Origin of the sequence: Pseudomonas sp. B10(2017), assembly GCF_002113295.1 — a bacterium.
GTDB classification, from domain to species: Bacteria; Pseudomonadota; Gammaproteobacteria; order Pseudomonadales; family Pseudomonadaceae; genus Aquipseudomonas; species Aquipseudomonas pudica.
The window spans coordinates 114,371-227,674 of the sequence record NZ_NEJU01000003.1; the positions used below are offsets into that span (position 1 = coordinate 114,371).

Consider the following 113,304-nt stretch of genomic DNA (forward strand, 5'->3'; position numbering starts at 1 on the left):
AGGGCGCTGGAGCCGACCATGCAGTCGAAGCGGGTCATGGCCACCATTTCGATGATGGTCGGCACGCCCCGCCCTTCTTCCCCGACCATCCACGCCAGGGCACCGCGGAATTCCACCTCGCTGGAGGCGTTGGAGCTGTTGCCCAGCTTGTTCTTCAGGCGCTGGATATAGAACTGGTTGCGGCTGTCATCCGGGCGGTGACGCGGCAGCAGGAAGCAGCTCAGGCCTTTTTCGGTCTGGGCCAGGGTCAGAAAGGCATCGCACATCGGCGCCGAGCAGAACCACTTGTGCCCGACCAGTTCGTAGGGCTGCCCCGGGCCCGTGGCGCCGACCGGATAAGCTCGGGTGGTGTTGGCCCGTACATCGGTGCCGCCCTGCTTTTCGGTCATGGCCATGCCCAGGGTGACCCCGGCCTTGTGACGGTCGCCGACGTTACGCGGGTCGTACTCGCAGGCGAGGATTTTCGGCAGCCAGTATTCGGCCAGTTCGGGTTGCAGCCGCAGCGCTGGCACGGCAGCGAAGGTCATGGTCAGCGGGCAGCCGGTACCGGCCTCGGCCTGGCTGTGCAGGTAGGTCATCGAAGCCCGCGCCACATGGGCGCCTGGGCGGGGTTCGGCCCATGGCAGCGACGGCAGGCCGTGCTCGACGGCGGTGCGCATCAGTTCGTGGTAGGCGGGGTGGAACTCGACCAGGTCTATGCGATGGCCGTAGCGGTCGTGGCTGCTGAACTCCGGCTTGTGTGCATTGGCCAGGAAGCCCGCCTGCATCAGCGGGCCGCCGGCCAGTGCCCCGTAGGTATCGATCCGCGATTCGGCCCAACCCGCACCGAAACGCCGAGACCATTCCTGTAGCGGCAGGTCGAGGCGGTAAAGGTTGGCACCGTCGAGGGGCGGTGGCTGGTTGGTGACTTCGTGGGTTTCAGCGTACTGGTGCAGGTTCATCGGGGGCTCCTGGATCCGGGTAGGCTTGAGAGACCCAGTGAAGCACTCCCTGGGAGTCAGTCAAAGTGACATTAATGACTAAAGAGCGTGAAACGCGGTCAGTTGCAGGTGCTGCTTGTGTCGCGAAAGGGCCGCAGAGCAGCAAGAAGATTGATGCACCCTTAGCGCCGGTCAGCGATAAATCGCGTGCGTAGCACAGCCTGCGAAAACCTTTAAAGCGACCGTCGCGCCTGCAGAACATTCGATGCCATCTGCACCTGCGCAATAGCCATGTTCAAACTCAACTCGAACCGGCTCCCCAACCCCCGCGTCGATTCATGCGACAACCGTGCCCCCAGCAATTCCCCCATCTGCCGGCAGATCGACAAACCAATCCCCAGCCCGCCATAACGCCGGGTCATCGAGCCATCGACCTGGAAGAAGCGCTGGTACAGGGTCGCCTGGTCGAGGTCATCGAAGCCGATACCGCTGTCGCTGACCATAAAGGTCAGCGACAGGTCGTCAGGCCCCACCCGGCGCCCGCGCACCTGGATCATCACCCCGCCCTGGTGGGTGAACTTCAAACCGTTGTCCACCAGGCACCCCAGGCAGCGTGCCAGCTTCTGAGCATCGCCCAGCAACCCGTCCGGCACATCGGCCGGGATGTCCAGGCTCAGGTACAAGCCTTTGCCCAAAGCCTGCCCGGCATAACCGGCACGCACGCCCTGCAGCAGATCACGCAGGCTGAACGGCGCCAGCTGCGCACGCAGGCGGCCGGCCTGCAGTTCGGACAAGGTAAGAATGGCATCAACCATATCCATCATGCCCTGGGCCGACCCCACCGCCGTGCGGTGGTACTGGGCCATCTCGGCCTCCATCGGCAGGGTATGCATCAGCTCCAGCGAACCGATCACGCCATTCATCGGCGTGCGCAGTTCATGGGTCACGCTGGCAAGGAATTCGTCTTTCAGCCGGTTGCTCCTGGCCAGTTGCAGGTTCAGTTGCTCCAGTGTGCGCCCGGTGTCACGCAAGGTCTGCGCCTGCTGCTCGCGCAGGCTGTTGATGCGGTCGGCCAGCGCCAGCGACAGTAAAGCCACCTCCAGCGCCGAGCCCAGCTGGCTGGCATACATGGTGATGAACAGGTTCGGAAGGTAGCCCAGCACCATCAGGGTGTTGACCAGGCCACCGAGCAGGAACGCCGTCCAGGCGATGATGAACCAGCGAGCCACGCGCAAACCACGCCACCAGGCGTATAGCCCGGCCGCGAAGATGCTCACGGTAAACAGCAATGCCAGCACCGTAGCCATGCGCAGCGCGACGCCGTAGGGCATGCTCACCGCCAGCACCATGACCAGCGCGCCACCCAGCATCAGCAGCTGCAGCAGCCGGTCGAAACCACGGCTGATGCTGCCCAGTTGCAGGAAATGCCGGGCGAACTGGCAGCCGAACAGGCCAGCGGCACCGATGAACAACGGCGTCGAAGCATTCGCCCACCACGGGCTGTCCGGCCAGAAGTAGGCCACACCGGCGCCATTCACCGACACCTGGTAAAAGCCGAACGAGGCGATATAGAGGATGTAATAGAGGTAGCTGACGTCGCGCACGCTGAGGTAGATGAACAGGTTGTACACCAGCATCACCAGCAGCACGCCGTAGATCATCCCCAGTACATACAGGCGCGTGGGCTGCTCCTCCATGTAGGCCTGGGCGGACCACAGTGCCAGCGGCGCCTGCACCGAGCCCTGGCTGTGCAGCCGCAGGTAGGCAGTGGTCACCTGGCCAGGCGGCAGCTGCAGTTCGAACAGGTAGTTGTTCTGCAGGATCTGCCGGCTTTGGTAGGGCAAGGCGTCGCCGGTGCGCCGGGCCAGGCGGTAACTGCCACTGCTGTCGGGCAGGTACAACTCGAGGTGGTCCAACGGTGGATAGGCCAGCTCCAGCAGCCATTGCCGTGGGGCGGCGCCGGCCGCGGCGACCGGCCGCAGTTCGACCTTGAGCCAGAACACCGAAGTGGAGTAACCGGCGTTCAACACCTCTTCGTGATGGGGGCGAAAATGCTTGGCGAACCCAGGGGCACTGACCTGGTTGATGCTGGCACTGCCATCGGGGTCTTCATAAACCTGCATGGCCTTGCCCAGCGGAAGATGCCGGGTAGCTGCGTCGAAATCGACTGCCCCGGCCAGCACGGGCAGCAAGCCCAGAAGCACAATCAGCAAATAGCGCATACAGCCCCAGCATGGCCTGTCCAGTCGAGTCGCGGTTGCCTCCCATCCGTTTGAGACGACACGATCCGGCAGAACCCGTTTGTAGAGTTATCCGAGCACTCTAGCATAGCTTCGCAACCTGGCAATCGACCATATCCAATCACAAAGAAAAGGCTCTAAATCAATGTTTTCAGAAATTAAACAGGCAAAAATCTGACCTTATGATCAACAAAACTCGTTTGTAGGACGATCCGCCCAAACAGGATTGGTGGTAAGCTCGCCGACCATGAATACCTACAGCTCCCGCCCCGTTGTCCTCTGTCTATCCGGCCACGACCCCAGTGGCGGCGCCGGCCTGCAGGCAGATATCGAAGCCCTGATCGCCCAAGGCTGTCACGCCGCACCCGCGGTGACCGCCCTGACCGTGCAGGATACCGTCAACGTTTCCGACTTCCGCGTGCTCGACCGCGAGTGGGTGCTGGCCCAGGCCAACGCCGTGCTGGCCGACTCTACGGTGGCCGCCGTCAAGCTGGGCATGCTCGGTTCGATCGAAATGGTCGACACTGTCGCCGAACTGCTGGCCGCCCACCCGCACCTGCCGCTGGTCTGCGACCCGGTGCTGCGTGCCGGTGGTGGTGGCCGCCTGGGCAAGGACGAAGTGGGCTACGCCCTGCGCGAACGCCTGCTGCCGCTGGCGACCATCGCCACGCCGAACCTGCCCGAAGCCCGCATACTTGCCGAACTGCCCGAAGGCACCGCCGACGAGTGTGCCGAGAAACTGTTGCCGTTCTGTAGACACCTGCTGATTACCGGCGGTCACGGCGACGAAGACGAAATTCACAACCGCCTGTACTGCCGCGACGGCCAGCGCCACACCTGGACCTGCCAGCGCCTGCCGGGCAGCTACCACGGCTCGGGCTGCACCCTGGCCAGCGCCCTGGCCGGCCGCCTGGCCCTCGGCGAGCAGCTGGAAAGCGCCGTCCGCAGCGCCCTGGACTACACCTGGCGCACACTGCGTGACGCCGAACAACTGGGCAAGGGCCAATTCGTGCCACGCCGCCTGCCGCTGGATTTCTGCTCCTGACACGAGGCCTCCAATGAAGCTACGCGGTCTGTACGCCATCACCGACAGCCAGCTGCTCGCTGGCCGTTTTCTGTCCCATGTCGAGGCGGCACTGGAAGGCGGCGTGTGCCTGCTGCAGTACCGCGACAAAAGTGACGACGCGGCGCGCCGCCTGCGTGAAGCCGAAGGGCTGCTGAAGCTCTGCGAGCGCTACGGCACCCAGCTGCTCATCAACGACGACGCCGAACTGGCCGCGCGCCTGGGCGTCGGCGTGCACCTGGGCCAGACCGACGGCCCGCTGACCCCGGCCCGCGCCCTGCTCGGCCGCCAGGCGATCATCGGCTCCACCTGCCACGCCAGCCTCGAACTGGCCACCCAGGCTGCCAACGAAGGCGCCAGCTACGTGGCCTTTGGCCGCTTCTTCAATTCCGTCACCAAGCCGGGTGCCCCCGCTGCCAACATCGAACTGCTGGAGCAGGCCCGCGCCCAGGTGAAACTGCCGATCGCGGTGATCGGCGGCATTACCCTCGACAACGCCGCCCCGCTGGTCGCCCATGGCGCCGACCTGCTGGCGGTGATCCACGGCCTGTTCGGTGCCGACAGCGTGCAGGAAGTCACCCGCCGCGCCCGCGCCTTCAACGCCTTGTTCGCATCCTGATTCGAGAGAACCCCCATGTCCCGTTCCGAAGCCCTGTTCGCCCAAGCCCAGAAGCACATTCCCGGTGGCGTCAACTCGCCGGTCCGCGCTTTCAAGAGCGTTGGCGGCACGCCGCTGTTCTTCAAGCATGCCGAAAGCGCCTACGTCGTTGACGAGGATGACAAGCGCTACGTCGACTACGTCGGCTCCTGGGGCCCGATGATCCTCGGCCACGGCCACCCAGAGGTACTGGACTCGGTACGCAGGCAGCTGGAGCACGGCCTGTCCTATGGCGCCCCGACCGCCATGGAAACCGAGATGGCCGATCTGGTCTGCTCGCTGGTGCCGTCCATGGAGATGGTGCGCATGGTCAGCTCGGGCACCGAAGCCACCATGAGCGCCATCCGCCTGGCCCGTGGCTACACCGGCCGTGACGCCATCATCAAGTTCGAAGGCTGCTACCACGGCCACTCCGACAGCCTGCTGGTTAAAGCCGGCTCCGGTCTGCTGACCCAGGGCGTGCCAAGTTCGGCGGGCGTGCCGGCGGACTTCGCCAAGCACACCCTGACCCTGCCGTTCAACGACATCGCCGCCGTCGAGAAAACCCTGGCCGAAGTCGGCCAGACCGTTGCCTGCATCATCGTCGAACCGGTAGCCGGCAACATGAACTGCGTACCGCCGGCGCCAGGCTTCCTCGAAGGCCTGCGCGAGCAGTGCGACAAGCACGGCGTGGTGTTGATCTTCGACGAAGTGATGACCGGTTTCCGCGTTTCGCTCGGCGGCGCCCAGGGCCATTACGGCATCAAGCCGGACCTGTCGACCTTCGGCAAGATCGTCGGTGGCGGCATGCCGGTCGGCTGCTTCGGCGGCAAGCGTGAAATCATGGGCTGCATCGCCCCGCTCGGCCCGGTCTACCAGGCCGGTACCCTGTCGGGTAACCCGCTGGCCATGGCCGCCGGCCTGACCACCCTTAAGCTGATCAGCCGCCCGGGCTTCCACGCCGAGCTGACCGACTACACCAGCCGCATGCTCGACGGCCTGCAACAGCGCGCCGATGCCGCTGGCGTGCCGTTCGTCACCACCCAGGCCGGTGCCATGTTCGGCCTGTACTTCAGCGGTGCCGACGACATCGTCACCTTCGAAGACGTGATGGCCAGCGATGCCGAGCGCTTCAAGCGCTTCTTCCACCTGATGCTCGATGGTGGCGTGTACCTGGCGCCGAGCGCGTTCGAGGCCGGCTTCACCTCCATCGCCCACGGCGACAAGGAGCTGCAGATCACCCTGGATGCGGCTGAGAAGGCTTTTGCAGCCCTGAAATAACACGCTGCACCGCGCTTTTGTGGGAGCGGCCTTGTGTCGCGAAAGGGCCGCAAAGCGGCCCCAGGACTTCAGCAGTAATGCACAGATTGCTGGGGCTGCTTCGCAGCCCTTTCGCGACACAAGGCCGCTCCCACAGAGGCCGGTACAGGCAACAAATACCCATGCACAATCAGCTGACTTCCCCAACCAAGCAGAAATTCGAGTAAAACTTTGTAAGGTTGGCGCTGCTTATCCCATAATGTGCCACCAGAGACATTGGCCGCAGCTTTGCAGAGGTAAGTCGATCCCCATGAACCGCACCGGCCGCGCCCTGACCCTGGGCTGCCTGTTGCTTCTTCAGCCCCTGCTGGCCCTGGCGGAGGGCGGTAACTCGTTGCTGATTCCGGCGACGGGCCGCTGCACCTTGAATGTCCAGCCTGAAGACTTGGCAAACGCCCTCAAGGCTTGTGAGCAGACGGCAACGGCGGGGGATGCCCAGGCGCAATTCGAACTGGGCGATTACTACTACACGCAAACGCCGAAAAATTTGGGCAAAGCCTTGAACTGGTTCGAAAAGGCCTCGCTGCAAGGCCACGCCGAGGCCCAGTACCGCCTGGGCGCCATGTTCTTCCGTGGTGAAGGGGTCAAGGCCAACAATGTGCAGGCCTACATCCTGCTGAAGATGGCCGCGGTCAACGGCGCCGAGGATGCGCTGGACATGGCCGACGAAGTGACCGAGCAAATGCCCCGCGACGAGCTGGAGCATGCCACCCAGGTGCTCGGCCAGATCTTCCGCAAGTACCTGCTCGAACTGCAGAACGCCGAAGGGCGAACGCCGTTCTCGCCACTCCCCTGAGGGTTACTTTTCCGGCATCGGCATGGGGAACGGCATCACGTTGCCGCCGCCCTTGGCTTCGCTGATCTTAGCTGTGCCCAGTCGCTCCACCTCGTCGATGCGCACGATCGAGTGCATCGGCACGAAGCTGCGGATCACCCCATCGAACTGGCTTTTGAGCTTCTCCTCGCTCGGGTCCACCACCAGCTGCGAACGCTCGCCGAACACGAACTCCTCGATTTCCAGGAACCCCCACAGGTCGCTCTGGTAGATCTGCTTGGCATACATCTCGAAGACCTGCCCCTGGTTGAGGAAGATCACTTTATAGATGGCAGGTTCGCGTTTGCTCATGTTCGTCGGGATAACACATGCGTAAGAAAAGGCGGGCATCATAGCAGACAGGTTTGCTGATCTGTGTTGCCTGTCCCGGCCTCATCGCCGGCAAGCCAGCTTTCACAGGTACTGCGCAAGCTTCAGGCCTGTGCAATATCTGTGGGAGCCCGGCTTGCCGGCGATAGGGCCGGAGCAGGCCATACATACCGTTGAACGTTTCAGTGCTTTCGCCACTGGCATTCAAGGGTTATTCTTGAGTTCACATCCATTGCCGTCGAGCGGCTAAAAACGACCTTGAACGCACCCATACAACCCCATCGTTTCATCCTCGAACCTTTCGAGGCCCACCGTTTCGCCAACTTGTGCGGCCAGTTCGACGAGCACCTGCGCCTGATCGAACAGCGCCTGGCCATCGAGATCCGCAACCGCGGCAATCAGTTCGAACTGATCGGCGAACCCAAGACCACCTCCGCTGCCGAACAGCTGCTGCGCCGTCTCTACCGCGAGACCAAGGCCAGCGACCTGTCCCCGGAAACCGTGCACCTGTACCTGCAGGAATCGACCGTCGAGAACATCGACAACCCGGCCGTCAACGAGGTCAGCGTGTCGCTGCGCACGCGCAAGGGCAACATCCGCCCGCGCGGGGTCAACCAGCAACGCTACGTCAAGGAAATCCTGGCCAACGACATCAACTTCGGCATCGGCCCGGCCGGTACCGGCAAGACCTACCTGGCCGTGGCCTGCGCCGTGGACGCGCTGGAACGCGAACAGGTGCGCCGCATCCTGCTGGTGCGCCCGGCGGTAGAGGCGGGCGAAAAGCTCGGCTTCCTGCCCGGCGACCTGGCCCAGAAGATCGACCCGTACCTGCGCCCGCTGTACGACGCCCTGTACGAAATGCTCGGCTTCGAACACGTGGCCAAGCTGATCGAGCGTCAGGTAATCGAGATCGCCCCGCTGGCCTACATGCGTGGCCGCACCCTGAACAACAGCTTCATCATCCTCGACGAGAGCCAGAACACCACACTGGAACAGATGAAGATGTTCCTCACCCGTATCGGCTTCGGCTCCACCGCGGTCATCACCGGTGACATCACCCAGGTCGACCTGCCCCGTGGCACCAAGTCGGGCCTGGCGCACGTCATCGAGGTGTTGAAGGACGTTCCGGGGATCAGTTTCACCCACTTCCAACCCAAAGATGTGGTTCGTCACCCACTGGTGCAGCGCATTGTCGAGGCCTACGACCGCTTCGATGCCCGCCAGGCCAAGCCCGAGGCGCCAGGCAAAGATGCTTGAACTCGATATTCAACGGGCCACGGATGCTGCCGCCCCGGATGACACCGCCTTTCGCCGCTGGTGCGAACTGGCCCTGCGCCAGCGCAGCGCCGATTCGGAAATGACCATTCGCCTGGTCGACGAAACCGAAGGCCGCGAGCTGAACCACAACTATCGGCACAAGGACTACGCGACCAATGTGCTGTCGTTCCCGGCCGATGTCCCCGACGACCTGCTCGATATCCCGCTGCTGGGCGACCTGGTGATCTGCGTGCCGGTGGTCGAGCGCGAAGCCGCCGAACAGGGCAAGTCGCTGGAAGCGCACTGGGCGCACCTGGTCATCCACGGTTGCCTGCACCTGCTCGGCTATGACCACATCGAAGATGAGGAAGCCGAGGAAATGGAAGGCCTGGAACGGGAATTGCTGGCAGAACTGGGTCATCCCGACCCGTACGCCGACGATGAAACCGACACCATCACACACTGATACACGAAGGATCACGAGAACCGCCATGAGCGAAGATCGATCGAGCAACGGGCAGAAGTCCTGGCTGGGTAAACTGACCCAGGCTTTTGCCCATGAGCCGAAAAACCGCCAGCAACTCCTTGAACTGCTGCGCGAAGCCCATCAGAACAAACTGCTGGACAGCGAGGCGCTGACCATCGTTGAAGGCGCCATCCAGGTGGCCGACCTGCAGGTTCGCGACATCATGGTGCCGCGTTCGCAGATGATCAGCATCAAGGCCAGCCAGTCGCCGCGCGAGTTTCTGCCAGCGGTGATCGACGCCGCGCACTCGCGCTACCCGGTGATCGGCGAAAGCCACGATGATGTGCTCGGGATCCTGCTCGCCAAGGACCTGCTGCCGCTGATCCTCAAGGAGAACGGCGACAGCTTCAACATCAAGGACCTGCTGCGCCCAGCCACTTTCGTGCCCGAGTCCAAGCGCTTGAACGTGCTGCTGCGCGAGTTCCGCGCCAACCATAACCACATGGCCGTCGTCATCGACGAGTACGGTGGCGTGGCCGGCCTGGTCACCATCGAGGACGTGCTGGAGCAGATTGTCGGCGACATCGAGGACGAGCACGACGTCGAGGAAGACAGCTACATCAAGCCGCTGCCCAGCGGTGACTTCCTGGTCAAGGCGCTTACCCCGATTGAGAACTTCAACGAGTTCTTCGACAGCGAATTCTCCGATGACGAGTTCGACACGGTCGGCGGCCTGGTGATGAGTGCCTTCGGTCACCTGCCCAAGCGCAACGAAACCACCGAGATCGGCCCTTACAAGTTCCGTATTCTCAATGCCGACAGCCGGCGGATACACTTGCTGCGCCTGACACCGATCACCCGTTAAGGACAAACATGCGTTGGATCACCCGCCCCGGCTGGCCCGGTAACCTGCTGGCCCTGGCGGCCGGTGCCTCCACCCTCCTGGCCCTGGCGCCATTCGACATCTGGCCACTGGCCGTGTTGTCCATCGCCCTGCTCTACCTTGGCCTGCGCGAGCTCAGCCCGCGCCAGGCCATGTGGCGTGGCTGGTGGTTCGGCTTCGGCCTGTACGGTGCCGGCACCTGGTGGATCTACGTCAGCATGAACACCTACGGCGGCGCCTCGCCGCTGCTGGCCATCCTGCTGCTGCTGGCGTTCTTCGCCGCCTTGGCCTGGTTCTTCGCCCTGCCCACCTGGCTGTGGGCCCGCTGGCTGCGTCGCACCGAAGCACCGCTGGCCGACGCCCTGTGCTTCGCCGCCCTGTGGCTGCTGCAAGAGGCCTTCCGCGGCTGGTTCCTGACCGGTTTCCCTTGGCTCTACGCCGGCTACAGCCAGCTGGACGGCCCGCTGGCCGGCCTGGCACCGCTGGGCGGCGTGTGGCTGATTTCCTTCGCCCTGGCCCTGACCGCTGCCCTGCTGTGCAACCTGCACCGCCTGCGCGGCCGCCCCTCGTTCCTGGCGGTGGGCTGCCTGCTGTTGCTGGCCCCGTGGGTGCTGGGCCTGGCGCTAAAGGGCCACGCCTGGACCAAGCCGGCGGGCGACCCGCTGAAAGTGGCGGCCATCCAGGGCAATGTCGAGCAGGACCTGAAATGGGACCCGGCACACATCGACGCGCAACTGGCGCTGTACCGTGACCTGAGCTTCAGCTCCAGGCCGGTGGACCTGCTGGTGTGGCCGGAAACCGCGGTGCCGGTGCTCAAGGACCAGGCCCAAGGCTATATCGACGTGATGGGCCGGTTCGCCGCCGAACGGCATTCGGCGCTGATCACCGGTGTGCCGGTGCGTGAAGTGGTGCATCACCAGCGCCGCTACTACAACGGCATCACCGTCACCGGTGAAGGCGATGGCACCTACCTCAAGCAGAAGCTGGTGCCGTTTGGCGAGTATGTGCCGCTGCAGGACATGCTGCGCGGCCTGATCGAGTTCTTCAACCTGCCCATGTCGGACTTCGCCCGCGGGCCGGAAGACCAGCCGCTGCTGCAGGCCAAGGGCTACCAGATTGCGCCTTACATCTGCTACGAAGTGGTCTACCCCGAATTCGCCGCAGGCCTGGCGGCACGCAGCGACCTGCTGCTGACCATCAGCAACGACACCTGGTTCGGCACCTCGATCGGCCCGTTGCAGCACCTGCAGATGGCGCAGATGCGTGCGCTGGAAGCTGGCCGCTGGATGATCCGCGCCACCAACAACGGCGTGACTGCGCTGATCGACCCGTTTGGCCGTATTACCACTCAGGTGCCGCAGTTCCAGCAGGCGGTGCTGTATGGTGAAGTGGTGCCGATGCAGCAACTGACGCCGTACCTGCAATGGCGATCGTGGCCGCTGGCGATTGTCTGCGCATTGCTGCTGGTTTGGGCGTTGCTGGCCGGGCGCATTGCCAAGACCGTTTGAGTTTTCCTGTACCAGCCTCTTAGCGGGTAGACCCGCTCCCACGGGGACCGCACAAGCCCATGGCCTGCGGTGTACCTGTGGGAGCGGGTTCACCCGCGAAGAGGCCGGCACAGGCAACACAAGGCTCAATAAAACACCCGGTACCCCACCAACCCCGCGACTTCATTGAGCAACTGCCCGCTCTGCCACATCGCCCGGCTCTCCGGCAGCAACCCGCCGAACGGCCGCGCATGATCGCGCCCGAGGAACCCGACCGGCGCCGGCACCACCTCGAACCCCGCCTGCTCGAAACTCCAGCGCGAGCGCTGCATGTGCCACGCCTGGGTTACCACGACCACCCGGCGAATCCCCAACGGCTGCAACACCTTGGCCGTCAGCCGGGCATTCTCCCAGGTCGTGCGGCTCCCCTCCTCCCGCCATTTCACCTCGACGCCGAAATCTTCACGCAGGCGATCAGCCATCAACTGCGCCTCGCTCGGCGGCGTGCCATAGTGCAACCCGCCGCTGGTCAGCACCGGCAAGCCCGAAGCCTTGGCCAGTCGCGCGGCAAAGCGCATGCGCTCCAGCGCCGTGGCCGTGGGCTGGTCGCTACCCCCCCAGGCCGGGTCACCCCGTTCACGCCCCGCACCCAGCACCACGATGGCATCCGCCCGGCTTGCCAGGCCGGCCCAATCGCCTACCGCCAGCGGCGCTTCCGTCTCCAGTGCACGGGCGGTTTCCTGCACCACCAGCGGCAGGCTCATCAGCCACAGGCCACCAAGGCCCACGGCAAAGCACAGCGCTGCCAGCCTGGGCCGGCGGCGATGCAGCCACCAGGCCACAAGCAGCAGCAGGAACAGGACGCCTGGCGGCATCAGCCATTGTTTGATGAAGTATCGGATCGGCATTGGCCACACCTCCTTGGCAGGCGTGCAGCCTAGAAGGATCGACGCCGGTCAACAAGGGTGCGGCCGGCGCCGATCATGAGTTGTGCAATTTTTGAAGAACCGGCGCGCGATAGCCTGCGCCTGGCGTCCTGAACGGCTAGCGGTGTGGCAGCGTCCTGGATCTCGCCGTGCTGGCGGGGCGTTTCTTGTCCTTGAGCCAGATGATCTTGGCCGATGTCGGCTCCGCTTGTGGGTAACTGCCGACACAGGCATTGTGGCGCTCCGGGAGGGAATCCAGGTAGGCCTTGATCAGTTCGAACTCTGCGTGGCTCAGGCCGCGCAACTCCAGCTCGGCTGGCATTTCGTCGCGCAATCGCACCGATGTCCTGGCCACTTCCAGCGCCAGGCCAAGCCGGTCGATCAGGCGTTCGTATAGCTCCGGTCTGATTGCGGGTAGCTGCGTCTCTCCCATCCGTTCACCTCATTGAAGATAAGAATATCTCCCCCCACACCTGAGCTTAGCGTCGTTGCAAAAAGCAGCCGTGTGCCGCGACCAGCGGGCATTCGCAACGAAGGTTTCCCACGATGCGCGGCGCTGCTGTATGCTACGGCGTTCACTCTAAATGACACCGGAGTGCCGGACGCAGCGAGGTTCCGCTGCCTGGAACAAGGTCTCTTCCCTCTCAGCAAAAAGTAGCCATGCACGAACAATACACGCCCCGTGATATCGAAGCCGCCGCCCAGAAGTTCTGGGACGAGCAACAATCGTTCGCTGTTACCGAACAGCCAGGCAAGGACACCTACTACTGCCTGTCGATGTTCCCGTACCCGAGCGGCAAGCTACACATGGGCCACGTGCGCAACTACACCATCGGTGACGTGATTGCCCGCTACCAGCGCATGCTGGGCAAGAACGTCCTGCAGCCGATGGGCTGGGACGCTTTCGGCATGCCTGCGGAAAACGCGGCGATGAAGAACAACGTCGCCCCGGCCAAGTGGACGTACGAAAACATCGACTACATGAAGACCCAGCTCAAGAGCCTGGGCCTGGCCATCGACTGGGCACGTGAAGTCACCACCTGCAAGCCCGACTACTACCGTTGGGAGCAGTGGCTGTTCACCCGCCTGTTCGAAAAAGGCATCATCTACCGCAAGAACGGTACCGTGAACTGGGACCCGGCGGACCAGACCGTACTGGCCAACGAGCAGGTCATCGACGGTCGTGGCTGGCGTTCGGGCGCGCTGATCGAGAAGCGCGAAATCCCGATGTACTACTTCCGCATCACCGACTACGCCGACGAGCTGCTGGAAAGCCTCGACGAGCTGCCGGGCTGGCCTGAGCAGGTCAAGACCATGCAGCGCAACTGGATCGGCAAGTCGCGCGGCATGGAAGTGCAGTTCCCGTACGACCTGGCCAGCATCGGCCACGAAGGCACGCTCAAGGTCTTCACCACCCGCCCCGACACGCTGATGGGCGCCACCTACGTCGCCGTCGCCGCCGAACACCCGCTGGCCACCCAGGCCGCCCAGGGCAATCCGGCGCTGCAGGCGTTCATCGACGAGTGCAAGAGCGGCAGCGTTGCCGAAGCCGACATGGCCACCCAGGAGAAGAAGGGCATGGCCACTTCCCTGCTGGTCGAGCACCCGCTGACCGGCGAGAAGCTGCCGGTATGGGTCGCCAACTACGTGCTGATGCACTACGGCGATGGCGCCGTCATGGCCGTACCGGCCCACGACGAGCGTGACTTCGAGTTCGCCCACAAGTACAACCTGCCGGTCAAGGCCGTGGTGCGCACCAGCGCTGGCGACCAAGTCGGCAGCGAGTGGCTGGCCGCCTATGGCGAGCACGGCCAGCTGATCAACTCCGGCGAGTTCGACGGCCTGGACTTCGCCGGTGCCTTCGACGCCATCGAAGCCGCCCTGATCCGCAAGGAGCTGGGCAAATCGCGTACCCAGTTCCGCCTGCGTGACTGGGGTATCAGCCGCCAGCGCTACTGGGGCTGCCCGATCCCTATCATCCACTGCCCGTCCTGCGGCGACGTACCGGTGCCGGAAGACCAGCTGCCGGTCACCCTGCCGGAGAACGTGGTGCCGGATGGCGCCGGTTCGCCACTGGCGCGCATGCCTGAATTCTACGAGTGCACCTGCCCGAAATGCGGCACCGCGGCCAAGCGCGAAACCGACACCATGGACACCTTCGTCGAATCGTCCTGGTACTTCGCCCGCTACGCCTCGCCGAACTATGAAGGTGGCATGGTCGACCCGAAAGCGGCCAACCACTGGCTGCCGGTAGACCAGTACATCGGCGGTATCGAGCACGCCATCCTGCACCTGCTGTACGCGCGCTTCTTCCACAAGCTGATGCGTGACGAAGGCCTGGTCACATCGAACGAGCCGTTCAAGAACCTGCTGACCCAGGGCATGGTGGTCGCCGAAACCTACTACCGTGTTGCCAGCAACGGCGGCAAGGACTGGTTCAACCCGGCCGATGTCGAAGTCGAGCGCGATGCCAAGGCCAAGATCATTGGCGCCCGCCTGAAGACCGACGGCCTGCCAGTGGAAATCGGTGGCACCGAGAAGATGTCGAAGTCGAAGAACAACGGCGTCGACCCGCAATCGATGATCGACCAGTACGGCGCCGACACCTGCCGCCTGTTCATGATGTTCGCCTCGCCGCCCGACATGAGCCTGGAATGGTCCGACTCCGGCGTCGAGGGTGCCAGCCGCTTCCTGCGCCGCGTCTGGCGCCTGGCCCAGGCCCACGTGGCCCAAGGCCTGCCGGGCAAGCTGGATGTCGCCGCCCTGGACGACGCGCAGAAGGTCATCCGCCGCGCCATCCACGCCGCCATCAAGCAGGCCAGCACCGATGTTGGCCAGTTCCACAAGTTCAACACCGCCATCGCCCAGGTGATGACCGTCATGAACGTGCTGGAAAAGGCCCCGCAGGCTACTGAGCAGGACCGCGCCCTGCTGCAGGAAGGCCTCGAGGCCGTCACCCTGCTGCTGGCACCGATCACCCCGCACATCTCTCACGAGCTGTGGCAACAGCTGGGCCACCAGCAGGCAGTCATCGACGCCAGCTGGCCAGCCGTCGACGAGGCAGCCCTGGTACAGGACACCGTCACCCTGGTGGTGCAGGTAAACGGTAAGCTGCGTGGCCAGGTCGAAATGCCGGCCGCCGCCAGCCGCGAAGAAATCGAAGCCGCCGCGCGCAGCAACGAGAACGTCCTGCGCTTCATCGATGGCCTGACCATCCGCAAGGTCATCGTGGTACCGGGCAAGCTGGTCAACATCGTCGCCAACTGATGGCAACGCCCGCCCGCAGCCACTGCGGGCGGGCGAACAGGCCCACAAGGGAGCAACAACATGATCAAACGCAATTTGCTGGTAATTGGCCTGGCGGTCATGCTCAGCGCCTGCGGTTTCCAGCTGCGCGGCACCGGCTCCACCGAGCTGAGCGTAAAGGAAATGGACGTCAGCGCACGCAACGCCTACGGCCCGACCGTGGTCCAGCTGCGTGAAGTGCTGCAACGTAGCGGTGTCAACGTGCACGCTGGCGCACCGTACCGCCTGGTGCTGACCAACGAGCAGGAGCGCGAGCGCTCGGCGACCTACAACAGCGGCAACCGTACCGCCGAATACGAACTGACCACCGTGCTGAACTACAGCATCCAGGGCCTGAACAACCTGGAACTGATGAGCGACAAGCTGGAGGTGCGCAAGATCTACTTGCGTGACGGCTCGAACATCACCGGCTCCGAGCAGGAAGCCAACCGCGCCCGCGAAGAAATGCGTCGCGACCTGGTCAACGCCATGGTCGTTCGCCTGCAGATGCTGACCCCGTCCCAGCTGGACGAGCTGCAGCGTCAGGCCGACGAGCGCGCCAAGGCCGAAGCCGCTGCGCTGGAGGCCGCTCGCCGCCAGCAGGCCGAAACGCCTCAGCAATCGCCACTGGAAGTACCGGGCAACTAAGCCCGAGCGGGGTACCTTCGGGTGCCCCGCCTGCTTCCCATGAAGCTCGCCCCCGCCCAACTCAACAAGCATCTGCAAGGCGCACTGGCACCGGTCTACGTGGTCAGCGGCGACGACCCGCTGCTGTGCCAGGAAGCCGCCGACGCCATCCGCAACGCCGCGCGCCAGCAGGGCTTTGACGAACGCCAGGTATTCAGTGCCGACGCCAACTTCGACTGGGGCACCCTGCTCCAGGCTGGCGCCAGCCTGTCCCTGTTCGCCCAGCGCCGCCTGCTGGAATTGCGCCTGCCCTCGGGCAAGCCCGGTGACAAGGGCGCTGCTGCGCTGATGGAGTACTGCGCCAACCCCGCCGAAGACACCCTGCTGCTGGTCAGCCTGCCCAAGCTCGACGGCAGCGCGCAGAAGACCAAGTGGGGCAAGGCGCTGATCGAAGGCGCCCACTGCCAGTTCATCCAGATCTGGCCGGTGGATGTGCATCAACTGCCGCAGTGGATCAACCAGCGCCTGCAGCAGGCCGGCCTTTCGGCACAACGTGACGCCGTCGACCTGATCGCTGCACGCGTGGAAGGTAACCTGCTGGCTGCAGCGCAGGAAATCGAAAAGCTCAAGCTGCTCGCCGAAGGCAACCAGATCACCGTGGAGACCGTACAGGCCGCCGTCGCCGACAGCGCCCGCTTCGATGTCTTCGGCCTGGTCGATGCCATTCTCAATGGCGAAGCCGCGCATGCCTTGCGCATGCTCGAAGGCTTGCGCGGTGAAGGCGTGGAGCCACCAGTGATTCTCTGGGCCCTGGCCCGTGAGCTGCGCCAGCTGGCGGGGCTGGCCCAGCAGTTCAGCCAGGGTGTACCTCTGGACAAGGCCTTCAGCCAGGCCCGCCCGCCAGTCTGGGACAAACGCCGGCCACTGGTCAGCAAGGCCCTGCAGCGCCTGTCGGCGCAGCGCTGGGCGCAGTTGCTGCAAGATGCCCAGCGTATCGATGCACAGATCAAGGGCCAGGCCGAGGGCTCGCCGTGGACTGGCCTGGCGCGCTTGTCGCTGCTGATGGCCGGCCAGCGCCTGACACTCCCTCCCGAGTAAACCGTCCACCAGACTGTCCAGGTTGCTCCTACAAGGGTACATCCATGGACCCAGGTATTCGGCCATATACACAATCAATTGGCCCCACCCAGCCCCAAACCCTACAGTGCGCCGCGAAAGCCACCCAACCCGGGAACCTCACCATGAGCAAAAAGCCGAAAAAGCACGGCCCCAACAAGGCCAAGTCGATCATCGCCCAACCGCTGTTCCGCTGCCGCCAGGAGCGGCCGAACAAGGGCAAAGGCAGCTACCGCCGCGAAGCCTTCCAATCGAGAGATTGGGAGGCTTCCTACTTTTTGGCTGCATGAAAGCATCGAAAGCGCAGGCATGGTATGGTCGTCATCTGACCTGCAATTCTGGATCTGTGAATGCTCCTCAGTCTTCTCCCCCGCTGGAAAACCCGTCAGCTGATCGCGGCCTCCAGTTTCATCCTGCTCGTGGCCTGCGCAGAAAAGCCCACCGCCGCCGACGCCCTGCCGCTGGCCCCCGCCCAGCCCGCCCCGGTGGTAACCCTGCCCGGCACGACGCTCGATACCAGCACTGAAATCCAGCCTCTGCAAACCTTCGCGCAATGGCAAGCGGGCTTTCGCCAGCAGGCCCTGCAAGCCGGCATTTCGCAGGACACGTTCGACCGCGCCTTTCTCGGCGTCACCCCCGACATGGATGTGATCAAGGCCGATCGCAGCCAACCAGAGTTCACCCGCCCGGTATGGGAATACCTCGAAGGCGCTCTTTCCCCCCTGCGCGTGCGCAACGGCAAGAAGCTGCTGGAGCAGAACGCCGAACTGCTGACCCGCATCGAGCAACGCTATGGCGTCGATCGCCAGGTGCTGGTCGCGGTATGGGGCATGGAAAGCAACTTCGGCCAGTTCCAGGGCAACAAGTCGGTGATCCGCTCACTGGCTACCTTGGCCTATGAGGGCCGCCGCCCACAGTTCGCCCAGGACCAGTTGATCGCCGCGCTGCAGATCATCCAGCATGGCGATATCCAGCCTGAGGCCATGCGTGGCTCCTGGGCCGGCGCGATGGGCCAGACCCAGTTCATCCCGACCACCTACAACACCCATGCCGTGGACTTCGACGGCGATGGCCGCCGCGACATCTGGAACAGCACGGCAGACGCCCTGGCCTCGACAGCGCACTATCTGCAGAGCTCGGGCTGGAAACGTGGTCAGCCGTGGGGCTTCGAGGTCCAGGTGCCACCTGGCTTTGATTACTGGCAGGCCGATGGCGCCCTGCGCAAGCCCGTGAGCGAGTGGCTGGCAATGGGCGTGAAACTGCCTGCCGGTACCCAGTTGCCGGCGGGCAGCAACCAGCTGTCTGCCGCCCTGCTGCTGCCAGCGGGCGCGCGTGGCCCGGCGTTCCTGGTGCTGGACAACTTCCGAGCCATCCTCAAGTACAACAACTCGTCGTCCTACGCGCTGGCAGTAAGCCTGTTGGGTGATCGATTCACGGGCTGGGGCTTCATTGCTGGCAGCTGGCCGAAAGAAGACCTGCCGCTCAGCCGCAGCGAGCGCATGGAACTGCAGAACCTGCTGAACCGCAACGGGCACGATGCAGGCAATGCCGATGGCATCATTGGCGCCAATACCCGCAAGGCGATCCGCAATGCCCAGCAGGGGCTGGGGTGGCCGGCAGATGGGTATCCGACCCACAAGCTGCTCGAGAGCCTGCGTCAGCCGTAAGAATCTTGGGGCCGCTGCGCGGCCCATCGCGACACAAGGCCGCTCCTACAAGCGATCGCGAACCATCGGGGTAACGCGGTCTCCTGTAGGAGCGGCCTTGTGTCGCGATGGGCTGCAAAGCAGCCCCGACAATCTCAAGCCTGGAAAAGATCCTGCTCCAGCAGCAAGCTCTGCCGAGAGCTATCCAGCACTACCCGAGCCCCCAACGGCAAGCACACATTCGGGTCACAATGCCCACTGCGCCACCCTGCCAGTACCGGCACACCCAGCGGTGCGAAGATGTCCTCCAGCAGGGGCGTCAACGCCACAGTGGTAATCCCGGCAAAGTCCCCCACCAGCACCCCCTTCACCCCCTCCAGCTTGCCCGCCAGGCGCAGCTGGGTCAGCAAGCGGTCCACCCGGTACAGCGGCTCGTTGACGTCCTCGATGAACAGGATGCAGCCCTGCGTATCCAGCTCGGCAATCGTCCCCAGGGTCGCGCCCAGCATCGACAGGTTGCCGCCCAGTAGCGGCCCGCTGGCCACACCATGTAGCACGCTGCTCAAGGCGAATTCAGCAGGGTGCACGATCTGCTCCCCTGCCCGCACATGCCCACCCAGCTGCGCCAGCAACGAAGCCTCGGTCGGTGGCAACTTGGCCCCCAGCAGGTCGGCATTGAGCATCCCGCCATGGAAGGTGACCAGCCCGGTATGCCGGTAGATCGCCGTGTGCAGCGCGGTGATGTCGCTGTAACCGATCAGCGGCTTGGGGTTGCGCCGGATCAGCTCGAAATCGAGCTGGTCGAGCAGGCGCATGCTGCCGTACCCTCCACGCATGCACAGAATGGCGTCGATGGCCGGGTCGGCGAAGGCATCATGCAGGTCCTGCAACCGCTGCCGGTCCGGCCCCGCCAGATAGCCCTGGGCCTGAAGGGCACCCGGGTAGATGCGGCAACTGTAGCCTCGGTCAACGAACCACTGGTTGACCTTGTGTGTATCCAGCCGCGCCGCGCCGGCCGGGGCGACAATGGCAAAACAGGCATCACGCGGCAGCGCGGCGGGCAGGCTGGGTTGGAAGGTTTCGGCGCAATTCATCGCGGCTCCTTTCAGCGCGTGTGGCACAAACAAAAATGCCGATGCCGCCCTTCGGCGTGCATCGGCATGCGTGGCTCTGTGCTTGGCTCAGAGCTTGATCTTGGCTTCGTGAGCTTGCTGGTCGGCGTGGTACGAAGAACGCACCAGCGGGCCGGAAGCAACGTTCTTGAAGCCCATCTTGTAACCTTCCTCGGCGAACCAGGCGAAGGTGTCCGGGTGGACGAAACGCTGCACCGGCAGGTGGCTGCGCGACGGCTGAAGGTACTGGCCGAGGGTAAGCATGTCGATGTCATGCTCGCGCATGCGGTGCATCACTTCGATCACTTCCTCGTCGGTTTCGCCCAGGCCGAGCATCAGGCCCGACTTGGTCGGTACGTGCGGCACCAGCTGCTTGAACTTCTGCAGCAGGTCCAGTGACCAGTCGTAGTCCGAACCCGGACGCGCGGCCTTGTACAGGCGCGGTACGGTCTCGAGGTTGTGGTTGAACACATCCGGCGGCTCTTGCGCGGTGATCTCCAGGGCAATATCCATGCGCCCACGGTAGTCAGGCACCAGGGTTTCCAGCTGTACGCCCGGCGACAGCGCGCGAATTTCACGGATGCAGTCAGCAAAGTGCTGGGCACCACCGTCACGCAGGTCGTCGCGGTCCACCGAGGTGATCACCACATACTTCAGGCGCAGATCGGCGATGGCAATGGCCAGATTCTTCGGCTCGTCCAGGTCCAGCGGTTTCGGCCGACCGTGGCCAACGTCGCAGAACGGGCAACGACGGGTGCAGATGTCACCCATGATCATGAAGGTGGCGGTACCACCGGAGAAGCACTCGCCCAGGTTCGGGCAGGATGCCTCTTCGCATACGCTGTGCAGCTTGTGCTTGCGCAGCAGCTGCTTGATACGGTCTACCTCGGGCGACACCGGGATACGCACGCGGATCCAGTCGGGCTTCTTCGGCAGCTCTTCGGTGGGGATGATCTTCACCGGGATGCGAGCCACCTTTTCGGCACCACGCAGCTTGACCCCGGCTTCCACCTTCTTCGGCGCTGGGCGCGGGGTAGCATCCTGGGTAGGTATCAGGTTCGGCACGGCTTCTTGCACAGTTGTCATATTCAGTCGATTCCGCCCGTGAGGGTCGTCTGCTCAGCGTAGTCGAGGTGCTTGACCAGCTGTCCGCGCAGCCTTGTCCTGACCTCGTCGAGTTCGATCGGACCTGCCAGGTCGCGCAGCTGGGTCATCGCCAGCCCCGCATAGCCGCAGGGGTTGATTCGGCGGAATGGCGCAAGGTCCATGTCCACGTTCAGGGCAAGGCCGTGGAACGAACGGCCGTTGCGGATTCGCAGGCCGAGGGAGGCGATTTTCGCTCCGTCGACATAGACACCCGGGGCATCGGGCTTGGCCGCTGCCTGGACATCGTAACTGGCGAGCAGGTCGATGAGGGTCTGCTCGATACGGCTGACCAGCTCACGCACGCCAAAGCCCAGCCGACGCACATCCAGCAGCAGGTAGGCCACCAGCTGCCCGGGGCCATGGTAGGTCACCTGGCCACCACGGTCGGTCTGCACCACAGGGATGTCGCCCGGCACCAGCAGGTGCTCGGCCTTGCCGGCCTGGCCCTGGGTGAAGACCGCAGGGTGCTCGACCAGCCAGACTTCATCCTGGCTGTCCGGGCTGCGCTGCTCGGTGAAGCGACGCATGGCCTCCAGCACCGGTTCGTAGGGCTGCAGGCCAAGCTCGCGAAAACCGAGGCAGGCGGACATCAGAGCACCATTTTCACGATGCCGGTAGCGCGCAGGGCGCTGTTGATATCGTGCAGCTGGTTCTCGCTTTCGGCAACGATGTGCAATTGCACGGTGGTGTACTTGCCTTCCTTGCTCTGGCGCTCGGCCAGGGTGGAAAGGTCGACCTTCGCGTACTTGCTCAGGATCTCGATGACCGTGTCCTTGAAGCCGACAACGGTGTCACCGATGACCTTGATCGGGTAATCGTCGCAGGGGAATTCGATCTTGTGTGACTTGACGTCTGGTTCGCTCATGGCGGAAACGGCCTCGTAAGCCGTGGCAACAACAACGCCCCCGCAGGATACGCGGGGGCATGCAGGTCACGTATCAGTTGAACAACCCGTAGAAGAATAGACGGATGCTATCCCACATACGGCGGAAGAAACCACCTTCCTCGACGCCGTCGAGGGCGATCAGGTCGGCACTGTGAACCACTTTATCGTCCAGTTTGACTTCCACTTTGCCGATCACGTCACCTTTGGCGATTGGCGCTGTGAGCTGCGGATTCATGGTCATCGAAGCCTGCAGGCGCTTCAATTGGCCTTTAGGCATAGTCAGGGTCAGGTCGTTGGCCAGGCCGGCTTTCACTTCACCAGTCGCGCCCTTCCAGACAGGCGATTTGGTCAGCTCGGTGCCCTTCTGGTAGAAGGTCTGGGTTTCGAAGAAGCGGAAACCGTAGGTCAGCAGCTTCTGGGTCTCGGCGGCACGCGATTGCTCGCTGTTGGTGCCGAACACCACGGCGATCAGGCGCTGGCCGTCGCGAACAGCCGAAGCCACCATGCAGTAGCCGGCTTCGTCGGTATGGCCGGTCTTCAGGCCATCGACGGTCTTGTCACGCCACAGCAGCAGGTTGCGGTTTGGCTGCTTGATGTTGTTCCAGAAGAATTCTTTCTGCGAGTAGATGGCGTAGTGGGCCGGATCGACGTTGATGATCGCACGCGCCAAGGTAGCCATGTCGTGGGCCGACGAGTAATGGTCCGGGTGCGGCAGGCCGGTCGGGTTCATGAAGTGGCTGTTGGCCATACCCAAGTCGGCAGCGGTCTTGTTCATCATGTCGGCAAAGGCGTCTTCGCTGCCGGCGATGTGCTCGGCCAGGGCGACCGAGGCGTCGTTACCGGACTGGATGATGATGCCGTGCAGCAGGTCGCTGACGGTCACCTGGCTGCCCACCTTGATGAACATGCGCGAACCGCCGGTACGCCAGGCGTTTTCGCTGACGGTAACCGGGTCGTTTTCACCGATCTGACCGCGACGGATGTCCAGGGTGGCGATGTAGGCCGTCATCAGCTTGGTCAGGCTGGCTGGCGGCAGTCGCTCGTCACCGTTGTTCTCGACAAGCACGTTGCCGCTGGACGCGTCCATGAGTACGTAGGACTTGGCTGCCAGTTGCGGTGGCGCCGGCGTCATCTGCTCAGCCGCGAAGGCGGCAGGCGTGATCATCAGCAGTACGGGCAGGCAAAGTCGTTTGGCAAGGTTGGTGATGTTCATCCGTCTCTCGAAAATCGCTAATGGTCTGATGTTCCCTGGGCAAGATCATGTGCCCAGCGCCAGTCAGTCTAGTTTTTGCGGCCGTAGGCCTGGCTCGCAATGTGCGGCTTTATGTCGCTGCGGGCAAAAGCCGACATTGTACATGCCTGCGCCCGGCAATTCATGACAAAACCGACAGTTTGGTGTTGCCTTCTTCGCAGGCGCGCCCGCTCTCACAGGGTTTCGCATGCCCCTGTGGGAGCGGTCGCGCCCGCGAAGAAGGCAACGCGGTCAGTCTGCTGTGACCAGCTTGGCCTGCCCAAGGTTCGCCAGGCGGATGCTGTCCTGCGCTTGCTGGATCTCGCCCTGGCTGTTGATCGGCCCCAGGCGCACGCGGTGAAGGGTCTGCTGGTTGCGCACGATTGAGCTGATGAACACTGGCGCGCTGACCATGCTGCTGAGCTTGGAGCGCAGCAGTTCGGCGGCGTCCGGGTTGGCGAAGGCGCCTACCTGCAGGAAGCTGCCGCCACTGCCGGCCGGCACGTTGTTGCCAGCCACCTGCACCGGCACCACCGGCGCCGCATGCTGCTGGGGCGGCGGCGTCCATTGCTCGACGCGCCCGGTACTGGCCGGGATTGCCTGGGTCTGGGCTACCTGCGGCTCTTTCAGCACCATCGGTGGCGTCTGGCCACGCTGGGCCCACCATTGCTGCGGGTCGATGCCTTCGACGCGCACATGCGCGGTACCGATCTCGGCATAACCGAGCTTTTTCGCCGCGGCATAGGACAGGTCGATGATGCGGTCCGAATAGAACGGCCCACGGTCGTTCACCCGCAGGATCACGCTGCGGCCGTTGGCCAGGTTGGTCACCCGCACGTAGGCCGGCAGCGGCAGGGTCTTGTGCGCCGCGCTCATGCCGTACAGGTCATACAGCTCGCCGTTGGCGGTGTTCTGGCCGTGGAACTTCGTGCCGTACCACGACGCGGTACCCTCGGCGCGATAGTTGCGCGAGTCCTGCATCGGATAGTAGGTCTTGCCCAGCACCGTGTACGGGTTGGCCTTGTAGTTGCCGGTGTGCACGGTTGGCGTGGCGTCGGGAATCTTGTTCACATCCACATCCCACCACGGCGCGCCATCCTTGTGCGCCCGGTTGATATCCAGACCGGGCTGGGTGCGCACCACGTTGCCACTGCTTTGCTGGGACGGGCGGTTGGACGAACAGCTGGCCAGCACCACGCCAACGGCGAGGCAGGTGAGCAGCTTGAAAGAGTTGCCAGAGAAGATTGCGCGCATTACTTGACGCCCCGTGCTTGAACCAGCTGTTCCGATAGCTGATGCACCGCCATGGCATACATCACGCTGCGGTTGTAGCGAGTGATCGCGTAGAAGTTCTTCAGGCCCATCCAGTACTCGGGGCCATTGTCGCCCTCGAGACGGAAGGCGGTCACCGGCAGATCATCGCGCAGCGAATCATGAACCGACCAGCCAAGCGTGCGCAACTCCCCAACGGTTTTTACCGGCTCGATGCCGGTCGTCAGGCCTTCGTCGGCGCGCCCACCGTCCACCCAGGCGCGGCTGACCACACCTTCGCCGGCCACCCAGCCGTGGCGCTTGAAGTAGCTGGCCACGCTGCCGATGGCATCGTCCGGGTTGTTCCAGATATTGATGTGGCCGTCGCCGTCGAAATCCACCGCGAAGTTGCGGAAGCTGCTCGGCATGAACTGCGGCAGACCCATGGCGCCAGCGTAGGACCCCTTGAGCGTCAGCGGGTCGAGCTGTTCCTCACGGGCCAGCAGCAGGAATTCGCGCAGCTCCTTGCGGAAGAATTCGGCCCGTGGCGGGTAATCGAAGCCCAGGGTCGACAAGGCATCGATCACCCGGTAGTTGCCGGTGTTGCGGCCAAAGAAGGTTTCCACACCGATGATGGCGACGATGTACTGCGCCGGCACGCCGTATTCCTGCTCGGCACGGGCCAGCACCGCCTCGTGCTGGCGCCAGAAGTCCACACCGCGGGCGATGCGCGCGTCGGTGATGAACATCGGCCGGTAGTCCTTCCACGGCTTTACCCGTTCGGCCGGGCGCGAAATGGCGTCGAGGATCGACTGTTTGCGCTGCACCTCAGCGAACACACCCATCAGCTGCTCAGGGGCAAAGCCATGGTCGCGGCTCATTTCGCCAACGAACTGGGCAACCTGGGGCGAGCCTTGATAATCGCCGGCATGGGCCAGCTGTACAGCGCCGAACAGGCCCACCGCGCCGATCCACGGCGCACAACGGGCAGCCCAGTTACGCACTGCTTGCATGAAATTCTTCACCTTATTCAAACCTGAGCGATCCATTTGCGGTGCGTGTGGATCGACATCAGAACGCCAAACGCTGACAGCAGCGTCACCAACGAAGTTCCGCCATAGCTGATGAAGGGCAGCGGCACGCCCACCACGGGCAGAAGGCCGCTGACCATACCGATATTGACGAACACGTATACAAAGAAGGTCATGGTCAGGCTGCCCGCCAGCAGCTTGCCGAACAGGGTCTGCGCCTGGGCGGTGATCATCAGGCCGCGGCCGATCAGCAGCAGGTAGACGATCAGCAGCAGGCAGATGCCGACCAGGCCGAATTCCTCGCCGAGCACGGCGATGATGAAGTCGGTGTGGCTTTCCGGCAGGAAGTCCAGGTGCGACTGGGTGCCGAGCAGCCAGCCCTTGCCGAACACGCCACCCGAGCCAATGGCCGCCTTCGACTGGATGATGTTCCAGCCAGTGCCCAACGGGTCGCTTTCCGGGTCGAGGAAGGTCAGTACCCGCTGCTTCTGGTAGTCGTGCATCACGAAGAACCACATCGCCACCGCCACGGGCACCGCAGCCGCCAGTACGCTGAGGATCCAGCGCCAGCGCAGGCCGCCCATGAACAGCACGAAAGCCCCGGAGGCGAGGATCAGCAGCGCCGTGCCCAGGTCGGGCTGGCGCACGATCAGGATGAACGGCACACCGATCAGCACCAGGCTGATCGCCACATGCTTCAGATGCGGCGGCAAGGTCCGCTTGGACAGGTACCAGGCGATGGTCGCTGGCATGATGATCTTCATGAACTCCGAGGGCTGGAAGCGGATCACCCCGGGGATGTTGATCCAGCGCGTGGCGCCCATGGCGTTGTGCCCCATCACGTCCACCACCACCAGCAACAGCACACCGGCCAGGTAGGCCAGCGGCACCCAACGGGCCATGAAGCGCGGCTCCAGCTGGGCGATGATGAACATCGACACCAGGCCGATGCCGAACGAGGTGGCCTGCTTGAGCAGCAGGTCCCAGTTTTTGCCACTGGCCGAGTACAGGACAAACAGGCTGCCGGCCGCAAGGGTCAACAGAATGATCAGCAAAGGGCCGTCGATGTGGATGCGCTGCAGAAAGCTGGCGCGCCGACGCATCACATCCTCGCTGGAGAGCATGCGATCGAAATTGTTCATCACAGGGCTGATTCCTGGGTAACGGTGGCAGGCGCGAACTCGGGCTTGAGCCGGCCGTTTTCGTCGAGCAGCCAGGCGTCCATCACCTGGCGTACCACCGGGGCGGCGACGCCCGAACCGGACTCACCGTTCTCGACCATCACCGAAACCACGATCTTCGGGTCCTCGGCGGGGGCGAAGGCGACGAACAGGGCGTGGTCGCGGTGGCGCTCCTGAAGCTTGTTGCGGTCGTACTTCTCACCCTGCTTGATCGCCACCACCTGGGCGGTACCGCTCTTGCCGGCAATGCGATACTGCGAGCCGATGGCCGCCTTGCGTGCGGTACCGCGGGCGTTGTGCATCACCTGCTCCATGCCATGGGTGACCTTGGCCCAGTCGGATTTGTCGCGCAGAACGATGTTTTCCATGGGGTTGTCGTCCACCGGCGGCTGGCCTTCGATGGTCTTGGCCAGGTGCGGACGGTTCCACACGCCCTTGTTGGCGATCAGCGCAGTGGCCTGGGCCAATTGCAGCGGCGTGGCCTGCATGTAACCCTGGCCGATGCCGAGGATCAGGGTTTCGCCGGGGAACCAGGCCTGGCGGCGGGTGGCGCGCTTCCATTCGCGCGACGGCATCAGCCCGGCGGATTCCTCGAACATGTCGAGGGAAACCCGCTGGCCGATGCCGAACTTGTTCATGTAGCTGGACAGCCGATCGATGCCCATCTTGTGGGCAAGGTCGTAGAAGTAGGTATCGTTGGAGCGCATGATCGCGGTATCCAGGTCGACCCAGCCATCGCCCGAGCGGTTCCAGTTACGGTATTTGTGGTCGTAGTTGGGCAACTGGTAGTAGCCCGGGTCGAACACCCGGCTACCGGCATTGACCACGCCGCTGTCCAGGCCGGCGATTGCCACCGCCGGCTTGATGGTCGAGCCTGGCGGATACAGGCCGCGCAGCACGCGGTTGAACAGCGGTCTGTCGATCGAATCGCGCAGTTCGGCATAGGCCTTGAAGCCGATGCCGGTGACGAACAGGTTGGGGTCGAAGCTGGGTTGGCTGACCATCGCCAGCACCTCGCCGGTACGCGGATCGAGCGCCACCACCGCACCACGCCGCCCCCCCAGGGCAGCCTCGGCGGCCTCCTGCAGCTTGATGTCCAGGCTCAGCACGATGTCCTTGCCCGGTTTCGGGTCGGTGCGCTTGAGCACCCGCAGCACGCGGCCACGGGCGTTGGTCTCGACTTCCTCGTAGCCCACCTGGCCATGCAGGTCGGCTTCATAAAAGCGTTCGATGCCGGTCTTGCCGATGTGATGGGTACCGCTGTAGTTCACCGGGTCGAGGGTTTTCAGCTCTTTCTCGTTGATTCGCCCCACATACCCCACCGAATGGGCGAAGTGCGCGCCCTGCGGGTAATGGCGCACCAACTGGGCCACCACTTCCACGCCCGGCAGGCGGAACTGGTTCACTGCCACGCGAGCGATCTGCTCTTCGTTGAGCTCGAACAGGATCGGCACCGGCTCGAACGGCCGGCGCCCCTGGCGCATGCGCTTCTCGAACAAGGCGCGATCGTCGGGCGTCAGTTCCAGCACTTCGACGATGGTATCCAACACTTCCTGCCAGTTACCCGCACGCTCTCGGGTCATCGACAGGCTGAAGCTGGGCCGGTTGTCGGCGACGATCACGCCGTTGCGGTCGAAGATCAGCCCGCGGGTCGGCGGGATCGGCTGCACATGCACCCGGTTGTTCTCCGACAGCGTCGAGTGGTAGTCGTGCTGGATGACCTGCAGGTAGTACAGCCGCGCGATCAGCACACAAATGAGCAGCATGATCGCCACTGCGCCGACCACGACGCGGTTGCGCACCAGGCGGGCGTCTTTCTCGTGGTCCTTGAGACGGATCGGCTGCGACATCGGACTGCTTACAGGCTCATTTATGGTAAGGATGCCCGGACAACACGGTCCAGGCGCGGTAGATCTGCTCGCCGATGAGTATCCTTACCAATGGGTGCGGCAAGGTCAGCGGCGACAGCGACCAGCGTTGCTCGGCGCGCGCACAGACCTCGGGCGCCAGGCCTTCCGGGCCGCCCACCATCAAATTCACCGTGCGCGCATCCAGGCGCCAGCGGTCCAGCTCCGTCGCCAGCTGTTCGGTACTCCAGGGCTTGCCGTGGACCTCGAGGGTGACGATGCGTTCCCCTGGCTGAACCTTGCTCAGCATGGCCTCGCCCTCCTGACGGATCAGGCGGGCAACGTCGGCATTCTTGCCTCGGGTGTTCAGCGGGATTTCCACCAGCTCCAGCGACAGCTCGGCAGGCAGGCGCTTGGCATATTCATGCCAGCCTTCCTCGACCCACTTCGGCATGCGCGAGCCGACCGCGATCAGGCGCAGACGCACAGCGCTTTCCTTATTCCCGGTCCTTGAGCTTGTCGGAGTACTCGTGGGCATGGTCCGGGCTATGGTGCTTGCCATCGGCTGCACGGCTTTGCTCGGCACCCTGCCACAGGCGCTCCAGGTCGTAGAACTGGCGGGCAGCGGCGGTCATCATGTGCACGATGACATCGTTCAGGTCCAGCAGCACCCAGTCGCTGTCGCCTTTGCCTTCTTCACCCAGTGGCTGGGCACCCTTGGCCTTGACCGCTTCGCGGACCTTTTCCAGCATCGCGTTGATCTGGCGGTTGGAAGTACCAGTGGCAATGATCATGTAGTCGGTCAGGCTGTGCTTTTCTCGTACGTCGATGACCTGGATGTCCTGGGCCTTGACGTCTTCCAGCGCTGCCTTGGTCAGGGCGACCAGTTCTTCGCCGTGGATTTTCTGCTTGGTCATATAAAACTCGTTCAACTCGTTGGATGAGGCGCCAGAGGCACCGTCAGTTAGGTGCACGATACAGTTCGTGCGCCTCGATGTAGGCCAGTACGGCGTCCGGCACCAGGAACCTCACCGATTTGCCGCTGGCCAGCAGCTGTCGGATCTGTGTAGCCGACACCGCAAGCGGCGTCTGCCAGACGAACGAAATGTTTCCCGCCGGGCCGGACATGGCGGTGGGATCGCTCTCCGAGCGCGCAGCCAGCAGGTTACGCAGCTCGTCAGGGGGTTCTACGTCGGCATCCGGGCGTTGCAGCACCAGGATATGACAGTGTTGCAGCAATTCTTCCCAGCGGTGCCAGCCGGGCAGGCCACAGAAGGCATCCCAGCCCAGCACCAGGAACAGCTGGTCGTCGGTGGCCAGTTCGGCACGGATCGATTCCAGCGTGTCGATGGTGTACGACGGCTTGTCGCGCGCCAGCTCGCGGGCATCCACGCTCAGGCAAGGCACGCCCTGCACGGCGCTCTGCACCATGGCCAGGCGATCCTGCGCGGCCACCTGCGGGGTGTCGCGGTGTGGCGGCCGGGCGTTGGGCAGCAGGCGCAGCTCGTCCAGCCCCATGAACTCGGCCACTTCCAGCGCGCTGCGCAGGTGGCCGATGTGCACGGGGTCGAAGGTACCGCCAAGAATGCCGATGCGCCGGACTGCCTGGGCCTTGCTCAACTCAGCAGGACTCCTGGCCACGCAGCTGACCGTCGCCGATCACGACGTACTTCTCGCAGGTCAGGCCTTCCAGGCCGACTGGGCCACGGGCATGCAGCTTGTCGGTGGAAATGCCGATTTCCGCACCCAGGCCGTACTCGAAGCCGTCGGCGAAGCAGGTCGGGGTATTGAGCATGACCGACGCCGAATCGACTTCGGCCATGAACTGGCGGGCTTCACCCTGGTGTTCACTGATGATCGAATCGGTGTGGTGCGAGCCATAGTGGTTGATGTGCTCGATGGCCTGGTCCAGGCCGTCAACCACACGGATCGACAGGATCGCGTCCAGGTATTCGGTGTGCCAGTCGGCCTCGGTGGCCGGCTTGGCGTCGATGATCGCCCGGGTGCGCTCGCAGCCACGCAGTTCGACGCCCTTCTCCTGGAAGCGACGGGCCATTTCCGGCAGGAAGCGCTCGGCCACCTGCTTGTCGACCAGCAGCGTTTCCATGGCGCCACAGATGCCGTAGCGGTAGGTCTTGGCGTTGAACGCCACGCGCCAGGCCTTGTCCAGATCGGCGTGCTGGCTGACATAGACGTGGCAGATACCGTCCAGGTGCTTGATCACTGGCACTCGGGCATCGCGACTGATGCGCTCGATCAGACCACGACCACCGCGAGGCACGATGACGTCGACGAATTCCGGCATGCTGATCAGCGCGCCCACGGCTTCGCGGTCGGTAGTCTCGACCACCTGCACCACGGCTGCCGGCAGGCCGGCGGTGGCCAGGCCACGCTGAATGCAGGTGGCGATGGCGCGGTTGGAGTGGATGGCTTCGGAGCCGCCACGCAGGATGGTCGCGTTACCCGACTTCAGGCACAGGCTGGCGGCATCGATGGTCACGTTCGGGCGCGATTCGTAGATGATCCCGATCACCCCCAGCGGCGTGCGCATCTTGCCGACCTGGATACCGGATGGGCGGTAGCTCATGTCGCGGATGGCACCGACTGGGTCCGGCAGGCTGGCCACCTGGCGCAGGCCGGTGATCATGCCGTCGATACGCGCCGGGGTCAGCGCCAGACGGTCGAGCAGCGCCGGCTCTAGGCCGTTGGCGCGGCCGGCGGCCAGGTCCAGCTCGTTGGCAGCGGTCAGCTCGGCACGAGCGGCATCCAGCGCATCGGCGGCAGCTTGCAGGGCGCGATTCTTCTGCGCGGTGCTGGCACGGCCGATCACCCGTGAAGCCTCACGGGCAGCGCGACCCAGGCGGGTCATATAGTCAAGAACGGACTCAGTCATGGGTTCGGTGTCTTGGCGAAGGGGAAATCGGCTGATTATAACTGGCGCGCAGGTGTACGCCCAGCGGCGGGTGGCGGATGGTAGAAAATGGCTGGGGGCATTGTGTAGGAAAGATGTAACCGGGGTTATCGAAATTTCTATCTCTTGTTGTGGCCCTTTTGCGGACAAACCCGCTCACACAGTGATTGCACAAGGGTTGGGACCTCCGAGGTATCTGTGGGAGCGGGTTTACCCGCGAAGAGGCCGGAACTGCCAACATCCCACTCGATTCAGCCTCGATTAAGCCATTCATTGCTATCATCCCAGCCTTCTCAACCGCGAACCGACCCGCATGCCAGCCTTGCCCGACAGCTTTTTCGACCGCGATGCCCAGACCCTGGCCAAGGCCTTGCTGGGCAAAGTCATCCGCCATCGCCAAGGCGACCTGTGGCTGGCCGCGCGCATCATCGAGACCGAAGCCTACTACCTCACCGACAAAGGCAGCCACGCCTCGCTCGGCTACACCGAAAAGCGCAAGGCGCTGTTCCTCGATGGCGGCCACATCTATATGTATTACGCGCGCGGTGGCGACTCGCTGAACTTCAGCGCCCATGGGCCGGGCAACGCGGTGCTGATCAAGTCGGCCTATCCTTGGCAGGACGCCCGCTCGGGCCCTAACAGCCTGGCGCAGATGCAACTGAACAACCCCGATGCCAGCGGCAACCTCCGCCCGGCCGAGCGACTGTGCGCCGGCCAGACCTTGCTGTGCCGGGCCCTGGGCCTGAAGGTGCCGCACTGGGACGCCCAGCGTTTCGACCTCGAGCGCCTGTACGTGGAGGATTGCGGCATCACCGTGCCGCGGGTGATCCAGGCCGCCCGCCTGGGCATCCCCCATGGCCGCGACGAGCACCTGCCCTACCGTTTCGTAGATGCCGAATACGCCCGTTTCTGCACGCGGAACCCGTTACGTCGCGGCCAAGTCGAAGGCCGGGACTTCTTCATTCTCGAACAAGGAAGCTGAACCATGGGCCAATGGCTCGACAGCCTGACCGGCTGGCTCAGCGCCAACCCGCAGTGGCTTGGCCTGGCGATTTTCCTGGTGGCCTGCATCGAGTGCCTGGCCATTGCCGGCATCATCGTGCCTGGCACCGTTCTGCTGTTTGCGGTCGCGGTACTGGCTGGCAGCGGTGCCTTCAGCCTGGGCGAAACGCTGCTGCTGGGCTTTCTCGGCGGCCTGGTGGGTGATGCCTTGTCGTACACGGTGGGCAAGTACTTCCACCAGAACATTCGCCGCCTGCCCCTGCTGCGCCACCATCCGGAATGGATCGGCAGCGCCGAGGCCTACTTTCAGCGCTACGGTATCGCCAGCCTGTTGGTAGGGCGTTTCATCGGGCCGTTGCGGCCAATGCTGCCGATGGTCGCCGGCATGTTCGACATGCCACTGCCGCGCTTCATCGCCGTCAGCCTGGTGGCCGGTGCCGGCTGGTCGGTGGCCTACCTGCTGCCCGGCTGGGCTACCGGCGCTGCCATGCGCCTGCCCTTGCCGGAGGGCTTCTGGCTGGATGCAGGGATCATCGCCGGCACCCTGGCAGTCATCATCGGGCTGAGCCTGAACACCAGCATTCGCGATCAACGCCACGGCACCCGGCTGATCGCCGGCATGAGTTTCCTGGCGTTGGCCGGGGTTTTCCTCGGCTGGCCCTACCTGCACGAATTCGACCAGGGTGTGATGACGCTGGTACAGGAGCACCGCAGCCAGGCCATCGATGGCACCGTGGTGCTGGTGACCCGGCTGGGCGATTTCCGCACCCAGTTGTTCCTCGGCGGCCTGCTGACGGGCCTGCTGCTGCTAGCCCGGCAGTGGCGGCATGCCATGTTCGCTGCGGGCGCGCTGATGGGTACGGCGTTTGCCAATGGCACGCTGAAGTGGCTGTTCGCCCGGGCTCGCCCGGAAGTGCTGAGTGACCCGCTGACCAGCTACAGCATGCCCAGCGGTCACAGTTCGGCGTCATTTGCGTTCTTTCTGGTGATGGCGGTGCTGGCCGGTCGCGGTCAACCGCCGCGGATGCGCCTGACCTGGGTGATGCTGGGCTGCATTCCGGCGCTGGCGATTGCCCTGTCACGGGTGTACCTGGGGGCGCACTGGCCGACCGACATCCTCGCCGGGGCCTTGCTGGCATGCTGTGTGTGTGCGCTCAGCCTCGCACTGGCGCAGCGTCACCAGACCCTCCCGGCCTTGCCGCTGCGAGTGTGGTGGCTGGTGTTGCCGGCATGTGTCGCATTGCTGGCGTTCTTTGCCATGCATGCGCTGCCGCAGGCTTTGCTGCGGTATCAATATTGATGTCGCCTGTACCGGCCTCTTCGCAGCACAAGGCTGCTCCTACGGGGATCTCGTCAGCCTGTAGGAGCAGCCTTGTGCCGCGAAGAGGTCGGCACTGACAACACATCACTATCAGGCAAACAACTCACCCTGAATCCGCTCCAGCAGCTTCTGGATTTCCCCCAACCGCTCCTGCGGCGAGTCGAGGGTCAGCAGATCCAGCTTGTCCTCTTCCATGAACGGCAGCAGGTACGCCAACTGGTTGGCCAACGTCTGGCGCCCGTCCACAGGCCGCGGCATGTCCAAGGCTTCGACCATCGGGTGTTCACCCAGGGCCACCAGCAACGCCAGCAGGTCTTCGTCCGCCTCTAGCAACGGGCTGTCCGCCTGCTCCGGCAGCCATTGCACCTGCCCCACCAGCAACTGGTCCTTCTGCACCTCGGTGCTTTCCAGATTGAAGCGCCGCACACCTTCGACGCGGATACCCAGCAAGCCGTTATCCTGCTGCACGAAGTCACGGATCACCGCCTCGCAGCCGATCGAGGCAACCACCGGCGGCGCCTTGCCGACCTGCTCGCCTTCGAGAATGCACACCACACCAAAACCTTCGCCCCGCTTCATGCAGCGCCCGATCATGTCCAGGTAGCGTGCCTCGAAAATCTGCAAATCGAGGAAACAACCAGGAAAAAGCACGGTATTGAGGGGAAACAGCGGTAGCGTCATCACAAGTCCTCAAGCCACCAGGCTGACCGCAAGCGGCAGGAACACCGCCGTGGCCACCCCCATCAGGCTCATCGCCAGCGCGGCAAAGGCGCCGCATTCGTCACTTTCCTGCAGGGCCACCGAAGTGCCCACCGCGTGCGCGGTCACGCCCAGAGACATGCCGCGCGCCTCGGGGCTATGCACGCCAAAACGGCTCAGCAGCGCCGGGCCGAAAATTGCCCCGATCACCCCGGTAATCAGCACGAACACCGCCGCCAGTGCCGCCACGCCGCCAATCTGCTCGGCCACCAGCATGGCGATTGGCGAGGTCACAGACTTCGGTGCCATGGTCATCAGGATCATGTGCTCGGCACCGAACCACCAGCCCAGCAACAGGCAGCACAGCGTGGCGAACAGGCCTCCGATTACCAGCGTAGTAAATGTGGGCCAGAACAGCTGCCGGATACGCCGCAGGTTGAGGTAGAGCGGCACTGCCAGGGCCACGGTGGCAGGCCCCAGCAGGATATTCATGATTTCGGTGCTCTTGCGGTACTCGCTGTAGTCGATGCCACACACCAGCAACACGCCGATCACCAGCAGCATCGACACCAGTACCGGCTGCAGGAAGATCCAGCGGGTCTTCTCGTAGCCCGCCAGTACCAACTGGTAGGCCCCAAGCGTGATGCCGATACCGAACAAGGGATGATGAACAACCGCATCCAGTGCGCCTTGCCAGTCGAGCATCATGGCTGCTCCTCGCGCCGGCCTTGGCGGTGGATGAGCTTTTGCATCAACACGCCGACAAACACCAGGGTCACCAGGCAGGAGATCAACAGGGCACCGGCAATGGCCCAGAAGTCGGCAGCGATATCCTTGGCATACACCATGACTCCCACCGCTGGTGGCACCAGCAACAGCGGCAGGTAGCGCAGCAGGCTGCTGGCGGCCTCGTTCAGCGGCTTGCCCACCTCACCACGGGCCATGAGGAAGAACAACAGCAGCAACAGGCCGATGATCGGCCCCGGCAGAAACGGCACCAACAGGTGGTTGATTGCCGTTCCCAGCAGCTGGAACAGCACCAGCCAGGTCAAACCACGCAACAGCATAAGCATCTCCCTCGGGCATGACCGCCATTATAAGCACGTGGCCGCCATATACCGATATTCGTCGAAAAGCGCGCAACTTGACTGAAACGGTTCGCCGTGCTGATCTTGCACTTTCGTACCAACTGACAACTTGGAGAGTTCGCGATGCCCCATGTACCGGTTACAGAGCTTTCGCAGTACGTTGGTAGGGAACTGGGCCGCTCGGCCTGGCTGAAGATCGACCAGCAGCGCATCAACCTGTTCGCCGAAGCCACGGGCGACTTCCAGTTCATCCATGTCGACCCGGAAAAGGCGGCGAAAACCCCGTTTGGTAGTACGATCGCCCACGGTTTCCTGACGTTGTCGCTGATTCCCAAGTTGATCGAGGACATTCTGGTCCTGCCGGAAGGGCTGAAGATGGTGGTGAACTATGGACTGGACAGCGTGCGCTTCATCCAGCCGGTCAAGGTAGACAGTCAGGTGCGGCTGAAGGTGGATTTGGCCGAGGTGACGGAAAAGAGGCCGGGGCAATGGTTGCTCAAGGCGATTGCCACGCTGGAGATCGACGGTGAAGAGAAGCCTGCTTATATAGCTGAGTCGCTTTCGTTGTGTTTCGTCTGAACCATCCATGAACGGGCTGATGGCTTAATCGCCGGCAAGCCGGGTCCCACAGGATTTGCATAGGCCTCAACAATTGCGCAAACCCTGTGGAAGCTGGCTTGTCGGCGATTGGGCTGCACAGCAGCCCCCGATTCAATCCACAAAATCCCCGCACTCGCGTAAACTGCCAGCCTTCGTGCAGCCTAGGGCTGCCCCTGTCGATTTACCAAAGGTGCCCGCCATGCCCTGGCTGCAAGTACGCCTGGCCATCAGCCCGGAACAAGCCGAAACCTACGAAGATGCCCTGCTCGAAGTGGGTGCCGTCTCGGTCACGTTCATGGACGCCGAGGATCAACCGATCTTCGAGCCAGACCTCAACACCACCCCGCTGTGGTCGCATACCCACCTGCTGGCCCTGTTCGAGGCCGATGCCGACCCTGAGCAGGTATTCGCCCACCTGCGCCTGCTGACCGGCGCCGAGCTGCCCGAGCACCAGGCCGAGGTGATCGAGGACCAGGACTGGGAACGCAGCTGGATGGACAACTTCCAGCCGATGCGCTTCGGCCGTCGCCTGTGGATCGTGCCCAGCTGGCACGAGGCCCCGGAACAGGACGCGGTGAACCTGCTGCTCGACCCGGGCCTGGCGTTCGGCACCGGCACCCACCCGACCACCGCGCTATGCCTGGAATGGCTCGACGGCCAGCAGCTCGAAGGCACCCAGGTGCTGGACTTCGGCTGCGGCTCAGGCATTCTGGCCATCGCCGCGCTGCTGCTGGGCGCCCGTGAAGCAGTCGGTACCGACATCGATGTGCAGGCCATCGAGGCTTCGCGCGACAATGCCCAGCGCAACGGCATCGCCGATGAAAAGCTGGCGCTGTACCTGCCCGAGCACATGCCGGCCATGCAGGCCGATGTGCTGGTCGCCAACATCCTCGCCGGCCCGCTGGTGTCGCTGGCACCGCAACTGTCCGGCCTGGTCCGCCCAGGTGGCCTGCTGGCACTGTCGGGCATCCTCGCCGAGCAGGGTGACGAAGTGGCTGCGGCCTATGCCGCCGACTTCGAGCTGGACCCGATCGTCGTGCGCGACGGCTGGGTGCGCATCAGTGGCCGCCGCCGTTAAGCGGGCCTAGAATACTTTTCTGCACAGCTCCCGGATTGCCGCATGACCGACAGTTTCGTCACCCAGTGCCCGCATTGCCAGACCAGCTTTCGCGTCACCCATCACCAGTTGAGCGTGGCCCGCGGCGTAGTGCGCTGCGGCCAATGCCTGCAGGTGTTCAACGCCGCCAAACAGTTGCTGGAGCAGAACCGCGCCAGCGGAACCAGCGCACCTGCGGTGCCGGCGCCGATACCCGCCGGCCCTGCGGAGCCGCCGGCCGAACCGGAGATCGCACCCGAGCCTGTCGCCAGCGAGCCCGGCTCCACCCCGGACGAGGACTGGGCGCTCACCAACCAGGCGCTGGACGCGCTCGACCTCGACATGGAACTGGAGCGCCTGGAGCGCCGCGGCCAACCGGCCACGGCTCGCCCGGCCAGCCAGGATGGCGGCCTGCAAGCCCGACGTGACGAACTGCACCCGGACGAACATGCCAACGACCTGTTCGGTACGGCTGACGATGAACCGTTCGAACCGCAACCGGCGATCGAAACCGCGCCCGTGCTACGGGACCCGGAGCCCTTGGAGCTGGACCTGGAGCCAGCGCCGGGCGAGCGTACCGAGCCGACGTTAGGCGGCAACCTGGACCTGGACGTCGACGACGAGCCACCGGTACACCGTGCCGCCGAAATCGATGACCGCACCGAATTCAACGAACCACTGCGTGCCAGCGTTGATGAAGCCCCGGTACAGGGCCTGAGCGCCCGCGACGATGAGCCCCTGGAGCTGCACCTGTCGGCGCGCGATGACGAGCCTGTAGAGCCGCTGCCCGGCGAACGCCTGGAACCAGGCCTTGCCGGCAAAGCCGAGCGCCCGGCGCGCAAGGAGCCGCTGGTCGACGTGGTCGACGACCCGCTGCAACTAGGCTGGGAAAAGCCCGCGCCCAACTGGGGCAAGCGCCTGCTGTGGGGCTTCCTGACCCTGCTGGCCGCTGGCTTGCTGGCGTTCCAGTACGTGTGGTTCCACTTCGAGGAAATGGCCCGCCAGGACCAGTACCGGCCACTCTTCCAGCAAATCTGCCCGTTGGTCGGTTGCCAAGTGCCGACCCGCGTCGATATCGCCCGAATCAAGAGCAGCAACCTGGTGGTACGCAGCCACCCGGACTTCAAGGGTGCACTGATCGTCGATGCGATCATCTACAACCGCGCGCCGTTCGCCCAGCCGTTCCCGTTGCTGGAACTGCGCTTCGCCGACCTCAATGGCCAGCTGATCGCCAGCCGGCGCTTCAAGCCCAGCGAGTACCTGTCCGGCGAACTGGCCGGGCGCGGCGAAATGCCCAGCCAGACTCCGATCCACATCGCCCTGGACATCCTCGACCCGGGGCCTAAGGCCGTCAATTACAGCCTGAGCTTCCGTTCGCCGGAATAGCCACCACCCTGTGGGAGCGGGCGCGCCCGCGAACACGGGCGAAGCCCGTGCCGTCCATCGCGCCGCCTGCTTCGCGGGCACGCCCGCTCCCAAAGGGGCCGCACAAGGTTCAGGGTCCTCGCCCATACCAAAAGTCATAAGCCGACAACTGTTCAGATTTTATCCAAATCCATCTTTATCCGGTCACCGAGAGCGGGTATCATGCCAACCCTTTTTCGAACTCCAAGATTCGGCCCCACAACAGGGATCACCTATGTCGGCGGTACGCATCGGCCCATACACACTACGCAACAACCTGATCCTCGCGCCCATGGCCGGGGTCACGGACCAGCCTTTCCGTACACTTTGCCAGCGCCTGGGCGCCGGCATGGTGGTGTCGGAAATGGTCTCCAGCGACATGAGCCTGTGGAACAGCCGCAAGTCGAGCCTGCGCCGCATCCATGAAGGTGATCCCGAGCCACGCTCGGTGCAGATCGCCGGTGGTGATGCGCAGATGATGGCAGCGGCGGCAAAGGCCAACGTCGAAGCAGGCGCCCAGATCATTGATATCAACATGGGCTGCCCGGCAAAAAAAGTCTGCAACAAAGCCGCAGGCTCTGCTTTATTGAGAGATGAAGCCTTGGTCAGCGAGATACTCCACGCCGTGGTCGGCGCCGTGGACGTCCCGGTGACCCTGAAGATCCGCACCGGCTGGGACCGGGCGAACAAGAACGGCCTGAACGTGGCGAGGATCGCCGAGCAGGCCGGCATCCAGGCGCTGGCGGTGCATGGCCGCACACGCGCCGACCTGTACACCGGCGAAGCCGAATACGACACCATCGCTGCCATCAAGCAGGCGGTGTCGATCCCGGTTTTTGCCAACGGCGATATCACCTCGCCAGAAAAGGCCCGGGCGGTGCTGGACGCCACCGGGGTAGATGGCCTGTTGATCGGCCGGGCCGCCCAGGGGCGGCCATGGATCTTTCGCGAGATCGAGCACTACCTGCGCACTGGCGAACACCTGCCAGCGCCGCAGCTGGACGAAGTGGAACGCATCCTGCTGGAGCACCTGGCCGCGCTGCATGCCTTCTATGGCGATGTGATGGGCGTACGTATCGCCCGCAAGCACGTTGGCTGGTACCTGGCAACACGACCCGGCGGCAAGGAGTTTCGCTCCCGGTTCAACGCTTTGGAAGACACACAAGCGCAGTGCGCCAACGTTCGCGCGTTTTTCAGCGAACGTCGACAGAGCCTTGAGACAGAGGACGGACAAGGGGTGGCCGCATGACGATGATGACCGAGACATTTGTGAGTGGAACAACGCCCGTGAGCGACAACGCCAACCTGAAACAGCACCTCAACACGCCGAGCGAAGAGGGCCAGACCCTTCGCGACAGCGTCGAGAAGGCGCTGCACAACTACTTCGCCCACCTGGAAGGCGCGACCGTGACGGACGTGTACAACCTGGTGCTTTCCGAAGTCGAGGCGCCCCTGCTCGAAAGCGTTATGAACTACGTGAAGGGCAACCAGACCAAGGCCAGCGAGATGCTCGGGCTGAACCGAGGCACCCTGCGCAAGAAGCTCAAGCAGTACGACTTGTTGTAAGCCAGAATCCCAACCAGAAAAGGCGGCTCCCTGAACAGAGGCGCCTTTTTTGCTGACTCCACCGCGTTATTGGAACCCGAAATGACCGACCAGACTACCCGCCTGCCAGTCCGCCGCGCCCTGATCAGCGTCTCCGACAAGACCGGTATCCTCGAATTTGCCCGTGAGTTGCAGCAGCTCGGTGTCGAGATCCTGTCCACCGGCGGCACCTACAAGCTGCTCAAGGACAACGGCGTCAACGCGGTGGAAGTGGCCGACTACACCGGCTTCGCCGAAATGATGGATGGCCGGGTCAAGACCCTGCACCCGAAGATCCACGGTGGCATCCTGGGCCGTCGCGGCACCGACGACGCCATCATGAACGAGCACGGAATCAACCCGATCGACCTGGTAGCAGTCAACCTGTACCCCTTCGAAGCCACCATTTCCAAGCCTGGCTGTGATCTGCCGACCGCCATCGAGAACATCGACATCGGCGGCCCGACCATGGTCCGTTCGGCTGCCAAGAACCACAAGGACGTGGCCATCGTGGTCAACGCCAGCGACTACGCCGGCATCGTCGAAGGCCTCAAGGCCGGTGGCCTGACCTACGCCCAGCGCTTCGACCTGATGCTCAAGGCGTTCGAACACACCGCCGCATACGACGGCATGATCGCCAACTACATGGGCACCATCGACCAGGCCAAAGAGACCCTGAGCACTGAAGACCGCAGCGAATTCCCGCGCACCTTCAACAGCCAGTTCGTCAAGGCCCAGGAAATGCGCTACGGCGAGAACCCGCACCAGAGCGCGGCGTTCTACGTGGAAGCGAAGAAAGGCGAAGCCAGCGTTTCAACTGCCATCCAGCTGCAGGGCAAGGAGCTGTCGTTCAACAACGTGGCCGACACCGACGCCGCACTGGAGTGCGTGAAGAGCTTCGTCAAGCCGGCCTGCGTCATCGTCAAGCACGCCAACCCGTGCGGCGTGGCTGTGGTACCTGAAGAGGAAGGCGGCATCCGCAAGGCCTACGACCTGGCCTATGCCACCGACACCGAGTCGGCGTTCGGCGGCATCATCGCCTTCAACCGCGAGCTGGACGGCGAAACCGCCAAGGCCATCGTCGACCGCCAGTTCGTCGAAGTGATCATCGCCCCGAAAATCTCCCAGGCTGCCCGCGACGTGGTTGCCGCCAAGCAGAACGTACGTCTGCTGGAATGCGGCGAGTGGCCAGCCGAGCGCGCTGCCGGCTGGGACTTCAAGCGCGTCAACGGCGGTTTGCTGGTGCAGAGCCGCGATATCGGCATGATCACCGCCGATGACCTGAAGATCGTCACCAAGCGTGCACCGACCGAGCAAGAGATCCACGACCTGGTGTTCGCCTGGAAAGTGGCCAAGTTCGTCAAGTCCAACGCCATTGTCTACGCCAAGCAGCGCCAGACCATCGGTGTCGGCGCCGGCCAGATGAGCCGCGTCAACTCCGCCCGTATCGCCGCGATCAAGGCCGAGCATGCCGGCCTGCAAGTGCAGGGCGCGGTCATGGCGTCGGACGCGTTCTTCCCGTTCCGTGACGGCATCGACAATGCGGCTAAAGTGGGTATCAGCGCCGTGATCCAGCCAGGTGGTTCGATGCGTGATGCCGAAGTCATCGCCGCTGCCGACGAGGCAGGTATCGCGATGGTCTTTACCGGTATGCGCCACTTCCGCCACTAATCAAGATGGCCGGCCGATCCTCGGCCCCTGTGGGAGCGGGTTCACCCGCGAATGCGATGTTGGATTCACCGCCGCATTTGCGGGTGAACCCGCTCCCACAAGGTACGAGGACTGCCGCCAAACAGAGGTTTTGACATGAAAGTTTTGATCATCGGCAGCGGCGGCCGTGAGCACGCCCTGGCCTGGAAAGTCGCCCAGGACCCGCGCGTCGAGAAAGTCTTCGTTGCCCCGGGCAACGCCGGCACTGCCATTGAAGCCAAGTGCGAGAACGTCGCCATCGACGTGTGCGCCCTGGAGCAACTGGCTGATTTCGCCGAGAAGAACGTCGACATGACCATCGTCGGCCCGGAAGCACCGCTGGTCATCGGCGTGGTCGACCTGTTCCGCAGCCGCGGCCTGGACTGCTTCGGTCCGACCAAGGGCGCGGCCCAGCTGGAAGGTTCCAAGGCATTCACCAAGGACTTCCTGGCGCGTCACAAGATCCCGACCGCCGACTACCAGAACTTCACCGAAATCGAGCCGGCGCTGGCCTACCTGCAGGAAAAAGGCGCGCCGATCGTGATCAAGGCCGACGGCCTGGCCGCGGGCAAGGGCGTGATCGTCGCCATGACCCTGGAAGAAGCCGAAGCCGCCGTGCGTGACATGCTGGCCGGCAACGCCTTCGGCGATGCGGGCTCCCGCGTGGTCATCGAGGAGTTCCTCGACGGCGAGGAAGCCAGCTTCATCGTCATGGTCGACGGCCAGAACGTGCTGCCCATGGCCACCAGCCAGGACCACAAGCGCGTCGGCGACCAGGACACCGGCCCGAACACCGGCGGCATGGGTGCCTACTCCCCCGCCCCGGTGGTCACTGCCGAAGTGCACCAGCGCGTGATGGACCAGGTGATCTGGCCGACCGTGCGCGGCATGGCCGAGGAAGGCAACGTCTACACCGGTTTCCTCTACGCAGGCCTGATGATCGACAAGGCGGGCAACCCCAAGGTCATCGAATTCAACTGCCGCTTCGGCGACCCTGAAACCCAGCCAGTCATGCTGCGCCTGGAGTCGAGCCTGGTGCTGCTGGTCGAGGCCGCATTCGCCAAGGCGCTGGACAAGGTCGAAGCACAATGGGACCCACGCCCGAGCCTGGGCGTGGTATTGGCTGCCGGCGGCTACCCGGGCGACTACGCCAAGGGGGACGTGATCAACGGCCTGGACGCTGCTGCGAAGATCGAAGGCAAGGTGTTCCATGCCGGTACCGCACTGAAGGATGGCAAGGTGACCACCAACGGTGGGCGCGTACTGTGTGCAACCGCCATGGGCAGCACGGTTGCCGACGCGCAGCAGCAGGCTTACCGCCTGGCCAAGGAAGTAAGCTGGAACGGCAGCTTCTACCGCACCGACATCGGCTACCGGGCCATCGCCCGCGAGCGCGGTGAGCACCAGCAATAAGTTGTACCGGCCTGCCGCAGTGCGCCTCAGCACCTTGCGCCTGCGGCATCCGGCTCGTCGACAGGGCCCCGAGAGGCCTTGCCTTCGACTTGGCGCGCCGCGCATAGTTAATACCCGGCACCTTGGCTAAGAAGGGATTTCGTAGTGCGTCGGCTTCGGATTGCCTCAGCTCTGATCGTCAGCTTGCTGACCTTGCTCTGCATGTTCCCGGCTGCGGCCGAACATGACGGAGGCTGGGCCGTTCTGCTCGACGAACAGGCCAACCTGCAACTGAGCGACGTGCGCTCCGAGCGTTACCGCAACCAGTTCAGCCCGCTTGTCCTCGCCGACCTGGATGCCGCCCCTGCGGAACAGGCCCTCTGGCTGCACTACCGCCTGGAGCCCGGCGAGCAGGAACAACTGCTGCGGGTTTTCGCCCCAGACCTTTCGGGCCTGGACCTCTACGCCCTCGAGGGCGACCAGCTTCTGCGTCAGCTGCACCATGGGCGCCAGGCCGGCAATGCCAGCCCGACCCTGCGTGGCAGCGACCATGTACTGCCCCTGCCCAACAGCAAGCAACCCCTGGATATCTACCTGCGCCTGGTTTCCGAGCATCAGCTGCGCCCGGCCATCAGTCTGGAGCCTGCGGCCGTGGCAGCCTCCGACCAACGCCAGCCGCTGCTGTTCGGCATGCTGTTCGGCGGCCTGGTGATGCTGATCATGCACAACCTGATCCGCTTCCTCTACAGCCGCTCCAACACCACCCTGATCCTGGCGCTGTACCACGGCCTGATGCTGCTCAGCGGCCTGATCCTGCTGAACCTGAGCGGCCCGTGGTGGCACGTGTGGCACAGCGCGCAGACGCCCGCCGCATATCTGACTCTCGTCCTGGCCGGCCTGGCCGGGCTGTGCTTCACCCAGCATTTCTTCTCGCCATGCAACTCGCCACGGCTCAACCGCCTGCTGCAGGGTGAGATGCTGGTGGTCGGGTTGAGCGGGTTGGTGCTGCTGTTCGTCGACACCCTGCCCCTCAACCTGATGACCTACGCCCTGATGGCCCTGGGCACCGTGAGCATGCTGCTGGTCAGCAGCTACCACTGGTACAAGGGCTATGCACCCGCACGCCTGTTCAGCCTGGCCATGGTGGTGTTCAACCTCGGTGGCCTGGTGCTGCTGCCGGCGCTGCTGGGCCTGACCCGTACTTCTACGCCCTGGTTGCTGTGCATCCTGCTGGGGCTGACGGTGGCCAGCGGCCTGCTGCTCAACCTGGCAGTCAGCGAACGCCTGCGGCGCATGAGCGAGGAGCGCTTCAGCGCCAGCCGCGCCCTGGCAGCCAGCGATGCCGAAATCAACGCCAAGGCCGAATTCCTGGCCAAGATCAGTCACGAAATCCGCACCCCGATGAACGGTGTGCTGGGCATGACAGAACTGCTGCTGGGGACGCCGCTGTCGGTCAAGCAGCGCGACTACGTACAGACCATTCACAGCGCCGGCAACGAGCTGCTCACGCTGATCAACGAGATTCTCGACATTTCCAAGCTCGAATCCCGGCAGATCGAACTCGATGATGTGCAGTTCGACCTCAACGCTCTGATCGAGGATTGCCTGAACATTTTCCGCGCCAAGGCCGAACAGCAGAACATCGAACTGATCAGCTTCACCCAGCCGCAAGTACCTCGGGTAATCAGCGGCGACCCGACGCGCCTTCGCCAGGCCTTGTCGAGCCTGCTGGAGAATGCCCTGAAAAATACCGATCAGGGCGAAATCCTGCTGGTGGTGGCGCTGGACCAGCGCGGCGAGGTACCGCGCCTGCGCATCGCCGTGCAGGACAGCGGCGAACCGTTGCCCGCCGCTGACCGCGAAGCCTTGCTGCAGGCCGAGTTGCACAGCCACCACTTCCTCTCCAGCAACAAGCTGGGCGGCCATCTGGGGCTGGTGATCGCCAAGCAGCTGATCGGCCTGATGCAGGGAGAGTTCGGCATCAAGAGCAGCACCGGCATGGGCAACACTCTCTGGCTGACGCTGCCGCTGGACCCTTCGCGCCTCGAACAGCCACCGGCCGACCTCGAAGGCCCGCTGCGTGATGCTCGGGTACTGGTGGTGGATGACAACGACACCTGCCGCAAGGTGCTGGTACAGCAGTGCAGTGCCTGGGGCATGAACGTCAGCGCGGTCCCGTCGGGCAAGGAAGCCCTGGCCCTGCTGCGCACCAAGGCCCACCTGCGCGACTACTTCGATGCCGTACTGCTGGACCAGAACATGCCAGGCATGACCGGCATGCAGCTGGCCGCCAAGATCAAGGAAGACCCGAGCCTGAACCACGACATCCTGGTAGTGATGCTCACCGGCATCAGCAACGCGCCGAGCAAGGTCATTGCGCGCAACGCCGGGGTCAAGCGGATCCTTGCCAAGCCGGTGGCGGGCTACACGCTGAAAACCACTCTGGCCGAAGAGCTGGCCCAGCGCGGCCGCGAACAAGCCGTGCCAGCCAGTTTACCCGGCATCCCCCAGGCACTGGACCTGCCCGGCGACTTCCGCGTGCTGGTCGCCGAGGACAACAGCATCTCGACCAAGGTGATTCGCGGCATGCTCGGCAAGCTCAACCTCGAGCCAGACACCGCCAGCAATGGCGAAGAGGCCTTGCAGGCGATGAAGGCGCAGCGCTATGACCTGGTGCTGATGGACTGCGAAATGCCGATACTGGACGGTTTCTCGGCCACCCAGCAGCTGCGCGCCTGGGAAGCCGCCAACCAGCGCCAGCGCACCCCGGTAGTGGCGCTGACCGCTCACATACTTGCCGAACACAAGGAACGTGCACGCCTGGCGGGCATGGACGGGCACATGGCCAAACCGGTGGAATTGTCGCAGTTGCGAGAGCTGATCCAGTACTGGGCCAATCACCGGGAAGCCAAGGTGGATCCGGTGCATAGTTCCTGAGCTGAGGCCGGCAAGGCTATCAACAGAATCTGCTGATAAACTCTGCCCAGCCATAACTGCCTGGACTAGCCCCATGCTCCATGAGTTGTTCAGTGTCTACCTGAAAATGCTCGTGCTCTACAGCCCGTTCTTCGTGCTGTCGTGCTTCATCAGCCTGACCCGCGGCCATTCCAGCAAAGAGCGCAAGCAGCTGGCATGGAAGGTCGCCATCGCCGCGCTCATCGCCAGTGTCCTGTTGTACCTGTTCGGGCGAGCGATCTTCGGCATTTTCGGTATCACTGCCGACGCCTTCCGCATCGGCGCCGGCAGCGTACTGTTCATCTCGGCACTGGGCATGGCCCAAGGCAAGTCCGCGGTACAAGCCGACAACGTGCAGCAGGATGTGACCATCGTGCCGCTGACCATCCCGCTTACCGTCGGCCCGGGCACCATCGGTGCTCTATTGGTAATGGGTGTCGGCCAACCGCACTGGGACGACAAACTGCTGGCCATCATCAGCATCGCCCTGGCCAGTTTCACCGTAGGCCTGGTGCTATACCTGTCACACCGTATCGAGCGCATCCTCGGCGACCAAGGCCTGCAGATCGTCAGCCGCCTGATGGGGTTGTTCGTCTGCGCCCTGGCTGCACAGATCATCTTCACAGGCATCAAAGGCTACCTCGCGCCCTAGATGTCGAAATCCAGTATGCGCTGCAAGGAAACCTGCACTACGCGATCCTGAACCTTGGGCAAGAAACTCTGCTCGAAAGCCAGGATGTTGAAGCGTATCAACTCCGCTCGCACATTCTTGAGGCTGCGCTTGTGGCTGATGAAGCCCGCCCGGAACGCCGAACGTTTATCCGTTTCGTGATACAGCACCATGTCGACACGATTTGCCCCTGCAGGCGCGCAAGGCAACAATTGAAAATGCTGCCGCTCATAGGCACAGCGCTCGAGCGATTGCAGAACCGGCGGCTTGGTCAACAGCTTGCGCATGGACTGGCCGCTTGCCGAGGCAAAATGATCGCCGGCGGTTGCGGCAATGGTTTCAAGCACCTTGTCGGTTTGCCTGGCCCGGCCCTCCTCAGGCCAGTGTACCTGCTCGGCAGTAACTGCGTCCCAGCCCATGAATTTCAGCTGGTTGCGGTAGTAGGCCAACCAGTCCTGGATCAGCCCTTCCTTGTACGCCGTTTCGGTGGCCCGCTCAGCCATCGCCAGGGCAAGCCGCACTTTGTTTTTCTGCGCAGTGGGAATACCCGGCAGAAACGAAACAATCCCTGCGCCGATCACAGCAGATATGGCTTCACTCATGTTGTGCTCCTGTTACTGGTGCATGAGGGTCGAACCGATACTCCCCCTGTGCATCCTTGGTTTTCATCAATGCCTGCAGTTCATCTCGCTGACGTTGGAAACGCCCGTTATCCAGCAGCAAGGAAACGCCATTGAACCTGGCTTCGCCCTCCAGCGCCCTTTCGACCAGCAGCATGTCCCGTAGGGTGCCGGCGATCGGCTCGTCGAATTGGAGTGTGATACTGCAAAGGTCGAGCGCCGGCCCCGGCTTGAGCAAGCCAAGCTCGATCACCAGCTGCGAACCCTGCGTGCTGAACTTCAGCTGGTGACTAAAACCTTCGGTTGATCGGCTCAGGCCACTCTTCACTGCAGCCAGCACGGCCTCATGTCGGATCGAGCGCATCTTCAGCCACGCTTCGAGTGGCTGTATCTGCGAGCCACGCACGGGTTGCCCCAACTGTTTCAGGTCATGCGTACCGGCTAGCTTGATCCAGCCCAGTTGTCGGTATGCCTCGCGATAGGTGTCATACCAGGCTTCATAGTTATCAAAGCGTGACCCCGAACGCCTATTGGCCACCAACTGGGCGTAAAGGATCGAGTCGAAGGCGGCCTGACGCTGAATCTGGCCAGTGTCTGCGCGATACAGTAATGCCGTTCCGCCAATCAACATGAGTTGTTCAGCTGCTCTGTCCATCGTGTTGCCTCGTCACAAAGACCCGAACAAGGCGGCGTAGCAACGCCGCCCTGCGATCAGATGTCGTACTGGAGAATGTTCTCGACACTGCGCACGCCGAGTTTGTTTTCCACGGTTTCGCGGATTTTGTCGTAGACGAAGGTGTTGAGGGTTAGCACAGCCGTGCCGGCGTAGTAGTGGGTCTTGTCCAGCTTCCACTGGATACCCAGGATGTCATCGTTCTGCTGCGGGGCAGACGCCTGAATGCAACTCACCACCATGACCACATCGTTGTTATCGGTTTCGATGCAGGCCGCCATCCCGACCATGCCCCTGGCCTTGTTCTTGCGTTTGTGGTCGAGCACCTTGGCGTCATTTTCGACGGTGGTCAGTTTGTCGAAGGCCGTCTTGGCCAGCTCACCCAACTTGGTCCCCCCCAGCATTGCATTCCCCACCACACCGATCGCCCGTACAGCGACAGCGCCTACGGTGACAGACAGTTCCGCCGAGGTTTCCAGTTCGAAACTACGCTTGGGGATGGTAAAGCCAAGATCACGCATGACATCGATGAACCGCTCGTACCACTCCCTGCTCTGCTTTTCGGCATCAAAGGATTTGTCAGCCACCAAGGTGGCAAAGTGGAAGGCATTCTTTACGTCATGACGGCTTTGCGAAGACATGCCTGCGCCGCAGGCCAGCAGGTTGCCTTCGACCAGAATGGCCGCGTCAGTGGTAGTGACTTGTGTTTCTTCGGACATGTGGAAACTCCTAGATGGTTGCCCCTTGAGTCAGGGGCAGCCACCTTAGCCAGCGCGCACACGATGCAGCGCGCTGAAGGGTTTCCGGTGCAACTAGTTGGCCGACGGGTACCAACGCGGCGTGTAGGCCCACACTCCACCCGACAGGCGAGGAAATACGCAGGTTGTCGAGGAGCCCACCAACACCATGGTGCGCATATCGACCATTTCCGGCAGCAGTTCGGCCAATGTGACGACATTCAGCGTCTGTCCCGGCCTACCGATGTCACGGCCAAGGACTACAGGCGTATTCCCGTCTCGGTGCCGACGCACCACTTCCAGCGCCACGCCGAGCTGATGCGGCCTTGACCTGGAAATCGGGTTGTAGAACGCCAGCACCAGGTCGGCCTGAGCCGCCAGGTCCAGACGCTTTTCAATGATCGACCACGGTTTGAGGTTGTCCGATAGCGACATCACGCAGAAGTCATGCCCCAGCGGCGCGCCCGCCTGAGCGGCTGTCGCCAGCGAGGCCGACACCCCCGGCAAAATCTCGAGATCCACCCGGTGCCAGGCCGGGTCAGTTGACTCGTGCAGCGCTTCAAGTACCGCTGCCGCCATGGCGAACACACCCGGATCGCCCGACGATACCACCACCACCGAACGGCCCTGGGCCGCCAGTTCGAAGGCATGCCGCGCACGCTGCATCTCTTCACGGTTGTCGGTGCAATGCAGCACCTGATCGTCACGGAACGGGCCGGCCATGCGCACATAGGTTTCGTAACCGAGCACATCCTCGGCCCGCGCCAGTTCGGCCTTGACCGCCGGTACCATCAGCTCGGCAGCGCCCGGCCCCAGGCCGATAACCGCCAGGCGACCCCGACGACGGCCAACCTGCTTCACCTCGACCGGGACAGGTGCCACCGCGATGACCACGTCTGCCATCTCGATCAGTTGCGCAGCGGGCAATGCTGCGGCAACCATCCCGGCCAGGTCATGCGTCCGGGCAGTAAAGCGCAGGGCAACTCCCAGGCCCTGTGCTGCCTCGTGCAGGGCGCTGTCGGCCATGGCTCGCTCGTCGGCCAGCAGGCACGCCACCGCAGGCTCGGCTATGCCGGCTTGCTGCAGTGCCGCCCGGATACTGGCCAGGCTGCCGCCGGCAACACCCACTACCACCGAGCGCGGGTGGATCAGCAGCTCATCGCGGCTGGCCGGGCGGGCCTGGTGCCCCACATGGATGGTACGCCGGGCCGCCTCGCTGGCAGGCAACTGCGCCTGCTGCAGCCACGGCGCGTCACCTTCGATGCGCACCGCCTCGCCAGCCAACAGGTCGGAGACAAAGCGCTTGCCTTGCTCGATATCCGCCAATGCATAGCCTTGCGGCGGGTTCAGCAGACAGGTACCGAAACGCAGCTCGCCGCTGGTGGTGATCGCCGCAGCAACACCCAATGCTTCAGCGATTTCCCGTGCCATCACGTTCACACCGCCAAGGCCTCCGAGCAACGGCACTACGGCACTGCCGTCTTCGGCCACGGCCAGTACCGGTGGTTCGACACCTTTCTCGCTGAGCAGGCTGGCCAGGCTGCGGATGACGATACCCGCCGCGCACAGGGCGATGATCGGTGTGTTCTGCTGGTACAGCCCCCGCAGGGTATCGCCAAACGCGGTGTAGCAAAGGTCGGCACCCTCGACCCGGCCTTCCAGCCCATGGATCGATGCTTGCGGATAACACTGCTGGATACGCTGCGCCGTGGCCAGGCTGCCCTGGCCAAGAATGACGATCGCCGGTGCCTGGTGCATGTTCAGCCCTGCCATTTTTCACCCGGCACAATGATCAGCGAGAAGTACGGCGACGACTGTGGGTCGACCTGGTCCAGCGGCACGATCTTCTGGTTGGCCATGGTGGCCCGCTCCACATACAGCGCGCGCCCGTCCATGCCCAGTTCGGCCAGCACTTCGCGCACCTTGGGGAAGTTGCGGCCAAGTTTCATGATCACCGCCGCGTCGGCGTCGGCCAGGCGACGCTTGAGCTCATCGGCCGGCAACACGCCAGACAGCACCGACAGGCTCTGGTTGCGGTACACCAGCGGCGCGCCCAGTACCGAGGCGCCACCGAGCATCGAGCAGACGCCGGGGATCACTTCGGCCTCGTAGCGCTGCGCCAGGCGGTCATGCAAGTACATGTAGGAACCATAGAAGAACGGGTCGCCCTCACAGATCACCGCCACATCGCGGCCGGCATCCAGGTGCTCGGCTACCTGCACGCTGGCCTCGTCGTAGAAGTCGCTGATCACCTGTTCATAGGACAACGGCGCTGGCAGCGCTTCAGTGGTTACCGGGTAGACCAGCGGCAGCAAGGTCTGCTCCGGCTGCAGGTGCGCCTCGATTATGCCGAAGGCATTGCCGCGCTTGCCCTTGGCCACGAAGTAGCCGACCACGGGCGCTTCACGCAGCAGGCGCAGGGCCTTGAGGGTAATCAGTTCAGGGTCGCCAGGGCCTACGCCCAGGCCCAGCAGACGTCCACGTGGCACCATCACTCCACCTCCGTGGCCAGGGCATTGACCGCTGCGGCGGCCATCGCGCTGCCGCCCAGGCGGCCCTGCATGATCACGAACGGCACGCCACGGCTGTCGGCGGCGAGCATCGCCTTGGACTCGGCAGCACCGACGAAGCCGACCGGGAAGCCGAGGATCAGTGCCGGTTTCGGGGCACCGGCGTCGAGCATTTCCAGCAGGTAGAACAGTGCGGTAGGCGCGTTGCCAATCACCACCACACTGCCTTCCAGGTGCGGTCGCCACAGCTCCAGGGCCACGGCGGAACGGGTGTTGCCGGCGTCTTTCGCCATGCCCGGTACGCTCGGGTCGCGCAGGGTGCAGATGACCTTGTTGTCGGCGGGCAGACGGGCGCGGGTGATGCCCTCGGCGACCATGTGCGCATCACAGAGGATCGGCGCGCCGTTCAGCAACGCCTCGCGCCCGGCCCGGCCGGCGCCTTCGGAGAACTGCAGGCCATCGATGGCATCGACCATGCCACAGGCGTGGATCACGCGCACGGCGAGCTTTTCAAGGTCTGCGGGGATCCGCTCGAGTCGGGCTTCCTCGCGGATGATCCGGAAGGAGTTGCGATAGATCTCCTGACCATCGCGGATGTAGTCAATCATCAAGGTGCTCCGTCGGCAGGTCGAGCATGGCGCCTGCTTCATTCAAGGTAAGGTTGGTGGCGCGCAGGGCGCCGAAGCCCGGCAGGCGCGCATCACGCAGGTACAGGTCGTAACGGCCCGGCGCGCGGGCCAGCAGGGTGGCCGGGGCAACATGGGCCACGGCGCAGGATCGGGGGCAACCGGACAAGTGCACGCTGCCCGGCACGCCAGGGCCGAGCAGTGCCGCCAGGGTGACGGCGTCGGCCTTGGTTTCGCCCAGGGCCTTGGCACAGCCACTGGCGCCGGTGCAGGCGCTTATACGGGCCAGTGGCTCATGGTCATGGCATAGCAGGCCCAGGGCGGACAGCCTGGCCTGGGCGTAGTCGATGTGTTGCGCTTGCAGGTTGGTCAGCACCAGGCTTTGCCAGGGGCTCAGGCGCAGGCTGCCATCGCCATGCTCACGGGCCATGCGCGCTGCGCCACGCAGCATGGACGGGGTCAGGCGCCCCTGCGGCGGGGCAACGCCCAAGGCGACGCCCTGCGCCTGGGGCAGAACGCCCAGCCACGAGACAGTGCACGGTTCACGCCGCCATGCCAGCACGGCGGCATCGCGGCGGATGGCCAGGCCGAGTCCGTCGATGAAATCGGTTGTCGAAAACGTCTCGAGCAACTGGCGCATACGCGACTGTGCCGGGGTGGCCAGGTCGAGGAAGCGCTCCAGCACCGCACGCACCAGTGCCTGGCCTTGTTCCGCCGGCACCGCGCCGAGCACCTGGCCATCTGCCGGGCAACCCGCCAGGCCAAACGCCAACCAGGTCTGCTGCTCCAGGCGCATGGCCGACAGCCACAAGTCATGGGGGTGTTCGAGCATGGCCAGGTTTTCGCCGGCATCGAGCTGCACGGCGAACTTGGCCGATAACTGGTGAAAACGCGGGGTGCCTTCCAGCAGGTCGAGGATCTGCCCGGCCAACGGCCGAGCATCCAGCAGCATCGCCGGGTCATTCCCGGCCAGCGGGCTGAGCATCAGGTTGCGCACATCGTCACCGGCGGCATCACGTGGGCCCAGGCCGGCAGCAAGCAGTGTCTCGACCAGGCCGCGATGCTCGCTGCCGATGCCACGAATCTGCAGGTTGCCGCGGTTGGTGGCCTCGATCACGCCACCGGCGAAACGCTCGGCAGCCGCCGCCACTGCGTCGGCCTGCTCGGCCAGCAGCAGACCGCCCGGCAGCTTGATGCGGCAGATGCCGCCATCACGGGCACTGACGATGCGCCACAACCCCGGGCAGGCCGAGGGGCGGGGCGATACGTGTGGGGCTTGGGCCTGGGTCAAATGGGCGTCCGGCAATCTGTGAAAATGCGCTTGAGTGTAGAAGGCGCGGTATTATGCCTGCTTTGTCCGGCGGCATGAAAAGCCGGTGGTCGAGCATCATCGACGATCGAGTAGAAATTAAGGACCGCGTCGCCTTCTTCGCGGGCATGCCCGCTCCCACAGAATCACCGCTGCCAGCAACGGCTGCGCTGTACCTGTGGGAGCGGGCGAGCCCGCGAAGGGGCGCGCAGCGGCCCCCAAAATGGCGGAATGAAATACATGGCACCCTGGCTGACAGTTGTAGGTATCGGCGAAGACGGCTTCAGCGGCCTGGGCAAGCAGGCCCGGCGCGCGCTGCTGGGCGCTGCGCGGATCTTCGGCAGCCCGCGCCAGCTGGCCTTGCTGCCACGCTGCGTGGCTGGCGAACGGCTGGGTTGGCCAAGCCCGTTCTCCCTGGCCCCAGTTCTGGCCCTGCGCGGCGAGCCGGTGTGCGTGCTGGCCAGCGGCGACCCGATGTTCTACGGCGTCGGCGCCAGCCTGGCGCGCCAACTGCCCGCCGCTGAAATGCGCGTGCTGTCGATGCCCTCCTCCTGCGCCCTGGCCGCCGCCCGCCTGGGCTGGCCACTGCAGGACGTACAGGTGGTTTCGCTGGTTGCTCGGCCCCCGGCAGCGCTCAATGCCCACCTGCACAGCGGCGTGCGCCTGCTGGTGCTGAGCAACGACGGCGACAGCCCGGCCGTAATTGCCACGCAGTTGCGCGAGCGGGGCTTCGGGCCAAGCCGCCTGCGAGTCTTCGAACACTTGGGTGGCGTGGACGAACGGGAGTTGGCCGGCACCGCCCAGGACTGGCCGCACAGCGACGTCGCCGCGCTCAACCTGGTAGCCATCGAGTGCCTGGCATCGCCCGAGGCGCCGCGCCTGCACCGGCTGGCCGGGCTGCCGGACAGCGCCTTCCGGCATGACGGCCAACTGACCAAGCGCGATGTCCGCGCCATCACCCTCGCCCGCCTGGCACCACAGCCCGGCGAGCTGCTGTGGGACGTGGGTGCCGGCTGCGGTTCGATCGGCATCGAATGGATGCGCGCCCACCCGGCCTGCCGCGCCCTGGCCATCGAGGCCGACGCAGGCCGCCAGGGCTTCATCGAATACAACCGCGATGCGCTGGGTGTACCCGGCCTGCAATTGGTCTGCGGCCAGGCACCGGCGGCGCTGGAGGGCCTGGAGCGGCCGGATGCTGTCTTCATCGGTGGCGGCGTCACCCGCGAAGGTGTTCTCGACCTGTGCTGGGCAAACCTGCGCCCCGGTGGCCGGCTGGTAGCCAATGCGGTGACCCTGCAAAGCGAACTGGCCCTGACGCATTTCCGAGAACGCCATGGCGGCGAGCTGACCCGCATCCATGTCGCCCATGCCCAGCCATTGGGCGCGTTCGACACTTGGCGCCAGGCGCTGCCGATCACATTGCTGGACGTGGTGAAACCCGCCGATGCGTGAAGAGACCCGCGAACAGCCCGCTCCCCTGCGCAGCGGCCTGACCACCGGTAGCTGCGCCACTGCCACCAGTCTGGCGGCAGCACGCTTGCTGCTGGGCGGCGAGAGCAGCGACGCAGTCAGCATTACCCTGCCCAAGGGCAAGGTGGTGCAGATGCGCCTGGAGTTCTGCCGCCTCACCAGCCAAGGTGCCGAAGCGGGCACGCTCAAGGACGCCGGCGACGACCCGGACGTGACCCATGGCGCACTGCTCTATAGCCAGGTGCGCCTGCTGGCCGAACCGGGCATCCGTTTTGTCGCCGGCACCGGCGTCGGCACCGTGACCCGCCCGGGGCTGGTGCTGGCGGTGGGTGAGCCGGCCATCAACCCGGTGCCACGGCGCATGATCAGTGAACACCTGCAACGCCTGGCGGACGAATGCAGCTACGCCGGCGGCTTCGAGGTCACGGTCAATGTGCAGGGCGGCGAGCAACTGGCCCTGAAAACCATGAACCCGCGTCTGGGCATCCTCGGAGGGTTGTCGATCCTCGGCACCAGCGGCATCGTGCGGCCGTTTTCCTGCGCGGCCTACATCGCCTCGATCCACCAGGGCATCGACGTCGCCCATACCAACGGCTACAGGCATATCGCCGCATGCACCGGCAACGCCAGCGAAGACACCATGCGCCGCGTCTATGGCCTGCCGGAAATAGCCCTGATCGAAATGGGCGACTTCGTCGGTGCCGTGCTCAAGCACCTGCGCAAGGTGCCAGTACCACGCCTGACCCTGTGCGGCGGTTTCGGCAAGATCAGCAAATTGGCTGCCGGGCACATGGACCTGCACAGCCGCCACTCCAGCATCGACCTGCCGCAACTGGCCGGCTGGGCAGCGGACATCGGCGCCGACGAGGCGCTGCAGGCATCGATCATTACTGCCAACACCAGCCAGCAGGCCCTGGCACTGGCCCATGCAGCCGGCATCCCCTTGGGTAACGCGGTGTGCGGCCACGCCCTGGCGTTTGCCCGCAGCGTGGTGCCGGCGCAGGTGCAGGTGGAGGTGTTCGCCATCGACCGCCAGGGTGGCATCGTCGGCCGGGCAGGCGTGCAATGAACGCGCGCATCCTGCTGCTGGGCGGTGTCACTGAAGCCCTGGCCATAGCTCGCCGCCTGGGCCCACAGCACGTCTACAGCCTGGCGGGCATTGGCCGGGTGCCGCAGGACCTGCAATGCCAGGTTCGGGTCGGCGGATTTGGCGGTGCCGAAGGGTTGGCCAACTACCTGCACGAGGCAGGCATCACGTTGCTGATCGATGCCACCCATCCCTACGCCGCGCAGATCAGCCGCAATGCCGCCAACGCCTCACGCCTGGCCGGTATCCCGTGCTGGGCCTTGCGCCGCCCGGCCTGGCAATCACAAGCCGGGGACGACTGGCGCGAGGTCGAGGACTGGGCAGGGTTGATCGAGGCACTCAAGCCGTTTCGCAGGCCATTGTTCACGCTGGGGCGTGAGCCGCTGCAACATCTGGGCGAGATACCGTCGGAGCAGTTCTGGACCTTGCGTGCGCTGGAGGCATGCCCTGGCAATGATCGCTGCGAAGTGATTGGCGCGCGCGGGCCGTTCCATATCGAGGATGAGCGGGCGTTGTTCCAGCGCCGCAAGATCGATGTGCTGATCAGCAAGAACAGCGGTAGCGTGGCGACCGAACCGAAGCTGGAAGTGGCGCGGGAGCTGGGGATACCCGTGCTGATCCTGAAGCGACCGGCGTTGCCGGATGTGGACCGGGCATTCGACTCGCCAGCCGACCTGGCTGCGGCACTCGACCTGCGCGGATAACAGATTCCGTAAACGCACCGCAGATCCCTGTGGGAGCGGGTTTACCCGCGAAGAAATCATCGCGGTGCATGGCACCGGCTTCGCCGGTGTTCGCGGGTGAACCCGCTCCTACAGGGGACGCGGCAACTTTCATGTATTTGCACAAGGCAGTTGCTCCTACAGCCATTTCGGACTTTTCCTTCAAACCATGAAGTGGCCTTGTGCCGCACTGCTGCCGTAAACTCGGCACTCTCCCCCGGAAGGCACTACCCATATGGAAATGCAATGGTGGATCTGGCTGGTCTTCGGCATCGCGCTGATCCTGCTCGAACTGGTCCTGCCGACGTTCTTCATCCTCTGGTTCGGCATCGGCGCCGTGCTGGTGTCGCTCATTTCGCTGGCCGCCCCCAGCCTGCAACTGGACATGCAGGTGCTGCTGTGGGTGCTGATGTCGTCAGTCACCACGGCACTGTGGTTCAAGCTGTTCCGGCGCAAGCAACCAGACGTGCGCTGGACCGCCGAAAGCGTGATCGGTGAAGTAGGGCTGCTGACTGCTGGCGTGTCGGAGTTCCAGAAAGGCCGTGTGCGCTTCCAGAAGCCCATCCTCGGCAACGAGGAGTGGACCTGCGTCGCCAACAGCGAGATCGCGGCCGGCGAGCGGGTACGCCTGACCGCCATCGAAGGCAACACCGCCCGGGTCATCCGGGCCTGAATCCGCACTAAAAGGAATTTCGCATCATGACCAGCCTCATCGTCGTCGTCGCCATCGCCCTGTTCGTCCTGATAACCGTGTTCAAGGGGGTGCGCATCGTGCCCCAGGGCGAGGAATGGGTCGTCGAGCGCCTGGGCCGCTACCAAAGCACGCTCAAGCCCGGCCTGAATATCGTCATCCCGTACATGGACGTGGTCGCCTACCGCCTGCCGACCAAGGACATCATCCTCGATGTGCAGCAGCAGGAAATCATCACCCGGGACAACGCGGTGATCGTCGCCAACGCCCTGTGCTTTGCCAAGGTGGTCGACCCGCAGAAGGCCTCCTATGGCGTGCAGGACTTCTCGTTCGCCGTCACCAGCCTGACCATGACCTCGCTGCGCGCCATCGTTGGCGCCATGGACCTGGACGAAGCGCTGTCCAGCCGCGAGCAGATCAAGGCGCGTCTGCGCGAGGCGATGTCCGAGCAGACCGAAGACTGGGGCGTGACCGTACGCTCGGTGGAAATCCAGGACATCAAGCCCTCGGAGAACATGCAATTGGCCATGGAGCGCCAGGCGGCAGCAGAGCGTGAGCGCAAGGCCGACGTGACCCGTGCCGAAGGGGCCAAGCAGGCTGCGATCCTGGAAGCAGAAGCACGCTTGCAGGCAGCCAGGCTGGATGCCGAAGCGCAGATCAGCCTGGCCGAGGCCTCGGCGCGGGCGATTTCGCTGGTCAAGGACGCGGTCGGCAACGAGACCGTACCGGCGATGTACCTGCTGGGCGAGCGCTATGTGGGGGCGATGGAAAACCTGGCGGGCAGCAGCAATGCCAAGGTGGTGGTGCTGCCGGCGGACCTGCAGGAGACCGTGCGTGGGCTGATGGGCCGCAACAAGGCTTGAGGGTACCTTTGCCTTCAGCGCCGACAAGCCAGCCCCCACAGGTTTACCACAGGCTTTGAAATCTGTGCGTTCCCTGTGGGAGCTGGCTTGCCGGCGATTGGGCTGCAGAGCAGCCCCTCGAAGGGCCCGGCCTGCGTCACTTCACCGCACCCCGCCATTTTTACCTATACTCCGCCTTACAATAACCACCACGATTCCTGACCGGATCTCTCCATGCCCCCACGTCGGCACATCGCCTGGATAGCCTGCCTTGCAGTGCTGTTCAACCTGCTGGCCATGCCGCTGTCTTCCGCCGCGCCCAAGGGCCCGGCCGAGCAGCTGCTGTGGGGGGCCTTCTGTTCCAGCATGGCCAACAAGGCCAAGGTCGACGTCCAGGCCCTGGCCAAGATCGACCTCGGCCCGCAAAGCGACGAAAGCGCCAGCATGATGAATTGCTGGTGCTGCTTCGGTGCGGCGCCACTGCTGGCCCTGCCCGGCTATCCGCCGCAGCTGCACAACCCGCCGACACTGCTGGCCGGGCCGCTGCCGCCACCTGCCGACTACCACGCCACGCCGCGCCAACTTTGGCCGGCGCTCAACCCCCGTGCCTCTCCGCTGGCCTGAGTTCATCACGCTGTCTGCCTGAACCTGAACAGAAACGGAGATTCACCATGCTCAAGCACGCCCTCGTCATGGCCGCCCTGCTGCTGCCCGGTGCCTATGCCAATGCCCACGAATACAGTGTGGGTGACCTGCACATCGCCCACCCCTGGTCACTGCAGCTGCCACCCAACGCCCCCAACGTCGCGGCGTATTTCGTGGTGCACAACAATGGCCAGGCCGACGACCGCCTGCTCGGTGTCGACAGCCCCATCAGCGATGACGCACAACTGCATGAACATGCCATGAGCGCCAGCGGTGCCATGAAGATGCAGCAGGTGCCCAGCGTGGTGGTGCCCGCAGGCAAGGACCTGACCTTCGCCCCCAGCGCCTACCATGTGATGCTGATGCAGCCCAAGGACCGCAGCCTGCTCAGCGACGGCAAGCGCTTCCCGTTGACCCTGCACTTCGAAAAGGCCGGCGATATCACCGTCGATGTGGCAGTGCAGAAGCAGGCGCCGACGGACCAGCCGCAAGCCCACGAACACACGCATTGATCACCCGCTGAAAGGCACTCGCCATGAGCCTGCCGCGCAACAGCATCAGCCGTTCCACCCGCCCTGACCGCAGGCGCGCCGGTGGCGGATGGCTGAGCCTGTTCGCCATGTGGATGATCTTCATCGGCCCGCTGATTTCCCAGTCGATGCCGATGGACCACCACGCCGGCATGAGCATGCCGATGGACATGCCGATGGCAACTGCCCATCAGCATGGCGGCAACCCCCATCACGGCCAGGCTGGCGATGGCCAGTTGCATGTGATGTGGGAAAAGTGCGGTTACTGCAGCCTGCTGTTCAACTGCCCGGCCCTGCCCCAGGCCCTCAGCCCGCTCAGTGCAGGCAACGTCGTATCCACCACCCACCTGTTCGCACCCACGCGCCAGGGGCATGCCCGGCAGGCTGTATTCCCCGGCGCGCGCAGCCGCGCCCCACCTTCCTCGATCAACGTCTGAACCCACATTTTTTTGCGCACGGAGCCAGGAGGCTTCGCGCTGACTCATGACTGATCGACTGGAATCATTATGTCCGGCTGCACCCCTGTTTTTGCCTTGTCCCTGCGTGGGACCATCGCCGCCGTGTGCGGCTCACTGCTCGCGCCCGTGGCCCTGGCCGCCGACCCAGGCCATGAAGGCCATGCACACGACGCCTCCGAGCTGAGCCCGACGGTGATCACCGCCGTGGCCCCGAGCTCGCCGCTGACCGTGGTCACCAACCCGAAAGACCCGCGCCAGCCGGTGCCGGCCAGCGATGGCGCCGACTACCTGAAGACCATCCCCGGTTTCTCGGCCATCCGCGCCGGCGGCACCAACGGCGACCCGGTACTGCGCGGCATGTTCGGCTCGCGCCTGAACATCCTCACCAATGGCGGCCTGATGCTGGGCGCCTGCCCCAACCGCATGGACGCCCCCACGTCGTACATTTCTCCAGAAACCTACGACCGCCTGACCGTCATCAAAGGCCCGCAAAGCGTGATCTGGGGCCCGGGCGGCTCGGCAGGTACCATCCTGTTCGAGCGTGAGCCCGAGAAATTCGGCACACTCGGCAGCCGGGTCAATGCCAGCCTGCTGGCCGGCTCCAACGGCCGCTTCGACAAGGTGCTGGACACTGCCGCCGGCAATGACCAGGCCTACGCCCGCTTCGTCGGCAACCAGTCGCGCTCGGACGACTACCATGATGGCGATGACAACACCGTGCCGTCACGCTGGGACAAGTGGAACGGCGATGTCGCCCTCGGCTGGACTCCCGACCAGGACACCTTGCTGGAACTCACCGCCGGCAAGGGCGACGGTGAGGCTCGCTATGCCGGGCGTGGCATGGACGGCTCGCAGTTCAAGCGCGAAAGCCTGGGTCTGCGTTTCGAAAAATCCAACCTCGGCGAGGTGCTCGACAAGGTCGAGGCGCAGGTCTACTACAACTACGCCGACCACGTGATGGATAACTACAGCCTGCGCACGCCTTCGGGCAGCGGCATGATGGGCATGCCGATGGTCAGCAACGTCGACCGCCGCACCATGGGCGCACGCATCAAGGCCACCTGGCGCTGGGCCGATGTGCAATTGATCGGCGGCATCGACGCGCAGACCAACGAACATCGCAAGCGCGGCGGCATGGGTGTGGACGCGCACAAGGGCCAGGCCTGGACCAAGGACGCCGACTTCCACAACTACGGTGCCTTCGGCGAGCTGACCTGGTACGTCAGTGGTGAGGACCGCATGATTACCGGTGCCCGCCTGGACCGCGCCTCGGCCCGCGACTTCCGTGCGACCAGCGCCACCAACGGCGACACCCGCGCCGACACCCTGCCCAGCGGCTTCGTCCGCTACGAGCACGACCTGGCAGCCATCCCGGCCACCACGTACATCGGCCTTGGTCATGCCCAGCGTTTCCCCGACTACTGGGAGCTGTTCTCGCCCAAGCTGGCCCCACCCGGTGCGGCCAATGCTTTCGACGGTATCAAGCCAGAGAAGACCACCCAGCTCGACTTCGGTATCCAGTACCGCGACGAGCGCATTGAAGCGTGGGTGTCTGGCTACATCGGGCAGATCCGCGACTACATCCTGTTCGACTACCAGGGGATGAGCTCCCAGGCTCGCAACATCGACGCCCGCATCATGGGCGGCGAACTGGGCGCGGCCTACCAGCTGACGGAAAACTGGAAGGCGGACGCCACGCTGGCCTACGCCTGGGGCAAGAACAGCAGTGACGGCACAGCACTACCGCAAATGCCGCCTCTGGAAAGCCGCCTGGGCCTGACCTACAGCCGCGATGTCTGGAGCGTCGGCGCACTGTGGCGGCTGGTGGCGGCGCAGAACCGCATCGCCGAGAACCAGGGCAACGTGGTCGGCAAGGACTACGACAACAGCGCCGGCTTCGGCGTGTTCTCGCTCAATGGCGCCTACAAGGTAAGCAACCACCTCAAGCTCAGCGCAGGGGTCGACAACCTGTTCGACAAGACCTACGCCGAGCACCTGAACCTGGCCGGGAACGCCGGGTTCGGCTACCCGGCTACCGATCCACAGCCGGTCAACGAGCCAGGCAGGACCTTCTGGACCAAGGTCGACTTCAGCTTCTGACAACAACAACGGGCGCGGCGCAGGTCGCGCCCCTCTGCTGGTCAAACAGGAGGTTCCCATGAGAGGAACACGCATCAATTTCTACAACCTGGCCTGGCGTTGGCACTTCTATGCGGGGCTGTTCGTGGCCCCGTTCATGATTCTGCTGGCAATCACCGGGATCATCTACCTGTTCAAGCCGCAGCTCGACCCGCTGCTGTATCGCGAGCTGATGGTGGTCGAAGCCGGCCACCACCGACAGGGCGCGGACACGATGCTGACCGAGGTGCGCAAGGCCTACCCCCAGGGCCACGTCAGCCAGTACCTGCCACCGCTCGACGCCGAACGCAGCGCGCAGTTCGTGGTGCATGACGCCGGGCGCGAACTGAACGTTTTCGTCGACCCCTACAGCGGCAAAGTCCTTGGCGAACAGGATGGCAAGCAGAACCTGCAGGCCATCGCCCGCGCCCTGCATGGTGAACTGATGGTCGGCACGGTCGGTGACCGCCTGGTGGAGCTGGCCGCGGGCTGGGGCATCGTGCTGGTGGTATCGGGCCTGTACTTGTGGTGGCCACGCGGGCGCAATGGCGCTGGCGTGCTGTGGCCACGGCTATCGGCACGCGGCCGACTGTTCTGGCGCGACCTGCATGCGGTGACCGGTTTCTGGGGCTCGGCCTTGTTGCTGCTGATGCTGGTCAGCGGCATGACCTGGACCGGCCTGTGGGGCAAGCAGTACGCCGACTTGTGGAACCGCTTTCCGGCGGCCATGTGGAACGACGTGCCCAAGTCGGACCAACAGGCGGGTGAACTCAACAGCGCACATCGCCAGACCGTGCCCTGGGCGATGGAAAACACGCCGATGCCGCAGTCTGGTGCACACGCCGAACATGCGGGGCATCACATGATGTCAAGCGCGCCGGCAGCGCCACAGATAAGCCTGCAGCAGGTCGAAGACATCGCTACCGCGCGCCAGGTCGAACCGGGTTACAGCATTACCGCGCCGACCACGGCCGATGGCGTGTTCACCATCGCCGTATTCGCCGACGACCCGCGCAACGACGCCACCCTGCATGTCGACCAGTACACCGGCAAGGTGTTGGCCGATGTGCGCTGGCACGACTACAGCCCGGTCGCCCGTGCCACCGAGCTGGGTGTGATGCTGCATGAAGGCAAGATGTTCGGCGCGCTCAACCAGATCATCATCCTGCTGGTGTGTCTGATGATCTTGCTGGGTTCGGTGAGCGGGCTGGTGATGTGGTGGAAGCGCAGGCCGGCCGGCGGGCTGGGTGTGCCGCCGCTGCGCCATGACCTGCCGCGCTGGAAGGTAGCGGTGGGGGTGATGCTGGTGTTGGGGTTGATGTTCCCGCTGGTGGGGGTGTCGATGGTGGTGATGTGGCTGGTGGATAGCCTGGTGGTCAGGCGCGGCCGGGTGCTGGCCAGCGCTTGAGTCTTAGCCTGTACCGGCTTCTTCGCGGGCTTGCCCGCTCCCACAGGGTCACCACAGATTTCGAGGCCTGTGGTGTACCTGTGGGAGCGGGCAAGCCCGCGAAGAGGCCGGCACAGGCACAACACTGCTACCCAAAAGTCGAGTCGATCTGTCGCGCCCCGAACTGGAACGCGCGTGTTAGCCTAGCCGGCTACCTCTGACAAGACGACCGACCGTCCAAGGGAATGAGCCTATGACGCAAACCTCACCCACAGCGCCAGATGAACAGCATCTGCAGCGCAACCTGACCAACCGCCACATCCAGCTGATCGCCATCGGCGGCGCGATCGGTACCGGCCTGTTCATGGGCTCGGGCAAGACCATCAGCCTGGCCGGGCCGTCGATCATCTTCGTCTACATGATCATCGGCTTCATGCTGTTCTTCGTCATGCGCGCCATGGGCGAACTGCTGCTGTCGAACCTCAACTACAAGTCGTTCATCGACTTCTCCGCCGACCTGCTCGGCCCCTGGGCAGGCTACTTCACCGGCTGGACCTACTGGTTCTGCTGGGTAGTCACTGGTATCGCCGACGTGGTCGCGATCGCGGCCTATACGCAGTTCTGGTTCCCTGAACTGCCGCAGTGGATACCAGCGCTGACCTGCGTAGGGCTGCTGCTGTCGCTGAACCTGGTGACGGTGAAGATGTTCGGTGAAATGGAGTTCTGGTTTGCCCTGATCAAGATCGTCGCCATCATCGGCCTGGTCGTCACCGGTCTGTACATGGTCATCACCGGCTTCACCTCGCCCAGCGGGCGCACCGCGCAACTGGCCAACCTGTGGAATGACGGCGGCATGTTCCCCAAAGGCCTGATGGGCTTCTTCGCCGGTTTCCAGATCGCCGTGTTCGCCTTCGTCGGCATCGAGCTGGTGGGCACAACCGCCGCCGAAGCGAAGAACCCGGAGCGCACCCTGCCACGGGCGATCAACTCGATCCCGGTACGGATCATCGTGTTCTACGTGCTGGCGCTGATCGCGATCATGGCCGTGACGCCATGGCGCGACGTGGTGCCAGGCAAGAGCCCGTTCGTGGAACTGTTCGTGCTGGCCGGCCTGCCGGCAGCGGCGAGCATCATCAACTTCGTGGTGCTGACTTCGGCGGCTTCGTCGGCCAACAGCGGCGTGTTCTCCACCAGCCGCATGCTCTACGGCCTGAGCCAGGAGGGTGACGCACCCAAGGCCTTCGAGAAACTGTCGAGCCGCTCGGTACCAGCCAACGGCCTGTACTTCTCCTGCACCTGCCTGCTGCTGGGCGCAGTGCTGATCTACCTGGTGCCGAACGTGGTCGAGGCGTTCACCCTGGTCACCACCGTTTCGGCGGTGCTGTTCATGTTCGTCTGGACATTGATCCTGCTGTCGTACCTGAAGTACCGCAAGCACCGCGCGGCACTGCATCAGGCCTCGAAGTACAAGATGCCGGGCGGGCGCTTCATGTGCTACGTGTGCCTGGTGTTCTTTGCCTTCATTCTGGTTTTGCTGAGCCTGGAGGACGATACGCATGCGGCATTGCTGGTGACGCCGATCTGGTTCGTGCTGCTGGCGGTGACCTATCAGGGGGTGCGCAGCAAGCGCCATCCACGCACGGCAGTGCGTAACGGCTGATGACCCTGGGGGCTGCTCTGCAGCCCTTTCGCCGGCAAGCCAGGCTCCCACCTCGACCGCATCGACTTCAAGTCATGCGCTATCAACTGTCTTGTGTTGCCTGTACTGGCCTCATCGCCGACAGGGCAGCTCCCACAGGGACAGCGCATGGCTCGAGGCCGATGCGCTCGGTGTGGGAGCTGGCTTGCCGGCGATGGGCCGCACAGCGGCACCAATCCTGTGCACACAAATCCATCAGGCACCAACCTGGATCCAACCAACGCCCCAACACCTCGCACAACCCCTCTATTGCGCACCTTCCGCCGTTAGGCACACCCCTTGCAACCCCCTCCCCGCTTGCCCAACACATAAAAACTCAGCGGAGAGAGCACATGAAGCGACGCAGTCTGATCAAGGCCTTCACCCTTAGCGCATCGATTGCCGCAATGGGCCTGAGCTGGAGCATCCAGGCCGCCGAAACCATCAAGGTCGGCATCCTGCATTCGCTGTCGGGGACCATGGCCATTTCCGAGACTTCGCTCAAGGACATGGCGCTGATGACCATCGAGCAGATCAACGCCAAGGGCGGCGTGAACGGCAAGCTGCTCGAGCCGGTGGTGGTCGACCCGGCCTCCAACTGGCCGCTGTTCGCAGAAAAGAGTCGCCAGCTGCTGACCCAGGACAAGGTGGCAGTGGTGTTCGGTTGCTGGACCTCGGTATCGCGCAAGTCGGTACTGCCGGTGTTCGAGGAACTGAACGGCCTTCTGTTCTACCCGGTGCAGTACGAGGGTGAAGAGATGTCGCCGAACGTGTTCTACACCGGCGCCGCGCCCAACCAGCAAGCCATCCCGGCCGTGGAGTACCTGATGAGCGAGGACGGCGGCAGCGCCAAGCGCTTCTTCCTGCTGGGCACCGACTACGTCTACCCGCGCACCACCAACAAGATCCTGCGTGCCTTCCTGCACAGCAAGGGCGTGGCCGACAAGGACATCGAAGAGGTGTACACGCCGTTCGGCCACAGCGATTACCAGACCATCGTCGCCAACATCAAGAAGTTCTCCGCCGGTGGCAAGACCGCGGTCATCTCCACGGTCAACGGCGACTCCAACGTGCCGTTCTACAAGGAGCTGGCCAACCAGGGCCTGAAGGCCACCGACGTGCCGGTGGTGGCGTTCTCGGTGGGCGAAGAAGAACTGCGCGGCATCGACACCAAGCCGCTGGTGGGCCATCTGGCGGCGTGGAACTACTTCGAGTCGGTGGATAACCCGGTCAACCAGAAATTCGTCGCCGACTGGAAGGCCTACGCCAAGGCCAAGGGCCTGCCAGGCGCCGACAAGGCGGTGACCAACGACCCGATGGAGGCGACCTATGTGGGCATACACATGTGGGCGCAGGCAGTGGAGAAAGCCAAGTCCACCGATGTCGACAAGGTGCGCGAAGCACTGGCCGGGCAAAGCTTCAAGGCGCCATCCGGCTTCACCCTGACCATGGACAAGACCAACCACCACCTGCACAAGCCGGTGATGATCGGCGAGATCCAGGATGACGGGCAGTTCAGTGTGGTGTGGGAAACCGAGCAACCGCTGCGGGCGCAGCCATGGAGCCCGTTCATTCCCGGCAACGACAAGCGCCCTGATTACGCCGTGAAAGGTAACTGAGTGCACTGGGGCTGCTTTGCAGCCCAATCGCCGGCAAGCCAGCTCCCACAAGAAAAAGCACCCTCCTCAAGGCCTGTGGATGACCTGTGGGAGCTGGCTTGCCGGCGATGAATCCAACGCCGATTTCCAGGATTACCCGCATGCTCAGACTGCTGCTCACCCTGCTCCTGCTGATGCCCTTGGCAACCCAGGCCAGCGAGGGCGAATTCTTCCTCACCGCCAAGCCCGCCGAGCAGGCCCAACTGCTCGAAAGCTGGGCGGCGCAACCCGATACCGCACGCCTGCCGCTGCTGGAGAACCTGCGCCAAGGCCGCATCGCCGCTGAAGACACGCGCAAGGTGCGCCTGAACAACCGCCTGCGCGGCCTGATCGATAACGCCCTGGCCAGCCACCAGTTGCTCAGCCACAACAGCGCCATCCGCCTGGCCGCCGCCCAGCAACTGCAAAAGAGCGCGCAACCTGCGCAAATGGCCTTCCTCGACCGGCGCTTTGCCCTCGAAGTGGACCCCGCCGTGCACGCCGCCCTCGGCCTGGCCCTGGCCAACCTGCAACTGGGCGCCAGCGAACCGGCAGTACGCCTGGCCGCCGTTCGCCTGCTCGGCGAAACCGGTGACCCGCTGGCCCGCACCCGCCTCGAAGCCTTGCTGCAACCCAACGCGGAAACCGACCCGGGCGTGCGCACCGCCGCCGAAACCAGCCTGGCCCAGGTACAGCGCAAGCTGCTGGCGGGCGAACTGCTCGGCCAGGCCTTCAGCGGCCTGTCGCTGGGCTCGATCCTGCTGCTGGCAGCACTTGGCCTGGCCATCACCTTCGGCCTGCTCGGGGTGATCAACATGGCCCACGGCGAAATGCTGATGCTCGGCGCCTACAGCACCTACATGGTCCAGGTACTGCTGCAGCGCTACGCCCCCGGCGCCATCGAGTTCTACCCGCTGATCGCCCTGCCAGTGGCGTTCGCCATCAGTGCCGGGGTCGGCATGGCATTGGAGCGCACGGTAATCCGCCACCTGTACGGTCGCCCACTGGAAACCCTGCTGGCGACCTGGGGCATCAGCCTGATCCTGATCCAGGCCATCCGCCTGCTGTTCGGCGCGCAGAACGTCGAAGTCAGCAACCCGGCCTGGCTGTCGGGGGGCATCCAGTTGCTGCCCAACCTGGTGCTGCCATACAACCGTCTGGTGATCATCGGCTTCGCCTTGGCCGTGGTACTGCTCACCTGGCTGCTGCTCAACCGCACACGGCTGGGCCTGAACGTGCGCGCGGTCACCCAGAACCGCAACATGGCCGCCTGCTGCGGCGTGTCCACCGGGCGCGTCGACATGCTCGCCTTCGGCCTCGGCTCGGGCATCGCCGGGCTTGGTGGCGTGGCCCTGAGCCAGGTCGGCAACGTCGGCCCGGACCTGGGCCAGAGCTACATCATCGACTCGTTCCTGGTGGTGGTGCTCGGCGGCGTCGGACAGTTGGCCGGCAGCCTGTGGGCAGCCTTCGGCCTTGGCATCGCCAACAAGCTGCTGGAGCCGCAGATCGGCGCCGTACTCGGCAAGATCCTCATCCTTGCGTTGATCATTCTGTTCATCCAGAAGCGCCCGCAAGGCCTGTTCGCCCTCAAGGGACGGGTAATCGACTGATGAACCAGCCACTGCTTGTCACCGCTACGCAAAAGGCCGGGCCACGCCTGACCCTGGCCATCGGCGCCGTCGTCGTCCTGCTGCTGGTGGCCCTGCCGCTGCTGTCGCTGCTGCCGGCGGACCATGCCCTGCAAGTGTCGGCCTACACCCTGACCCTGATCGGCAAGATCCTCTGCTACGCCATCGTCGCCCTGGCCCTGGACCTGGTCTGGGGCTACGCCGGGCTGCTGTCGCTGGGCCACGGGCTGTTCTTCGCCCTCGGTGGCTACGCCATGGGCATGTACCTGATGCGCCAGGCCGCCGGTGACGGCCTGCCAGGGTTCATGACCTTTCTGTCGTGGAGCGAGCTGCCGTGGTACTGGGCTGGCACCCAGCATTTTGCCTGGGCCCTGTGCCTGGTGGTGCTGGCGCCCGGGCTGCTGGCGCTGGTGTTCGGCTGGTTCGCCTTCCGCTCGCGGATCAAGGGCGTGTACTTCTCGATCATGACCCAGGCGCTGACCTTCGCCGGCATGTTGCTGTTCTTCCGCAACGAAACCGGCTTTGGCGGCAACAACGGCTTTACCAGCTTCCGCACCATCCTTGGCTTCGACATTGCTGCCCAAGGCACCCGCGCGGTGCTGTTCCTGCTCACCGTCGGCCTGCTGCTGGCCAGCCTGTACCTGTGCAGGTGCCTGACCCGCAGCAAGTTCGGCCGCCTGCTCACCGCCGTGCGCGACGCCGAGAACCGCCTGATGTTCTGTGGCTATGACCCACGCGGTTTCAAGCTGCTGGTGTGGGTGCTGAGCGCCGTACTGTGCGGCCTGGCCGGTGCGCTGTACGTACCGCAGGTGGGCATCATCAACCCCAGCGAGATGTCGCCGACCAACTCCATCGAAGCCGCCGTGTGGGTGGCCCTGGGCGGGCGCGGCACCTTGCTCGGCCCGTTGCTCGGCGCCGGCCTGGTCAATGGCATGAAAAGCTGGTTCACCGTGGCCTTCCCGGAGTTCTGGCTGTTCTTCCTCGGCGCATTGTTCATCCTCGTCACCCTGTACCTGCCCAAGGGCGTGGTCGGCCTGTTGAAGAAAAGGAGCCAGCCATGAGAGGCGTACCCCCGGTACACCCCGAATTCATGCTCGAACCGGTGTTCGACAACCTAGGCGCCGGCCGCGACGCCATCGGCCTGGGCCACAGCCGCAAGGCCGGCCTGGACACCCGCCATGGCACGGTGCTGAGCCTGGAAGACATCAGCGTCAGCTTCGATGGCTTCAAGGCGCTGAACGCGCTGAACCTGTACATCGGCGTGGGCGAGCTGCGTTGCATCATCGGCCCCAACGGGGCCGGCAAGACCACGATGATGGATGTGATCACCGGCAAGACCCGGCCCGACAGCGGTACGGCCTATTTCGGTGACACCCTCGACCTGACCCGCATGAGCGAATACCAGATCGCCCAGGCCGGCATAGGCCGCAAGTTCCAGAAGCCCACGGTGTTCGAGGCGCTGACGGTGTTCGAAAACCTGGAACTGGCGCTGAAGGCCGACAAGTCGGTATGGGCCAGCCTGGCAGCGCGCTTGGGCGGTGAGCAGCGCCAGCGCATCGAGGAAGTGCTGGGCATTTTGCGCCTGCTGCCACTGGCCCAGCGCCAGGCAGGGTTGCTGTCGCATGGGCAGAAGCAGTTCCTGGAGATCGGCATGCTGCTGGTGCAGGAGCCGCAACTGCTGTTGCTGGACGAGCCGGTCGCGGGCATGACCGATGCCGAGACCGAGTTCACGGCCGAGCTGTTCAAGGGGCTGGCTGGCAAGCATTCGCTGATGGTGGTGGAGCATGACATGGGGTTCGTTGGCAGCATTGCCGACCATGTGACCGTGCTGCACCAGGGCAGCGTGCTGGCGGAAGGGTCGCTGGAGCAGGTGCAGGCGGATGAGCGGGTGGTCGAGGTGTATCTGGGCCGCTAGACATGGATACCTGTGCCGGCCTCTTCGCGGGTAAACCCGCTCCCACAGGTACGGCACAGGCCTGAAGAGCTGCGCGGTCCTTGTGGGAGCGGGTTTACCCGCGAAAGGGCGGGCACAGGCAAAGCAGATTTCCCAGGAACCACACATGCTGAAAATCGACACCCTGCACCAGTACTACGGCGGCAGCCACATCCTCCGGGGCCTGTCCTTCGAAGCCAAGGTCGGCGAAGTCACCTGCCTGCTGGGCCGCAACGGCGTGGGCAAGACCACCCTGCTGCGCTGCCTGATGGGCCTGGTCCCGGCCCGCGACGGCAGCATCGAATGGGAAGGCAAGCCGATCACCAGTCTCAAGCCCCAGCAACGGGTCCACGCCGGCATCGCCTACGTGCCCCAAGGCCGCGAGATCTTCCCGCGCCTCACCGTCGAGGAAAACCTGCTGATGGGCCTTTCGCGCTTCCCCGCCCGTGAAGCTCGCGAGGTACCGCCCTTCATCTACGAACTGTTCCCGGTGCTGGAGCAGATGAAACAACGCCGAGGCGGTGACCTGTCCGGCGGCCAGCAGCAACAGCTGGCCATCGGCCGCGCACTGGCCAGCCGCCCGCGCCTGCTGATCCTCGACGAGCCCACCGAGGGTATCCAGCCTTCGGTGATCAAGGAGATTGGCGCAGTCATCCGCCGCCTGGCCGAGCGCGGCGACATGGCCATCCTGCTGGTGGAACAGTTCTACGACTTCGCCGAGGAACTGGCCGACCAGTACCTGGTGATGGCGCGTGGCGAGATCATCCAGCGGGGCCGCGGCGAAAACATGCAGGCCGAAGGTGTGCGCGGGCTGGTAACCATTTAATCTGCAAGCAACTACCCTGCGAGACGCTGTCATGAGTCATGAAATCCGCGACGCCCTGCCTTCCGACGTGCCGGGCATCCTCGACATCTACAACGACGCGGTGCGCAACACCACGGCGATCTGGAATGAAACCCCGGTGGACCTGGCCAACCGCCAGGCCTGGTTCGTTGCACGGGCGCAGCAGGGCTACCCGATCCTGGTAGCGGTGGATGAGAGCGGGGTGCTGGGCTATGCGTCGTTTGGCGACTGGCGGCCATTCGAGGGCTTTCGCAACACCGTGGAACATTCGGTTTATGTCCGTGGCGATCAGCGTGGCAAGGGGCTGGGGCCGGTGCTGATGGCGGCGCTGGTCGAGCGTGCACGGGCGTGTGGCAAGCATGTGATGGTGGCGGCTATCGAGAGCGGCAATGCAGCGTCGGTGCGCCTGCACGAGCGCCTGGGCTTCGTGGTGACCGGGCAGATGCCGCAGGTGGGGGTGAAGTTTGGCCGGTGGCTGGATTTGACCTTCATGCAGCTGGTGCTGAACCCCGGGGCAGAACCGGCTTGAAACTGATGTTGCCTGTACTGGCCTTATCGCCGGCAAGCCAGCTCCCACAGAAACCCCACAGGCCTTGAGACCTGCGCCGTACCTGTGGGAGCGGGTTCACCCGCGAAGAGGCCGGGCCTGCAAACCTCAAATCTGGGTAAACCTGCCCAACCGCTGCCTCAGCATGTTGTTCTCGCTGCGCAACTGCTGCACTTCCTGCAGCAGCTCCAGCGCCAGCGCCACCCCTTCCCACTCCAGTTCCAGCTCCTGATGCAGCTTCGCCGCACGTTTGGCCAACAACGGCGCCTGATCGTCGAACAACCAGTCCTCCGGCGTTCGGCCGGAAGGTTCGACAATGCCGTGCTCGACGATTTCGATCACGCAGTCAGCCGTGATATCGGCCTCCTGACACAAGGTACGCATGTCCAGTTGAACGATCAGGGTGCTGCTCATGATCACTTACTCCATTGTGTCCTCGGGTTGAACGCAGCCTTCTCGGAAAGCTTGGCCCACAATTCGCGGGCAGCCTCATCGGATGCTGGCGGCATGACCACCTTCAGTTGCGCGTAAAGGTTGCCGCGCTCGCCACTCTTGTTGGCCAGGCCCTTGCCCGGTACGCGCAGGCGCTGGCCGCTCTGGCTGTCGGGGCGGATGGTGAGGTTGATCTTGCCGTCCAGGGTCGGCACGGCCACCTTGGTGCCCAGTGCTGCCTCCCACGGTGCCAGCGGCACAGTGATGATCAGGTCATGACCTTCGACATCGAACAGCGGGTGCGGTGCCATGCGAATGGTCAGGAACAGGTCGCCATTGGCCCCGCCACCACTGCCCGGCGCGCCCTGGCCCTTGAGGCGGATGCGCTCGCCATCGGTCACCCCGGCCGGGATCTTCACGTTCAGGGTTTTGGTAGTGAAGCCGGTGCGCTGGCCCATGGCGTTGGTCTGCGGCACCTGGAAGCTGATCTGCTTGGACTCCTTGCTCAGGGTCTCTTCAAGGAATACCGCCAGTTCTAGCTCCACGTCCTGCCCCCGCCTATCGGCGCTGCGTTGCTGCTGCCGGGCACCACCGAATGGGTTGCCACCTCGGCCACCAAAGATCGAGCTGAAAAAGTCGGAAAAATCACCGCCTTCGAAACCACCGCCACCACCGCGGCTTTCCCAGCCCGGTGGTGCCTGGAACGGTCGGCCATGCTGGCCGCCGTACTTGCGGATTTCGTCGAATTCGGCACGTTTCTGCGCGTCGCCCAGCACTTCGTAGGCCTCGTTGGCCTCCTTGAATTTTTCCTCGGCGTCGCGCTCCTTGCTGACATCGGGGTGATACTTGCGCGCCAGCTTGCGGTACGCGGCCTTGATCGCCTTGTCGTCCGCCGTGGGCTCTACGCCGAGTATCTTGTAATAGTCTTTGAAGTCCATCTATGGATCACCAATGTGAATGTGCGTGTTGCAAAAGAAGATAGGGGTCAAGCATAGCCTTTCAAGACCGCCTTGGGTTTGCTCCATGGCAGACGACCGGTCTTGATTCTGTAGCCAACTGGCATACACTGCGCGGCCGTTTTGCCTCCGGAAGCTCATTTCCCATGTCTGACGTATCCCCGGCCCGCGCCTTGGGCATCGACTTTGGCACCTCCAACTCCACGGTCGGCTGGCACCGCCCCGGCGCCGAGTCGCTGATTGCCCTGGAAGACGGCAAGATCACCTTGCCCTCGGTGGTGTTCTTCAACATCGAGGAGCGTCGCCCGGTATATGGTCGCCTGGCATTGCAGGAGTACCTGGAAGGCTACGAAGGCCGCCTGATGCGTTCGCTGAAAAGCCTGCTGGGTTCCAAGCTGATCAAGCATGACACCAGCGTGCTGGGCAGCGCCCTGCCGTTCAAGGACCTGCTGGGCATGTTCATCGGCGAGCTTAAAAAACGCGCAGAGGCCGCTGCCGGGCGTGAGTTCGAGCAGGTGGTGCTGGGCCGCCCGGTGTTCTTCGTCGACGAAGACCCGGCCGCCGACCAGGAGGCCGAGGACACTCTGGCCGAAGTGGCGCGCAAGATCGGCTTCAAGGATGTGTCGTTCCAGTACGAGCCGATTGCCGCGGCCTTCGACTACGAGTCGAGCATCAGCCGCGAAGAGCTGGTGCTGATCGTCGACATTGGCGGTGGTACCTCGGACTTCACCCTGATCCGCCTGTCCCCCGAGCGCCACCTGGTCGCCGAGCGCCAGAGCGACATCCTCGCCACCGGCGGTGTGCACATTGGCGGTACCGACTTCGACAAGCAGCTGAGCCTGCAGGGCGTGATGCCGTTGTTCGGCTATGGCAGCCGCATGAAGAGCGGTGCGCTGATGCCGACCAGCTATCACCTCAACCTCGCCACCTGGCACACCATCAACGCCCTGTACTCGCAGAAGTCGCAGCTGGCGCTGGGCAGCATGCGCTATGACATCGAGGACACGCTGGGCATCGACCGCCTGTTCAAGCTGATCGAAGAGCGTGCCGGGCACTGGTTGGCGATGGAAGTTGAGGCCAGCAAGATCGAGCTGACCGAGCAGCAGAGCCGCCACGTCGACCTCGGCCGCATCGAGCGCGAGCTGGGCGTGGACCTGTCACGGGCGCTGTTCGAAGGGGCTATCGAAGGGTTGCTGGAGCGAGTGCGTGGTAGCGTCAGCGAACTGCTGGCCAAGGCTGGCGTCAGCCAGACCCAGGTCGATACGGTGTTCTTCACCGGTGGTTCCAGCGGGATTCCGGCGCTGCGCAACAGCGTGTCGGCGATGCTGCCGAATGCGCGGCATGTGGAAGGCAACATCTTTGGCAGCATTGGTAGCGGGCTGGCCATCGAGGCGCGCAAGCGCTACGGCGTAGCCTGAGCCATCCCTTTCACCTGTGCCGGCCTCTTCGCGGGTAACCCCGCTCCCACAGGGTCCCCGCAAGCCTTGAGAAAAGTGGCGTACCTGTGAGAGCGGGTTTACCCGGGAAGAGGCCGGTACTGGTCAATAAAGAATCAGACCAGTTCGGCCCGCTTCAGCTCACTCTTCAGGTAGGCATAGTAGATCGGCCCCGCCACCACTCCCGGCAGCCCGAACGCCGCTTCGAACACCAGCATCGCCAGCAGCAGTTCCCACGACTTGGCACTGATCTGCCCGCCCACGATCCGCGCGTTGAGGAAGTATTCGACCTTGTGGATGACGATCAGGTAACCCAGCGCCGCCGCCGCCACCCAGACCGACAGCGACAGGCCGACGATGGTGATCAGGGTGTTCGACATCAGATTGCCGATCACCGGCAGCAGGCCCAGCAGGAAGGTCAGCACGATCAGCGTCTTGGTCAGTGGCAAGTGCACGTCGAACATCGGCAGTACCACGGCCAGGAAGATGCCGGTGAAGGTGGTGTTGAGCAGCGAAATCTTGATCTGCGCGAAGACGATGTTGCGAAACGCCTGCACCAGCAGGCTCAGGCGCTCGAACAGCGCCGCCGCCAGCGGCTTGCGCCGGGAGATATCGGGGATGCGCTGCAACGCGACGATGGCGCCGAGGATCATGCCGATCAACAGGGTGACGAACATGTGCGCCATGCCCTTGCCCACCAGCTGCAGGTCGCTCAAGTGGCTCTTGATCCAGTCACCGATGGCCACCTTGAACTCCGCCGCACTGGCCGGCAGGTAGCCTTCGATGAACGGCGGCAGCTGGCTACGGGCGCGCTCCACCAGGGCCATGAACTTGTCCAGCGAGGCCCCGGGGTTTTCCGCCTCGTGCAGCAAAAAGCTGAAAGCACCGGCAAACAGCAGGGTCAGGGTGCTGACCACCAGCGTGCCGAGCAGCGCTACAGCCAGCCAACGGGCGCGCTGCCCGGCAATCAACGGCTGCAGCCGCGGCGTGAGCATGTTGACCAGCTCGAACACCAGCAGGCCGGCCAGCAGGCTCGGCAGCAATTTCAGGGGCAACGCCAGCAACAGGCCGGCAAACACGATGATCCAGCTGGCCAGGGTGACCTGGCGGGGGGTGAAGGTCATACAGCCTCAACGGCAGACAACGGGAAAGACCCGCAGTCTGCCAGCCTTACGTCTGCAGGCATAGGCGCAGGTCATTTCTTCTTCAGGCAGTCGCTCATGAACGCTTTGCGCTCGTCACCCTTCAGGGCCTTGGTGGTGGCGTCGGCGTTGCAGGTTTTCATCTTCTCTTGCTGGGTTTGCGGCACATCCTTCTTCAGGCAGGTGCTCATGAAAGCTTTGCGCTCATCGCCCTTGAGGGCCTTGGCGGTGGCGTCGGCGTTGCAGGTTTTCATCTTTTCCTGCTGCGCGGTATTGGCAGCGAAGCCTTGGGCGCTGAACAACACCGCCAATACCAGTAAGGGGATTTGCAGCACTTTCATGGAGTAGTCTCCTTGGCTCCGTGCCCGATGCACGGGGGTCGAGCTGAGTGTAGCCAAGAATTCTCAACGCCCTGCCCGTGCCTGGCGGCGGTATTGCTCGGGCGTGCACCGGGCCTGGCGCTGGAACATGGCGATAAACGCCGAGGCGCTGCTGTAACCCAGGTCGAAGGCGATGGCCTGGATCGGCTGGCCGGCCTCCAGCGCTTCGATGGCGCGCAGAAAGCGCAGGCGCAGGCGCCATTCGCCAAAACTGATGCCCAGTTCACGCAGGAACTGGCGGGCCAGGGTACGTTCGCTTACATGCACACGGGCGGCCCAGTCGGCTAGCGGACGGTTGTCGCCTGGCTCGGCACCAAGGCCATCGAGCACCTGTCGCAAGCCTTCGCTGTGGGCAAACGGCAGGTAGCAGGCCTGGGTGGGAGCCAGCAGCAACTGGTCGAGCAGCACTTGCACCAGGCGCTGGTCGCGCTCGCCCTCGGCCACCCGCAGGTCGCGCCGGGCAAAGTCGGCGAGGATGGCCTTGAGGATGTCGCTGATCATCAGGCTGCACGGTTGCTTCGGCAGTGCGGCGCACAGGCTGCGGTCCAGGTAGACCGAACGGTAGACGATGGCCTGCGGGTTGTAGCAGCCATGCTCGGTGTCGGGTGGCACCCACACGGCGTATTGCGGTGGGGACAGGAAGTGCTGGCCGGCGACCTCCAGGTGCATCACGCCGTGGGCGGTGTAATTGAGCTGGCCCCAGGCGTGGCGATGCAAGGCGCTATGGGTGTCGGCACCGAACTCGTCGTGGCGGAAGTACACCGGGGCCGGGAGCCGGGTGAACTGAGGAATGTCGAGGTATTTGCGCGGCATGCTGTCTGCTTTGCGGGGTGGGTTGTCTGGATAGGAGTATAGGCTTGTGAACAGACAATCGATAATACAGGCCTATCGAGGGCCTGCTCGGCAGGCCTTCGCGGGCTCGCCCGCTCCCACAGGATCTGCGCCAGCTTTCAGGCCTGTGATATCCCTGTGGGAGCGGGCAAGCCCGCGAAGGGCTCCAAAGCAGCCCCAATCCAAGCCCCAACGAGTAACCTGCTACATGAACTACCTGTTCCCCCTGACCGCCATCCTGATATGGGCCGGCAACACCGTGGTCACCAAGATGTCCGCCGGCGCCATCCACCCCGCCGAGATCGGCTTCTACCGCTGGCTGCTGGCCGCGCTGTTGTTCACGCCGTTCCTGCTGCCCACCGTGTGGCGCAATCGCGCGGCCATTCGCCCGCACCTGGGCAAGGTTTTCGTGCTGGGCGTGCTGGGCATGGCGATGTACCAGAGCCTGGCCTACTTCGCTGCCGGCATCACCAGCGCCACCAACATGGGCATCATTCTTTCGCTGATGCCACTGATGTCACTGGCACTGTCCATCGCCTGGCTGGGCCAGCGCCTGAGCTACGGCGCCTTGCTGGGCGCGCTGGTGTCATTTTTCGGCGTGCTTGAAGTGGTCAGTGCCGGCCACCCCGCCAACCTTCTGCAACAAGGCCTGAACAGCGGCGACTTGCTGATGCTGGTGGCCACGCTGGCCTACGCGCTGTACAGCTTCCTGCTGAAGAAATGGCAGCTGCGCCTGCCGCCGATGCAGCTGCTGTACCTGCAGGTGCTGGTAGCCATCGTCGTGCTGTTGCCGCTGTTCCTGCTGTCGGACAAGACTGGCCTGAACAGCCGCAACATCGGCCTGGTGCTGTACGCCTGTGTACTGGCCTCGATGATCGCGCCCCTGGTGTGGATGCAAGCTGTCCACCGCCTGGGGCCCAGCCGCACCACGCTGTTCTTCAACCTGCTGCCGCTGGTCACGGCACTGATCGCCGCCGTGGTGCTCGACGAGCAGCTGGCCCGCTATCACCTGGTCGGCGGCCTGCTGACCCTGGCGGGCGTGGTGCTGGCCGAGCGCTGGACCACACCGATTCGTCGCTAGAGCCCTGCCGCCTTGAGCCGGGCGGCATGTTCGGTGAACAGCCGCACCGGTTCGGCACCCTTGCCCACCGCACCAAGCGACTGGTTGACGATATCCAGGTGGTCGAGCGGGTAATCGTCGCCAATCACCTGCCCCAGGTGCGAACTGAAGCGCCCGACCATGCCGTCGCAATGGCCCTTTTCCTTGACGAAGCTGCGCGCGAACAGGCGGCAGAAGTGGCTACTGCCGTCGAAAAGGTTGCGCCGCTGGTCGGTCAGGCCGGGCTGCAAGGTGCCGGACCAGGAGTAATAGCGCACGCCATCGACCTCATAGGCCCCTTCCCCGCCCCAGGAATCTGGCAACCCCTGTGGATAAGCCTGGTTGAACAGCGCCACCCCGGCGCTGGTCAACGATTGGTGCGAGGCGTGTACATCCACCGGCAGCGGGTCGCGGCGCCAGCCGGTTTCCAGCCACACCAGCAGCACGGCCAAGCCATGCAGCACAGCCTTCAGGATGCGCCCCTGTGGGGAATCGCCCGGTGCCGTACGCTCCAGGTAGTCGGCCAGCTCCGAGCCATGGTTGGGCCCCGCCACCGAAGTGACCGAGGCCACCCGCCCGGGCCGCCTGGCAGCCGCATAGCGCGCGCTCAGGGCGCCCTGGCTGTGGCCGATGAGGTTGACCTTTTCCGCTCCGGTACGCAGGCAGATGTCTTCGATGATCGCCAGCAACTGCTCGCCGCGCACCTCGCTGGAATGCAGCGGCGAAACCTGCACCGGGAACACCTGCGCCCCGCCCTTGCGCAGGGCCGGCACGATGCCGAACCAGTAGGGGTAGAGCACTACCCGGACAAAACCGAGCATGCCCGGCACCAGCACCAACGGGTATCGCGTGGCCAATTCCTGCTGCATTGCCCCAGCCCCTTTCCGTGGACGACCGGCCAACACTACAGCGGCATTGATGACCATCGCAATCGAACTCCCGGCGCGCGCTGCGGTTCCAAACCACACAGACCCTTTGCAAGGAGCGGGACCATGTACAAGCAGACCCTGGCAATCCTTCTGGCAAGCGCCACCCTCGCCGCCTGCGGCAGCCGCCCGGAAAACCCGGTGGACTACGTCACCTACCGCGACGAGCCGCTGGTCAAGCAGGTGGAAAAAGGCATGACCATGCAGAAAGTCATCGCCATCGGCGGCAGCCCGTCCAACGTGATCGACCTTCCCCATGGCGGCACCTGCAACGACTACATCCTCAACCACGATGGCCACCAGCAGCCCTACTACGTGCGTTTCGATGCCACCGGCCATGTCGACGCCAAGGGCTTCAAGACTTGCAAACAACGCGAAGAAGACAGCGACGCCGTCCACGGCGCCTAAGCCTTCCAGGCCATACCCATGACCACCCTGATGTTCCAGGAGATGAACATGAATGCGACTGAATTGACCGATGTGCAAACCCTGCGCGAACGTGCCCGCCAGCATGTCGAGCAAGGTGCGGTGACCGAGGGCTACGATGCTGATCGCCAACAGATCCTGCGCCTGCTCAATGATTCACTGGCCACCGAGCTGGTCTGCGTGCTGCGCTACAAGCGTCATTACTTCATGGCAAGCGGCATCAAGGCCAGCGTGGCTGCCGACGAATTCCTCGAGCATGCCAACCAGGAAGCCGAGCACGCCGACAAGCTTGCCGAACGGATCGTGCAGTTAGGTGGAGAGCCGGATTTCAACCCGGACAACCTGAGCCAGCGGTCTCATGCCCAATATGTGGCGGGCACTTCATTGAAGGAGATGGTGCTGGAAGACTTGGTGGCGGAGCGGATCGCCATCGATAGCTATCGCGAGATCATTCAGTACATTGGAGATAAAGATCCGACTACGCGGCGGATTTTTGAAGACATCCTCGCGCAGGAAGAAGAGCACGCGGACGATATGTCCGACCTGTTGCAAGGCTTGTAATTGCTGGGGGCGCTTTGCGCCCCATTCGCCAGCAAGCCGGCTCCCACAGGTATTGCACGAGCCTTGAGGTCTGTGGAGTCCCTGTGGGAGCTGGCTTGCCGGCGATTGGGCTGCGAAGCGGCCCTCTGCTATTTCCGCTCCTTCACCACCGCCGGCGCCTTGCCCGCCTTCATCTGCTGCAGCAGCGGCGTGCACTGGTTGGGATCATCCCCACTGCTAGGCGCAATCAGCGCCAGCAACCCCGCCGCCGGCCCGGCCACCACGCCCAACGCCACCATCCCCGCCCCGCGCAACGCCAGCGGCACCGCCTGCACCCCGGCACTGGGCTTGGCGAACGCCCCGCGTACATACAGCGGCGAGCGCAGCGAGAACAGCCGCAACCCTTTCGATTCAGGGGTAATTTTAAGGTCCAGCTGCTCCGTGGCGAAATTGGCCGTGCCGTTGATGTAGATGATCGCGTTCTCGGTATCGAAAATGAACAGGCGCGTGGTCGCCAGGCCATCCTTGATACCCACGTCAGCCGCTGCACAGTTGATCTTCACATCCTCATCGCCAAACAGCTTGCCGACCACATAGTTGCCCACGTTCAACCCGGCAATCTCCATCAGGCTGCGGCTGATGGCACCATCGTTGATCAGCATGCGCAGGTCGCCATTGGCCGTGCCCAGCAAGGCGGCCACCGAGTTACCCCGGCCGGTGATATCGGCATCACCGTTCAACTCACCGAAGCTTGTCTGCATCGGCGCGAAGGAGGGGAACAACTGCTTGAGCTTGAAGCCCCGCGCCGTCAGCCGGGCACGCCCCTGCAACGGAACATTGCGGCCATCCAGACGGATCCTGGAAGCCAGGTTGCCACCAGCCACGCCAAAACGCAGAGGCTCCAGGCGCAGCAGGCCGTCTTCCAGGATCACATGGGCCGACAGGTCGTTGAACGGAAGTTGCGCGCTGTGCACGATGCGCTTGCCAGCGAAGGTGACGTCGGCGTCCATCGCGCGCCAGCGCTCGGTGCGGAACTCTTCCACCGGCAGCACCTTGCCCGCCGGCTGCTTGCTGGCACCCCCGCGGGCCTTCTGCTCGGCATTGGAGTCGGCGCCGATCAGCGGCGCCAGGTCCTTGAACAGCAACTGGTTGGACACCAGGTTGCCGGACAGCTTGGGCCGTGGCTGGCTGGCAACGAAGGCCAGGTCGCCATGGATATCGCTGTCACCGATCGTGCCGTTGAAGCCCTGGTAGTTGAAAGTCGCCCCCTGCGCCGCGTGCAGGTTGGCGCTGAGGTGGCCGTCGGTGGAATAGGCCGGGGTGTCGGGCAAGGTCACGCCGGTCAACGGGTAGAGGTTGCCCAGGCTGGCCCCGGACAGGCGCAGACGCAGGTCGAGGGCGCCGAGGTTGCGCGGGTCGGTCAGGGTACCGGCGAGCACCACGTGGGTGTCTGCGATACGCACGTCAGCCTGCAGCGGGAACGGCTGGCTGGCGTCCTGCAGGGCCAGCAGGCCACCGATCTTGCCGGTACCGGACACCGGCTGGCCTTTGTAGCGGCCCTGGGCCTTGAGCCCGAAGGCGTAGTCCTGCGCGGCACCGGTCCTCTCGGCGCTGGCCTTGCCGACGATATCGCTGAACGGGACAGGCTTGCCCAGCGGGTCGATCTGCACCTTCATGCTGGTTTTCAGGGTTTGGTCATCGAAGCTGACATTGCCCTGGTCGAAGCCGATGGCGCCAATGTCCAACTGCCATTTGGAAGGTTCTGCGTTTTCATCCTTGGGGCCGAAGTCGAAGACCCAGTTGGCGCGGCCATCGGCCAGGCGGGTAAGGCTGGCGGTAGGCTTGGTCAGGTCGATGCGCGGGATGCTGATCTGCCGGAACAGCAGCGGCAGCGGCGCCAGGCGGAACGCCACGCGCTCCAGGCCGACCATCTTCGGTTCCTTGAGCCACTCGGGGTTGCCCAGAGTCAGGTCTTCGGCGATGAAGTGCGGCCAGGGCACCCAGGCACGCCAGCCCCCCTCCTCTGGTTCGGTGCGCCAGTCCACGGCAAGGTTACCATTGATCGCGAAAGGCCGCTGCAGGGCCTCGGAGACTTTCTCGTTGAGCAGGGGCTTGACGCGGTTCCAGTCGAAGGTAGCGATCACCACCACCAGGATCGCCAGCAGGGTCAGCAGGCTGGTGAAGGTCCAGACGAGGATTCTGGCGGGACGCGTCATTGCGTGATTCTCCTTGCGGTATGGCACAGAACAGGTGCAACGGTGGCACTCAATATCTCGGACTGATGAAAACCCGTGGGGTTTTATCGATGGCGCCATGATAGCGAGTTTTTCCTGGCCCTTTGCTCAGCAATTCGTTGCGCCAGGACATACATGTTACCCGCAAGTATCGCTATCAAATTGCCACTTTACGGCCTGAAAGGTGCTTTCTAGAGCAGCTTGCCGCCTCTATCAATACGGTCGATTGTTACCATTACCCGTATGAACTTCTCTCTGGCGTTACCCGGCGTAGCATTGGCTCCGTACCCACTTTCCAGCCCCCGAGAGGAGCACCGAAATCATGAAACGCCATCTGCTGACCCTGACCCTGTCCATCCTGGCCGCCAACGCTTTTGCCCTGCCAGCCGACGAGCAACACCTGACCGCCGAATCGCGCTCCAGCGCTGCCGAAATCGCCCAGCCGCTGAAAACCGTTGCCGAAGGTGGTGCTGATCGCCTGATCGAACGCAGTGGCCGTGTTGCCGAAGGTGGCTCTGACCGCCTGATCGAACGTAGTGGCCGTGTCGCCGAAGGTGGCTCCGACCGCCTGATCGAACGCAGTGGCCGTGTTGCCGAAGGTGGCTCCGACCGCCTGATCGAACGTAGTGGCCGTGTCGCCGAAGGTGGCTCCGACCGCCTGATCGAACGCAGTGGCCGCGTTGCCGAAGGTGGCTCCGACCGCCTGATCGAACGCAGTGGCCGTGTTGCCGAAGGTGGCTCCGACCGCCTGATCGAACGCAGTGGCCGTGTTGCCGAAGGTGGCTCCGACCGCCTGATCGAACGCAGTGGCCGCGTTGCCGAAGGTGGTTCTGATCGCTTGGTTGAACTCAGCCGTGTGAGCTGATCACCATGGCCGAAAAGAACAACCTCTGTCACAACGCCTGCTCCCCTCCAAGCCCGGTCCATTGACCGGGCTTTGTTTTTTTAACTAGAGTGCCCAGCCTTACCGCCACAGAAGCCCGCACCATGCTGCCGCGCGCCGAACAGAAGCAACAGACCCGCCAGGCCCTGCTCGATGCCGCCTGCCAGCTCATGGAGAGTGGCCGTGGTTTCGGCAGTATCAGCCTGCGCGAAGTGGCGAAGACGGCCGGCATCGTACCCACCGGCTTCTACCGGCATTTTTCCGACATGGACGCCTTGGGCCTGGCCCTGGTTGCCGAGGTCGACACTACCTTCCGCCAGACCATCCGCCTGGTGCGCCAGAATGAATTCGAACTGGGCGGCATCACCGACGCCTCGGTGCGCATCTTCCTCGACGTGGTCGCCGCCCACCGCGCACAGTTCCTGTTCCTCGCCCGTGAGCAGTACGGCGGTTCGCAGGCCGTACGCCAGGCCATTGCCCGCCTGCGCCAGGACATCAGCGACGACCTGGCCACCGACCTGGCGCGGATGAAGCGCTGGCAGCATCTGGACAGCGCCGCGCTGGCGGTGATGGCCGACCTGGTAGTAAAGACCGTGTTCGCCACCCTGCCAGAGCTTATCGACAGCCCCGAAGCGGGTTATCCACAGGCGTTGACGCCGCAGGAAAAGATCACCCAGCAGTTGCGCTTCATCTTCGTGGGGGCGCGACATTGGCAGGGGCTCGGCAACCCGAGCTGATTGATAGCCTGTACTGGCCTCTTCGCGGCGGTTCGACGCATCGATGAACCCGCTCCCACAGGTACGGCACCGAACCTGAGGGCAGGCCGGCACAGGCTACCCACAACCCAGTTCTGCTACCATGGCGCCCTGCCCGACAGCGACGAGCGCCGAAATGTCCGACCCCCGCCCCACCCTGCCCGAACTGGCCCGCTTCAATCAGCACTTCGCCGAACGCATAGTGCCATTGTGGCAAGGCCCGGGCTGGAACGCCGACATGGCCCTGCCCTACGAGGCCCTGGACGCCCAGCACCAACCATTGCCGGTGCAACGCTACCGGGCCATGGCCTGCGCACGTCAGCTTTACCTGTTCAGCAGCCGCATCGGGCAACCGGGTGCAGCCGAGCGAGCGGCCGCCTTGTTCCGCTCGCTGCAGAAGCACTTCCACGACGCCGAACACGGCGGCTGGTTCTACAGCATCGACGCCCAGGGCAAACCGCTGGACCGGCGAAAGGATCTCTACACTCACGCCTTCATCGTGTTTGCCTGTGCGCATTACTGGGGCAAGGTGCGTGAAAACCTGGTGGAGTCGACGCTGAACGCCGCGCTGGACATCATCGACCAGCAGTTCGCCCGCGACGATGGCCTGTACGAAGCCAGCCTCGCTGAAGACTGGGCAGACCTTGCCAGCGGCCCGCTGCAAAACCCGCAGATGCACCTGGCCGAAGCCTTCCTGCAGGTGCTGGCGGTGCGTGACGACGAGCATACCCGGCAGTCGCTGCTACAACTGTGCGAGGCGCTGCAGGCACACTTCATCGAACCGGCCCACGGCCTGATGCTGGAAAAGCCACTCGGTACTGTGGATAACTGGTTCGAGCCGGGGCACCAGTTCGAGTGGTTCTACCTGCTGCATACCTCTCCGCTGCTGCGTGATACGCCGCTGCATGCGTCCATCGACCGGGCCTTCGGCTACGCCGAGCAGCATGGTGTGAAGGATGCCGCTGTGCTGGCGATGCTGGATGTGAATGGTCAGGTACTCGACGCCACCCAGCGGATCTGGGCGCAGGCGGAATACCTGCGGGCGCTGGTGTTGCGGACTGGGGGCGAAGCGAAGCTGGCCGGGCAGTTGCAGGCGCTGGAAGCGCAGTTCCTGCGTGAGGCGGGCTGGTATGAGTGCCGGGATGGCGAGGGGGCGGTTAGTCGGCATGATATGCCTTCTACTACGCCCTATCATTTGGCGACTTGCCTGGAAGGATTGCAGCGCCTGGGCTGACGTATTCGCGGGCACGCCCGCTCCCACAGGTACTGCACACCACTTGAGATGTGCACTTATCCTGTAGGAGCGGCCTTGTGTCGCGAAAGGGCTGCAAAGCAGCCCCGGCAATTTGTTTATCTGCCCTGAAACCTAGCCCTTGGTGGAGCGGTCGATCGAGAACCCTGCCCAGTCCTGGCTCACCGGCATCAGCTCGAGGCTGTTGATGTTGATATGCGCCGGCTGGTTGAGGATCCAGAAGATGGTCTCGGCAATGTCCTGCGGCTGGATCGGCTCGGCACCAGCGTAGGTCGCGTCGTATTTGGCCTGGTCACCGCCGAAACGCACCAGCGAAAACTCGCTCTCGCAAAGGCCCGGCTCGATGTTGCTCACCCGCACCCCCGTACCCCGCAGGTCGCAGCGCAGGCTCAACGAGAACTGGCCGACGAAGGCCTTGGTGCCGCCGTACACGTTGCTGCCCGGGTACGGGTAGTTGCCCGCCACCGAACCTACGTTGAGGATCGACGCCCCACGGCCATGGGCGATCAGCCGTGGCAGCAGCAGGCGGGTGGTGTACATCAGGCCCTTGATGTTGGTGTCGACCATGGTTTCCCAGTCGTCCAGGCTGCAGTTCTGTGCCGCGTCCACACCCAGCGCCAGGCCTGCGTTGTTGACCAGGCCGCGCAGCTTGTCGAAGCCGGCCGGCAGGTTGGCGATGGCCTGCTCCATGGCCTTGCGGTCACGTACATCGAGCACCAGACCATGTACTTCGGTCTTGGCCGATAGTTCGGCGCACAGGGCATCCAGGCGCTCCTTGCGGCGGCCAGTGAGCACCAGCTTCCAGCCGGCTTCGGCGAAGCGGCGGGCTGTGGCCTCGCCGAAGCCGGAAGTCGCGCCAGTGATGAATACGGTGGACGTCATGCTCTGTTCCTCACGGTAGGTTGTCATCGGCAGGCTTGCAGCATGCCCGCGCCGGGCGCTTGCAGCAACCCGCCTACAGCACTGTTCATTTTTTGATCATATTCGCCAAAGCCCCGCAGCAGAGGGCTCGGCAGCAGCTATGCGCATGTTATCCACAAGACTTTCCCCACGGATTGGGGGCAACTTGTCGACGGTGCGGAACCCTTTCAGCGACTCATGGTCGGTGGATATCTTTTCAATGCTGGCGCAAGGCTTCCAAGCATGCAGCCTGCAGCGGTCTGTCCAAGGTTTCTTCACAGGTTTATCCACAGGCTTTGCACGGGCCTTGGAATGAATGCAGGGCTTTGAAAAACCTGGAAAAACAATCCACAAGGCGCCTGTGATCAAAAAATGATCATGAAGCTGCAGGGCTTGGCATCAAAGGGCTTGAGCGAGATGCCACCATGTTTTCCACAGGCGGTTCCACATTAACCGTGGAAAAGATCGGGCCTGTGGAAACAAGGGCTTGGGATGGGGTGGTGATGCGTGAACGGAGAGGCGCGGTAGAAGTTGTCCACATCGAGAATGGGGCTGCTTTGCAGCCCATCGCCGGCAAGCCAGCTCCCACAGGGACCACACAGGCCCTGAGGGCAGCGCAGTACCTGTGGGAGCTGGCTTGCCGGCGAAAAGGGCCGCAAAGCGGCCCCCGAATGCAACTCAATGCCCGCCGAGATAGGCGTTACGGACTTCCTCGTTGACCAATAGCTCCTGCCCCGTGCCGCTCATGCGAATCTGTCCGTTGACCATCACATAAGCCCGGTCCGACAGTTTCAGCGCATGGTTGGCGTTCTGCTCCACCAGAAAGATGGTCATCCCGGTCTTGGCCAGCTCACGCAAGGTCGAGAAGATCTGCTTGACCACGATCGGCGCCAGCCCCAGTGATGGCTCATCCAGCAGCAGCAGCTTTGGCCGGCTCATCAGCGCGCGGGCAATCGCCAGCATCTGCTGCTCGCCACCAGACATGGTCATGGCCCTCTGGTTACGCCGTTCTTTCAGGCGCGGAAACAGCTCGTACATGCGCTGCATGTCTTCGTCGGCATGCTTGTCGCCGATGGGGATGGTGCCCATCATCAGGTTTTCCTCGACGGTCATGTCGGGGAACACCCGGCGCCCTTCCGGCGACTGAGCGATGCCGTTGGAAGCGATGTAGTGCGACGACTTGCGAGTGATGTCGGTGCCACGGTACACGATATGCCCCGAGGCCGCCCGCGGCTGGCCGAAGATCGACATCAGCAGGGTCGACTTGCCGGCACCGTTGGCACCGATCAGGCTGACCGTCTCGCCCTCGTTGATGTGCATCGAGACCTTTTTCAGCGCCTGGATCGGGCCGTAGAACACGTCCAGGTCCTTCAGTTCGAGAATGGGTGCACTCATACCAGTTCCTCTTCATCGGCACCCAGGTAGGCGGCGATCACCGTCGGGTTGTGGCGGATATCCTGCGGCGCGCCTTCGGCAATAACGTTGCCGTGGTCAAGCACCACGATATGGTCGGAAATGCTCATGACCATGCCCATGTCGTGTTCGATCAGCACCACGGTGATGTCATGCTCGTCGCGCAGCACACGGATCATGCGGCTGAGTGCCTCGGTTTCCTGCGGGTTCAGGCCAGCCGCTGGTTCGTCCAGGCAGATGATCTTCGGCCGCGTGCACATGGCCCGGGCGATTTCCAGGCGGCGCTGCTGGCCGTACGAAAGCTCGCCAGCCAGTCGGTTGGCGCAATCGACCAGATCGACCACTTCCAGCCAGTAGAATGCGTGGTCCAGCGCGTCGCTCTCGGCCTTGCGGTAGGCCTTGGTATTGAGCACCCCGGCCAGCAGGTTGCGGTTGACCCACATATGCTGGGCCACCAGCAGGTTCTCCACCACCGACATTTCCTTGAACAGGCGAATGTTCTGGAAGGTGCGTGCCAGGCCGGCGCGGTTGACTAGGTGGGTACCGCCGAACATCTTGTAGTACATGCGGTTGGCAAAGCGCGCCGGGGAGACGAAGTCTGCCGCCTGGAAGCGCTCGCCGAGCAGCTGGATGACATTGGTGTGGCTGCCGCGCACGTTCAGCTCGATGCGCCCGCCACTGGCCTTGTAGAACCCGGTCAGGCAGTTGAACACAGTGGTCTTGCCCGCACCGTTAGGGCCGATAAGTGCAAAGATCTGGTTGCGCCGGACCTTCAGGCTGACATCGCTGAGCGCCTTGATGCCACCGAACTGCATCATCAGGTTGTCGACCGAGAGAATGATATCGTCGCTCATGGCGCCACTCCTTTACGCGGGGTCACACCGGTACGGCTGATGCGGATCAGCCCACGCGGTCGCCAGATCATCATCAGCACCATCAGCACACCGAACAGCAGCACGCGGTATTCGGAGAAGCTGCGCAGCAACTCGGGCGCCACGGTCAGCACGAAGGCCGCGATCACCACGCCCACGGTCGAGCCCATGCCACCGAGCACGACGATGGCGAGGATCAGCGCTGACTCGAAGAAGGTGAACGACGACGGGTTGACGAAGCCTTGGTAGGTGGCAAAGAACACCCCGGCCAGGCCGGCGGTGGAAGCACCCAGAGTAAACGCCGAGAGCTTGACCAGCACGTGGTTCAGGCCCATCGAGCGGCAGGCGATCTCGTCTTCGCGTAGCGCTTCCCAGGCACGGCCGACCGGCATGCGGGTCAGGCGGTGCTTGATGTACAGCACTGCCAGCACGACGATGAACAGCACCGCGTAGATGAACACGAACTTGAGGTTGGCGTTGTAATCGAAGCCGAAGAACTCGTGGATCGGTACCCCGCCGTCCTTGGCCCGGCGGCCGAACTCCAGGCCGAAGAAGGTGGGCGCCGGTGCCGGCATGCCGTTCGGGCCGCCGGTGAACGACAACCAGTTGTTCAGCACCAGGCGGATGATCTCGCCAAAGCCCAAGGTCACGATCGCCAGGTAGTCGCCGTGCATTCGCAGCACCGGGAAGCCGAGTATGCACCCCGCCAGCGCCGCTGCGATGGCGGCCAGTGGCAGCACGCTCCAGAAGCCCAGGCCAAGGTATTGGTAACCCAGCGCCAGGCCGTACGCGCCGATGGCATAGAACGCCACGTAGCCCAGGTCGAGCAGGCCGGCCAGGCCGACCACGATGTTCAGCCCCAGGCCCAGCAGCACGTAGATCAGGCCGAGGATGACCACGGTCAGCAGGTACTTGTTGGCGAAGATCGGGAAGACGATGGCAATCACCACCAGCGCAGGGATGATATAGCGCAGCCGCGATACGTAGTTCGGCGCGCGCACATGCACGCCCGAGCCGCCGCTTTCGAAGCCTTGGAGCATGCGCGAGCCGGCGGCAGTCTGCAGATACAGGCTGAGCAGGAAGCGCCCCAGCATCACCCCGCCGACCAGCCAGGCCACACGCCGCGGCTCGGCATTGAAGGTGTAGCCGTCGAGCACCACGCCGACGACAGGGCCAAACACGATGAGTGCCAGCAGGCCGGCGACGATGGTCTCCAGCAGGCTGCGTTTGATATCGAAACCTTTGGTTTCAGGAACAGAGGCAGTTTTGGCAATGGACATGTTCACACCTTAGCCACGAGCGGGCGGCCCAGCAGGCCTTGCGGGCGGAAGATAAGGATCATCACCAGCAGCGAGAAGCTGAACACGTCCTTGTAGTCGGAGTTGATCAGGCCAGAGAACAGCGACTCGGAAATGCCCAGGATGATCCCGCCGAGCATGGCGCCAGGCAGCGAGCCGATACCACCGAGCACCGCGGCGGTGAACGCCTTGATGCCGATGATGAAGCCGGCGTAGAAGTCGAAGGTGCCGTAGTTCATGGTGATCAGCACGCCGGCCAGGGCGGCCATCACCGCACCGATGACGAATACGTAGGAGATCACCCGGTCGGTGTTGATGCCCAGGATCGAGGCCATCTTGCGGTCTTGCTGGGTGGCACGGCACATGCGGCCGAGCTTGGTGTACTTGATCACGTAGGTGAGCAGGCCCATGCCAACGAAGGCTGCCACCAGAATGAAAATCTTGGTGTAGGTCAGTTGCACGAAGCCGGTACCCACTTCGACACGCCAGGCGCCTTCCAGCAGGGTTGGCACGCCTTGCTGGCGGGCGCCCTGACTGATCTGCGCGTAGTTCTGCAGGATCAGCGAGATGCCGATGGCACTGATCAGCGGTGCCAGACGGGTGGAGTTGCGCAGGGGTTTGTAGGCGATGCGTTCGATGGTGAAGCCGTACACACCGGTGACGACGATGGTGAACAACAGGGTGCCCAGCATCAACAGGGGAAACGACTCGATACCGAAGTAAGCCAGCAATGCCAGGCTGATCGCCGCGAGGTACGCGGAAATCATATACACCTCGCCGTGCGCGAAGTTGATCATGCCGATAATGCCATAGACCATTGTGTAGCCGATGGCGATCAGGCCATAGACCGACCCGAGGGTCAGGCCGTTGACCAGTTGCTGCAGGAAAATACCATCCATAACGCAATCTCACCTGATTGAGATTGCACGAGCGCCGACCACGGCGGGCCTGGGACAGGCGGCCCTCGCAGCGCAGTACTGTGCAGATCTACGGATAAAGACAGGTACCGCTGGGCTTTGGCCCGGGGGCTGACGCGCCCGGGCCGTGGGCCGTTGTTATTTTTGTTTTTCCAGCTGGTGGTACTTGCCTTGGGCATCCCACTGGTAGACCACGTAGTCGGACACGGTCAGGTCACCCTTCGAGTCCCACTTTTTCTCGCCCATGACGGTCTGCACCGGGTTGGCCTTGAGCCACTTGGCAGCGTCCTCGCCCTTGTTCGACTTGGCGCCGTTGAACGCTGCAGCCAGGGCCTGCAGCGAGGCATAGGCGTACAGGGTATAGCCTTCAGGTTCGGTACCGGCCTTGCGGAACTCCTCCACCACCGCCTTGCTGTCCGGCAGCAGGCGCGGGTCGGCACCGAAGGTCATGTACACGCCATCGACGTACTGTGCGCCGCCGGCGGTGGACACCAGTTCATCGGTGACGATGCCGTCATCGGACATGAACTTGACGTCCTTCAGGCCCTGTTCGCGCAGCTGGCGCACCAGCGGGCCGGCTTCCGGGTGCAGGCCACCGAAGTAGACCACGTCGGCACCGGTGGAGCGGATCTTGGTGACCACGGCGCTGAAGTCCTTCTCGCCGCGGGTCAGGCCTTCGTACAGCACCGGCTTGACGCCGCGTTTCTCCAGCTGTGCCTTGGTCGCGTCGGCCAGGCCCTGGCCGTAGGTGTCCTTGTCGTGCAGTACCGCGACTTTCTTGCCCTTGAGCACGTCGACGATGTAGTCGCCGGCGACGATGCCCTGTTGGTCGTCACGGCCGCACATGCGGAACATGGCGCCCAGGCCGCGCTCGGTGACCTGTGGGTTGGTGGAACCTGGGGTGATGGCGATGACGCCAGCCTCGTCATATACCTCGGAGGCCGGGATGGTGTTGGAGGAACAGAAGTGGCCGACCACGCCGATCACCTTGTCCTGGTCGACCAGGCGGTTGGCCACGGCCACGGCCTGCTTCGGCTCGCAGGCGTCATCGCCCTTGACCAGGACGATTTTCTCGCCGTTCACGCCACCGGCGGCGTTGATCTTGTCGGCCGCTGCCTGCGCACCTTTCATGTACTGCTCGCCAAACGCTGCGTTAGCCCCGGTCATCGGGCCCGCTACACCGATCTTGACGTCGGCCTGAACATACGAAGAAACACCCAGTGCCGTAGCTACGGCCAGAGCCAGGAAACCTTTCTTGTAAAACGTCTGCGACATGAGGTGGTGCTCCTAGAGTTTTTTTGGTTGGCACTACAACTTCTCAGCCCAGTGCTCCGAGCAAGGGCCGTGCCATAGGTTTTGTCTTACGGGAAAACACACTGTGCAGGTTGCTGGCAGGCGACCGACGGCCTTTTCTTTATTGAGCGTGCAACCGTCTGCCACGCGGCGGGCGCCACCACACGTACAGACAAGGAGCAACCATCGAGTGCCATCATTGCAACCCTGGCAAGTGTTAACGTGCAACCGCCCTGTAACAGCGGACGTCACCGAACTGCACACAGCTGGTGCGCGACTGCTACAGGCGGCACCGTTTCAAGGCTAGCTGGTGCACGAAAAAACACCTCTGTTTTGGCAGTTCCGGCCCTATCGCCGGCAAGCCAGCTCCCACAGGAACACTGCAAATTCCGGCCCTGTGGGTTACTTGTGGGAGCTGGCTTGCCGGCGATAGGGCCGCAACAGGCACAACAAGGCCGAAAAGGCTGGCACAATGTCCGCCATTCGCCGCTTCCGGAGCCCCATTGATGAGCGAGAGCGCATTCGCCGAGCGCATCGTGCACAACCTGCTCGACACCGACTTCTACAAACTCACCATGATGCAGGGCGTACTGCACAACTACCCGGACGCCGACGTCGAATGGGAATTCCGCTGCCGCAACGGCGAGGACCTGCGCCCCTACCTCGGCGAGATCCGCAACCAGCTCGAACTGCTCAGCGACCTCACCCTGGATGACGGCCAGTTGGCCTTCCTGGAACGCATCAGCTTCCTCAAGCCTGACTTCCTGCGCTTTCTGCGCCTGTTCCGCTTCAACCTGCGCTACGTACGCCTGGGGATAGAAAACGGCCAGCTGTTCCTGCGCCTGAAAGGCCCGTGGCTGCATGTGATCCTGTTCGAAGTGCCGCTGCTGGCGATCATCAGTGAAGTGCGCAACCGCCACCTGCACCCGCGCATGCGCCTGGCCGAGGCCCGCGACCAGCTGTACCGCAAGTTCGACTGGCTGCGCGCGCATGCCAGCGACGATGAACTGGCCGAACTGCAGGTGGCCGACTTCGGCACCCGCCGACGCTTTTCCAGCCGCGTGCAGGAAGAAGTGGTGCGCGTGCTGCGCGACGATTTCCCGGGGCGCTTCGTCGGCACCAGCAACGTCGACCTGGCATGGAAACTGGATATCAAGCCTCTGGGCACCATGGCCCATGAATGGATCATGGCCCACCAGCAACTCGGCCCGCGACTGATCGATAGCCAGATCGCCGCGCTCGACTGCTGGGTGCGCGAGTATCGCGGCCTGCTTGGCATCGCCCTGACCGATTGCATCACCATGGATGCCTTCCTCGGCGATTTCGATCTGTACTTCGCCAAGCTGTTCGACGGCCTGCGCCACGACTCGGGCGAACCGGTGGCCTGGGCGGAAAAGGCCATTGCCCATTACCAGAAACTGGGTATCGACCCGATGACCAAGACCCTGGTTTTTTCCGACGGTCTCAACCTGACCCGCTCGCTGGAAATCTTCCGAGCCCTGCGCGGTCGCATCAACGTCAGCTTCGGCATCGGCACCAACCTGACCTGTGATATCCCAGGTGTGGCCCCGATGAGCATCGTGCTTAAAATGACCGACTGCAACGGCGCGCCGGTAGCGAAGATCTCGGACGAAGCCGCCAAGACCCAATGCCGCGACGAGAACTTCGTCGCCTACATGCGCCATGTATTCAAAGTCCCCAGCAAGGAGTAACCCATGCAAGCGGTTCAGCAAGAGATTGCCCAGGCGCTGAAGGTACAGCCGCCGTTCGCCGACGCCGCCGCGCTCGAGGCCGAAGTAGCCCGGCGCGTGGCGTTCATAAAGGATTGCCTGGCCAACGCCCGGCTCAAGACCCTGGTACTGGGCATCAGCGGCGGCGTCGACTCGCTGACCGCCGCACTGCTCGCCCAACGTGCCATCAACGAGCTGCGCGCCGAAACCGGCGACAAGGCCTACACCTTCATCGCCGTACGCCTGCCTTACCAGGTCCAGCATGACGAGCATGACGCCCAGGCGTGCCTGGAAGTGATCAAGGCCGACGAAGTGCACACTGTGGATATCGCCCCGGCAGTACGGGCGCTGGCGGCTGAAGTGGTGGAGTTGAAGAACGGCTCGCCGACGCTGGTGGACTTCGTGGTCGGCAACGTCAAGGCACGTACCCGCATGGTCGCCCAATACACCATCGCTGGTGCCCGCGCGGGCCTGGTGATCGGTACCGACCACGCCGCCGAGGCGGTGATGGGCTTCTTTACCAAGTTCGGTGATGGTGCCTGCGACCTGGCACCGCTGAGCGGGCTGGTGAAGAACCAGGTGCGGGCGATTGCGCGCAGCTTCGGTGCGCCGGAGTCACTGGTGGAAAAGGTGCCGACTGCAGACCTGGAAGACCTGGCGCCGGGCAAGCCGGACGAAGCCTCCCATGGCGTGACCTACCAGCAGATCGATGCCTTCCTGCATGGGCAGCCGGTTGATCAGGAAGCGTTCGATATCATCGTCGCTACCTACCGCAAGACCCAGCACAAGCGCGAACTGCCGTTCGCCCCTTGATCAGGCTGTAGAAAGACCTGTGGGAGCGGGTTCATCGGGGCGCCGAAACGCTCCCACAGGATTCACCGTCAGCCTTTGATTACTTAACGACGACCTTGCCCTTCATCATCGAGATGTGGCCCGGGAAGGTGCAGAAGAAGCTGTAGTCGCCACCGGCTTCCAGCTTGGTAGCGTCGAACTTCACCTCGGTCTCCTTCTCAGGAGCGCCAATCATCTTGGTGTGAGCGATGATCGCGGCGTTGTCAGCCTTGATGTAGTCCTTTTCCAGACCCTGGCTCATGCCTTCGGTAGCAATGCCCTGCATATCGGCAGTCTTGCTGATCACCAGGTTGTGGCCCATGACGTTCTTCGGCAGGTTGCCGGAGTGGGTCAGTTTGACGGTGAATTCCTTGCAGCTCTTGTCGACGGTGATTTCCTTGGTGTTGTAGGACATCTGGTCGGTGGAGTCGACAGTCACCGAGCACTCGGCTGCGAAGACAGAGGCGCTGGCGAGGGTCAGCAGGGATACCGCTACAGCTTTCGCAAACATCATGAATCTCCTTGGCAGGGTTTTATCAATTGCGAGACTGCCTGAAACCGTTCAGCCCCTTGCTGATATGGGTCAAGGGGCTGTCAAGAGGCCAGCCAGTAGAATTGTTCAATGGATTGTATACAACCAATTCAAGGGCACATCATGCCCTTTTATTGGACGATGGGACAACCTCTCATTTAGGAGCAATACGAAATGACCCTTGGAAGCCTGATGAACAGCGTGCTGGCGGCCTACGCCCATGGAGCCACCGGCGCCATCTGCGAATTCTCCCGGCCGGAGTGAAACCGGCCTTGGAACTGTAGGACATGGGCCTTACCCTGTCAGCCTGAGTGACTGGAGATGAGCAATGCCCGTACGTTCCGTTTGTGTGTTCTGCGGCGCCAGCATTGGTGCCAACCCCGCCTACCGTGAAGCGGCCATATCACTGGGCCAGGCGATTGCCCGTCGCGGCCTGACACTGGTCTATGGCGGCGGTGCAGTCGGCCTGATGGGCACCGTCGCCGACGCGGCCATGGCGGCCGGTGGCGAAGTGATCGGGATCATCCCAGAGAGCCTGATGAATGCCGAAATCGGCCACAAGGGCCTCAGCCGCCTGGAAGTGGTCGACGGCATGCACGCGCGCAAGGCACGCATGGCCGAGCTGAGCGATGCATTCATCGCCCTGCCCGGAGGGCTGGGTACGCTGGAGGAGTTGTTCGAGGTATGGACCTGGGGGCAATTGGGCTATCACGCCAAGCCGCTAGGGTTGCTGGATGTTAACGGCTTCTACGAGAAGCTGGGCGGGTTCCTCGACCATATCGTCGAAGAAGGCTTCGTGCGGCCGCAGCATCGGGCGATGTTGCTGCTCGGGCAGCAGCCGGATGAGCTGCTGGACGGCATGGACAAATTTGTCGCGCCGGTGGCGCCGAAGTGGGTCGACAGGAAGCCTGACTAAACCTGCAACAGGGGCTGCTTTGCAGCCCAATCGCCGGCAAGCCAGCTCCCACAAGTACAGTGCAAGCCTCGGGGTTTGTACAATTCCTGTGGGAGCTGGCTTGCCGGCGATTGGGCCGCAAAGCGGCCCCCGAAATCAGCGCGGGATCACTGGCTGACGCGGCTTCTTGTTGCCTTTGCCACCCTTGGCCGCTTCCTTGCGCTCCTTGGCCGCCTGCTGGTTACGCGCGAACGCTTCAGCCTTGGCTTTTTCACGCTTGTCCCACGGCTTGCTGCCATCACTGCCACGCGGCGGCAGGCCGGTGTGCTGGGTAAGGACCTTCTGCTCCTTGCCCACCTTGTGGCTACCCGCCGGGGTCGAGTTCTTGCGGCGTGCACTCTGGTAGGTATCGGTCTGCGGCTGGTGCAGCGGGATCAGCTGGTGCTTGCCCGGCCCGATCAGGTCGGCGCGGCCCATGCGCTGCAGCGCTTCACGCAGCATCGGCCAGCCCTTCGGGTCGTGGTAACGCAAGAACGCCTTGTGCAGACGGCGCTGCTCCTCGCTCTTGACGATCTCCACGCCTTCGCTCTTGTAGGTCACCTTGCGCAGCGGGTTCTTGCCCGAGTGGTACATGGCCGTGGCCGAGGCCATCGGCGACGGGTAGAACGCCTGCACCTGGTCGGCACGGAAGCCGTTGCCCTTCAGCCACAGGGCCAGGTTCATCATGTCTTCATCGGTGGTGCCCGGGTGCGCGGCAATGAAGTACGGGATCAGGTACTGTTCCTTGCCCGCCTCTTTCGAGAACTTCTCGAACATGCGCTTGAAGCGGTCATAGGTGCCGATACCCGGCTTCATCATCTTGTCCAGCGGGCCACGCTCGGTATGCTCCGGGGCAATCTTCAGGTAACCGCCGACGTGGTGGGTGACCAGCTCCTTGACGTACTCCGGCGACTCCACCGCCAGGTCGTAACGCAGGCCCGAGGCAATCAGGATCTTCTTCACACCCGGCAGGGCGCGAGCCTTGCGGTACAGTTCGATCAGCGAGCTGTGGTCGGTGTTGAGGTTTTCGCAGATGCCCGGGAACACGCAAGACGGCTTGCGGCAGTGCTTCTCGATGTCATGGCTCTTGCAGGCGATGCGGTACATGTTGGCAGTCGGGCCGCCAAGGTCGGAAACCACGCCGGTGAAGCCCGGCACCTTGTCACGCATCTCTTCGATTTCATGCAGGATCGACTCGTGCGAGCGGTTCTGGATGATGCGGCCTTCGTGCTCGGTGATCGAGCAGAAGGTGCAGCCACCGAAGCAGCCACGCATGATGTTCACCGAGAAGCGGATCATCTCGTAGGCCGGGATGCGTTCCTTGCCGTAGGCCGGGTGCGGCACACGGGCATAGGGCATGCCGAACACGTAGTCCATTTCCTCGGTGCTCATGGGGATGGGTGGCGGGTTGAACCACACATCCACTTCGCCATGCTTCTGCACCAGGGCGCGGGCGTTGCCCGGGTTGGTCTCCAGATGCAACACCCGGTTGGCATGGGCATAGAGTACCGGGTCGTTACGCACCTTCTCGAACGACGGCAGGCGGATCACCGACTTTTCCCGGGTCATGCTCGGGCTGTCGAGGATCTGCACGACCTTGGCTTCGTTCGGGTCCTCCTGGTCGCCCTTGGCCTGCTCGATGGCACAGGCCTGGGTGTCCTGAGTGTTCACGTACGGGTTGATGATCTTGTCGACGCGGCCCGGGCGGTCGATTCGGGTCGAATCGATCTCGTACCAGCCCTGAGGCGTGTCGCGACGCACGAAAGCAGTGCCGCGCACATCGGTGATGGTCTCGATCTTCTCGCCGTTGGACAGGCGCTGGGCCACCTCGACCACCGCGCGTTCGGCGTTGCCGAATAGCAGGATGTCGGCGCTGGCGTCGATCAGGATCGAGTGGCGGACCTTGTCCTGCCAGTAGTCGTAATGGGCGATGCGGCGCAGCGAAGCCTCGATGCCGCCGAGCACGATCGGCACGTGCTTGTAGGCTTCCTTGCAACGCTGGCTGTACACCAGGCTGGCGCGGTCCGGGCGCCTGCCGGCAAGGCCACCAGGGGTATAGGCGTCGTCGGAACGGATTTTCTTGTCCGCGGTATAGCGGTTGATCATCGAGTCCATGTTGCCCGCAGCCACGCCGAAGAACAGGTTCGGCTCGCCGAGTTTCATGAAGTCGTCTTTCGACTGCCAGTTCGGCTGGGCAATGATGCCCACGCGGAAGCCCTGGGCCTCCAGCAGGCGGCCGATGATGGCCATGCCGAACGACGGGTGGTCGACGTAGGCATCACCGGTCACGATGATGATGTCGCAGGAATCCCAGCCGAGCAGATCCATCTCCTCCCTGCTCATCGGCAGGAAAGGTGCTGGCCCGAAGCATTCGGCCCAGTACTTGGGATAGTCGTAGAGTGGTTTGGCTGCTTGCATGTCAGTGACCGGTTCTGGTGTGCAGGGAAATCGCGGGCGCGGAATATAGCACAAATTTTGACCAAATCCGACGATGGTTGTCGGATTCATGGGTTGCCTGTACCGGTCTCATCGCCGGCAAGCAAACGCCTCCAGGACCTCCACCGGCCTCAAGGCAGTGGTCTCCTGTGGGAACTGGCTTGCCGGCGATGAGGCCGGTGGCTTATTCGTCGTCGTCGAAGTTGTACATGCCCGGCGCAAGGTTCTCGAAGCGGGTGTACTTGCCGATGAACGCCAGGCGCACGAAGCCGATGGGGCCGTTACGCTGTTTACCGATGATGATTTCCGCCACGCCCTTGTGCTCGGTCTCGGGGTGGTACACCTCGTCCCGGTACACGAACATGATCACGTCGGCGTCCTGCTCGATCGCACCAGATTCACGCAAGTCGGAGTTCACAGGGCGCTTGTTCGGGCGCTGTTCCAGGGAGCGGTTCAGCTGCGACAGGGCGATGACCGGGCAGTTGAACTCCTTGGCCAGGGCCTTGAGCGAGCGGGAGATCTCGGAAATCTCGTTGGTCCGGTTGTCACCGGCCGAACCCGGAATCTGCATCAGCTGCAGGTAGTCGACCATGATCATGGCGATTTCGCCGTGCTCACGGGCCAGGCGGCGGGTACGCGCACGCATTTCCGAGGGGCTGATTCCGGCGGTATCGTCGATGAACAGCTTGCGGTCGTTGAGCAGGTTCACCGCCGAGGTCAGGCGCGGCCAGTCGTCGTCGTCCAGCTGGCCGGAACGCACCTTGGTCTGGTCGATACGGCCCAGGGACGAGAGCATACGCATGATCAGCGATTCACCTGGCATCTCGAGGGAGAACACCAGCACCGCCTTGTCGGTACGCAGTACGGCGTTTTCCACCAGGTTCATGGCGAAGGTGGTCTTGCCCATCGACGGTCGGCCGGCGACGATGATCAGGTCGGCTGGCTGCAGGCCGCTGGTCTTCTCGTCGAGGTCGGTAAAGCCTGTGGATACGCCGGTGATGTCGCTGTCGGAGTTGAACAGCGTGTCGATGCGGTCGATGGCCATGGTCAACAGTTCGTTGACCCCCACCGGGCCGCCGGTCTTCGGCCGCGCCTCGGCGATCTGGAAGATCTGCCGCTCGGCGTCGTCGAGAATCTCTTCGGCGTTGCGCCCTTGGGGGTTGAACGCGTTGTCGGCGATATCGGTACTGATGCTGATCAGCTGACGCAGGGTGGCGCGCTCGCGAATGATCGCGGCGTAGGCCTTGATGTTGGCTACCGACGGGGTGTTCTTGGCCAACTCTGCCAAGTACGCCAAGCCACCGACTTGCGAAGAAAGGCCTTCCTTGTCCAACTGCTCGTGAAGGGTCACCACGTCGAATGGCTGGTTGGCGTCGGCCAACTTGTGCACGGCACGGAAAATCAGGCGGTGGTCATGCCGGTAGAAGTCGCCATCCGACACCTGGTCCAGTACCCGCTCCCAGGCGTTGTTGTCCAGCATCAGGCCACCGAGCACGGCCTGTTCGGCCTCGATGGAATGCGGCGGCACCTTCAGGGCTGCAGTTTGCAGGTCAAGCTGTTCGGAGGTGGTGATCTCGTTCATGGCCACGAAAGAATTCTGGAGGATGAAAAAGACAAAGGGCACGGCCTGTCGAAAACAGGACCGTGCCCGATGTTAACCGCCTGACCCACAAGGAGCCAGCCAGTCAGCGCAGCTTAGGCAGCTACGACGACCACGCGTACGGTGGCTTCAACGTCGCTGTGCAGGTGCACGGCTACGTCGTATTCGCCAACCTGACGGATGGTGCCGTTCGGCAGACGAACTTCAGCCTTGGCCACTTCAACGCCGGAGGCGGTCAGGGCGTCAGCGATGTCGTGGGTGCCGATCGAACCGAACAGCTTGCCTTCGTCGCCAGCGGTGGCAGTGATGGTCACTTCCAGCTCGGCCAGTTGGGCAGCGCGGCTTTCAGCCGAAGCTTTCTTGTCAGCAGCTGCTTTTTCCAGCTCGGCGCGACGCTCTTCGAACGCAGCCAGGTTGGCGGCGTTGGCAACGGTGGCCTTGCCGAATGGCAGCAGGAAGTTACGGCCGTAACCAGCCTTAACCTTTACTTTGTCGCCCAGGTTGCCCAGGTTAGCGACTTTTTCCAGCAGGATCAGTTCCATTTGGTAAAACCTCTTAACTTTTAACCTTCACCGTTCGCGGAGTCATTCCCCTTGGGGGACTTGCGACCGCGAAAATCAATCAGGCTGTCGACAATGGCCAAAACCACCAGCAACGGATAAATCAGCTGCATGATCAGCGGCAACGTCACGTACATGCCCACCAGCCAGAAACCGGCCAGTCGCCCCTGTGCCACCAGCCCGTGCATCAAGGCGATGCCGGCCAGCACCAGTACCAGGCTCGAGGCCGATGCCAGGACGATGAACTGCGGCCCGATGAACGGGGCCACCACCATCACTGCCACCAAGACCGCCATGGTCTGTTTCGGCAACTTCAGGGCGCGAAACTCGCGACCGAAGCCTCCAGGGTTGTACAACGCTGCCTGCCAGTAGCGCGCCAGCACCAGGGCCAGCACACTGAACAATTGCACCGTCACTGCTGTGGAAGCGACCAGCACAGGGCGGATCAGCTCACCGGAGAGCACCGGCTGCCCCTCGATTTTCGGCATGGCTTCGGCAAACGCCTTGGCCAGCACATCGAAGGTTTGCGCCAACGCCAGATCGAGCACGAGGCTGAAAGCCACGGCGAACACGGCACTGACCAGCAACACCCGGCTCCAGGGATGCTCGGCGCGCAACAGCGCAGCCAAGCCCAGGGCACCAGCGATCACCAGAAAGGTGATGGGATCGCCCATGACCCACACGGCCAGCCCGGCCAGCAGGCCGCCGGCGATGACCGTTGTAGCATCCTTGAACCCACGCCGCAGCAGCACAAGGCTGCCGGCAGCGGCACTCAACCAGAACAGCAGCGGCAGTACCGCGCTGATGACCACCACCAGGGTGGCCTGCACACGACCGCGCATGATGAAACTTGCTAACGCTCGCATGCTAATCCCTTACTGCTTGTCGACGACCCGGTCTCAGCGGCCGTGGCTGTCGGTGTAGGGCAGCAGGGCCAGGAAGCGGGCGCGCTTGATAGCGGTAGCCAGCTGACGCTGATAACGAGCTTTGGTACCGGTGATACGGCTTGGAACGATCTTGCCGGTTTCGGATACGTAAGCTTTCAGGGTGTTGAGATCTTTGAAGTCGATCTCTTTCACGTCTTCAGCAGTGAAGCGGCAGAATTTACGACGACGGAAGAAACGTGCCATTTAATAGGCTCCTCTAAAGGTCCGTGGATTACTCGTCAGCGTTATCGCTGGAGTCGCTGTCATTGCTGTCGTCGCCGTCGGCGGATTCAGCATGCTCAGGACGCTCACGACGCTCACGGCGCTCGCTGCGGTTTTCTTCAGCCTTCAGCATCTCGGACTGGCCGGTAACGGCTTCGTCGCGACGGATGACCAGGTTACGGATAACGGCATCGTTGTAGCGGAAGTTGTCTTCCAGCTCGGCCAGGGCCTTGCCGGTGCACTCAACGTTCAGCATCACGTAGTGAGCCTTGTGAACATTGTTGATTGCGTAGGCCAGTTGACGACGGCCCCAGTCTTCCAGGCGGTGGATCTTGCCACCATCTTCTTCGATCAGCTTGGTGTAACGCTCAACCATGCCGCCGACTTGCTCGCTCTGGTCCGGGTGAACCAGGAAGATGATTTCGTAATGACGCATGAATGCTCCTTACGGGTTAGTAGTCTGCCAGCGAATCTGGTCAGACAAGGAGTGAATGACACTGTATGTCTTGCACGGAGGGGAGGCACATGAGCGCCTGCCAGCTCGGCAAGGGGCGCAATTGTAGAGAAGGCGAGGCGTACAAGCAAGGTGATTGGTGAATATTTGAACAGCCGGAAGCACTTTATTCCTGCACTGGCCCTATCGCCGGCAAGCCAGCGCCCACAGGTGCTGAACCCTGTGGCGCACCTGTGGGAGCTGGCTTGCCGGCGATAGGGCCGGTACAGGCCGAAGATCAGCGCTTGGCCTGACGCTGACGCACAGCCTCGAACAGGCACACGCCCGTCGCCACCGACACGTTCAGGCTGCTGACACTACCGCCCATCGGCAACTTCACCAGGAAATCGCAATGTTCGCGTGTCAGCCGGCGCATGCCCTTGCCTTCCGCGCCCATGATCATCACCAGCGGCCCGGTCAGGTCCTGCTGGTAGATTTCCTGCTCGGCCTCGCCGGCGGTACCTACCACCCACAGGCCACGCTGCTGCAGTTTTTCCAGGGTGCGCGCCAGGTTGGTCACAGCCACCAGCGGGATCACCTCCGCAGCGCCACAGGCCACCTTGCGCACGACCGGCGTCAGGGTTGCGGACTTGTCCTTTGGCACCACCACTGCCGTGGCACCGGCGGCATCGGCGGTACGCAGGCAGGCGCCAAGGTTGTGCGGGTCGGTGACACCGTCCAGCACCAGGATCAGCGGTGGTGTTTCGGTGCGCTCGAGCAACTCCTCGAGCATCAACTCGCCCCAGACCTGGCTCGGGCTCACCTCGGCGACCACACCCTGATGCACGCCCTCTACCCAGGCGTCCATCTCACGGCGTTCGGCCTGGCCGACCGCCACGCGATGTTCCGCGGCCAGCGCCAGCAGCGCCTGCAAGCGAGGCTCGCTGCGCCCTTCCGACAGCCAGATCTGCTTGACCCGCTTCGGATGGTGCTGCAGCAATGCCTGCACGGCGTGCACGCCGTAGATCTTTTCCAGCTGACTCATGACTTGCTCTTGCTCTTGCGTGGCGCGCCGGACTTCGACGGGCCTTTACGGTGCTTGGTCGGCTTGCCGGAAGCCTTGCCACCCTTGTCCGACTTGCTGCTGGCATGGCCGCCACTGCGCGCCTCGCTCATCAGCGCCTTCTTCATTTCGCGGCTCTTGCGCACTTCGGCGTTACGCTGCACGGCGTCTTTCGGGAAGTACGCCTCGGCGGTCTCGCTCTTGCGGCTGCGCGGCTTCGGCGTGGCCTTGGCCTCGACCGGGGCTTGCTCGGCGTGGCTGGCAGCCGGTGCGGCGCCACGCTGCTTGCGGCCGATCGGGGCGGCGAGGGTCTTTTCCGACACCTCGAAGTCGATCTTGCGCTCGTCCAGATCGACGCGCATGACCTTGACCTCGATCGTGTCGCCCAGGCGGAAGCTGCGACCGGTACGCTCGCCAGACAGGCGGTGATGCACCGGATCGAAGTGGTAGTAGTCGCCCGGCAGTGCACTGACGTGCACCAGACCTTCTACGTAGATGTCGGTCAGCTCGACGAACAGGCCGAAGCCGGTCACAGCGGTGATCACACCCGGGAAGGTCTCGCCCACGCGGTCCTTCATGAATTCGCACTTGAGCCAGTTGACCACGTCACGGGTGGCTTCATCGGCCCGACGCTCGGTCATCGAGCACTGCTCGCCGAGCTGCTCGAGGGTGTTTTCGTCGTACGGGTAGATACGCGCCTTGGGGATGCTCATGGCGCCAGCACGCTTTACGTGCGGGGTATCTACCTTGGAGCGGATGATGCTGCGGATGGCGCGGTGCACCAGCAGGTCCGGGTAACGACGGATCGGCGAGGTGAAGTGGGTATAAGCCTCGTAGTTCAGGCCGAAGTGGCCGTTGTTCTCGGTGCTGTACACCGCCTGGCTCAGCGAACGCAGCATCACGGTCTGGATCAGGTGGAAGTCCGGGCGCCCGGCGATGCTCGCAAGCAGTGCCTGGTAGTCTTTCGGCGACGGGTCCTTGCCCTTGTGCAGGCTCAGGCCCAGTTCGCCCAGGAACGCGCGCAGCTTTTCCAGGCGCTCCGGCGGCGGGCCGTCGTGCACGCGGTACAGGGCCGGCACACCATGCTTCTGCAGGAATTCGGCGGTGGCCACGTTGGCCGCCAGCATGCATTCCTCGATCAGCTTGTGGGCGTCGTTGCGCACGGTCGGGCGAATTTCCGCGATCTTGCGCTCGTCACCAAAGATGATGCGGGTTTCCTGGGTCTCGAAGTCGATCGCGCCGCGTGTGTGACGGGCCTCCAGCAGCACCTTGTACAGGTTGTACAGGTTCTTCAGGTCCGGGACGACTGCCTTGTACTCCTCGCGCAGCGCCTTGCCCTCACGGGTACGGGAATGCTCGAGCATGCTGCTGACCTTGTTATAGGTCAGGCGGGCGTGGGAGTGGATGACGCCTTCGTAGAACTGGTAGTCGACCATCTGGCCGGCTTTGTTCATGGTCATTTCGCAGACCATGGCCAGGCGATCGACATGCGGGTTCAGCGAGCACAGGCCGTTGGACAGCTCTTCGGGGAGCATAGGCACCACACGCTCGGGGAAGTACACCGAGTTGCCGCGCTGCTGGGCCTCGACGTCCAGGGCCGAACCCAGGCGCACGTAGCTGGACACGTCGGCAATGGCCACATACAGGCGCCAGCCACCGGAGAACAGGCGCAGCTTGCCCAACGGCTCGCAATAGACAGCATCGTCGAAGTCGCGGGCGTCCTCGCCGTCAATGGTGACGAACGGCAGGTGGCGCAGGTCGACGCGCTTTTCCTTGTCCTTCTCTTCGACTTCAGAGCGGAACTTGCGCGCTTCCTTGATCACGTCTTTGGGCCAAACGTGCGGGATATCGTAGCTGCGCAGGGCAACGTCGATTTCCATGCCCGGCGCCATATAGTTGCCGATGACCTCTACCACATCGCCTTGCGGCTGGAAGCGCGGGGTGGGCCAGTGGGTGATCTTGATCTCGACGAACTGGCCGATCTTGGCACCGCCGTTGCGCCCGGCGGTGACCAGCACTTCCTGCTGGATCTTCGGGTTGTCCGGGGTCACGTAGCCGATGCCGCCTTCTTCGAAGTAACGGCCGACCACACTTTCATGGGCACGGGAGATGATTTCGACCAGCACGCCTTCGCGGCGACCACGGCGGTCGACGCCAGAAATCCGGGCCAGGCCGCGGTCGCCGTCGAACACCAGGCGCATCTGCGACGGGCTGAGGAACAGGTCTTCGCTGCCATCGTCCGGAATAAGGAAGCCGAAGCCATCGCGGTGACCGGAAACGCGGCCGCAGATCAGGTCCAGCTTGTCTACCGGGGCATAGGTGCCGCGCCGGGTATAGATAAGCTGGCCATCGCGCTCCATGGCGCGCAGGCGGCGGCGCAGTGCTTCGATCTGGTCTTCGTCGTAAAGACCGAACTCGGCCGCCAGCTCCTCGCGTGCGGCCGGTTCGCCACGGTCGGCGAGGCGCTGCAGGATCAGCTCACGGCTGGGAATGGGGTTGTCGTATTTTTCCGCTTCGCGAGCGGCCTCGGGATCGAGGGATTGCCAATCGGCCATCAGAAGGGGTTCACCTTGGGGTATATAGATATGAATTCTGGCATAGGCGTATTGAAACCGGAAATGTCAGCCTTGGACAGCCCTACCGGCGTCTCCGGCGAGAAGGAATAGGCCTGCGGAATCAACAAGTTGAATTTTTTGAAATTTTTTTTGCTCGGGGGGTTTACAGCCCCCCGGACCGTCCGTATAGTGCGCACCACAACGACGGACAACCCCGAAGTTGTAGTAGAGATGAGCGGCGCTGTAAAGCATCAAGTAATCTCGAATGTGTGCCCAGGTGGCGGAATTGGTAGACGCGCTGGTTTCAGGTATCAGTGGCTTAACGGCCGTGGAAGTTCGAGTCTTCTCCTGGGCACCAAATATTTTCAAGTAACAGATGACCAAGGATCTGTTACTACTGTGTGAAAGCGAACGATAGTCGCCTTCTCCAGACGATGTAAAGCTTTGCCCAGGTGGCGGAATTGGTAGACGCGCTGGTTTCAGGTATCAGTGACTTAACGGTCGTGGAAGTTCGAGTCTTCTCCTGGGCACCATACAAAAACCCACTAGCTTGCTAGTGGGTTTTTTCTTGCCTGCGATTTTTGTATCCCTCCTCTTTCGGTCATAGGTACAGACCTGTGCCGGCCTCTTCGCGGCTAAAGCCGCTCCCACCGGTATTTCACTCCCCTCAAGACCTGTGATGCACCTGTGGGAGCGGGTTTACCCGCGAAGAGGCCGGCACAGCCAACACACCTTCAGACTCTTGCACCATGGTCTGACCATGAATTTCTCGTCACCCAGCCACTTGAGAAACGATTTCGTTTACCATTGTTTCCAAATATGTAGCCGTAAGCGAGGAAGTACCCGCATGACGATCCGCCCGCAACCGCTGATGCGTACCTTGGCCGCCGCCGTGCTGAGCCTGGCCATCGGCGCTCCGGCCGCCATGGCAGACGCACCGGTCACCCTGACCATGTACAACGGTCAGCACAAGGAAATCGGCGAGGCCATCGCCAAGGCCTACGAGGCCAAGACCAGCATCCACATAAATATTCGCAAGGGCAGCAGCAACCAGCTGGCCAGCCAGATCATCGAGGAAGGCGAACGCTCGCCGGCCGACATCATCTATACCGAAGAGTCCCCGCCCCTGAACAACCTGGGCGAACTGGGCCTGCTGGCAAAGATCGACGACGCCACCGCGAACATGATGCCCAAGGAGTACGTTGGCACCAACGGCACCTGGATGGGCATTACCGCCCGTACGCGTATCGTCGTGTTCAACCCGAAGAAGGTCGACGAGAAAGACCTGCCGACCACAGTGATGGACTTCGCCAACCCCGAGTGGGAAGGTCGCGTCGGCTATGTACCCACCAGCGGCGCCTTCCAGGAGCAGGCCGTGGCCATCCTGAAGATGCACGGGCGAGAAGCCACCGAAGAATGGCTGACCGGCCTGAAGGCATTCGGCAAGACCTACACCAACAACATGGTCGCCCTCAAAGCCGTGGAAAAGGGCGAAGTCGCTGCGGTACTGGTGAACAACTATTACTGGTATGCGCTTGAGCGCGAGCGCGGCAAGCTGGACACCAAGCTCTACTACCTGGCCGATGGCGATGCCGGCAACCTGGTCACCATTTCCGGCGCAGCCGTGGTCAAGGCCAGCAAGCACCCGAAGGAAGCCCAGGCCCTGCTCAACTGGATGGCCAGCGAAGAAGGCCAGCGCGTGATCACCCAGACCACCGCCGAGTACCCGCTGCACAAAGGCATGGTCTCCGACCGTGGCCTGAAGCCGTTCGAAGACCTGCGCCCGCCGAAGATCTCACCAGCCGACCTGGGCAATGCAGAGGAAGCGATCGAGCTTGAGCGCGAGGTCGGCCTGCTCTGATGACTGCCGCCCTGTCCGAGCCGGTGCCAGTACGCTTCGTACCGCGCCGCAAGCGCCCCTCCGTCTGGGTGGTGCTGCCTGTGCTGTTCCTGGTAGCGATGAGCTTGCTGCCTTTGCTGTACGTTGCCATGAAAGCCTGGGAGGCCGGCTGGCGAGAAGCCATGCACCTGCTGTGGCGGCCGTTTGTCTGGGGGCTGATGCGCAACACCCTGATGCTGATGGTCGGGGTGACGCTGACCTGCATGGTGGTCGGCCTGGCCCTGGCTTGGCTGCTGGAGCGCAGCAATCTGGCCGGCCGTCGGCTATGGGGAGTGGTGCTATGCCTGCCGTTTGCCGTGCCGTCGTTCGTCAGCAGCTTCACCTGGGTGTCGCTGAGTTCTGACTTCGAAGGGCTGGGCGGAGCGATCATGGTCATGGCCCTGTCCAAGTACCCGCTGGTGTTCCTGCCGGTGGCCGCAACCCTGCGCAACCTCGATACCTCGCTGGAGGAATCGGCACGTACGCTGGGTTGCAGCCGCTGGGAAGTATTCATCAAGGTCACCCTGCCGCTGCTGTGGCCATCGATGCTGGGCGGCGCGCTGCTGATCGCCCTGCACATGCTGGTGGAGTTCGGCGCCCTGTCGATCCTCGGCCTGCAAACCTTCACCACGGCTATCTACCAGCAGTTCGAACTGGAGTTCAGCAATGCCAATGCGGCCATGCTGTCCGCCGTACTGTTGGCGATGTGCCTCTTGATGCTGTGGCTTGAACTGCGGGTACGTGGCAAGGCCCGCCATGTGCGCATCGGCCAGGGCGTGGCGCGTCGGGCGCAACCAGTGCGGCTACGTGGCTGGGCTGTGCTGGCGCAACTGTTCTGCGTGGGCCTGGCGGTGCTGGGCAGCGGTATTCCGCTGGCCATGCTCGGCTACTGGCTGAGCGTGGGTTCATCGGCGGCATTCCCGGTGGCAGCCATTTCCAAGGCGTTGTTCACCTCGCTGTCGGTGTCGCTGGGTGGTGCCGGTTTCTGCGTGCTGATGGCCCTGCCTATCAGCTTCCTGGTGGTGCGCTACAAGGGCCGCCTGGCAATCTGGGCCGAGCGCCTGCCATACCTTTTGCATGCCCTGCCCGGCCTGGTGATTGCCCTGACCCTGGTGTTCTTCGCCCTGCATTACGTGCCGGCGCTATACCAGACCACAGCACTGTTGCTGCTGGCCTATGCGCTGCTGTTCCTGCCGCTGGCGCAGTCGCCGGTGCGCACCGCGCTGAACAAGGCTTCACCTACACTGGAGGAAGCGGCGCGGACCTTGGGCGCGGGCAGCTTTGCCGCGTTCTGCCGGGTGACCCTGCCGATCATCTTCCCAGCCATGGCTGCAGCATTTGCCCTGGTGTTCCTGGATGCCATGAAGGAACTGACAGCTACCTTGCTGCTCAGCCCGACCGGAATGACCACCCTGGCCACCGAGGTGTGGGCGCACACGGCCAACGTCGAGTTCGCGGCGGCAGCGCCTTATGCGGCGTTGCTGATCGTGGTGTCGGGGCTGCCCGTATACCTGCTGACTACGCGGATGTATCTGAACAAGGCATAACCTTCTTCGCCGGCTTGCCGGCGATGAAGCCATCAGATGTTTCGCAGCATGCGCCGCACAATCGGCCCATGCGCCTTGCCGACAGGCAGCATGTAGAGGCGGCCGAAGCGGTTGAAGCACTGTACCGAGGTGGTCACGCTCAAACGCTGCTGGCCATCCCTCGGCTCATCCAGATCCATGCTCACCATCACCGCCAGGTGCGTGTCACGCGAGGTCAGGACCAATTGATGGTCGCTGATTGCCTCGACCAGGAAAAAGTCCAGATGCTCACCCACTACCGGCAAACGTTCGGGGCTGCGCGATGAGAAACCGTGGATAGCAGTGACATTGAAGCGGCGCGAGATGAAATCGCGCAGGCGAAAGGCTTTGGCCAGCCAGCCTGGGACTTCCGAAGTCATGGTGCAGTAGGCCTGGAGAGCGGTCATGGGCGCGTTGACATGCACGCTGTCGCAATGGAGAAAATCCAGGGCGGCCGGGGCGGCGACCAGTTGAGCTGACATGAACAACTCCGTTTGCCATGTGTCGTTGCCATCTTAGCAACACTGCACCGCCAAAACTCGATGGCCTTGCACAATTGCAGAAGCTTGCACTTGCCCTGTGGGAGCGGGTTAACCCGCGAACACCGGCGGAGCCGGTGCCATGCCGCGTCGTCTTCTTCACGGGTGAACCCGCTCCCACAGGGATTGCGATTCGCTTGCGAATTTCTATGCCCTGAATTGGCCCAGGCTGGCACGCAGCTGTGCGGCCAGGTCATCCAGCACCTTGCTGCTTGCGGTGGTCTGCATCACCACCTCGGCCGAGCGTTCGGCCTGGGCGTGTATGGTTTCCACCCGCCCACGCACCGCCTGCGCCCCACTCGCCTGCTGCTCGGCCGCCCGGGTGGCCAGGCCGATGGCTGCGTGCACCTGCTCCACCGCTGCCTGCACCGACTGTTGGCGGCGCTCGTTGTCACGCAACACCAGCAGCCCTTCGCTGGCCTTGAGACCGGCCTGGCTGATGGTGGCCACGGCCTCCTTGGCCCCCTTCTGCAGCGCGGCGATGTGCGCCTGGATATCTCCCGTAGAACTTTGCGTCTTGCTCGCCAGCGCCCGCACCTCATCGGCCACCACGGCAAACCCGCGCCCGGTTTCGCCAGCACGGGCGGCTTCGATGGCCGCGTTCAGGGCCAGCAGGTTGGTCTGTTCGGCGATGCCGTGGATAACGGTCAGCACCACTTCGATCTGCTCGCTCTGCTTGGCCAGGCGCTCGATCACCTGGGAGCCGGCCTCCACCTGCCCGGCCAGGTTCTCGATCAAACCGGCGAGCTGAGTCGAGGTACGGCTGTTCTCGTCAGTAGCCTGGCGGATATCCACCACCTGCTGCAGGGCTGCCTGCATGGCATGGCTTTCAGCCTGGGCCTCATCGGCCATGCTCGACAGATCGCGCAGGCTGGCCGCCACTTCATCGCGTTGCAGTGCAGCGGCAGCATCGGCGCCGGCATTGCGCTGGGCCATCGCGCCAATCTCCACGCCGGTGCGCTGCGCCACCTCGCCCGCCTCGCGCACGATGGGTTGCAGCTTGTCGACAAAGCGGTTAACCGCCGAAGCCATGTCGCCAATTTCGTCGCGGCTGTCGAGGGGCACGCGCTTGGTCAGGTCGCCTTCGCCAGCCGCCAGGTCGTCGAGCGCGGCAATCAGCAGGCGCAGCTTGCTCAGCACCCGGCGACCAAGCACCACGGCCACCACCACCAGCACACCCAGGCCGACCAGCATCAGGCCCAGCCCGATGCGCCAGCGCAGTTCGGCAGCAGCATCACGCACAGTCTGTGCGGTATTGGCCTGCATCGCGGCTGCGCTGCCCTGCGCCTTTTCCAGGCGCTCGCGCAAGGTCTTGCCACTGTCGGCAGCAGCACCGACCAGACTGTCGCCGACCAGTTGCTCGCCGCTGGCGATCAGTGCGGCGAAGCGCTGGTCCAGGGCCTTTAGCTCCTGATCGATACCGGCGGTGGAAACGCCCATCACCACCTTGCCGATTTCTGCACCATTGGGGTTGATCGAGGCCTCGACGAAGTACACCGCCGGGTCGCGCCGGGCCGCGTCGATCACCTTGTCCAGCGCACGCTCGCCCTTGCCCTTGTCCATCAATGCCTGGTTGATCGGGTTTTGCCGGTTCAGGTAGCGGGTCAGGTGCTGGCCCTGGGCGTCGTCGTAGACCACGAACAGCACGTTGGGGTTGCGCTGGGCACGCCGGGCGAAGTCAGAGAGCACCGGCACATCGTTGTCCCAGATCGCCCGCGGTGCGACCGACGCCAGCAGCTCGGCCATATCGTTGGCGGAGTCCTTGAGGTTCTTTTCCAGCGTGCTGCGCAGTTGCTGTTGCTCGCTTTGCAGGCGCGCCGACAAACCTGCGCTCAGCCGCTGGCGGGTGCTGCTAGAGAGGCTGTCGAGGCCTGAGCGCACGTCTTGCCCGGCTTGCTCCAGCTCGCTGGCGAGCTGCCGGCTGTCATTGCCCAGGCGTTCACCCAAGTCGGCCTCCAAGGCGGTGACCGTGCTTCGGGTAAGCGCAACGGCGACCAGCACCTGCACCAAAAGAGCGATACCAAGGGCAACAAACACAGGCCGCAAAAGGCGGCTTCGTAACAGTGAGAGGATGGCAGACACGGTGTAACCCTCGTGTTTTCTGGCGCCACTATTTTGATGGCATCTTCAGAAACTTCTTACAGCAAGGGTTGTGCCGAGGGCAGCAGGGATAAACGCCAAGGTTCAGCAATGGGTTTTCCTGTACTGGCCTCTTCGCGGGCTTGCCCGCTCCCACAGGTACTCCACATGTCTTGAGGCCTGTGGTGTACCTGTGGGAGCTGGCTTGCCGGCGAGAGGGCCGGGACAGGCATACCCCACAAATGAAAACGCCGCAGCCCCTTTCAGGGCCACGGCGTCAGATCAGCCTGGAAGGCAGATCAGGCGAACGGATGACGCAGCACGATAGTCTCGTTGCGGTCCGGACCGGTGGAGATGATGTCGATCGGCGCGCCGATCAGCTCTTCGATGCGCTTGATGTAGGCGCGAGCGTTGGCTGGCAGTTCTTCCAGGGCTTTCACGCCCAGGGTCGACTCGCTCCAGCCTGGCATTTCTTCGTACACCGGCTCCAGGCCGATGTAGCTGTCGGCGTCGGAAGGCGCGTCGATGACGGCACCGTTCTCGTTCTTGTAGCCAACGCAGATGTTGATGGTTTCCAGGCCATCCAGGACGTCCAGCTTGGTCAGGCAGATGCCCGAGATGCTGTTGACGTCGATGGCCCGACGCAGGATCACGGCATCGAACCAGCCGCAACGGCGCGCACGGCCGGTGGTGGAGCCGAACTCATGGCCACGCTTGGCCAGGGTAGCGCCAGTCTCGTCGAACAGTTCGGTCGGGAACGGACCGGAACCTACACGAGTGGTGTAGGCCTTGGTGATACCCAGGATGTAGTCCAGGTACATCGGGCCAACGCCAGAACCGGTGGAGATACCGCCAGCGGTGGTGTTGGAGCTGGTGACGTACGGGTAAGTGCCGTGGTCGATGTCCAGCAGCGAGCCCTGGGCACCTTCGAACATGATGTCCTTGCCGGCGCGACGCAGGTTGTGCAGCTCGGCGGTGACGTCGAGCATCATCGGCTTGAGCTGCTCGGCGTAGGCCATGCATTCGTCCAGGGTCTGCTGGAAGTCGATGGCCGGCTCTTTGTAATAGTTCACCAGCTGGAAGTTGTGGTAATCCAGCAGCTCACCCAGCTTGGCGGCGAAACGCTCGCGGTGGAACAGGTCACCCACGCGCAGGCCGCGGCGTGCGACCTTGTCTTCGTAAGCTGGGCCGATACCACGACCAGTGGTGCCGATCTTGGCTTCGCCACGAGCTTTTTCGCGGGCCTGGTCCAGGGCAACGTGGTACGACAGGATCAGCGGCGCAGCCGGGCTGATGCGCAGGCGCTCGCGCACCGGTACGCCCTTCTCTTCCAGCTTGGTGATTTCACGCATCAGGGCATCCGGGGCAACGACCACGCCGTTGCCGATCAGGCACTGTACGCCTTCACGCAGGATGCCGGACGGAATCAGGTGCAGAACGGTCTTTTCACCGTTGATCACCAGGGTGTGACCCGCGTTGTGGCCACCCTGGTAGCGCACTACGGCGGCAGCATGTTCGGTCAGCAGATCGACGATCTTGCCTTTGCCCTCATCACCCCACTGGGTGCCCAGGACGACGACATTCTTACCCATTACATTGGTCCTCATTCACGCAAACTTGGTTGCCGGCC

106 protein-coding genes, 2 tRNA genes and 1 pseudogene (1 of these 109 running past the window's edge) are annotated in these 113,304 nt (G+C 63.5%); 55 read left to right on the plus strand and 54 right to left on the minus strand.

The window, feature by feature from the left end; all coding sequences use genetic code 11:
- Together CAF92_RS05295 and CAF92_RS05300 are read right to left on the minus strand one after the other, a co-directional pair.
- Nucleotides 1-941, minus strand: the 5' portion of a protein-coding gene (locus CAF92_RS05295) for an acyl-CoA dehydrogenase family protein (RefSeq protein WP_085599637.1). It extends 712 nt beyond the left edge of the window; 941 of the gene's 1,653 nt are visible here — the first part of the coding sequence; its start codon is at nt 939-941; its stop codon lies beyond the left edge, outside the window.
- Nucleotides 942-1,153: 212 nt separating this feature from the next.
- Nucleotides 1,154-3,142 (minus strand): hybrid sensor histidine kinase/response regulator, encoded by a 1,989-nt coding sequence (locus CAF92_RS05300; protein ID WP_085599639.1) that lies wholly within the window; start codon nt 3,140-3,142, stop codon nt 1,154-1,156.
- Between the two features lie 265 nt (nt 3,143-3,407).
- Here CAF92_RS05300 and CAF92_RS05305 point away from each other — a divergent pair, with 265 nt between their 5' ends.
- The 4 genes from CAF92_RS05305 (at nt 3,408) to CAF92_RS05320 (ending at nt 6,976) form a co-directional block, all read left to right on the plus strand.
- A complete protein-coding gene (locus CAF92_RS05305; protein ID WP_085599641.1) occupies nt 3,408-4,205 on the plus strand; it encodes a hydroxymethylpyrimidine/phosphomethylpyrimidine kinase in 798 nt (265 codons plus the stop codon).
- Nucleotides 4,206-4,218: 13 nt separating this feature from the next.
- On the plus strand, nt 4,219-4,842 hold the full coding sequence (gene thiE, locus CAF92_RS05310) for a thiamine phosphate synthase (protein ID WP_085599643.1): 624 nt from the start codon (nt 4,219-4,221) through the stop codon (nt 4,840-4,842).
- 15 nt (nt 4,843-4,857) lie between these two features.
- Nucleotides 4,858-6,141, plus strand: a complete 1,284-nt coding sequence (hemL, locus tag CAF92_RS05315) for a glutamate-1-semialdehyde 2,1-aminomutase (protein WP_085599645.1) — start codon at nt 4,858-4,860, stop codon at nt 6,139-6,141.
- A 289-nt stretch (nt 6,142-6,430) separates the two neighbouring features.
- Nucleotides 6,431-6,976: a tetratricopeptide repeat protein gene (locus tag CAF92_RS05320; RefSeq protein ID WP_046613212.1), complete on the plus strand. Its 546-nt coding sequence runs from the start codon at nt 6,431-6,433 to the stop codon at nt 6,974-6,976.
- 3 nt (nt 6,977-6,979) lie between these two features.
- Here the strand turns inward: CAF92_RS05320 and CAF92_RS05325 are convergent, their stop codons facing one another.
- Nucleotides 6,980-7,306: a DUF1820 family protein gene (locus CAF92_RS05325; RefSeq protein WP_013974341.1), complete on the minus strand. Its 327-nt coding sequence runs from the start codon at nt 7,304-7,306 to the stop codon at nt 6,980-6,982.
- 276 nt (nt 7,307-7,582) lie between these two features.
- Between CAF92_RS05325 and CAF92_RS05330 the strand changes: the two genes are divergently transcribed.
- From CAF92_RS05330 to lnt, 4 genes are read left to right on the plus strand one after another with little or no spacing between them, the layout of a single operon-like run.
- Nucleotides 7,583-8,581 carry a PhoH family protein gene (locus CAF92_RS05330; RefSeq protein ID WP_013974342.1) on the plus strand — a complete coding sequence of 333 codons (999 nt, stop codon included), beginning with the start codon at nt 7,583-7,585 and terminating at the stop codon, nt 8,579-8,581.
- Nucleotides 8,574-9,047 carry an rRNA maturation RNase YbeY gene (ybeY, locus tag CAF92_RS05335; protein WP_085599647.1) on the plus strand — a complete coding sequence of 158 codons (474 nt, stop codon included), beginning with the start codon at nt 8,574-8,576 and terminating at the stop codon, nt 9,045-9,047. The genes CAF92_RS05330 and ybeY overlap by 8 nt, the downstream gene beginning before the upstream one ends.
- 25 nt (nt 9,048-9,072) lie before the next feature.
- Nucleotides 9,073-9,912 (plus strand): HlyC/CorC family transporter, encoded by an 840-nt coding sequence (locus tag CAF92_RS05340; protein WP_046613214.1) that lies wholly within the window; start codon nt 9,073-9,075, stop codon nt 9,910-9,912.
- Between the two features lie 8 nt (nt 9,913-9,920).
- Complete coding sequence (lnt, locus tag CAF92_RS05345) at nt 9,921-11,438, plus strand: apolipoprotein N-acyltransferase (protein WP_046613216.1); 1,518 nt, start codon at nt 9,921-9,923, stop codon at nt 11,436-11,438.
- A 125-nt stretch (nt 11,439-11,563) separates the two neighbouring features.
- Here lnt and CAF92_RS05350 read toward each other — a convergent pair whose 3' ends face one another.
- Nucleotides 11,564-12,325, minus strand: a complete 762-nt coding sequence (locus tag CAF92_RS05350) for a YdcF family protein (RefSeq protein ID WP_046613217.1) — start codon at nt 12,323-12,325, stop codon at nt 11,564-11,566.
- A 136-nt stretch (nt 12,326-12,461) separates the two neighbouring features.
- A complete protein-coding gene (locus CAF92_RS05355; protein ID WP_003257582.1) occupies nt 12,462-12,776 on the minus strand; it encodes a hypothetical protein in 315 nt (104 codons plus the stop codon).
- A gap of 227 nt (nt 12,777-13,003) precedes the next feature.
- Between CAF92_RS05355 and leuS the strand changes: the two genes are divergently transcribed.
- From leuS to CAF92_RS05380, 5 genes are all read left to right on the plus strand, one after another.
- Nucleotides 13,004-15,610: a leucine--tRNA ligase gene (leuS, locus tag CAF92_RS05360; RefSeq protein WP_085599649.1), complete on the plus strand. Its 2,607-nt coding sequence runs from the start codon at nt 13,004-13,006 to the stop codon at nt 15,608-15,610.
- Nucleotides 15,611-15,670: 60 nt separating this feature from the next.
- Nucleotides 15,671-16,276, plus strand: a complete 606-nt coding sequence (lptE, locus tag CAF92_RS05365) for an LPS assembly lipoprotein LptE (protein WP_003257580.1) — start codon at nt 15,671-15,673, stop codon at nt 16,274-16,276.
- A 39-nt stretch (nt 16,277-16,315) separates the two neighbouring features.
- Nucleotides 16,316-17,353, plus strand: a complete 1,038-nt coding sequence (gene holA, locus CAF92_RS05370; protein ID WP_039613557.1) for a DNA polymerase III subunit delta — start codon at nt 16,316-16,318, stop codon at nt 17,351-17,353.
- A gap of 143 nt (nt 17,354-17,496) precedes the next feature.
- Nucleotides 17,497-17,661 carry an alternative ribosome rescue factor ArfA gene (gene arfA / locus CAF92_RS05375; protein WP_025340762.1) on the plus strand — a complete coding sequence of 55 codons (165 nt, stop codon included), beginning with the start codon at nt 17,497-17,499 and terminating at the stop codon, nt 17,659-17,661.
- 60 nt (nt 17,662-17,721) lie between these two features.
- On the plus strand, nt 17,722-19,038 hold the full coding sequence (locus CAF92_RS05380) for a lytic murein transglycosylase (RefSeq protein WP_046613220.1): 1,317 nt from the start codon (nt 17,722-17,724) through the stop codon (nt 19,036-19,038).
- A gap of 134 nt (nt 19,039-19,172) precedes the next feature.
- Here the strand turns inward: CAF92_RS05380 and CAF92_RS05385 are convergent, their stop codons facing one another.
- The 13 genes from CAF92_RS05385 to CAF92_RS05445 form a co-directional block, all read right to left on the minus strand.
- Entirely contained in the window at nt 19,173-20,111 is a 939-nt protein-coding gene (locus CAF92_RS05385; RefSeq protein ID WP_085599651.1) for an LD-carboxypeptidase, read from the minus strand.
- 87 nt (nt 20,112-20,198) lie between these two features.
- Entirely contained in the window at nt 20,199-21,215 is a 1,017-nt protein-coding gene (gene lipA, locus CAF92_RS05390; RefSeq protein ID WP_003257574.1) for a lipoyl synthase, read from the minus strand.
- A gap of 2 nt (nt 21,216-21,217) precedes the next feature.
- On the minus strand, nt 21,218-21,865 hold the full coding sequence (gene lipB, locus CAF92_RS05395; protein ID WP_013974352.1) for a lipoyl(octanoyl) transferase LipB: 648 nt from the start codon (nt 21,863-21,865) through the stop codon (nt 21,218-21,220).
- Entirely contained in the window at nt 21,865-22,140 is a 276-nt protein-coding gene (locus tag CAF92_RS05400) for a DUF493 domain-containing protein (RefSeq protein WP_043211184.1), read from the minus strand. The genes lipB and CAF92_RS05400 overlap by 1 nt, the downstream gene beginning before the upstream one ends.
- Before the next feature lie 73 nt (nt 22,141-22,213).
- Nucleotides 22,214-23,374 carry a D-alanyl-D-alanine carboxypeptidase family protein gene (locus CAF92_RS05405; RefSeq protein ID WP_046613224.1) on the minus strand — a complete coding sequence of 387 codons (1,161 nt, stop codon included), beginning with the start codon at nt 23,372-23,374 and terminating at the stop codon, nt 22,214-22,216.
- Between the two features lie 270 nt (nt 23,375-23,644).
- A complete protein-coding gene (locus tag CAF92_RS05410) occupies nt 23,645-24,646 on the minus strand; it encodes a septal ring lytic transglycosylase RlpA family protein (RefSeq protein ID WP_046613225.1) in 1,002 nt (333 codons plus the stop codon).
- The gene (mltB, locus tag CAF92_RS05415) at nt 24,646-25,656 is read right to left on the minus strand and encodes a lytic murein transglycosylase B (RefSeq protein ID WP_039613594.1); all 1,011 of its coding nucleotides are present in this window, start codon (nt 25,654-25,656) and stop codon (nt 24,646-24,648) included. Before mltB ends, CAF92_RS05410 begins: the two co-directional genes overlap by 1 nt.
- Nucleotides 25,657-25,673: 17 nt before the next feature.
- On the minus strand, nt 25,674-26,777 hold the full coding sequence (rodA, locus tag CAF92_RS05420) for a rod shape-determining protein RodA (protein ID WP_046613723.1): 1,104 nt from the start codon (nt 26,775-26,777) through the stop codon (nt 25,674-25,676).
- Between the two features lie 38 nt (nt 26,778-26,815).
- Nucleotides 26,816-28,705 carry a penicillin-binding protein 2 gene (gene mrdA, locus CAF92_RS05425; RefSeq protein WP_015271942.1) on the minus strand — a complete coding sequence of 630 codons (1,890 nt, stop codon included), beginning with the start codon at nt 28,703-28,705 and terminating at the stop codon, nt 26,816-26,818.
- 16 nt (nt 28,706-28,721) lie between these two features.
- Entirely contained in the window at nt 28,722-29,189 is a 468-nt protein-coding gene (gene rlmH / locus CAF92_RS05430) for a 23S rRNA (pseudouridine(1915)-N(3))-methyltransferase RlmH (protein ID WP_003249722.1), read from the minus strand.
- A gap of 10 nt (nt 29,190-29,199) precedes the next feature.
- Nucleotides 29,200-29,619 carry a ribosome silencing factor gene (gene rsfS / locus CAF92_RS05435; protein ID WP_013974359.1) on the minus strand — a complete coding sequence of 140 codons (420 nt, stop codon included), beginning with the start codon at nt 29,617-29,619 and terminating at the stop codon, nt 29,200-29,202.
- A 43-nt stretch (nt 29,620-29,662) separates the two neighbouring features.
- A complete protein-coding gene (nadD, locus tag CAF92_RS05440) occupies nt 29,663-30,322 on the minus strand; it encodes a nicotinate-nucleotide adenylyltransferase (RefSeq protein ID WP_046613227.1) in 660 nt (219 codons plus the stop codon).
- Nucleotide 30,323: 1 nt separating this feature from the next.
- A complete protein-coding gene (locus CAF92_RS05445; protein WP_085599653.1) occupies nt 30,324-31,595 on the minus strand; it encodes a glutamate-5-semialdehyde dehydrogenase in 1,272 nt (423 codons plus the stop codon).
- Nucleotides 31,596-31,926: 331 nt separating this feature from the next.
- Here CAF92_RS05445 and CAF92_RS05450 point away from each other — a divergent pair, with 331 nt between their 5' ends.
- Nucleotides 31,927-32,595 carry a DNA-3-methyladenine glycosylase gene (locus CAF92_RS05450; protein ID WP_085599655.1) on the plus strand — a complete coding sequence of 223 codons (669 nt, stop codon included), beginning with the start codon at nt 31,927-31,929 and terminating at the stop codon, nt 32,593-32,595.
- Nucleotides 32,596-32,598: 3 nt separating this feature from the next.
- Nucleotides 32,599-33,915: a bifunctional DedA family/phosphatase PAP2 family protein gene (locus CAF92_RS05455; protein ID WP_085599657.1), complete on the plus strand. Its 1,317-nt coding sequence runs from the start codon at nt 32,599-32,601 to the stop codon at nt 33,913-33,915.
- 111 nt (nt 33,916-34,026) lie between these two features.
- Here the strand turns inward: CAF92_RS05455 and CAF92_RS05460 are convergent, their stop codons facing one another.
- Genes CAF92_RS05460 through CAF92_RS05470 form a run of 3 tightly spaced genes read right to left on the minus strand, consistent with a single transcriptional unit; the run spans nt 34,027 to nt 35,702 of the window.
- A complete protein-coding gene (locus CAF92_RS05460; RefSeq protein WP_039613550.1) occupies nt 34,027-34,617 on the minus strand; it encodes an LON peptidase substrate-binding domain-containing protein in 591 nt (196 codons plus the stop codon).
- A gap of 9 nt (nt 34,618-34,626) precedes the next feature.
- The gene (locus CAF92_RS05465) at nt 34,627-35,343 is read right to left on the minus strand and encodes an LrgB family protein (protein WP_085599659.1); all 717 of its coding nucleotides are present in this window, start codon (nt 35,341-35,343) and stop codon (nt 34,627-34,629) included.
- Nucleotides 35,340-35,702 carry a CidA/LrgA family protein gene (locus tag CAF92_RS05470; protein WP_046613232.1) on the minus strand — a complete coding sequence of 121 codons (363 nt, stop codon included), beginning with the start codon at nt 35,700-35,702 and terminating at the stop codon, nt 35,340-35,342. Before CAF92_RS05470 ends, CAF92_RS05465 begins: the two co-directional genes overlap by 4 nt.
- 144 nt (nt 35,703-35,846) lie before the next feature.
- Here CAF92_RS05470 and CAF92_RS05475 point away from each other — a divergent pair, with 144 nt between their 5' ends.
- The 9 genes from CAF92_RS05475 to CAF92_RS05515 all read left to right on the plus strand — a co-directional run bounded on the left by CAF92_RS05475 (nt 35,847) and on the right by CAF92_RS05515 (nt 47,095).
- A complete protein-coding gene (locus CAF92_RS05475) occupies nt 35,847-36,302 on the plus strand; it encodes a MaoC family dehydratase (protein ID WP_046613233.1) in 456 nt (151 codons plus the stop codon).
- Nucleotides 36,303-36,522: 220 nt separating this feature from the next.
- Nucleotides 36,523-37,401 (plus strand): 50S ribosomal protein L11 methyltransferase, encoded by an 879-nt coding sequence (prmA, locus tag CAF92_RS05480; protein ID WP_085599661.1) that lies wholly within the window; start codon nt 36,523-36,525, stop codon nt 37,399-37,401.
- 42 nt (nt 37,402-37,443) lie between these two features.
- Nucleotides 37,444-38,805 carry a DUF3426 domain-containing protein gene (locus tag CAF92_RS05485; protein ID WP_085599663.1) on the plus strand — a complete coding sequence of 454 codons (1,362 nt, stop codon included), beginning with the start codon at nt 37,444-37,446 and terminating at the stop codon, nt 38,803-38,805.
- 253 nt (nt 38,806-39,058) lie between these two features.
- Nucleotides 39,059-40,072, plus strand: a complete 1,014-nt coding sequence (gene dusB, locus CAF92_RS05490; protein WP_046613238.1) for a tRNA dihydrouridine synthase DusB — start codon at nt 39,059-39,061, stop codon at nt 40,070-40,072.
- Nucleotides 40,069-40,389, plus strand: coding sequence for a DNA-binding transcriptional regulator Fis (gene fis / locus CAF92_RS05495; protein WP_012274390.1), 321 nt, complete (start codon nt 40,069-40,071; stop codon nt 40,387-40,389). Before dusB ends, fis begins: the two co-directional genes overlap by 4 nt.
- 81 nt (nt 40,390-40,470) lie before the next feature.
- Nucleotides 40,471-42,078, plus strand: a complete 1,608-nt coding sequence (gene purH / locus CAF92_RS05500; protein ID WP_085599665.1) for a bifunctional phosphoribosylaminoimidazolecarboxamide formyltransferase/IMP cyclohydrolase — start codon at nt 40,471-40,473, stop codon at nt 42,076-42,078.
- Nucleotides 42,079-42,213: 135 nt separating this feature from the next.
- Nucleotides 42,214-43,509, plus strand: coding sequence for a phosphoribosylamine--glycine ligase (gene purD, locus CAF92_RS05505; protein ID WP_046613241.1), 1,296 nt, complete (start codon nt 42,214-42,216; stop codon nt 43,507-43,509).
- 144 nt (nt 43,510-43,653) lie between these two features.
- A complete protein-coding gene (locus CAF92_RS05510) occupies nt 43,654-46,425 on the plus strand; it encodes a hybrid sensor histidine kinase/response regulator (RefSeq protein WP_085599667.1) in 2,772 nt (923 codons plus the stop codon).
- Between the two features lie 73 nt (nt 46,426-46,498).
- A complete protein-coding gene (locus CAF92_RS05515; RefSeq protein WP_085599669.1) occupies nt 46,499-47,095 on the plus strand; it encodes a MarC family protein in 597 nt (198 codons plus the stop codon).
- Here CAF92_RS05515 and CAF92_RS05520 read toward each other — a convergent pair.
- The 7 genes from CAF92_RS05520 to cobG all read right to left on the minus strand — a co-directional run bounded on the left by CAF92_RS05520 (nt 47,092) and on the right by cobG (nt 53,585).
- Nucleotides 47,092-47,715, minus strand: a complete 624-nt coding sequence (locus CAF92_RS05520; protein ID WP_085599671.1) for a hypothetical protein — start codon at nt 47,713-47,715, stop codon at nt 47,092-47,094. The two genes, CAF92_RS05515 and CAF92_RS05520, sit on opposite strands and share 4 nt — an antisense overlap.
- Nucleotides 47,708-48,388, minus strand: a complete 681-nt coding sequence (locus CAF92_RS05525; protein ID WP_256573647.1) for a hypothetical protein — start codon at nt 48,386-48,388, stop codon at nt 47,708-47,710. The genes CAF92_RS05520 and CAF92_RS05525 overlap by 8 nt, the downstream gene beginning before the upstream one ends.
- A 56-nt stretch (nt 48,389-48,444) precedes the next feature.
- Entirely contained in the window at nt 48,445-49,125 is a 681-nt protein-coding gene (locus CAF92_RS05530; RefSeq protein ID WP_085599673.1) for a hypothetical protein, read from the minus strand.
- Between the two features lie 93 nt (nt 49,126-49,218).
- A complete protein-coding gene (cobJ, locus tag CAF92_RS05535) occupies nt 49,219-50,916 on the minus strand; it encodes a precorrin-3B C(17)-methyltransferase (RefSeq protein ID WP_085599675.1) in 1,698 nt (565 codons plus the stop codon).
- Nucleotides 50,904-51,635 (minus strand): precorrin-2 C(20)-methyltransferase, encoded by a 732-nt coding sequence (locus CAF92_RS05540; protein ID WP_085599677.1) that lies wholly within the window; start codon nt 51,633-51,635, stop codon nt 50,904-50,906. Before CAF92_RS05540 ends, cobJ begins: the two co-directional genes overlap by 13 nt.
- Complete coding sequence (locus CAF92_RS05545; RefSeq protein ID WP_046613252.1) at nt 51,635-52,261, minus strand: precorrin-8X methylmutase; 627 nt, start codon at nt 52,259-52,261, stop codon at nt 51,635-51,637. The genes CAF92_RS05540 and CAF92_RS05545 overlap by 1 nt, the downstream gene beginning before the upstream one ends.
- Nucleotides 52,254-53,585, minus strand: coding sequence for a precorrin-3B synthase (gene cobG / locus CAF92_RS05550; protein ID WP_178081764.1), 1,332 nt, complete (start codon nt 53,583-53,585; stop codon nt 52,254-52,256). Before cobG ends, CAF92_RS05545 begins: the two co-directional genes overlap by 8 nt.
- Before the next feature lie 243 nt (nt 53,586-53,828).
- Between cobG and cbiE the strand changes: the two genes are divergently transcribed.
- The 17 genes from cbiE (at nt 53,829) to CAF92_RS05635 (ending at nt 71,787) form a co-directional block, all read left to right on the plus strand.
- Nucleotides 53,829-55,040: a precorrin-6y C5,15-methyltransferase (decarboxylating) subunit CbiE gene (cbiE, locus tag CAF92_RS05555; RefSeq protein WP_085599681.1), complete on the plus strand. Its 1,212-nt coding sequence runs from the start codon at nt 53,829-53,831 to the stop codon at nt 55,038-55,040.
- Nucleotides 55,033-56,127 carry a cobalt-precorrin-5B (C(1))-methyltransferase gene (locus CAF92_RS05560; RefSeq protein ID WP_085599683.1) on the plus strand — a complete coding sequence of 365 codons (1,095 nt, stop codon included), beginning with the start codon at nt 55,033-55,035 and terminating at the stop codon, nt 56,125-56,127. Before cbiE ends, CAF92_RS05560 begins: the two co-directional genes overlap by 8 nt.
- Complete coding sequence (locus CAF92_RS05565; RefSeq protein WP_046613259.1) at nt 56,124-56,849, plus strand: cobalt-precorrin-6A reductase; 726 nt, start codon at nt 56,124-56,126, stop codon at nt 56,847-56,849. Before CAF92_RS05560 ends, CAF92_RS05565 begins: the two co-directional genes overlap by 4 nt.
- Before the next feature lie 253 nt (nt 56,850-57,102).
- Nucleotides 57,103-57,540, plus strand: a complete 438-nt coding sequence (locus CAF92_RS05570; protein WP_025340792.1) for an NfeD family protein — start codon at nt 57,103-57,105, stop codon at nt 57,538-57,540.
- Nucleotides 57,541-57,566: 26 nt separating this feature from the next.
- Nucleotides 57,567-58,421: an SPFH domain-containing protein gene (locus CAF92_RS05575; RefSeq protein WP_013974384.1), complete on the plus strand. Its 855-nt coding sequence runs from the start codon at nt 57,567-57,569 to the stop codon at nt 58,419-58,421.
- 213 nt (nt 58,422-58,634) lie between these two features.
- Nucleotides 58,635-59,024, plus strand: coding sequence for a DUF2946 domain-containing protein (locus CAF92_RS05580; protein ID WP_085599685.1), 390 nt, complete (start codon nt 58,635-58,637; stop codon nt 59,022-59,024).
- 47 nt (nt 59,025-59,071) lie between these two features.
- Nucleotides 59,072-59,557: a copper chaperone PCu(A)C gene (locus CAF92_RS05585; RefSeq protein ID WP_046613261.1), complete on the plus strand. Its 486-nt coding sequence runs from the start codon at nt 59,072-59,074 to the stop codon at nt 59,555-59,557.
- Nucleotides 59,558-59,580: 23 nt separating this feature from the next.
- Nucleotides 59,581-60,012 (plus strand): DUF2946 domain-containing protein, encoded by a 432-nt coding sequence (locus CAF92_RS05590; protein ID WP_085599687.1) that lies wholly within the window; start codon nt 59,581-59,583, stop codon nt 60,010-60,012.
- A 69-nt stretch (nt 60,013-60,081) separates the two neighbouring features.
- Nucleotides 60,082-62,133: a TonB-dependent copper receptor gene (locus CAF92_RS05595; protein WP_085599689.1), complete on the plus strand. Its 2,052-nt coding sequence runs from the start codon at nt 60,082-60,084 to the stop codon at nt 62,131-62,133.
- A gap of 58 nt (nt 62,134-62,191) precedes the next feature.
- Nucleotides 62,192-63,559 (plus strand): PepSY domain-containing protein, encoded by a 1,368-nt coding sequence (locus tag CAF92_RS05600; protein WP_085599691.1) that lies wholly within the window; start codon nt 62,192-62,194, stop codon nt 63,557-63,559.
- A 232-nt stretch (nt 63,560-63,791) separates the two neighbouring features.
- Nucleotides 63,792-65,198: a D-serine/D-alanine/glycine transporter gene (gene cycA / locus CAF92_RS05605; protein ID WP_085599692.1), complete on the plus strand. Its 1,407-nt coding sequence runs from the start codon at nt 63,792-63,794 to the stop codon at nt 65,196-65,198.
- Between the two features lie 371 nt (nt 65,199-65,569).
- Nucleotides 65,570-66,835, plus strand: a complete 1,266-nt coding sequence (gene urtA, locus CAF92_RS05610) for an urea ABC transporter substrate-binding protein (protein ID WP_046613270.1) — start codon at nt 65,570-65,572, stop codon at nt 66,833-66,835.
- Between the two features lie 107 nt (nt 66,836-66,942).
- Nucleotides 66,943-68,463 (plus strand): urea ABC transporter permease subunit UrtB, encoded by a 1,521-nt coding sequence (gene urtB, locus CAF92_RS05615; RefSeq protein ID WP_371916235.1) that lies wholly within the window; start codon nt 66,943-66,945, stop codon nt 68,461-68,463.
- Nucleotides 68,463-69,542 (plus strand): urea ABC transporter permease subunit UrtC, encoded by a 1,080-nt coding sequence (urtC, locus tag CAF92_RS05620; RefSeq protein WP_085599694.1) that lies wholly within the window; start codon nt 68,463-68,465, stop codon nt 69,540-69,542. The genes urtB and urtC overlap by 1 nt, the downstream gene beginning before the upstream one ends.
- Nucleotides 69,539-70,396, plus strand: a complete 858-nt coding sequence (gene urtD, locus CAF92_RS05625; protein ID WP_046613274.1) for an urea ABC transporter ATP-binding protein UrtD — start codon at nt 69,539-69,541, stop codon at nt 70,394-70,396. The genes urtC and urtD overlap by 4 nt, the downstream gene beginning before the upstream one ends.
- 145 nt (nt 70,397-70,541) lie before the next feature.
- Nucleotides 70,542-71,240, plus strand: coding sequence for an urea ABC transporter ATP-binding subunit UrtE (urtE, locus tag CAF92_RS05630; protein ID WP_013974394.1), 699 nt, complete (start codon nt 70,542-70,544; stop codon nt 71,238-71,240).
- Nucleotides 71,241-71,271: 31 nt separating this feature from the next.
- Nucleotides 71,272-71,787 carry a GNAT family N-acetyltransferase gene (locus CAF92_RS05635; protein ID WP_046613276.1) on the plus strand — a complete coding sequence of 172 codons (516 nt, stop codon included), beginning with the start codon at nt 71,272-71,274 and terminating at the stop codon, nt 71,785-71,787.
- Between the two features lie 126 nt (nt 71,788-71,913).
- Here CAF92_RS05635 and CAF92_RS05640 read toward each other — a convergent pair whose 3' ends face one another.
- The gene (locus tag CAF92_RS05640) at nt 71,914-72,219 is read right to left on the minus strand and encodes a chaperone modulator CbpM (RefSeq protein ID WP_046613277.1); all 306 of its coding nucleotides are present in this window, start codon (nt 72,217-72,219) and stop codon (nt 71,914-71,916) included.
- Between the two features lie 2 nt (nt 72,220-72,221).
- The gene (gene cbpA / locus CAF92_RS05645) at nt 72,222-73,175 is read right to left on the minus strand and encodes a curved DNA-binding protein (RefSeq protein WP_085599696.1); all 954 of its coding nucleotides are present in this window, start codon (nt 73,173-73,175) and stop codon (nt 72,222-72,224) included.
- Nucleotides 73,176-73,339: 164 nt separating this feature from the next.
- Between cbpA and CAF92_RS05650 the strand changes: the two genes are divergently transcribed.
- Nucleotides 73,340-74,611, plus strand: a complete 1,272-nt coding sequence (locus tag CAF92_RS05650) for an Hsp70 family protein (protein ID WP_046613279.1) — start codon at nt 73,340-73,342, stop codon at nt 74,609-74,611.
- A gap of 134 nt (nt 74,612-74,745) precedes the next feature.
- Here the strand turns inward: CAF92_RS05650 and CAF92_RS05655 are convergent, their stop codons facing one another.
- The 3 genes from CAF92_RS05655 to CAF92_RS05665 form a co-directional block, all read right to left on the minus strand.
- Entirely contained in the window at nt 74,746-75,753 is a 1,008-nt protein-coding gene (locus CAF92_RS05655) for an AI-2E family transporter (RefSeq protein ID WP_046613280.1), read from the minus strand.
- 71 nt (nt 75,754-75,824) lie between these two features.
- Complete coding sequence (locus tag CAF92_RS05660) at nt 75,825-76,112, minus strand: PsiF family protein (RefSeq protein WP_003258250.1); 288 nt, start codon at nt 76,110-76,112, stop codon at nt 75,825-75,827.
- Nucleotides 76,113-76,175: 63 nt separating this feature from the next.
- Nucleotides 76,176-76,964, minus strand: coding sequence for a helix-turn-helix transcriptional regulator (locus CAF92_RS05665; protein WP_046613281.1), 789 nt, complete (start codon nt 76,962-76,964; stop codon nt 76,176-76,178).
- Nucleotides 76,965-77,190: 226 nt separating this feature from the next.
- Between CAF92_RS05665 and CAF92_RS05670 the strand changes: the two genes are divergently transcribed.
- A complete protein-coding gene (locus CAF92_RS05670) occupies nt 77,191-78,063 on the plus strand; it encodes a DMT family transporter (RefSeq protein WP_046613283.1) in 873 nt (290 codons plus the stop codon).
- Here the strand turns inward: CAF92_RS05670 and CAF92_RS05675 are convergent.
- Complete coding sequence (locus tag CAF92_RS05675; RefSeq protein WP_085599698.1) at nt 78,060-78,950, minus strand: triacylglycerol lipase; 891 nt, start codon at nt 78,948-78,950, stop codon at nt 78,060-78,062. The genes CAF92_RS05670 and CAF92_RS05675 overlap by 4 nt on opposite strands.
- A gap of 123 nt (nt 78,951-79,073) precedes the next feature.
- On the opposite strand from CAF92_RS05675, the gene osmE reads away from it, so the two are divergent.
- Both osmE and CAF92_RS05685 read left to right on the plus strand, forming a co-directional pair.
- Complete coding sequence (gene osmE / locus CAF92_RS05680; RefSeq protein ID WP_015271980.1) at nt 79,074-79,415, plus strand: osmotically-inducible lipoprotein OsmE; 342 nt, start codon at nt 79,074-79,076, stop codon at nt 79,413-79,415.
- Nucleotides 79,416-79,463: 48 nt separating this feature from the next.
- Nucleotides 79,464-79,994 carry a bacterioferritin gene (locus CAF92_RS05685; protein ID WP_046613724.1) on the plus strand — a complete coding sequence of 177 codons (531 nt, stop codon included), beginning with the start codon at nt 79,464-79,466 and terminating at the stop codon, nt 79,992-79,994.
- 128 nt (nt 79,995-80,122) lie between these two features.
- On the opposite strand, the gene CAF92_RS05690 is transcribed toward CAF92_RS05685, so the two are convergent.
- The gene (locus tag CAF92_RS05690; RefSeq protein WP_085599700.1) at nt 80,123-82,189 is read right to left on the minus strand and encodes an AsmA family protein; all 2,067 of its coding nucleotides are present in this window, start codon (nt 82,187-82,189) and stop codon (nt 80,123-80,125) included.
- Between the two features lie 340 nt (nt 82,190-82,529).
- Here CAF92_RS05690 and CAF92_RS05695 point away from each other — a divergent pair, with 340 nt between their 5' ends.
- From CAF92_RS05695 to CAF92_RS05705, 3 genes are all read left to right on the plus strand, one after another.
- The gene (locus CAF92_RS05695; RefSeq protein ID WP_085599702.1) at nt 82,530-83,072 is read left to right on the plus strand and encodes a phage infection protein; all 543 of its coding nucleotides are present in this window, start codon (nt 82,530-82,532) and stop codon (nt 83,070-83,072) included.
- Between the two features lie 122 nt (nt 83,073-83,194).
- Nucleotides 83,195-83,827: an HTH-type transcriptional repressor FabR gene (gene fabR, locus CAF92_RS05700; protein WP_046613290.1), complete on the plus strand. Its 633-nt coding sequence runs from the start codon at nt 83,195-83,197 to the stop codon at nt 83,825-83,827.
- 154 nt (nt 83,828-83,981) lie between these two features.
- On the plus strand, nt 83,982-85,079 hold the full coding sequence (locus CAF92_RS05705; protein WP_085599704.1) for an AGE family epimerase/isomerase: 1,098 nt from the start codon (nt 83,982-83,984) through the stop codon (nt 85,077-85,079).
- Nucleotides 85,080-85,211: 132 nt separating this feature from the next.
- Here the strand turns inward: CAF92_RS05705 and CAF92_RS05710 are convergent, their stop codons facing one another.
- The 6 genes from CAF92_RS05710 to CAF92_RS05735 form a co-directional block, all read right to left on the minus strand.
- Nucleotides 85,212-85,979, minus strand: a complete 768-nt coding sequence (locus CAF92_RS05710) for an SDR family oxidoreductase (protein WP_085599706.1) — start codon at nt 85,977-85,979, stop codon at nt 85,212-85,214.
- Between the two features lie 696 nt (nt 85,980-86,675).
- Nucleotides 86,676-87,392: an ABC transporter ATP-binding protein gene (locus tag CAF92_RS05715; RefSeq protein ID WP_015271986.1), complete on the minus strand. Its 717-nt coding sequence runs from the start codon at nt 87,390-87,392 to the stop codon at nt 86,676-86,678.
- Nucleotides 87,389-88,264 (minus strand): ATP-binding cassette domain-containing protein, encoded by an 876-nt coding sequence (locus CAF92_RS05720; RefSeq protein ID WP_010955466.1) that lies wholly within the window; start codon nt 88,262-88,264, stop codon nt 87,389-87,391. The genes CAF92_RS05715 and CAF92_RS05720 overlap by 4 nt, the downstream gene beginning before the upstream one ends.
- The gene (gene livM / locus CAF92_RS05725) at nt 88,261-89,562 is read right to left on the minus strand and encodes a high-affinity branched-chain amino acid ABC transporter permease LivM (RefSeq protein WP_046613297.1); all 1,302 of its coding nucleotides are present in this window, start codon (nt 89,560-89,562) and stop codon (nt 88,261-88,263) included. The genes CAF92_RS05720 and livM overlap by 4 nt, the downstream gene beginning before the upstream one ends.
- Nucleotides 89,563-89,564: 2 nt before the next feature.
- The gene (locus CAF92_RS05730; protein WP_013974411.1) at nt 89,565-90,479 is read right to left on the minus strand and encodes a branched-chain amino acid ABC transporter permease; all 915 of its coding nucleotides are present in this window, start codon (nt 90,477-90,479) and stop codon (nt 89,565-89,567) included.
- Nucleotides 90,480-90,635: 156 nt separating this feature from the next.
- Nucleotides 90,636-91,772: a branched-chain amino acid ABC transporter substrate-binding protein gene (locus tag CAF92_RS05735; protein ID WP_015271988.1), complete on the minus strand. Its 1,137-nt coding sequence runs from the start codon at nt 91,770-91,772 to the stop codon at nt 90,636-90,638.
- Between the two features lie 524 nt (nt 91,773-92,296).
- Between CAF92_RS05735 and pncB the strand changes: the two genes are divergently transcribed.
- Together pncB and nadE are read left to right on the plus strand one after the other, a co-directional pair.
- Complete coding sequence (gene pncB, locus CAF92_RS05740) at nt 92,297-93,502, plus strand: nicotinate phosphoribosyltransferase (protein ID WP_046613299.1); 1,206 nt, start codon at nt 92,297-92,299, stop codon at nt 93,500-93,502.
- Nucleotides 93,503-93,505: 3 nt separating this feature from the next.
- Complete coding sequence (gene nadE / locus CAF92_RS05745; RefSeq protein ID WP_013974414.1) at nt 93,506-94,333, plus strand: ammonia-dependent NAD(+) synthetase; 828 nt, start codon at nt 93,506-93,508, stop codon at nt 94,331-94,333.
- Nucleotides 94,334-94,412: 79 nt separating this feature from the next.
- Here the strand turns inward: nadE and azu are convergent, their stop codons facing one another.
- Nucleotides 94,413-94,862, minus strand: coding sequence for an azurin (gene azu / locus CAF92_RS05750; protein ID WP_015271990.1), 450 nt, complete (start codon nt 94,860-94,862; stop codon nt 94,413-94,415).
- A 349-nt stretch (nt 94,863-95,211) separates the two neighbouring features.
- Between azu and CAF92_RS05755 the strand changes: the two genes are divergently transcribed.
- Entirely contained in the window at nt 95,212-95,799 is a 588-nt protein-coding gene (locus CAF92_RS05755) for a TIGR00730 family Rossman fold protein (RefSeq protein WP_085599708.1), read from the plus strand.
- Between the two features lie 135 nt (nt 95,800-95,934).
- Here the strand turns inward: CAF92_RS05755 and CAF92_RS05760 are convergent, their stop codons facing one another.
- From CAF92_RS05760 to rnr, 8 genes are all read right to left on the minus strand, one after another.
- Nucleotides 95,935-98,235 (minus strand): YgiQ family radical SAM protein, encoded by a 2,301-nt coding sequence (locus CAF92_RS05760; protein ID WP_046613306.1) that lies wholly within the window; start codon nt 98,233-98,235, stop codon nt 95,935-95,937.
- 202 nt (nt 98,236-98,437) lie between these two features.
- Nucleotides 98,438-99,835 (minus strand): replicative DNA helicase, encoded by a 1,398-nt coding sequence (gene dnaB / locus CAF92_RS05765; RefSeq protein ID WP_015271992.1) that lies wholly within the window; start codon nt 99,833-99,835, stop codon nt 98,438-98,440.
- A gap of 113 nt (nt 99,836-99,948) precedes the next feature.
- A complete protein-coding gene (gene rplI, locus CAF92_RS05770) occupies nt 99,949-100,395 on the minus strand; it encodes a 50S ribosomal protein L9 (protein WP_003249568.1) in 447 nt (148 codons plus the stop codon).
- A 20-nt stretch (nt 100,396-100,415) separates the two neighbouring features.
- Nucleotides 100,416-101,279, minus strand: a complete 864-nt coding sequence (locus CAF92_RS05775; RefSeq protein WP_003259010.1) for a hypothetical protein — start codon at nt 101,277-101,279, stop codon at nt 100,416-100,418.
- Between the two features lie 33 nt (nt 101,280-101,312).
- Nucleotides 101,313-101,543: a 30S ribosomal protein S18 gene (gene rpsR / locus CAF92_RS05780; RefSeq protein WP_003249563.1), complete on the minus strand. Its 231-nt coding sequence runs from the start codon at nt 101,541-101,543 to the stop codon at nt 101,313-101,315.
- A 28-nt stretch (nt 101,544-101,571) separates the two neighbouring features.
- On the minus strand, nt 101,572-101,997 hold the full coding sequence (gene rpsF / locus CAF92_RS05785; protein ID WP_013974420.1) for a 30S ribosomal protein S6: 426 nt from the start codon (nt 101,995-101,997) through the stop codon (nt 101,572-101,574).
- Between the two features lie 295 nt (nt 101,998-102,292).
- Nucleotides 102,293-103,039 (minus strand): 23S rRNA (guanosine(2251)-2'-O)-methyltransferase RlmB, encoded by a 747-nt coding sequence (gene rlmB / locus CAF92_RS05790; protein ID WP_046613310.1) that lies wholly within the window; start codon nt 103,037-103,039, stop codon nt 102,293-102,295.
- Nucleotides 103,036-105,612 carry a ribonuclease R gene (gene rnr / locus CAF92_RS05795; RefSeq protein WP_085599710.1) on the minus strand — a complete coding sequence of 859 codons (2,577 nt, stop codon included), beginning with the start codon at nt 105,610-105,612 and terminating at the stop codon, nt 103,036-103,038. Before rnr ends, rlmB begins: the two co-directional genes overlap by 4 nt.
- Nucleotides 105,613-105,883: 271 nt before the next feature.
- Here rnr and CAF92_RS05800 point away from each other — a divergent pair.
- From CAF92_RS05800 to CAF92_RS05815, 4 genes are all read left to right on the plus strand, one after another.
- Nucleotides 105,884-105,970: transfer RNA gene (locus CAF92_RS05800), tRNA-Leu, on the plus strand.
- An 88-nt stretch (nt 105,971-106,058) separates the two neighbouring features.
- Nucleotides 106,059-106,145 (plus strand) — tRNA-Leu (locus CAF92_RS05805).
- Between the two features lie 314 nt (nt 106,146-106,459).
- Nucleotides 106,460-107,473 (plus strand): extracellular solute-binding protein, encoded by a 1,014-nt coding sequence (locus tag CAF92_RS05810; RefSeq protein WP_085599712.1) that lies wholly within the window; start codon nt 106,460-106,462, stop codon nt 107,471-107,473.
- Nucleotides 107,473-109,038 (plus strand): iron ABC transporter permease, encoded by a 1,566-nt coding sequence (locus CAF92_RS05815; protein WP_085599714.1) that lies wholly within the window; start codon nt 107,473-107,475, stop codon nt 109,036-109,038. The genes CAF92_RS05810 and CAF92_RS05815 overlap by 1 nt, the downstream gene beginning before the upstream one ends.
- Before the next feature lie 32 nt (nt 109,039-109,070).
- Here the strand turns inward: CAF92_RS05815 and CAF92_RS05820 are convergent, their stop codons facing one another.
- The 4 genes and pseudogenes from CAF92_RS05820 to CAF92_RS05835 all read right to left on the minus strand — a co-directional run bounded on the left by CAF92_RS05820 (nt 109,071) and on the right by CAF92_RS05835 (nt 113,266).
- Nucleotides 109,071-109,538 carry a DUF2867 domain-containing protein gene (locus CAF92_RS05820; RefSeq protein ID WP_085599715.1) on the minus strand — a complete coding sequence of 156 codons (468 nt, stop codon included), beginning with the start codon at nt 109,536-109,538 and terminating at the stop codon, nt 109,071-109,073.
- A 204-nt stretch (nt 109,539-109,742) separates the two neighbouring features.
- On the minus strand, nt 109,743-110,627 hold the full coding sequence (locus CAF92_RS27780; RefSeq protein ID WP_371034222.1) for a methyl-accepting chemotaxis protein: 885 nt from the start codon (nt 110,625-110,627) through the stop codon (nt 109,743-109,745).
- A gap of 21 nt (nt 110,628-110,648) precedes the next feature.
- Nucleotides 110,649-111,341 (minus strand): annotated as a pseudogene (locus CAF92_RS27785) (methyl-accepting chemotaxis protein); the annotation flags it as partial.
- A 632-nt stretch (nt 111,342-111,973) separates the two neighbouring features.
- Complete coding sequence (locus CAF92_RS05835) at nt 111,974-113,266, minus strand: adenylosuccinate synthase (RefSeq protein WP_046613320.1); 1,293 nt, start codon at nt 113,264-113,266, stop codon at nt 111,974-111,976.
- Between the last annotated feature and the right edge of the window lie 38 nt (nt 113,267-113,304).

Coding starts and splice junctions, on each gene's coding strand:
- CAF92_RS05815 (WP_085599714.1), top strand. CDS start 107,473: ATGACTGCCGCCCTGTCCGAGCCGGTGCCAGTACGCTTCGTACCGCGC.
- CAF92_RS05695 (WP_085599702.1), top strand. CDS start 82,530: ATGAAACGCCATCTGCTGACCCTGACCCTGTCCATCCTGGCCGCCAAC.
- rsfS (WP_013974359.1), bottom strand. CDS start 29,619: ATGACCAAGCAGAAAATCCACGGCGAAGAACTGGTCGCCCTGACCAAG.
- arfA (WP_025340762.1), top strand. CDS start 17,497: ATGAGCAAAAAGCCGAAAAAGCACGGCCCCAACAAGGCCAAGTCGATC.
- CAF92_RS05530 (WP_085599673.1), bottom strand. CDS start 49,125: ATGTCCGAAGAAACACAAGTCACTACCACTGACGCGGCCATTCTGGTC.
- CAF92_RS05730 (WP_013974411.1), bottom strand. CDS start 90,479: ATGGATGGTATTTTCCTGCAGCAACTGGTCAACGGCCTGACCCTCGGG.
- CAF92_RS05760 (WP_046613306.1), bottom strand. CDS start 98,235: ATGCAAGCAGCCAAACCACTCTACGACTATCCCAAGTACTGGGCCGAA.
- lipA (WP_003257574.1), bottom strand. CDS start 21,215: ATGACAACTGTGCAAGAAGCCGTGCCGAACCTGATACCTACCCAGGAT.
- rnr (WP_085599710.1), bottom strand. CDS start 105,612: ATGGCCGATTGGCAATCCCTCGATCCCGAGGCCGCTCGCGAAGCGGAA.
- CAF92_RS05380 (WP_046613220.1), top strand. CDS start 17,722: ATGCTCCTCAGTCTTCTCCCCCGCTGGAAAACCCGTCAGCTGATCGCG.
- CAF92_RS05690 (WP_085599700.1), bottom strand. CDS start 82,189: ATGACGCGTCCCGCCAGAATCCTCGTCTGGACCTTCACCAGCCTGCTG.
- CAF92_RS05465 (WP_085599659.1), bottom strand. CDS start 35,343: ATGATGCTCGACTGGCAAGGCGCACTGGATGCGGTTGTTCATCATCCC.
- mltB (WP_039613594.1), bottom strand. CDS start 25,656: ATGCAAGCAGTGCGTAACTGGGCTGCCCGTTGTGCGCCGTGGATCGGC.
- CAF92_RS05590 (WP_085599687.1), top strand. CDS start 59,581: ATGAGCCTGCCGCGCAACAGCATCAGCCGTTCCACCCGCCCTGACCGC.
- urtB (WP_371916235.1), top strand. CDS start 66,943: ATGAATCCAACGCCGATTTCCAGGATTACCCGCATGCTCAGACTGCTG.
- purH (WP_085599665.1), top strand. CDS start 40,471: ATGACCGACCAGACTACCCGCCTGCCAGTCCGCCGCGCCCTGATCAGC.
- nadE (WP_013974414.1), top strand. CDS start 93,506: ATGCAAGCGGTTCAGCAAGAGATTGCCCAGGCGCTGAAGGTACAGCCG.
- CAF92_RS05515 (WP_085599669.1), top strand. CDS start 46,499: ATGCTCCATGAGTTGTTCAGTGTCTACCTGAAAATGCTCGTGCTCTAC.
- CAF92_RS05385 (WP_085599651.1), bottom strand. CDS start 20,111: ATGAATTGCGCCGAAACCTTCCAACCCAGCCTGCCCGCCGCGCTGCCG.
- CAF92_RS05580 (WP_085599685.1), top strand. CDS start 58,635: ATGCCCCCACGTCGGCACATCGCCTGGATAGCCTGCCTTGCAGTGCTG.
- lipB (WP_013974352.1), bottom strand. CDS start 21,865: ATGTCCGCCTGCCTCGGTTTTCGCGAGCTTGGCCTGCAGCCCTACGAA.
- leuS (WP_085599649.1), top strand. CDS start 13,004: ATGCACGAACAATACACGCCCCGTGATATCGAAGCCGCCGCCCAGAAG.
- rpsR (WP_003249563.1), bottom strand. CDS start 101,543: ATGGCACGTTTCTTCCGTCGTCGTAAATTCTGCCGCTTCACTGCTGAA.
- cbiE (WP_085599681.1), top strand. CDS start 53,829: ATGGCACCCTGGCTGACAGTTGTAGGTATCGGCGAAGACGGCTTCAGC.
- lptE (WP_003257580.1), top strand. CDS start 15,671: ATGATCAAACGCAATTTGCTGGTAATTGGCCTGGCGGTCATGCTCAGC.
- azu (WP_015271990.1), bottom strand. CDS start 94,862: ATGTTTGCGAAAGCTGTAGCGGTATCCCTGCTGACCCTCGCCAGCGCC.
- osmE (WP_015271980.1), top strand. CDS start 79,074: ATGTACAAGCAGACCCTGGCAATCCTTCTGGCAAGCGCCACCCTCGCC.
- CAF92_RS05305 (WP_085599641.1), top strand. CDS start 3,408: ATGAATACCTACAGCTCCCGCCCCGTTGTCCTCTGTCTATCCGGCCAC.
- CAF92_RS05640 (WP_046613277.1), bottom strand. CDS start 72,219: ATGAGCAGCACCCTGATCGTTCAACTGGACATGCGTACCTTGTGTCAG.
- CAF92_RS05340 (WP_046613214.1), top strand. CDS start 9,073: ATGAGCGAAGATCGATCGAGCAACGGGCAGAAGTCCTGGCTGGGTAAA.
- CAF92_RS05665 (WP_046613281.1), bottom strand. CDS start 76,964: ATGCCGCGCAAATACCTCGACATTCCTCAGTTCACCCGGCTCCCGGCC.
- fis (WP_012274390.1), top strand. CDS start 40,069: ATGACGATGATGACCGAGACATTTGTGAGTGGAACAACGCCCGTGAGC.
- thiE (WP_085599643.1), top strand. CDS start 4,219: ATGAAGCTACGCGGTCTGTACGCCATCACCGACAGCCAGCTGCTCGCT.
- CAF92_RS05410 (WP_046613225.1), bottom strand. CDS start 24,646: ATGCGCGCAATCTTCTCTGGCAACTCTTTCAAGCTGCTCACCTGCCTC.
- rodA (WP_046613723.1), bottom strand. CDS start 26,777: ATGCGTCGGCGCGCCAGCTTTCTGCAGCGCATCCACATCGACGGCCCT.
- urtC (WP_085599694.1), top strand. CDS start 68,463: ATGAACCAGCCACTGCTTGTCACCGCTACGCAAAAGGCCGGGCCACGC.
- CAF92_RS05470 (WP_046613232.1), bottom strand. CDS start 35,702: ATGCTGTTGCGTGGTTTGACCTGGCTGGTGCTGTTCCAGCTGCTGGGA.
- CAF92_RS05320 (WP_046613212.1), top strand. CDS start 6,431: ATGAACCGCACCGGCCGCGCCCTGACCCTGGGCTGCCTGTTGCTTCTT.
- CAF92_RS05735 (WP_015271988.1), bottom strand. CDS start 91,772: ATGTCGCAGACGTTTTACAAGAAAGGTTTCCTGGCTCTGGCCGTAGCT.
- lnt (WP_046613216.1), top strand. CDS start 9,921: ATGCGTTGGATCACCCGCCCCGGCTGGCCCGGTAACCTGCTGGCCCTG.
- CAF92_RS05520 (WP_085599671.1), bottom strand. CDS start 47,715: ATGAGTGAAGCCATATCTGCTGTGATCGGCGCAGGGATTGTTTCGTTT.
- CAF92_RS05660 (WP_003258250.1), bottom strand. CDS start 76,112: ATGAAAGTGCTGCAAATCCCCTTACTGGTATTGGCGGTGTTGTTCAGC.
- CAF92_RS05835 (WP_046613320.1), bottom strand. CDS start 113,266: ATGGGTAAGAATGTCGTCGTCCTGGGCACCCAGTGGGGTGATGAGGGC.
- fabR (WP_046613290.1), top strand. CDS start 83,195: ATGCTGCCGCGCGCCGAACAGAAGCAACAGACCCGCCAGGCCCTGCTC.
- purD (WP_046613241.1), top strand. CDS start 42,214: ATGAAAGTTTTGATCATCGGCAGCGGCGGCCGTGAGCACGCCCTGGCC.
- CAF92_RS05715 (WP_015271986.1), bottom strand. CDS start 87,392: ATGAGTGCACCCATTCTCGAACTGAAGGACCTGGACGTGTTCTACGGC.
- CAF92_RS05575 (WP_013974384.1), top strand. CDS start 57,567: ATGACCAGCCTCATCGTCGTCGTCGCCATCGCCCTGTTCGTCCTGATA.
- CAF92_RS05570 (WP_025340792.1), top strand. CDS start 57,103: ATGGAAATGCAATGGTGGATCTGGCTGGTCTTCGGCATCGCGCTGATC.
- hemL (WP_085599645.1), top strand. CDS start 4,858: ATGTCCCGTTCCGAAGCCCTGTTCGCCCAAGCCCAGAAGCACATTCCC.
- CAF92_RS05400 (WP_043211184.1), bottom strand. CDS start 22,140: ATGAGCGAACCAGACGTCAAGTCACACAAGATCGAATTCCCCTGCGAC.
- CAF92_RS05475 (WP_046613233.1), top strand. CDS start 35,847: ATGCCCCATGTACCGGTTACAGAGCTTTCGCAGTACGTTGGTAGGGAA.
- CAF92_RS05635 (WP_046613276.1), top strand. CDS start 71,272: ATGAGTCATGAAATCCGCGACGCCCTGCCTTCCGACGTGCCGGGCATC.
- CAF92_RS05585 (WP_046613261.1), top strand. CDS start 59,072: ATGCTCAAGCACGCCCTCGTCATGGCCGCCCTGCTGCTGCCCGGTGCC.
- cycA (WP_085599692.1), top strand. CDS start 63,792: ATGACGCAAACCTCACCCACAGCGCCAGATGAACAGCATCTGCAGCGC.
- CAF92_RS05685 (WP_046613724.1), top strand. CDS start 79,464: ATGAATGCGACTGAATTGACCGATGTGCAAACCCTGCGCGAACGTGCC.
- CAF92_RS05820 (WP_085599715.1), bottom strand. CDS start 109,538: ATGTCAGCTCAACTGGTCGCCGCCCCGGCCGCCCTGGATTTTCTCCAT.
- rpsF (WP_013974420.1), bottom strand. CDS start 101,997: ATGCGTCATTACGAAATCATCTTCCTGGTTCACCCGGACCAGAGCGAG.
- urtA (WP_046613270.1), top strand. CDS start 65,570: ATGAAGCGACGCAGTCTGATCAAGGCCTTCACCCTTAGCGCATCGATT.
- mrdA (WP_015271942.1), bottom strand. CDS start 28,705: ATGTCGCAGCCGATCCGTCTCAAGGACCACGAGAAAGACGCCCGCCTG.
- prmA (WP_085599661.1), top strand. CDS start 36,523: ATGCCCTGGCTGCAAGTACGCCTGGCCATCAGCCCGGAACAAGCCGAA.
- CAF92_RS05350 (WP_046613217.1), bottom strand. CDS start 12,325: ATGCCGATCCGATACTTCATCAAACAATGGCTGATGCCGCCAGGCGTC.
- pncB (WP_046613299.1), top strand. CDS start 92,297: ATGAGCGAGAGCGCATTCGCCGAGCGCATCGTGCACAACCTGCTCGAC.
- CAF92_RS05720 (WP_010955466.1), bottom strand. CDS start 88,264: ATGAGCGACGATATCATTCTCTCGGTCGACAACCTGATGATGCAGTTC.
- CAF92_RS27780 (WP_371034222.1), bottom strand. CDS start 110,627: ATGGCTTCGGCGGTTAACCGCTTTGTCGACAAGCTGCAACCCATCGTG.
- CAF92_RS05540 (WP_085599677.1), bottom strand. CDS start 51,635: ATGGTGCCACGTGGACGTCTGCTGGGCCTGGGCGTAGGCCCTGGCGAC.
- CAF92_RS05675 (WP_085599698.1), bottom strand. CDS start 78,950: ATGCAGCAGGAATTGGCCACGCGATACCCGTTGGTGCTGGTGCCGGGC.
- CAF92_RS05755 (WP_085599708.1), top strand. CDS start 95,212: ATGCCCGTACGTTCCGTTTGTGTGTTCTGCGGCGCCAGCATTGGTGCC.
- CAF92_RS05445 (WP_085599653.1), bottom strand. CDS start 31,595: ATGACTGAGTCCGTTCTTGACTATATGACCCGCCTGGGTCGCGCTGCC.
- holA (WP_039613557.1), top strand. CDS start 16,316: ATGAAGCTCGCCCCCGCCCAACTCAACAAGCATCTGCAAGGCGCACTG.
- CAF92_RS05455 (WP_085599657.1), top strand. CDS start 32,599: ATGGGCCAATGGCTCGACAGCCTGACCGGCTGGCTCAGCGCCAACCCG.
- cobJ (WP_085599675.1), bottom strand. CDS start 50,916: ATGGCAGGGCTGAACATGCACCAGGCACCGGCGATCGTCATTCTTGGC.
- ybeY (WP_085599647.1), top strand. CDS start 8,574: ATGCTTGAACTCGATATTCAACGGGCCACGGATGCTGCCGCCCCGGAT.
- CAF92_RS05450 (WP_085599655.1), top strand. CDS start 31,927: ATGCCAGCCTTGCCCGACAGCTTTTTCGACCGCGATGCCCAGACCCTG.
- CAF92_RS05485 (WP_085599663.1), top strand. CDS start 37,444: ATGACCGACAGTTTCGTCACCCAGTGCCCGCATTGCCAGACCAGCTTT.
- CAF92_RS05525 (WP_256573647.1), bottom strand. CDS start 48,388: ATGGACAGAGCAGCTGAACAACTCATGTTGATTGGCGGAACGGCATTA.
- CAF92_RS05565 (WP_046613259.1), top strand. CDS start 56,124: ATGAACGCGCGCATCCTGCTGCTGGGCGGTGTCACTGAAGCCCTGGCC.
- CAF92_RS05355 (WP_003257582.1), bottom strand. CDS start 12,776: ATGGGAGAGACGCAGCTACCCGCAATCAGACCGGAGCTATACGAACGC.
- CAF92_RS05810 (WP_085599712.1), top strand. CDS start 106,460: ATGACGATCCGCCCGCAACCGCTGATGCGTACCTTGGCCGCCGCCGTG.
- dnaB (WP_015271992.1), bottom strand. CDS start 99,835: ATGAACGAGATCACCACCTCCGAACAGCTTGACCTGCAAACTGCAGCC.
- dusB (WP_046613238.1), top strand. CDS start 39,059: ATGTCGGCGGTACGCATCGGCCCATACACACTACGCAACAACCTGATC.
- CAF92_RS05325 (WP_013974341.1), bottom strand. CDS start 7,306: ATGAGCAAACGCGAACCTGCCATCTATAAAGTGATCTTCCTCAACCAG.
- cbpA (WP_085599696.1), bottom strand. CDS start 73,175: ATGGACTTCAAAGACTATTACAAGATACTCGGCGTAGAGCCCACGGCG.
- CAF92_RS05670 (WP_046613283.1), top strand. CDS start 77,191: ATGAACTACCTGTTCCCCCTGACCGCCATCCTGATATGGGCCGGCAAC.
- CAF92_RS05300 (WP_085599639.1), bottom strand. CDS start 3,142: ATGCGCTATTTGCTGATTGTGCTTCTGGGCTTGCTGCCCGTGCTGGCC.
- CAF92_RS05705 (WP_085599704.1), top strand. CDS start 83,982: ATGTCCGACCCCCGCCCCACCCTGCCCGAACTGGCCCGCTTCAATCAG.
- CAF92_RS05595 (WP_085599689.1), top strand. CDS start 60,082: ATGTCCGGCTGCACCCCTGTTTTTGCCTTGTCCCTGCGTGGGACCATC.
- CAF92_RS05650 (WP_046613279.1), top strand. CDS start 73,340: ATGTCTGACGTATCCCCGGCCCGCGCCTTGGGCATCGACTTTGGCACC.
- CAF92_RS05600 (WP_085599691.1), top strand. CDS start 62,192: ATGAGAGGAACACGCATCAATTTCTACAACCTGGCCTGGCGTTGGCAC.
- CAF92_RS05460 (WP_039613550.1), bottom strand. CDS start 34,617: ATGACGCTACCGCTGTTTCCCCTCAATACCGTGCTTTTTCCTGGTTGT.
- CAF92_RS05710 (WP_085599706.1), bottom strand. CDS start 85,979: ATGACGTCCACCGTATTCATCACTGGCGCGACTTCCGGCTTCGGCGAG.
- urtE (WP_013974394.1), top strand. CDS start 70,542: ATGCTGAAAATCGACACCCTGCACCAGTACTACGGCGGCAGCCACATC.
- urtD (WP_046613274.1), top strand. CDS start 69,539: ATGAGAGGCGTACCCCCGGTACACCCCGAATTCATGCTCGAACCGGTG.
- livM (WP_046613297.1), bottom strand. CDS start 89,562: ATGTCCATTGCCAAAACTGCCTCTGTTCCTGAAACCAAAGGTTTCGAT.
- CAF92_RS05545 (WP_046613252.1), bottom strand. CDS start 52,261: ATGATTGACTACATCCGCGATGGTCAGGAGATCTATCGCAACTCCTTC.
- CAF92_RS05655 (WP_046613280.1), bottom strand. CDS start 75,753: ATGACCTTCACCCCCCGCCAGGTCACCCTGGCCAGCTGGATCATCGTG.
- rplI (WP_003249568.1), bottom strand. CDS start 100,395: ATGGAACTGATCCTGCTGGAAAAAGTCGCTAACCTGGGCAACCTGGGC.
- CAF92_RS05775 (WP_003259010.1), bottom strand. CDS start 101,279: ATGCGAGCGTTAGCAAGTTTCATCATGCGCGGTCGTGTGCAGGCCACC.
- rlmB (WP_046613310.1), bottom strand. CDS start 103,039: ATGAGTCAGCTGGAAAAGATCTACGGCGTGCACGCCGTGCAGGCATTG.
- CAF92_RS05405 (WP_046613224.1), bottom strand. CDS start 23,374: ATGAACATCACCAACCTTGCCAAACGACTTTGCCTGCCCGTACTGCTG.
- CAF92_RS05560 (WP_085599683.1), top strand. CDS start 55,033: ATGCGTGAAGAGACCCGCGAACAGCCCGCTCCCCTGCGCAGCGGCCTG.